Source organism: Isoptericola sp. Y541 (assembly GCF_059445465.1).
Genome location: NZ_JCAIUJ010000003.1, coordinates 223,877 through 337,506, shown reverse-complemented (window position 1 = coordinate 337,506; position 113,630 = coordinate 223,877). Strand labels below are relative to the sequence as shown.

The 113,630-nt window shown below is 73.7% G+C and carries 111 protein-coding genes (2 of these 111 running past the window's edge); 80 read left to right on the top strand and 31 right to left on the bottom strand.

From position 1 onward, the window contains the following. Positions 1–2,075 carry the 3' portion of a S8 family serine peptidase gene (locus tag AC1C2V_RS09990; RefSeq protein WP_495389441.1) on the top strand. Its footprint begins 1,639 nt before the window's first position, so 2,075 of the gene's 3,714 nt are visible here — the last part of the coding sequence; its start codon lies beyond the left edge, outside the window; it ends in the stop codon at positions 2,073–2,075. Here the strand turns inward: AC1C2V_RS09990 and AC1C2V_RS09985 are convergent. Beyond that, positions 2,060–3,220 carry a helix-turn-helix domain-containing protein gene (locus tag AC1C2V_RS09985; protein WP_495389440.1) on the bottom strand — a complete coding sequence of 387 codons (1,161 nt, stop codon included), beginning with the start codon at positions 3,218–3,220 and terminating at the stop codon, positions 2,060–2,062. The genes AC1C2V_RS09990 and AC1C2V_RS09985 overlap by 16 nt on opposite strands. Before the next feature lie 141 nt (positions 3,221–3,361). On the opposite strand from AC1C2V_RS09985, the gene kynA reads away from it, so the two are divergent. From kynA to AC1C2V_RS09945, 8 genes are all read left to right on the top strand, one after another. Continuing rightward, positions 3,362–4,255, top strand: a complete 894-nt coding sequence (gene kynA, locus AC1C2V_RS09980) for a tryptophan 2,3-dioxygenase (RefSeq protein WP_495389439.1) — start codon at positions 3,362–3,364, stop codon at positions 4,253–4,255. After that, positions 4,255–5,262 carry an amidohydrolase family protein gene (locus AC1C2V_RS09975; protein ID WP_495389438.1) on the top strand — a complete coding sequence of 336 codons (1,008 nt, stop codon included), beginning with the start codon at positions 4,255–4,257 and terminating at the stop codon, positions 5,260–5,262. The genes kynA and AC1C2V_RS09975 overlap by 1 nt, the downstream gene beginning before the upstream one ends. A 2-nt stretch (positions 5,263–5,264) precedes the next feature. After that, a complete protein-coding gene (locus AC1C2V_RS09970) occupies positions 5,265–6,506 on the top strand; it encodes a kynureninase (protein WP_495389505.1) in 1,242 nt (413 codons plus the stop codon). Between the two features lie 17 nt (positions 6,507–6,523). Then, entirely contained in the window at positions 6,524–7,423 is a 900-nt protein-coding gene (locus AC1C2V_RS09965; protein ID WP_495389437.1) for a PaaX family transcriptional regulator, read from the top strand. A gap of 175 nt (positions 7,424–7,598) precedes the next feature. Next, positions 7,599–8,054: a DUF6325 family protein gene (locus AC1C2V_RS09960; protein ID WP_495389436.1), complete on the top strand. Its 456-nt coding sequence runs from the start codon at positions 7,599–7,601 to the stop codon at positions 8,052–8,054. Between the two features lies 1 nt (position 8,055). Continuing rightward, positions 8,056–8,409: an SHOCT domain-containing protein gene (locus AC1C2V_RS09955; RefSeq protein ID WP_495389435.1), complete on the top strand. Its 354-nt coding sequence runs from the start codon at positions 8,056–8,058 to the stop codon at positions 8,407–8,409. Positions 8,410–8,479: 70 nt separating this feature from the next. After that, positions 8,480–9,715, top strand: a complete 1,236-nt coding sequence (locus AC1C2V_RS09950; RefSeq protein ID WP_495389434.1) for a cation:proton antiporter — start codon at positions 8,480–8,482, stop codon at positions 9,713–9,715. Next, the gene (locus tag AC1C2V_RS09945) at positions 9,712–11,118 is read left to right on the top strand and encodes a chloride channel protein (RefSeq protein ID WP_495389433.1); all 1,407 of its coding nucleotides are present in this window, start codon (positions 9,712–9,714) and stop codon (positions 11,116–11,118) included. The genes AC1C2V_RS09950 and AC1C2V_RS09945 overlap by 4 nt, the downstream gene beginning before the upstream one ends. Here the strand turns inward: AC1C2V_RS09945 and AC1C2V_RS09940 are convergent. The 3 genes from AC1C2V_RS09940 to AC1C2V_RS09930 all read right to left on the bottom strand — a co-directional run bounded on the left by AC1C2V_RS09940 (position 11,042) and on the right by AC1C2V_RS09930 (position 13,553). Beyond that, a complete protein-coding gene (locus AC1C2V_RS09940; RefSeq protein WP_495389432.1) occupies positions 11,042–12,127 on the bottom strand; it encodes a mycothiol transferase in 1,086 nt (361 codons plus the stop codon). The two genes, AC1C2V_RS09945 and AC1C2V_RS09940, sit on opposite strands and share 77 nt — an antisense overlap. Before the next feature lie 38 nt (positions 12,128–12,165). Further along, positions 12,166–12,978, bottom strand: coding sequence for a uracil-DNA glycosylase (locus AC1C2V_RS09935; RefSeq protein WP_495389431.1), 813 nt, complete (start codon positions 12,976–12,978; stop codon positions 12,166–12,168). 83 nt (positions 12,979–13,061) lie between these two features. Further along, the gene (locus AC1C2V_RS09930) at positions 13,062–13,553 is read right to left on the bottom strand and encodes an aromatic ring-opening dioxygenase LigA (protein WP_495389430.1); all 492 of its coding nucleotides are present in this window, start codon (positions 13,551–13,553) and stop codon (positions 13,062–13,064) included. Positions 13,554–13,950: 397 nt separating this feature from the next. Between AC1C2V_RS09930 and thrS the strand changes: the two genes are divergently transcribed. The 7 genes from thrS to pdxS all read left to right on the top strand — a co-directional run bounded on the left by thrS (position 13,951) and on the right by pdxS (position 21,172). After that, entirely contained in the window at positions 13,951–15,993 is a 2,043-nt protein-coding gene (thrS, locus tag AC1C2V_RS09925; RefSeq protein WP_495389429.1) for a threonine--tRNA ligase, read from the top strand. 13 nt (positions 15,994–16,006) lie between these two features. Further along, a complete protein-coding gene (locus AC1C2V_RS09920; RefSeq protein ID WP_495389428.1) occupies positions 16,007–16,669 on the top strand; it encodes an HIT family protein in 663 nt (220 codons plus the stop codon). Further along, positions 16,669–17,367 (top strand): phosphatidylinositol phosphate synthase, encoded by a 699-nt coding sequence (gene pgsA, locus AC1C2V_RS09915; protein WP_495389427.1) that lies wholly within the window; start codon positions 16,669–16,671, stop codon positions 17,365–17,367. Before AC1C2V_RS09920 ends, pgsA begins: the two co-directional genes overlap by 1 nt. Further along, positions 17,367–18,329, top strand: coding sequence for a phosphatidylinositol mannoside acyltransferase (locus AC1C2V_RS09910; protein WP_495389426.1), 963 nt, complete (start codon positions 17,367–17,369; stop codon positions 18,327–18,329). Before pgsA ends, AC1C2V_RS09910 begins: the two co-directional genes overlap by 1 nt. Positions 18,330–18,394: 65 nt before the next feature. Further along, entirely contained in the window at positions 18,395–19,600 is a 1,206-nt protein-coding gene (locus tag AC1C2V_RS09905; protein WP_495389504.1) for a glycosyltransferase family 4 protein, read from the top strand. Then, positions 19,597–20,184, top strand: coding sequence for a hypothetical protein (locus tag AC1C2V_RS09900; protein WP_495389425.1), 588 nt, complete (start codon positions 19,597–19,599; stop codon positions 20,182–20,184). The genes AC1C2V_RS09905 and AC1C2V_RS09900 overlap by 4 nt, the downstream gene beginning before the upstream one ends. A gap of 10 nt (positions 20,185–20,194) precedes the next feature. Next, a complete protein-coding gene (gene pdxS / locus AC1C2V_RS09895; RefSeq protein WP_495389424.1) occupies positions 20,195–21,172 on the top strand; it encodes a pyridoxal 5'-phosphate synthase lyase subunit PdxS in 978 nt (325 codons plus the stop codon). Between the two features lie 59 nt (positions 21,173–21,231). Here the strand turns inward: pdxS and AC1C2V_RS09890 are convergent, their stop codons facing one another. The 3 genes from AC1C2V_RS09890 to AC1C2V_RS09880 form a co-directional block, all read right to left on the bottom strand. Beyond that, on the bottom strand, positions 21,232–22,731 hold the full coding sequence (locus tag AC1C2V_RS09890; RefSeq protein WP_495389423.1) for an SDR family NAD(P)-dependent oxidoreductase: 1,500 nt from the start codon (positions 22,729–22,731) through the stop codon (positions 21,232–21,234). Between the two features lie 693 nt (positions 22,732–23,424). Then, on the bottom strand, positions 23,425–24,123 hold the full coding sequence (locus tag AC1C2V_RS09885; RefSeq protein ID WP_495389422.1) for a hypothetical protein: 699 nt from the start codon (positions 24,121–24,123) through the stop codon (positions 23,425–23,427). Then, complete coding sequence (locus tag AC1C2V_RS09880) at positions 24,120–24,986, bottom strand: hypothetical protein (RefSeq protein ID WP_495389421.1); 867 nt, start codon at positions 24,984–24,986, stop codon at positions 24,120–24,122. Before AC1C2V_RS09880 ends, AC1C2V_RS09885 begins: the two co-directional genes overlap by 4 nt. A 36-nt stretch (positions 24,987–25,022) precedes the next feature. Here AC1C2V_RS09880 and hrpB point away from each other — a divergent pair, with 36 nt between their 5' ends. From hrpB to AC1C2V_RS09820, 12 genes are all read left to right on the top strand, one after another. Next, complete coding sequence (gene hrpB / locus AC1C2V_RS09875; RefSeq protein ID WP_495389420.1) at positions 25,023–27,548, top strand: ATP-dependent helicase HrpB; 2,526 nt, start codon at positions 25,023–25,025, stop codon at positions 27,546–27,548. A gap of 184 nt (positions 27,549–27,732) precedes the next feature. Then, positions 27,733–28,338: an NUDIX hydrolase gene (locus AC1C2V_RS09870; RefSeq protein ID WP_495389419.1), complete on the top strand. Its 606-nt coding sequence runs from the start codon at positions 27,733–27,735 to the stop codon at positions 28,336–28,338. Beyond that, positions 28,335–28,982, top strand: coding sequence for a pyridoxal 5'-phosphate synthase glutaminase subunit PdxT (pdxT, locus tag AC1C2V_RS09865; protein ID WP_495389418.1), 648 nt, complete (start codon positions 28,335–28,337; stop codon positions 28,980–28,982). The genes AC1C2V_RS09870 and pdxT overlap by 4 nt, the downstream gene beginning before the upstream one ends. 7 nt (positions 28,983–28,989) lie before the next feature. Next, on the top strand, positions 28,990–29,751 hold the full coding sequence (locus AC1C2V_RS09860) for a YebC/PmpR family DNA-binding transcriptional regulator (protein ID WP_495389417.1): 762 nt from the start codon (positions 28,990–28,992) through the stop codon (positions 29,749–29,751). Between the two features lie 209 nt (positions 29,752–29,960). Next, entirely contained in the window at positions 29,961–30,551 is a 591-nt protein-coding gene (gene ruvC, locus AC1C2V_RS09855; protein ID WP_495389416.1) for a crossover junction endodeoxyribonuclease RuvC, read from the top strand. Positions 30,552–30,675: 124 nt separating this feature from the next. After that, complete coding sequence (gene ruvA, locus AC1C2V_RS09850) at positions 30,676–31,296, top strand: Holliday junction branch migration protein RuvA (RefSeq protein WP_495389415.1); 621 nt, start codon at positions 30,676–30,678, stop codon at positions 31,294–31,296. After that, entirely contained in the window at positions 31,289–32,422 is a 1,134-nt protein-coding gene (gene ruvB, locus AC1C2V_RS09845; protein ID WP_495389414.1) for a Holliday junction branch migration DNA helicase RuvB, read from the top strand. The genes ruvA and ruvB overlap by 8 nt, the downstream gene beginning before the upstream one ends. Before the next feature lie 194 nt (positions 32,423–32,616). Beyond that, complete coding sequence (gene yajC / locus AC1C2V_RS09840; protein ID WP_495389413.1) at positions 32,617–33,054, top strand: preprotein translocase subunit YajC; 438 nt, start codon at positions 32,617–32,619, stop codon at positions 33,052–33,054. 119 nt (positions 33,055–33,173) lie between these two features. Next, positions 33,174–35,333, top strand: coding sequence for a protein translocase subunit SecD (secD, locus tag AC1C2V_RS09835; protein ID WP_495389412.1), 2,160 nt, complete (start codon positions 33,174–33,176; stop codon positions 35,331–35,333). Continuing rightward, positions 35,333–36,430: a protein translocase subunit SecF gene (secF, locus tag AC1C2V_RS09830; protein ID WP_495389411.1), complete on the top strand. Its 1,098-nt coding sequence runs from the start codon at positions 35,333–35,335 to the stop codon at positions 36,428–36,430. Before secD ends, secF begins: the two co-directional genes overlap by 1 nt. Before the next feature lie 76 nt (positions 36,431–36,506). Further along, positions 36,507–37,055, top strand: a complete 549-nt coding sequence (locus AC1C2V_RS09825) for an adenine phosphoribosyltransferase (protein ID WP_495389503.1) — start codon at positions 36,507–36,509, stop codon at positions 37,053–37,055. 53 nt (positions 37,056–37,108) lie between these two features. Then, a complete protein-coding gene (locus tag AC1C2V_RS09820; protein WP_495389410.1) occupies positions 37,109–39,478 on the top strand; it encodes a RelA/SpoT family protein in 2,370 nt (789 codons plus the stop codon). An 81-nt stretch (positions 39,479–39,559) separates the two neighbouring features. Here the strand turns inward: AC1C2V_RS09820 and AC1C2V_RS09815 are convergent, their stop codons facing one another. Then, entirely contained in the window at positions 39,560–39,703 is a 144-nt protein-coding gene (locus AC1C2V_RS09815) for a hypothetical protein (protein ID WP_495389409.1), read from the bottom strand. Here AC1C2V_RS09815 and AC1C2V_RS09810 point away from each other — a divergent pair. Together AC1C2V_RS09810 and AC1C2V_RS09805 are read left to right on the top strand one after the other, a co-directional pair. Next, entirely contained in the window at positions 39,702–40,868 is a 1,167-nt protein-coding gene (locus tag AC1C2V_RS09810; protein WP_495389408.1) for an ATP-dependent DNA ligase, read from the top strand. The genes AC1C2V_RS09815 and AC1C2V_RS09810 overlap by 2 nt on opposite strands. Before the next feature lie 92 nt (positions 40,869–40,960). Then, positions 40,961–41,491: a dihydrofolate reductase family protein gene (locus AC1C2V_RS09805; protein ID WP_495389407.1), complete on the top strand. Its 531-nt coding sequence runs from the start codon at positions 40,961–40,963 to the stop codon at positions 41,489–41,491. Positions 41,492–41,643: 152 nt separating this feature from the next. On the opposite strand, the gene AC1C2V_RS09800 is transcribed toward AC1C2V_RS09805, so the two are convergent. From AC1C2V_RS09800 to AC1C2V_RS09785, 4 genes are all read right to left on the bottom strand, one after another. After that, entirely contained in the window at positions 41,644–42,732 is a 1,089-nt protein-coding gene (locus AC1C2V_RS09800) for a DNA polymerase domain-containing protein (protein WP_495389406.1), read from the bottom strand. 10 nt (positions 42,733–42,742) lie between these two features. Continuing rightward, positions 42,743–43,351: a hypothetical protein gene (locus AC1C2V_RS09795; RefSeq protein ID WP_495389405.1), complete on the bottom strand. Its 609-nt coding sequence runs from the start codon at positions 43,349–43,351 to the stop codon at positions 42,743–42,745. A gap of 141 nt (positions 43,352–43,492) precedes the next feature. Further along, complete coding sequence (locus AC1C2V_RS09790; protein WP_495389404.1) at positions 43,493–45,145, bottom strand: DUF349 domain-containing protein; 1,653 nt, start codon at positions 45,143–45,145, stop codon at positions 43,493–43,495. Next, positions 45,142–45,912 (bottom strand): peptidylprolyl isomerase, encoded by a 771-nt coding sequence (locus tag AC1C2V_RS09785; RefSeq protein WP_495389403.1) that lies wholly within the window; start codon positions 45,910–45,912, stop codon positions 45,142–45,144. The genes AC1C2V_RS09790 and AC1C2V_RS09785 overlap by 4 nt, the downstream gene beginning before the upstream one ends. A 141-nt stretch (positions 45,913–46,053) precedes the next feature. Here AC1C2V_RS09785 and AC1C2V_RS09780 point away from each other — a divergent pair, with 141 nt between their 5' ends. Both AC1C2V_RS09780 and hisS read left to right on the top strand, forming a co-directional pair. After that, a complete protein-coding gene (locus AC1C2V_RS09780; RefSeq protein WP_495389402.1) occupies positions 46,054–46,779 on the top strand; it encodes an MBL fold metallo-hydrolase in 726 nt (241 codons plus the stop codon). Between the two features lie 55 nt (positions 46,780–46,834). Then, entirely contained in the window at positions 46,835–48,244 is a 1,410-nt protein-coding gene (gene hisS / locus AC1C2V_RS09775; protein ID WP_495389401.1) for a histidine--tRNA ligase, read from the top strand. 13 nt (positions 48,245–48,257) lie between these two features. On the opposite strand, the gene AC1C2V_RS09770 is transcribed toward hisS, so the two are convergent. Further along, positions 48,258–48,638 carry a VOC family protein gene (locus AC1C2V_RS09770; RefSeq protein ID WP_495389400.1) on the bottom strand — a complete coding sequence of 127 codons (381 nt, stop codon included), beginning with the start codon at positions 48,636–48,638 and terminating at the stop codon, positions 48,258–48,260. A 193-nt stretch (positions 48,639–48,831) separates the two neighbouring features. On the opposite strand from AC1C2V_RS09770, the gene AC1C2V_RS09765 reads away from it, so the two are divergent. Next, positions 48,832–49,446 (top strand): hypothetical protein, encoded by a 615-nt coding sequence (locus AC1C2V_RS09765; protein ID WP_495389399.1) that lies wholly within the window; start codon positions 48,832–48,834, stop codon positions 49,444–49,446. Positions 49,447–49,500: 54 nt separating this feature from the next. Further along, positions 49,501–50,649: an Rv2578c family radical SAM protein gene (locus tag AC1C2V_RS09760; protein WP_495389398.1), complete on the top strand. Its 1,149-nt coding sequence runs from the start codon at positions 49,501–49,503 to the stop codon at positions 50,647–50,649. Between the two features lie 39 nt (positions 50,650–50,688). Here the strand turns inward: AC1C2V_RS09760 and AC1C2V_RS09755 are convergent, their stop codons facing one another. The 6 genes from AC1C2V_RS09755 to AC1C2V_RS09730 form a co-directional block, all read right to left on the bottom strand. Beyond that, positions 50,689–51,048 (bottom strand): DoxX family protein, encoded by a 360-nt coding sequence (locus AC1C2V_RS09755; RefSeq protein ID WP_495389397.1) that lies wholly within the window; start codon positions 51,046–51,048, stop codon positions 50,689–50,691. A gap of 17 nt (positions 51,049–51,065) precedes the next feature. Next, the gene (locus tag AC1C2V_RS09750; protein WP_495389396.1) at positions 51,066–51,377 is read right to left on the bottom strand and encodes a DUF1330 domain-containing protein; all 312 of its coding nucleotides are present in this window, start codon (positions 51,375–51,377) and stop codon (positions 51,066–51,068) included. A gap of 70 nt (positions 51,378–51,447) precedes the next feature. After that, entirely contained in the window at positions 51,448–51,918 is a 471-nt protein-coding gene (locus tag AC1C2V_RS09745; RefSeq protein ID WP_495389395.1) for a PPOX class F420-dependent oxidoreductase, read from the bottom strand. A gap of 47 nt (positions 51,919–51,965) precedes the next feature. Beyond that, a complete protein-coding gene (locus tag AC1C2V_RS09740; RefSeq protein ID WP_495389394.1) occupies positions 51,966–53,126 on the bottom strand; it encodes an SseB family protein in 1,161 nt (386 codons plus the stop codon). Between the two features lie 43 nt (positions 53,127–53,169). Continuing rightward, positions 53,170–53,697, bottom strand: coding sequence for an SMI1/KNR4 family protein (locus AC1C2V_RS09735; RefSeq protein ID WP_495389393.1), 528 nt, complete (start codon positions 53,695–53,697; stop codon positions 53,170–53,172). A gap of 10 nt (positions 53,698–53,707) precedes the next feature. Then, positions 53,708–55,609, bottom strand: coding sequence for a polymorphic toxin-type HINT domain-containing protein (locus AC1C2V_RS09730; RefSeq protein WP_495389392.1), 1,902 nt, complete (start codon positions 55,607–55,609; stop codon positions 53,708–53,710). A gap of 310 nt (positions 55,610–55,919) precedes the next feature. On the opposite strand from AC1C2V_RS09730, the gene aspS reads away from it, so the two are divergent. Further along, entirely contained in the window at positions 55,920–57,701 is a 1,782-nt protein-coding gene (aspS, locus tag AC1C2V_RS09725; protein WP_495389391.1) for an aspartate--tRNA ligase, read from the top strand. Here aspS and AC1C2V_RS09720 read toward each other — a convergent pair. Beyond that, the gene (locus AC1C2V_RS09720) at positions 57,640–59,157 is read right to left on the bottom strand and encodes an FAD-dependent monooxygenase (RefSeq protein ID WP_495389390.1); all 1,518 of its coding nucleotides are present in this window, start codon (positions 59,155–59,157) and stop codon (positions 57,640–57,642) included. The two genes, aspS and AC1C2V_RS09720, sit on opposite strands and share 62 nt — an antisense overlap. A gap of 96 nt (positions 59,158–59,253) precedes the next feature. Between AC1C2V_RS09720 and AC1C2V_RS09715 the strand changes: the two genes are divergently transcribed. Next, positions 59,254–59,823: a TetR/AcrR family transcriptional regulator gene (locus tag AC1C2V_RS09715; protein WP_495389389.1), complete on the top strand. Its 570-nt coding sequence runs from the start codon at positions 59,254–59,256 to the stop codon at positions 59,821–59,823. A 41-nt stretch (positions 59,824–59,864) separates the two neighbouring features. Next, the gene (locus tag AC1C2V_RS09710) at positions 59,865–61,253 is read left to right on the top strand and encodes a replication-associated recombination protein A (RefSeq protein WP_495389388.1); all 1,389 of its coding nucleotides are present in this window, start codon (positions 59,865–59,867) and stop codon (positions 61,251–61,253) included. 34 nt (positions 61,254–61,287) lie between these two features. On the opposite strand, the gene AC1C2V_RS09705 is transcribed toward AC1C2V_RS09710, so the two are convergent. Then, positions 61,288–61,731, bottom strand: coding sequence for a globin domain-containing protein (locus AC1C2V_RS09705; RefSeq protein ID WP_495389387.1), 444 nt, complete (start codon positions 61,729–61,731; stop codon positions 61,288–61,290). A 291-nt stretch (positions 61,732–62,022) separates the two neighbouring features. On the opposite strand from AC1C2V_RS09705, the gene rpsD reads away from it, so the two are divergent. The 10 genes from rpsD (at position 62,023) to aroB (ending at position 72,052) form a co-directional block, all read left to right on the top strand. Continuing rightward, on the top strand, positions 62,023–62,649 hold the full coding sequence (gene rpsD / locus AC1C2V_RS09700) for a 30S ribosomal protein S4 (RefSeq protein WP_495389386.1): 627 nt from the start codon (positions 62,023–62,025) through the stop codon (positions 62,647–62,649). 150 nt (positions 62,650–62,799) lie between these two features. Next, positions 62,800–63,192 (top strand): DUF948 domain-containing protein, encoded by a 393-nt coding sequence (locus AC1C2V_RS09695; protein WP_495389385.1) that lies wholly within the window; start codon positions 62,800–62,802, stop codon positions 63,190–63,192. Continuing rightward, the gene (locus tag AC1C2V_RS09690; RefSeq protein ID WP_495389384.1) at positions 63,192–63,572 is read left to right on the top strand and encodes a hypothetical protein; all 381 of its coding nucleotides are present in this window, start codon (positions 63,192–63,194) and stop codon (positions 63,570–63,572) included. The genes AC1C2V_RS09695 and AC1C2V_RS09690 overlap by 1 nt, the downstream gene beginning before the upstream one ends. Before the next feature lie 118 nt (positions 63,573–63,690). Continuing rightward, positions 63,691–66,402, top strand: a complete 2,712-nt coding sequence (alaS, locus tag AC1C2V_RS09685) for an alanine--tRNA ligase (protein ID WP_495389383.1) — start codon at positions 63,691–63,693, stop codon at positions 66,400–66,402. Beyond that, a complete protein-coding gene (gene ruvX / locus AC1C2V_RS09680) occupies positions 66,399–66,947 on the top strand; it encodes a Holliday junction resolvase RuvX (RefSeq protein WP_495389382.1) in 549 nt (182 codons plus the stop codon). Before alaS ends, ruvX begins: the two co-directional genes overlap by 4 nt. A gap of 66 nt (positions 66,948–67,013) precedes the next feature. Next, on the top strand, positions 67,014–68,165 hold the full coding sequence (gene mltG, locus AC1C2V_RS09675) for an endolytic transglycosylase MltG (protein WP_495389381.1): 1,152 nt from the start codon (positions 67,014–67,016) through the stop codon (positions 68,163–68,165). A 1-nt stretch (position 68,166) separates the two neighbouring features. Continuing rightward, positions 68,167–69,060, top strand: coding sequence for a shikimate dehydrogenase (locus AC1C2V_RS09670; RefSeq protein ID WP_495389380.1), 894 nt, complete (start codon positions 68,167–68,169; stop codon positions 69,058–69,060). Between the two features lie 66 nt (positions 69,061–69,126). Next, positions 69,127–70,344, top strand: a complete 1,218-nt coding sequence (aroC, locus tag AC1C2V_RS09665) for a chorismate synthase (protein ID WP_495389379.1) — start codon at positions 69,127–69,129, stop codon at positions 70,342–70,344. Next, entirely contained in the window at positions 70,341–70,910 is a 570-nt protein-coding gene (locus tag AC1C2V_RS09660; protein ID WP_495389378.1) for a shikimate kinase, read from the top strand. Before aroC ends, AC1C2V_RS09660 begins: the two co-directional genes overlap by 4 nt. Further along, positions 70,907–72,052: a 3-dehydroquinate synthase gene (gene aroB / locus AC1C2V_RS09655; protein ID WP_495389377.1), complete on the top strand. Its 1,146-nt coding sequence runs from the start codon at positions 70,907–70,909 to the stop codon at positions 72,050–72,052. Before AC1C2V_RS09660 ends, aroB begins: the two co-directional genes overlap by 4 nt. A 13-nt stretch (positions 72,053–72,065) precedes the next feature. On the opposite strand, the gene AC1C2V_RS09650 is transcribed toward aroB, so the two are convergent. Beyond that, complete coding sequence (locus AC1C2V_RS09650; RefSeq protein WP_495389376.1) at positions 72,066–72,893, bottom strand: glycerophosphodiester phosphodiesterase family protein; 828 nt, start codon at positions 72,891–72,893, stop codon at positions 72,066–72,068. Beyond that, positions 72,890–73,930 (bottom strand): alpha/beta hydrolase, encoded by a 1,041-nt coding sequence (locus tag AC1C2V_RS09645; RefSeq protein WP_495389375.1) that lies wholly within the window; start codon positions 73,928–73,930, stop codon positions 72,890–72,892. The genes AC1C2V_RS09650 and AC1C2V_RS09645 overlap by 4 nt, the downstream gene beginning before the upstream one ends. 78 nt (positions 73,931–74,008) lie before the next feature. On the opposite strand from AC1C2V_RS09645, the gene AC1C2V_RS09640 reads away from it, so the two are divergent. Continuing rightward, positions 74,009–75,427, top strand: a complete 1,419-nt coding sequence (locus AC1C2V_RS09640) for an MFS transporter (RefSeq protein WP_495389374.1) — start codon at positions 74,009–74,011, stop codon at positions 75,425–75,427. Here AC1C2V_RS09640 and sigJ read toward each other — a convergent pair. Then, positions 75,390–76,469: an RNA polymerase sigma factor SigJ gene (gene sigJ, locus AC1C2V_RS09635; protein ID WP_495389373.1), complete on the bottom strand. Its 1,080-nt coding sequence runs from the start codon at positions 76,467–76,469 to the stop codon at positions 75,390–75,392. The two genes, AC1C2V_RS09640 and sigJ, sit on opposite strands and share 38 nt — an antisense overlap. A 115-nt stretch (positions 76,470–76,584) precedes the next feature. Between sigJ and AC1C2V_RS09630 the strand changes: the two genes are divergently transcribed. Further along, positions 76,585–76,938, top strand: a complete 354-nt coding sequence (locus AC1C2V_RS09630) for an iron chaperone (protein WP_495389372.1) — start codon at positions 76,585–76,587, stop codon at positions 76,936–76,938. 25 nt (positions 76,939–76,963) lie between these two features. On the opposite strand, the gene AC1C2V_RS09625 is transcribed toward AC1C2V_RS09630, so the two are convergent. From AC1C2V_RS09625 to AC1C2V_RS09615, 3 genes are all read right to left on the bottom strand, one after another. After that, positions 76,964–78,391, bottom strand: a complete 1,428-nt coding sequence (locus AC1C2V_RS09625; protein WP_495389371.1) for an FAD-binding oxidoreductase — start codon at positions 78,389–78,391, stop codon at positions 76,964–76,966. Positions 78,392–78,479: 88 nt separating this feature from the next. Beyond that, entirely contained in the window at positions 78,480–78,710 is a 231-nt protein-coding gene (locus AC1C2V_RS09620; protein ID WP_495389370.1) for a hypothetical protein, read from the bottom strand. Beyond that, on the bottom strand, positions 78,707–79,744 hold the full coding sequence (locus tag AC1C2V_RS09615; protein WP_495389369.1) for a zinc-binding dehydrogenase: 1,038 nt from the start codon (positions 79,742–79,744) through the stop codon (positions 78,707–78,709). The genes AC1C2V_RS09620 and AC1C2V_RS09615 overlap by 4 nt, the downstream gene beginning before the upstream one ends. 36 nt (positions 79,745–79,780) lie before the next feature. On the opposite strand from AC1C2V_RS09615, the gene soxR reads away from it, so the two are divergent. The 21 genes from soxR (at position 79,781) to AC1C2V_RS09510 (ending at position 100,976) form a co-directional block, all read left to right on the top strand. Continuing rightward, positions 79,781–80,287: a redox-sensitive transcriptional activator SoxR gene (soxR, locus tag AC1C2V_RS09610; protein ID WP_495389368.1), complete on the top strand. Its 507-nt coding sequence runs from the start codon at positions 79,781–79,783 to the stop codon at positions 80,285–80,287. A gap of 16 nt (positions 80,288–80,303) precedes the next feature. Then, positions 80,304–80,750: a type II 3-dehydroquinate dehydratase gene (locus AC1C2V_RS09605; protein WP_495389367.1), complete on the top strand. Its 447-nt coding sequence runs from the start codon at positions 80,304–80,306 to the stop codon at positions 80,748–80,750. An 85-nt stretch (positions 80,751–80,835) separates the two neighbouring features. Then, on the top strand, positions 80,836–81,543 hold the full coding sequence (locus tag AC1C2V_RS09600) for a hypothetical protein (protein WP_495389366.1): 708 nt from the start codon (positions 80,836–80,838) through the stop codon (positions 81,541–81,543). Then, positions 81,540–81,917: a hypothetical protein gene (locus AC1C2V_RS09595; RefSeq protein WP_495389365.1), complete on the top strand. Its 378-nt coding sequence runs from the start codon at positions 81,540–81,542 to the stop codon at positions 81,915–81,917. Before AC1C2V_RS09600 ends, AC1C2V_RS09595 begins: the two co-directional genes overlap by 4 nt. Before the next feature lie 89 nt (positions 81,918–82,006). Then, complete coding sequence (gene efp / locus AC1C2V_RS09590; protein WP_495389364.1) at positions 82,007–82,570, top strand: elongation factor P; 564 nt, start codon at positions 82,007–82,009, stop codon at positions 82,568–82,570. A gap of 15 nt (positions 82,571–82,585) precedes the next feature. After that, entirely contained in the window at positions 82,586–83,002 is a 417-nt protein-coding gene (gene nusB, locus AC1C2V_RS09585; RefSeq protein WP_495389363.1) for a transcription antitermination factor NusB, read from the top strand. Between the two features lie 273 nt (positions 83,003–83,275). Beyond that, entirely contained in the window at positions 83,276–83,890 is a 615-nt protein-coding gene (gene pyrR, locus AC1C2V_RS09580) for a bifunctional pyr operon transcriptional regulator/uracil phosphoribosyltransferase PyrR (RefSeq protein WP_495389362.1), read from the top strand. Beyond that, a complete protein-coding gene (locus tag AC1C2V_RS09575) occupies positions 83,887–84,882 on the top strand; it encodes an aspartate carbamoyltransferase catalytic subunit (protein ID WP_495389361.1) in 996 nt (331 codons plus the stop codon). Before pyrR ends, AC1C2V_RS09575 begins: the two co-directional genes overlap by 4 nt. After that, the gene (locus AC1C2V_RS09570; protein ID WP_495389360.1) at positions 84,879–86,261 is read left to right on the top strand and encodes a dihydroorotase; all 1,383 of its coding nucleotides are present in this window, start codon (positions 84,879–84,881) and stop codon (positions 86,259–86,261) included. The genes AC1C2V_RS09575 and AC1C2V_RS09570 overlap by 4 nt, the downstream gene beginning before the upstream one ends. Beyond that, entirely contained in the window at positions 86,258–86,800 is a 543-nt protein-coding gene (locus tag AC1C2V_RS09565; protein WP_495389359.1) for a PH-like domain-containing protein, read from the top strand. The genes AC1C2V_RS09570 and AC1C2V_RS09565 overlap by 4 nt, the downstream gene beginning before the upstream one ends. Then, positions 86,797–88,101: a glutamine-hydrolyzing carbamoyl-phosphate synthase small subunit gene (gene carA / locus AC1C2V_RS09560; RefSeq protein WP_495389358.1), complete on the top strand. Its 1,305-nt coding sequence runs from the start codon at positions 86,797–86,799 to the stop codon at positions 88,099–88,101. Before AC1C2V_RS09565 ends, carA begins: the two co-directional genes overlap by 4 nt. After that, positions 88,101–91,499, top strand: a complete 3,399-nt coding sequence (gene carB, locus AC1C2V_RS09555) for a carbamoyl-phosphate synthase large subunit (protein ID WP_495389357.1) — start codon at positions 88,101–88,103, stop codon at positions 91,497–91,499. The genes carA and carB overlap by 1 nt, the downstream gene beginning before the upstream one ends. Next, positions 91,496–92,392, top strand: coding sequence for an orotidine-5'-phosphate decarboxylase (pyrF, locus tag AC1C2V_RS09550; protein WP_495389356.1), 897 nt, complete (start codon positions 91,496–91,498; stop codon positions 92,390–92,392). The genes carB and pyrF overlap by 4 nt, the downstream gene beginning before the upstream one ends. Positions 92,393–92,630: 238 nt before the next feature. After that, positions 92,631–92,942, top strand: a complete 312-nt coding sequence (mihF, locus tag AC1C2V_RS09545; RefSeq protein ID WP_495389355.1) for an integration host factor, actinobacterial type — start codon at positions 92,631–92,633, stop codon at positions 92,940–92,942. Between the two features lie 94 nt (positions 92,943–93,036). Continuing rightward, positions 93,037–93,609 carry a guanylate kinase gene (gene gmk, locus AC1C2V_RS09540; protein ID WP_495389354.1) on the top strand — a complete coding sequence of 191 codons (573 nt, stop codon included), beginning with the start codon at positions 93,037–93,039 and terminating at the stop codon, positions 93,607–93,609. A gap of 61 nt (positions 93,610–93,670) precedes the next feature. Continuing rightward, positions 93,671–93,988, top strand: coding sequence for a DNA-directed RNA polymerase subunit omega (gene rpoZ, locus AC1C2V_RS09535; protein WP_495389353.1), 318 nt, complete (start codon positions 93,671–93,673; stop codon positions 93,986–93,988). A gap of 87 nt (positions 93,989–94,075) precedes the next feature. Further along, positions 94,076–95,347, top strand: a complete 1,272-nt coding sequence (gene coaBC, locus AC1C2V_RS09530) for a bifunctional phosphopantothenoylcysteine decarboxylase/phosphopantothenate--cysteine ligase CoaBC (RefSeq protein WP_495389352.1) — start codon at positions 94,076–94,078, stop codon at positions 95,345–95,347. 75 nt (positions 95,348–95,422) lie between these two features. Further along, a complete protein-coding gene (metK, locus tag AC1C2V_RS09525; protein ID WP_495389351.1) occupies positions 95,423–96,640 on the top strand; it encodes a methionine adenosyltransferase in 1,218 nt (405 codons plus the stop codon). 71 nt (positions 96,641–96,711) lie between these two features. Further along, positions 96,712–98,961 (top strand): primosomal protein N', encoded by a 2,250-nt coding sequence (locus tag AC1C2V_RS09520; protein WP_495389350.1) that lies wholly within the window; start codon positions 96,712–96,714, stop codon positions 98,959–98,961. Beyond that, positions 98,962–99,594 carry an HAD family hydrolase gene (locus AC1C2V_RS09515; protein ID WP_495389349.1) on the top strand — a complete coding sequence of 211 codons (633 nt, stop codon included), beginning with the start codon at positions 98,962–98,964 and terminating at the stop codon, positions 99,592–99,594. 167 nt (positions 99,595–99,761) lie between these two features. Further along, positions 99,762–100,976, top strand: a complete 1,215-nt coding sequence (locus AC1C2V_RS09510) for a glycoside hydrolase family 64 protein (protein ID WP_495389348.1) — start codon at positions 99,762–99,764, stop codon at positions 100,974–100,976. A gap of 750 nt (positions 100,977–101,726) precedes the next feature. Here AC1C2V_RS09510 and AC1C2V_RS09505 read toward each other — a convergent pair. Both AC1C2V_RS09505 and AC1C2V_RS09500 read right to left on the bottom strand, forming a co-directional pair. Further along, on the bottom strand, positions 101,727–102,236 hold the full coding sequence (locus AC1C2V_RS09505; RefSeq protein ID WP_495389347.1) for a GNAT family N-acetyltransferase: 510 nt from the start codon (positions 102,234–102,236) through the stop codon (positions 101,727–101,729). Positions 102,237–102,294: 58 nt separating this feature from the next. Next, positions 102,295–102,909, bottom strand: coding sequence for a GNAT family N-acetyltransferase (locus AC1C2V_RS09500; protein ID WP_495389346.1), 615 nt, complete (start codon positions 102,907–102,909; stop codon positions 102,295–102,297). Positions 102,910–102,974: 65 nt separating this feature from the next. On the opposite strand from AC1C2V_RS09500, the gene fmt reads away from it, so the two are divergent. Both fmt and AC1C2V_RS09490 read left to right on the top strand, forming a co-directional pair. Continuing rightward, entirely contained in the window at positions 102,975–103,949 is a 975-nt protein-coding gene (gene fmt, locus AC1C2V_RS09495) for a methionyl-tRNA formyltransferase (RefSeq protein ID WP_495389345.1), read from the top strand. Next, the gene (locus AC1C2V_RS09490; protein ID WP_495389344.1) at positions 103,946–105,490 is read left to right on the top strand and encodes an RsmB/NOP family class I SAM-dependent RNA methyltransferase; all 1,545 of its coding nucleotides are present in this window, start codon (positions 103,946–103,948) and stop codon (positions 105,488–105,490) included. The genes fmt and AC1C2V_RS09490 overlap by 4 nt, the downstream gene beginning before the upstream one ends. A 7-nt stretch (positions 105,491–105,497) precedes the next feature. On the opposite strand, the gene AC1C2V_RS09485 is transcribed toward AC1C2V_RS09490, so the two are convergent. Continuing rightward, on the bottom strand, positions 105,498–106,049 hold the full coding sequence (locus tag AC1C2V_RS09485; protein ID WP_495389343.1) for a GNAT family N-acetyltransferase: 552 nt from the start codon (positions 106,047–106,049) through the stop codon (positions 105,498–105,500). 39 nt (positions 106,050–106,088) lie between these two features. Between AC1C2V_RS09485 and rpe the strand changes: the two genes are divergently transcribed. The 4 genes from rpe to AC1C2V_RS09465 all read left to right on the top strand — a co-directional run bounded on the left by rpe (position 106,089) and on the right by AC1C2V_RS09465 (position 108,679). Beyond that, complete coding sequence (gene rpe, locus AC1C2V_RS09480) at positions 106,089–106,751, top strand: ribulose-phosphate 3-epimerase (protein ID WP_495389342.1); 663 nt, start codon at positions 106,089–106,091, stop codon at positions 106,749–106,751. 168 nt (positions 106,752–106,919) lie between these two features. Then, positions 106,920–107,183: a phosphoribosyl-ATP diphosphatase gene (locus AC1C2V_RS09475; protein WP_495389341.1), complete on the top strand. Its 264-nt coding sequence runs from the start codon at positions 106,920–106,922 to the stop codon at positions 107,181–107,183. Between the two features lie 104 nt (positions 107,184–107,287). Then, positions 107,288–108,136: an ATP phosphoribosyltransferase gene (hisG, locus tag AC1C2V_RS09470; RefSeq protein ID WP_495389340.1), complete on the top strand. Its 849-nt coding sequence runs from the start codon at positions 107,288–107,290 to the stop codon at positions 108,134–108,136. 69 nt (positions 108,137–108,205) lie between these two features. After that, positions 108,206–108,679, top strand: coding sequence for a PH domain-containing protein (locus AC1C2V_RS09465; RefSeq protein ID WP_495389339.1), 474 nt, complete (start codon positions 108,206–108,208; stop codon positions 108,677–108,679). A gap of 70 nt (positions 108,680–108,749) precedes the next feature. Here the strand turns inward: AC1C2V_RS09465 and AC1C2V_RS09460 are convergent, their stop codons facing one another. Continuing rightward, entirely contained in the window at positions 108,750–110,690 is a 1,941-nt protein-coding gene (locus AC1C2V_RS09460) for a DEAD/DEAH box helicase (RefSeq protein ID WP_495389338.1), read from the bottom strand. A gap of 219 nt (positions 110,691–110,909) precedes the next feature. Between AC1C2V_RS09460 and clsA the strand changes: the two genes are divergently transcribed. The 4 genes in view from clsA to AC1C2V_RS09440 are tightly spaced (at most 7 nt apart) and all read left to right on the top strand, a layout consistent with a single transcriptional unit that may run on beyond the window. After that, a complete protein-coding gene (gene clsA / locus AC1C2V_RS09455; protein WP_495389337.1) occupies positions 110,910–111,524 on the top strand; it encodes a cardiolipin synthase ClsA in 615 nt (204 codons plus the stop codon). Continuing rightward, entirely contained in the window at positions 111,521–112,459 is a 939-nt protein-coding gene (locus AC1C2V_RS09450) for a DUF881 domain-containing protein (protein ID WP_495389336.1), read from the top strand. Before clsA ends, AC1C2V_RS09450 begins: the two co-directional genes overlap by 4 nt. Continuing rightward, positions 112,456–112,788 carry a small basic family protein gene (locus AC1C2V_RS09445; protein WP_495389335.1) on the top strand — a complete coding sequence of 111 codons (333 nt, stop codon included), beginning with the start codon at positions 112,456–112,458 and terminating at the stop codon, positions 112,786–112,788. Before AC1C2V_RS09450 ends, AC1C2V_RS09445 begins: the two co-directional genes overlap by 4 nt. A 7-nt stretch (positions 112,789–112,795) precedes the next feature. Then, on the top strand, positions 112,796–113,630 hold the 5' portion of the coding sequence (locus tag AC1C2V_RS09440) for a DUF881 domain-containing protein (protein ID WP_495389334.1). 404 nt of this gene lie beyond the right edge of the window; only the first 835 of its 1,239 coding nucleotides appear in the window; its start codon is at positions 112,796–112,798; its stop codon lies beyond the right edge, outside the window.

The window sequence follows — 113,630 nt, the reverse complement described above, 5'->3', positions numbered from 1 at the left end:
ACGGGGACCCGACGGGTGGCGCGGTCGACGTCGGCGCGGACTCGGTGACCGTCCCGGCCGGGGGCAGCGCCACCACGGAGGTCGCGGCCGACGTCGGGGCGTTGCCCGTGGGGCAGCACACCGGCTGGCTGACCGCCACCGCCGGCGACACCGTGGTGCACACCACCGTCGGCGTCGTCAAGGACCCGCCGATCCACACGGTGACCGTCCGGGGCGTCAACCGGGCGGGCGAGGAGGCCATGGCGAGCCCCGTGGTCCTGCTGGGCGACGATCCGCGGTTCGACGTCCTCACCTTCGACAAGCCCGGCGAGACGCGTCAGGTGCAGGTGGGCGAGGGCTCGTACTTCCTGCACGCGATGGTGAACGACGGGCAGGGGGAGTCGTCGGTGATCGTCGACCCGGACCTGGAGATCACCGGGGACAGGGAGCTCGTGCTGGACGCCCGCGACGCGAACCGCGTGCAGATCGACACGCCGCGGCCGGCCGAGCCGCGCGGCACGCTCGGGTTCACGACGTACCGCGACACCGGGACCCGGACCATGTCGAACTCGACGATGAAGTTCGACGGGACCTCGAAGATCAACGTCACGCCCACCGCGCGGGCGGACGGCGGCTACTTCGAGTTCACGTCCCGCTGGCAGCTCTCGGCCCCCATGCTCCGGGTGCGGGAGCCCGGCAGCCACGGGCGCGGCCTGGACCTGTGGCCGAAGTACGAGCGGTACTCGCCGCAGGCGGACCTGCGCGGCGCCCTCCCGGTCGTCGACGTCGGGCGCGGGCTCGCCGAGGACTACGCCGGGCGGGACGTCGCCGGGGCGGTCGTCGTCGTGCACCTGGACAGCAAGGGGCAGGAGCGGGCCGCCGCCGCGGCCGCGGCGGACGCGAGCGCCGCGATGGTGCTGATCGCGCCGGCGGAGGGGCTGTCGTGGTGGGTGAAGTTCACGGGCCGCGGCGAGCGGCTGCCGGTCCCGGTCGCGGTCCTGGCACCCGAGGAGGTGCGGCAGCTCGCGGACCGACTGGAGCGGGGGCGGACCCGGCTGAAGGTGAGCGGGGACCAGCAGTCCGCGTACCGGTACGACGTCGTCCAGGTGTCGGCGGGCCGGGTCCCCGAGCACGTCGTGCACGAGGTGTCGCGGGCGAACACCGCGATGATCACCGCGAGGTACCACGAGATGGGCGGCACCGAGTGGTCCAAGGAGCAGCGGTTCGCGTGGCGGCCGTGGCAGCGGTCCACGATCGTCGAGTCCCAGCACGAGCTGCGGACACCGCAGGCGCGCACCGAGTACGTGTCGGCCGGCGACACCCTCTGGCGCCAGCACGTGCTGCACCAGGACACATGGGACGAGCTGAACCCGATCAGCGGCGGCGCGTCGCACGAGCTGCGCACGTACGACCCCGGCGAGAAGGTCACCTACGACTGGTACGGCGGCGTGCAGCGGCCGGCCGTCCGCGAGGCGTCCCGCACGGGCGACGAGCTGACGATCGAGGTGCCCGAGTTCGTCCAGGGTGCCGGGGAGACGTCCGCCCGGGCTGCGGCGCCCGAGGTCACAGGGCGGGTGCTCGAGGACGGCGAGGTCATCGGCGAGGGCCCCGTCTGGGGCACCTTCCGGGCGAGCAAGCACACGGCGAAGTACCAGGTCGAGCTGACGACCCGGCGCGTGGGGTCGGACTGGGCCTTCGCCACCACGACCGAGTCGGTGTGGACCTTCGGCTCGCGGCGTCCCGCCGAGGGCCGGTCGGCCGGGCTGCCGATGATGCGCGTCGACTACGACGTGCCCGTCGGCCTCGACAACCTCGTGGACACGCGCCGGCCGTTCCACGACGTGGCGTTCCGGGTGGAGCACCCCGGGCTGTCGGGCCGAGCGCCGCGCGTGGCAGCGCTCGAGGCGCGGGTCTCGTTCGACGACGGGGCGACCTGGGAGCGGCTGGACGTGTCGCGGTCCCGCGACGGGCGCACGTTCGACGCCCGCGTGGTGCAGGGCAGGCGCACCGGGCCGGTGACCCTGGACGTGCGGGTGCGTGACGCCGACGGCAACACGGTGCGGCAGACGGTGGAGCGCGCTTACGGCATCGCGTGACCGCCGGGGTGGCCGGCCGGCTGGCCGGCTGGGCGCGCGGGGGAGCCGTCGTCGGTCAGCCACCCGCGCTGGGCGGCCTGCCAGGCGAACTGCATCCGGGTCTGCGCCCCGGTCAGGTCCATCAGGTCGCTGACCCGGCGCTGCACGGTGCGGGTGCTCATCCCCAGCCGGGTCGCGATCGCCTTGTCGCTCACGCCGGCGACGAGCAGCGACAGCAGCCGACGCTCGTCGGTGGCCAGGGGAGCGGCGGGGGACCGGGCGGCGAGCGTGCCCCCGCCCCCGTCGCCGTCTCGGCCTCGCTTGCTGGCACCGGCGACCAGGAGCGGGGAGGCGCTCACCCAGTAGCTCTCGAACAGGGCGATCAGGGCTGTGAGCAGGTCGCTGTCGCGGACCAGGGCGGCGGTCGGCTCGGTGACCCCGTCGCGCGCCGGGACCAGCGGGAGCAGGGCGACCGAGCCGTCCGCCACGGCCAGCCGGACCGGGAGCGACGGGGCCGCCCGCGCCTCTTCTCCCGCCTCGACGCCGAGCACGAGGCTGTCGATCATGCCCGGCTCCTCGAGCAACGCCTGCTCGTAGACCACCCGGTACCGCACGCCGCGGGCCAGCATGGCGAACTCCTCGTCGTTCTCCGTCGAGGGCATCGCCACGTGCCCCGCCCGGCAGAACCACAGGATCTCCGAGCGCGTGGAGAGCTGCAGGCTGCGCAGCGCCTGCCGCAGCGCCGCCTGGCCGGTGACCACCTCGACCAGCCGGTCCGCATGGCGCCGGCGGGTGCTGGCGCGGTGCTCCTCGGCGAGCTCGGCGATCGCCGTCGTGGCCTGGTGCAGCGCCGCCTGGGTGTCTAGGAGCAGCGGGCCGAGGGCGACCTCGGGGGCCGTCGCAGTGTACCGCGCCGGCTCGCCGTGGGCCGCGGCGAGGCCGTGCTCGACGAGGCGGCCGAGGACCTCCGCGACGGCGTCGCTCGGGGACCCGAGCACCTCGGCCAGGTGGGGCACGTCCGACGTGCCGACGGTCACGAGCAGCCGGTACAGCCGCTCCTCGTCCGGCGCGACACCGGCCACCGCGAGCGCCGACGCGATCCCGGCGGCGGGGTCGTCGCCGTCCGCGCGCCCCTCGCCGATGGCGGTCGTCCGTGCCTGGTGCATCGTTCCCCGGTCCGTGCGCGGTCAGGTCGGGACCCAATGTAGGCGGCGGCCGCGGTCGGCGCGCCCCCGCCGTCGGTCGTCCGGTCGCCCATGATGCGATTGTCGGACGGCCGTCACGATCCTGCAGTACGCTCGGGCCGCATGGCCCACCCCACGCCGTCCGAGCCGCCGACGCCCCCCTCGCCGCCGTCGTCCAACGAGCGTGAGCTCGAGGCCGAGATCGTCACCGACCTGCGCGACCGGATGACGTACGGGTCGTACCTGCAGCTGGACCGGTTGCTGTCCGCGCAGGTCCCCGTGAGCAGCCCCGAGCACCACGACGAGATGCTCTTCATCGTCCAGCACCAGACGACGGAGCTGTGGCTCAAGCTGGTGCTCCACGAGCTGCTCTCGGCGCGCGAGCTCCTGGCCGCGGACGACCTGCCGGCGGCGCTCAAGCGCATCGCGCGGGTCAAGCACATCCAGAAGACGCTGACCGAGCAGTGGTCCGTGCTTGCGACGCTCACCCCGAGTGAGTACGGCGAGTTCCGGGGCTCCCTCGCGAACGCGTCGGGGTTCCAGTCGTGGCAGTACCGCGCGGTGGAGTTCCTGCTCGGCAACAAGAACCACCGCATGCTGCGGGTCTTCGACGCCGAGCCCGAGGCGCAGGCGGTGCTCGCTCGGCTGCTCGCCGAGCCGAGCGTCTACGACGAGTTCCTGCGCTACCTCGCGCGCCAGGGGCACGCCGTCCCGCGGCACCTGCTGGAGCGGGACGTCACGCGCGCCCACACCCACGACGAGGGCCTCGTCGAGGTCTTCCGGGCGATCTACGCCGACCCGCAGGCACACTGGTCCGCCTACGAGGCGTGCGAGGAGCTCGTCGACCTGGAGGACAACTTCCAGCTCTGGCGGTTCCGCCACCTGCGCACCGTGCAGCGCATCATCGGCTTCAAGCGCGGCACCGGCGGGTCCTCGGGCGCCGCCTTCCTCAAGAAGGCCCTCGACCTCACCTTCTTCCCCGAGCTGTTCGCCGTGCGCACGGAGCTCGGCGCCTGATGGGGGTTTCGACAGGCTCAACCACCGGGGGGCTGCCGCGCCGCGTCCCGCGCGCACGCCCTGTCGACGGCGGCGTCCTGCTGCCCGGGTTCGTCGACGCGCACGTGCACCTGGCCCTCCTCGACGGATCCCTCGCCGAGCGCGGCGGCCCCGGCGTGCTGCGGGCCGCCGGGATCGCCGGTGTCGACGACCTCGGCGCGGAGCCGGGCCGGGCCGCGACCTGGCCGGGCACGCCCGGCTTCCCGCACGTCCGGTTCGCCGGCGCGTTCCTCGCCGCCCCCGGCGGGTACCCGTCCGACCGGTCGTGGGCGCCCGACGGCTGCGTCGAGCCCGTCGCCTCGCCCGAGGACGCCGAGGCCGCCGTCGCCCGCCAGGTCGGGGTCGGCGCCTCGTACGTCAAGGTGACGCTGCACTCCGGGGGGCCGATGCTGGACGACGCGGCGCTGGCCGCGGTCGTGCGCGCGGCCCGAGCGCACGGCGTGCCCGTCGTCGCGCACGCCGAGGGGCACGGCCAGGCCGAGCGGGCGCTCGCGGCCGGCGTCGACCGGCTCGCGCACACCCCGTGGACCGAGCGCCTGTCCGACGCGGTCGTCGAGGCCGCCGCGGCACGGCAGGTCTGGGTCAGCACGCTGGACATCCACGGCTGGGGCACGCCCGACGCCCAGCAGGAGCGGGACCGGGAGGCCGCGCTCGACAACCTGCGGCGCTTCCACACCGCGGGCGGCGTGGTCGCCTACGGCACCGACCTCGGCAACGGGTCGCTGCCCGTCGGGCTGAACGTCCGCGAGCTACGGGCGCTGGGCGACGCCGGCCTGGAGGCCCCCGCCCTGCTCCGGGCGCTGACCTCCCGGCCCGTGCCCGGCCTGGCGACATTCCTGCCGGGCAGCCCGCCCGACGCCGCCACCGGAGCCGCCGAGCTGGTCGAGCTCCTCGCCCACGCCACCGTCGTCGCCGACCCTGATACCGCCATCACCCCCGCCATCGCCCCCGAGGAGGACGCGCCGTGACCATCCCCGCAGCCGCACCGACCCCCGCGGCCCGCGCCGCCGCGCTCGACGTCGCCGACCCGCTCGCCGCCTACCGGGACCGCTTCGTGCCGTCCGACGACGTGGTCGCCTACCTCGACGGCAACTCCCTGGGCCGCCCCACGAGGGCCGCGGCTCGCCGTCTCGCGGGCTTCGCCACCGAGGAGTGGGGGGCGCGCCTCATCCGCGGCTGGGACGAGTCCTGGTACGAGCTGCCGCTGACGCTCGGCGACCGGATCGGCGACGTCGTCCTCGGCGCGGCACCCGGCCAGACGTTCGTCGGCGACTCGACCACGGTCGTCCTCTACAAGCTGGTGCGGGCGGCGCTCGACCTGCCGGCCGTCGCCGGGCGCGACGAGATCGTGGTCGACTCGGGGAACTTCCCCACGGACCGCTACCTGCTCGAGGGGATCGCGGCCGAGCGCGGCAAGCGGCTCGTATGGCTGCACCCGGACCCCGCGGCGGGCGTGACGCCGGCCGACGTCGGGGCGGTGCTGGGCGACCGCACCGCGCTGGTGCTGCTCAGCCACGTCGCGTACCGCTCGGGGTATCGCACCGACGCCGCGCAGGTGACGCGGCTGGCCCACGACGCCGGCGCCTTGGTCCTGTGGGACCTGTGCCACTCGGCGGGGGCGGTGCCGGTCGCGCTCGACGAGTGGGGCGCCGACCTCGCCGCCGGGTGCACGTACAAGTACCTGAACGGCGGCCCGGGCTCGCCCGCCTTCGGCTACGTGCGTTCCGACCTGGTCGACCAGCTGCGCCAGCCGATCCAGGGTTGGATGGGTGCCGACGCCCCCTTCGAGATGGGCCCGGCCTACGCCCCGCACGCCGGGATCCGCCGGTTCGTGTCCGGCACGCCGGCCATCACCTCGATGCTGGCGATGCAGGACATGCTCGACCTGATCTCGGCCGCCGGCATGGACGCGATCCGCGCCAAGTCGGTGCGGCTCACGCGGTTCGCGCTCGAGCTGACCGACGAGCTGCTGGTGCCGCTGGGCGTGGAGGTCGCCTCCCCGCGCGACGCCGAGAGCCGCGGCTCGCACGTGACGATCGACCACCCCGAGTTCGCGGACGTCGTGGCCGAGCTGTGGGAGCAGGGGGTCGTGCCCGACTTCCGCCGCCCGCACGGCATCCGCCTCGGCCTGTCGCCCCTGTCGACGTCGTTCGACGAGGTGCGCGTGGGCGTCGAGGCCGTCCGGTCCGCCCTCCTGCGCCGCGCGGGCTGACGGCAGCTGACAGCCCTGTGGCGACCGACCCGCCCGCCGTCCTCGACGACGTCGAGGCCCGGCCCGGCAGCGCGACGTCGCTGGTGCGCACCGTCGTCGGCGCCTACCTGCGCCAGGTCGGCGGGGCGATCGCCGCGGCCGACCTCGTCGCGCTCCTGGGCGAGATCGGGGTGGGCGGCCCGAGCGCCCGCAGCGCGGTCTCCCGGGTCAAGGCCCGCGGCCTGCTCGACGCCGCGTCCGTGCGCGGGCGGCCCGGCTACCGGCTCGCCCCCGGCGCCACCTGGATGCTCGAGCGCGGCGACCGGCGCATCTTCACCTACCGCCCCCAGGGCGAGGCGGACCCCTGGTGCCTGGTGTCGTACACGGTGCCGGAGACGCGGCGCGACGCCCGCCACCAGCTGCGCCGCCACCTGGCGGGGATCGGGTGCGGGCACGTCGCGACCGGGCTGTGGATCTGCCCGGCCCACCTGACCGGCGAGGTGGACGAGATCCTGGACTCCCTCGGGCTGCGGGACGCGGCGACGCTCTTCGTCACGTCGACGCCGCGCACCGCGGGCCCCTTCGCCGAGGCCGCCGCGCGGTGGTGGGACCTCGACCGGCTCGCGGCGCTGCACCACGGGTTCCTGGCGCGGCACGCGGACGACGCCGGCCATGCCGGCCATGCCGGCCATGCCGGCCAGGCCGAGGACGCCGCCGCAGGGAGCGAGGCGTTCGCGCGCTGGACGCGGGTCCTCGACGACTGGCGCCTGATCCCGGCCGTCGACCCTGGCCTCCCGCCCGGCGCGCTGCCCCACGACTGGCCGGGGCGGGCCGGCGTCGCGACCTTCGAACGGCTCCGCGCCGAGCTCGAGGCGCCGGCCACCGCGTACGTGCGCCGCGTGGCCGGCGGGCCGGGCGTGGCGGTCGGCAGGGCCTGAGCACGATCCGTCGTCGCCTTCCTCGTCGCCCGGCCGGCGGTGTGCGGGCGCCTGCTGTTGCGGACTGATTCCGGCGACCGGATCATCAAGGCGGACGGCACGCCGGGCCGCTAAGGCGACGCGGCGGCGACCGACCGTCAGGGGGATCTCAACGTCGAGGGAAAGTGGTGGTCGCATGACCGGTACGACGGGAACGGGACGCGACGGATCCGCGGCCGGCGCGCCGGTGGAGCTCGTGCTCATCGAGTTCCCCCGGGCCGAGTTCCGGGGCGAGATCATCGCGGAGCTCGGGAAGCTCGTCGACGCCGGCACGATCGACGTGCTCGACGCGCTCCTCATCCGCAAGGCCGACGACGGCACGGTGGAGTGGCTCGAGGCCACCGAGGGCGGCGACGACGAGCTGGCCCGCATCGTGGGTGAACCCGCCGGGCTGCTGGCCGCGGACGACGTGGACGCGGTCGCCGAGGACCTGGCCCCCGGGTCGGCCGTCGGCATGCTCGTCTTCGAGCACACCTGGGCACGTGGCCTCGCGGGCGCCGTCCACGGGGCCGGTGGGCAGGTCCTCGACTGGACCCGGGTGCCCGCCGCCGCGATCGAGGAGCTCACCGCCGAGCTCGCGAAGGAGAGCTGAGATGCCGCCTCTGGGACGGATGGGCCGGCCCGGGCTGATCGGGACGATGGCTCGCACGGCAGTGATCACCGGCACGGCGAACGCCACCAGCCGGGCGATGAACCGGCGCGCCGCGGCGCGCGACGAGCAGCGCTACGCCGCCGACCAGTACCAGGCCCAGCAGTACGAGGCGCAGCGGCCCCCGGCGCCGCAGTACCAGCAGCCGCCCGCGCCGACGCCGCCGGGGGCACCCGCGCCGGCGGGCCCCGGCGAGGACGACCTGATCACCCAGCTGAAGCGGCTGGGCGACCTGCGCACGGCGGGCGTGCTGTCGGACGCCGAGTTCACCGCGGCCAAGGCCAAGCTGCTGGGCTGATCCGGTCGGCCGAGGGCCGGCACACTCCGGGGAGGACGGCGAGGAGCAGGACGGGACCGAAGGACGGGACGTGGATCTCGAGACCGTGACCATGCTGGCCCTGGTGGCCGCGGCGGGGGTCGTCGCACCGTTGGTCGTGGACCGCCTGGAGCCGGTCGTCCGGCTCCCCTCGGTCGTGATCGAGATCCTCCTGGGCATCCTGCTCGGCCCGGCGGCGCTGGGGCTCGTGCACGAGACCGACGTCGTCGGGGCGCTCTCCGACCTGGGTCTCGCCTTCCTCATGTTCCTCGCCGGATACGAGATCGAGTTCTCCCGCATCCGCGGCGGTCCGCTGCGCAGCGCCGTCGGGAGCTGGGCGGCCTCGCTCGTGCTCGGACTGGTGCTGGGCATCCTGCTCGCGGGGCCGCAGACGGGGCTCGTCGTCGGGCTGGCGCTCACCACGACGGCGCTCGGCGTCATCCTGCCGATCGTGCGCGACGGCGGCGCCACGGGGACGCCGTTCGGCGACCGGGTGCTCGCCGTCGGGGCGGTGGGGGAGTTCGGACCGATCCTCGCGATCGCGTTCGTCCTTAGCGGGGACCGGCCCGCCCACACGGTCGTCGTCCTGGCCGCGTTCGCGGCCCTCGCCGTCGCCGGGGCGTGGCTCGCGCGCAAGCGGCGCCATCCGCGCCTCGGGAAGGTCGTCACCGCCACGCTCGGCACCAGCTCGCAGGTGGGGGTGCGGCTCTGCGTGCTGGTGGTGATCGCCATGTTCGCACTGGCCCTGGCGCTCGGCCTCGACCCCGTGCTCGGGGCGTTCACCGCGGGCATCCTCGTGCACCTGTTCCTGTCCTCGGGCGACCCGCAGGAGGCCGAGGTCGTCGAGTCGCGGCTCGAGGGCATCGGGTTCGGCTTCTTCATCCCCGTCTTCTTCGTGATGAGCGGCGTCACCCTCGACGTCCAGGCGATGGTCGCGGACCCGTGGGTGCTCGTCACGGTGCCCGTGTTCGTGATCCTCTTCCTCGTGGTGCGGTGCGTGCCCACGTTCCTGGCCCACCGGCGCGCGCTGGGCACCACGGACGCGCTCGCGCTGGGCCTGATGGCGGCCACCGCGCTGCCGCTCGTCGTCGTCATCGCCACGGTGGGCACGACGGCGGGCCTGCTGCCGACGGCCGACGCCGCGGCGCTCGTCAGCGCTGCCGTCGTGTCGGTGCTCGTCTTCCCGGTCGTGGCCGGGCGACTGCGATCCGGCGCGGCCGCGGGTGCCCCGGACGGTGCTGCCGACGGTGCGGGGGACCACGCCGGCGAGGATGCGGGGCGACGATGAACGACGCGACGACGAGCGACACGACGCCGGTCCGGTCCGTGCGCGACCACGCAAGGCTCCTCGGGATGTCCGCCGCGCTGGGCATCCCCGTGTCGGTCGCGGCCTTCTGCCTCCTCGCGGCGCTGCACCAGCTGACCCACCTGGTGTGGGACGTGCTGCCCGCCGCCGCGGGCCTCGACGACGTGCCCTGGTGGTGGCCCCTGCCCTGGCTGGCGCTCGCAGGCCTCGCCGTCGGGTTCGCCGTCCGGTCCCTGCCGGGGCACGGCGGCCACGTGCCGGTGGACGGCCTGGCGATGGGGCCGGTGCCCGCCTCCCATGTGCCCGGCATCCTGCTCGCCGCGCTGGCGGGTCTGCCGCTCGGCGTCGTCCTCGGGCCGGAGGCGCCGCTGCTGGCCGTCGGCGCGGCGCTCGCCCTCCTGCTGGTGCGGCCCTGGGACGCGGCCCTCGACGACCCGACGCGCCAGGTCCTCGCCGTCGCCGGGTCCGCCGCCGCACTGTCGGCCATCTTCGGCAGCCCGCTCGTGGGCGCCGTCTTCGTCGTCGAGGCGGCCGCGCTCGGCGGGCTCGCCGGGGCGCGGCTCGTGGGCGTGGTGCTCCCGTCCCTGCTGACCTCCGGGGTCGGCGCGCTCGTGTTCACCGGCCTGGGGAGCTGGACCGGGCTGGAGATCGCGTCGCTGGCCCTGCCGCACCTCGACGCCCCGGCGCGGCCGGACCTCGGCGACGTGCTGTGGACGATCCCTGTGGCAGTCCTCGTCGCCGTCGGGGTGCGGCTCGTGCACGACCTGGGTGCCGCCGTCGCGCGGCGGGCGGCGGCGCGCCCCTTCCGGGCCGCCGTCGCGGGCGCGCTGGTCGTCGGCGTCTGCGCCGCGGCCTACGCCCTGGTCTCGGGGCGCTCGCCCGAGGACGTGGCGCTGTCGGGACAGTCGCTGCTCGGACCGCTGGCCGCCGACCCGGAGGCATGGGGCGTGGGGGTGCTGGTCGCCCTGCTGGCGTTCAAGGGGATCGCCTACGCCGTGTCGCTCGGGACGCTGCGCGGCGGCCCCATCTTCCCCGGCATCCTCCTCGGCGCGGCGGCCGGGGTGCTGGTCGCGCCCCTGCCCGGGTACGGCGCGGTCCCGGCGCTCGCCGCGGGGATGGCGGCGGCGACCGCGGCGACCCTGCCGTTCCCGGTGTCCGGGGCCGTGCTGGTGGTCATGCTCCTGGGTCCGGCCGCGCCCGCGATGGCCCCGGTCGTGCTCCTCGCGGTGGTGGTGGGCTACGTCACCGAGCACACGGTGCTACGCCCGCGCCGGGAGGCACGGGGCGCAGGCTCGACCGGCGGTCGGTCTACTCCCCGGTCGCGCCGTCCAGCGCCTCGCGGATCAGGTCGGCGTGCCCGTTGTGCCGGGCGTACTCCTCGATGAGGTGCACCAGGATCCAGCGCAGGCTGAAGGCGCCCTCGCCCTCCCGACGCGACTCGCGGACGCTGACCCGGTCCAGCCCGTCGGTCGCGGCGACCGCGGCGGCCAGCCGACGGTCCGAGTCGGCGACGGCCGCGTCGAAGAGGGCGCGCAGCTCCTCGGCGGAGTCGTCGGCCGCGGAGTGGAAGTCCCAGTCGCGGTCGGCGTCCCAGTCCACGGTGTCGAACGGCGCGATGGGCTCGTCGGCGTCGAAGACCTCGGCGAGCCAGTTCGTCTCGACCAGCGCGAGGTGCTTGAGCAGGCCGCCGAGCGTCAGGGTGCTCGGCGGGTGCGGGGTGCGCAGCTGCTCGGCCGTCAGGCCGGTGGTCTTCCAGCGCATGGTGTCGCGGTGGTAGTCGAGGAACCCGCGCAGCGTGGCGAGCTCGTCGACTCGCAGCGGTGGGTCGACGCGGTGGTTCTCGGGGAGGCCCGGCGTCGGCACGGGCAGCCGGAACGCGCCGTCGTCGAGCGCGGCGCGGACCGCCGCCGCCGTGGCGGCGGGCTCCTCGCCGCCCGTGTCCCGGGCGTGCGGCTCCAGGTCGCCCAGGTCCGCGAACGCGGCGTGCATGCTCCGCACCGCGGCCGGGTCGCGCAGCTCGGAGTCGGCGCGGCCGGTGGCGCGCCCGAGGGTCGCGTCCAGGTCCGGCCGCAGGACGACGTACGCGAGGTCCCAGCCCTCGCGCGCCGCGGCGGCGCGGAACGGGGGCAGGAACCACGGCCCGACGACTCCGTCCGTCACGACGTCGTACCCGCCCCGGACGTAGGCGCTCACCGCGCCGACGATCGCGGCGGCGACGGTCTCGTTCTGCGCCTGGGAGCCGGCGAGGTACGGCGGCACGTGGCCCTGGACGATCGATCGGTAGAACGTGTCGGTCGTGAGGTTGACGGTGGGGCGGTCCGCGTCGAGCGCGAGCAGCGCGGCCACGGTGGTCTTCCCGGCGCCCGGGGGCCCGGTGAGGATGGTGACGGTCACGTCGCGACCGTAGCGTGCGGGGGAGGTGCCGGGCGCGCCTATTCCTCCACCTTTCTCCAAGGTCTTCCTCCGTCGTCGCCGGCGGCGTCCGCGAGCTCGCGCGCCCGGAGCAGCACGGCGTCGAGCATGGCCGGCGTGAGCCTCCCGGTGAAGGTGTTCTGCTGCGAGACGTGGAAGCAGCCGAGCACCGTGAGGGTGCCGGGGGAGCCGTCGCGCCGGGCGAGCGTCGTCTCGGCGCCGTGGGCGAACCGCGGCCGGGGCCGTGGCACCTCCCAGCCCTGCTCGGCGAGGGCGGTGAGCAGGGCCTGCCAGCCGATCGCCCCGAGCGCGACGGCCACCCGCACGGAACCCACCAGCTCGAGCTCGCGCGCCAGGTAGGGCGCGCACCGGCCGCGCTCCTCGGGGGTGGGCTTGTTGGCCGGCGGCGCGCACCGCACGGGCGCGGTCACCCGGATCCCCCGCAGCTCCAGCCCGTCGCCGGCCGCCACCGACGTGGCCTGGTTCGCGAAGCCCGTGCGGTGCATCGCCGCGAAGAGGAAGTCGCCGCTGCGATCGCCGGTGAACATGCGGCCCGTGCGGTTGGCGCCGTGCGCGGCCGGGGCCAGCCCCACGACGACGACGGGCGCACGCGGGTCGCCGAAGCCCGGCACCGGCCGCCCCCAGTACTCCTCGTCGCGGAACGCGGCCCGGCGCTCGCGGGCCACCTCCTCACGCCACGCGACCAGGCGGGGGCAGGCGCGACACTCCACGAGGTGGGCGTCCAGCGCCGCCAGCGTGGGTGCCGTGCGGGCGGCGACCGGGTAGGCGGGGGAGGCGGGGTCGGGCGACGGGGCGGGGGTCACGAGGTCCATCGTGTCCCGCCGGGAGCCCGGACGCCGCAAGGCCCGCCTCCGTGGACCGGGGACGGGCCGTGCGGTGACCTGGCGCGAGGGGGTCAGACCGCCGGGTGGAGCCGCCCACGGGCCGGGGCTGTTGCGGGGGCGGCGGCCGGGGCGACGGCGGGCTCGGCGCCGAGGCGGCCGAGCGTCCAGCCGAGCAGCCCGAAGAGGACGCCGAGGCCCATGACCAGGGCGCTCACGCCGTACGCCACGACGGAGGTGAACAGCGACGCGCGCAGGAACGAGGCGTTCATCGCGGTGGCGCGCAGCGGGTCGTCCTGACCCAGCTCGGAGTAGGTCTGGCCGCCCGTCGCCTCCAGCGCGTGCTTGTCGATGACCTGCGCCTGGGCGTATGCGGAGAGGGGACCGTCGACGGTGTCGCCGGCGAGGAACGCCGCATCCTCGGAGACGGTGATGTTCTGGGCGGACAGCTGGGAGCTGACCGTGGCCCAGGTGGCCGCGCCGGCCCCGATCATAAGAATGCCGGCGATGAGAGCGACGAGGCCGACGGTGCGAGCCGGTCGCTGGGCGTTGCGAGTGGTGTTCATGGTCCCCTCCGGGTGCTGACCGCGGGGCTGCGGCCGCTGTGTCGGCGTCGGTTCTGACGCCGTCTCTATGGTAAGACCACAGCCTCTGGCCTGCGCCTTCAGGGCTTGTGAAGTTCTTCACAAATGGCGGAGATGGTGCCGCGACGCTCTCGCCTGCTCGCGGCCGACGCCGGGTCGGGGGACCGGCTGACGGAAAGGGGGAACACCGGACCACGGCCCGGCCGCCCACGGGCGGAGAGCCTCGTCGTGGTGGCCGGTGCGGATGAGTACGATCGAGGGGCGCTGCCCGAGGGTGGCGCCCCTCGATCGTGCCCGGCGAGCGCTGCGCGCCGGCCGGTCGTCGTTCGACCCGCCGCCGCGCACCGCGCGCCGGTCCCGACCAACAAGGAGCACCTCCGTGTCCGACGTCGCCTCGCCGATGCCACCGACCCCCGATCACGCGCAGGACCCGGCGCAGGACACGGACACGGTGACGGTGCAGACGTCGACGACGGGCACCGAGCTCTTCGCGGACCGCCGCGACGTCGTCGTCATGCGGGTGGACGGCACCTTGCTCGACCTGGCCACCGACCTCGCGGCCGGGACCGTGGTGGAGCCGGTCACGATCGACTCGCCCGACGGGCTCGCCGTGCTGCGCCACAGCGCCGCGCACGTGCTCGCCCAGGCCGTCCAGCAGGTCAACCCGGACGCCAAGCTCGGCATCGGCCCGCCCGTCACGGACGGCTTCTACTACGACTTCGACGTCGAGACCCCGTTCACGCCCGAGGACCTCAAGGCCCTCGACAAGGCGATGACCCGGATCATCCGGGAGGGCCAGACCTTCCGCCGCCGCGTCGTGACGGAGGACGAGGCGCGCGCCGAGCTCGCCGACGAGCCGTACAAGCTCGAGCTCATCGGGCTCAAGGGCGGGACGACGCCGGCCGAGGGGGACGACGCCGGCGTCTCCGTCGAGGTCGGCGGCGGCGAGCTGACCATCTACGACAACGTGCGCGGCGCCGGCCGCGAGAGCGAGACCGTGGCCTGGAAGGACCTGTGCCGCGGCCCCCACCTGCCCTCCACCAAGCTCATCGGCCAGGGCGTGCAGCTCATGCGCTCGGCCGCCGCCTACTGGCGCGGGTCGGAGAAGAACCCGCAGCTGCAGCGCATCTACGGCACCGCCTGGCCGTCGAAGGACGAGCTCAAGGCGTACCTGGAGCGCCTGGCCGAGGCCGAGCGTCGCGACCACCGCCGCATCGGCGCCGAGATGGACCTGTTCTCGTTCAACGACCAGGTCGGCTCGGCCCTGCCCCTGTTCCACCCCAAGGGCGGCGTGATCAAGCGGGTCATGGAGGACTACGTCCGCCAGCGCCACATCGAGGAGGGTTTCTCCTACGTCGGCACCCCGCACATCACCAAGGAAGAGCTCTTCTACACCTCGGGTCACCTGCCGTACTACGCGGACACGATGTTCCCGGCGCTCGACCTCGAGGAGGTCGGCGACCATGGGCGCTACCGCCTCAAGGCGATGAACTGCCCGATGCACAACCTGATCTTCTCCAGCCGAGGGCGCTCGTACCGCGAGCTGCCGATCCGGCTGTTCGAGTTCGGCACGGTGTACCGGTACGAGAAGTCCGGCGTGGTCCAGGGCCTGACGCGCGTGCGCGGCCTGACCCAGGACGACTCGCACTCCTACGTCACGCCCGAGCAGGCACCCGACGAGGTCAAGCACCTGCTGAACTTCATGCTGTCGGTGCTCAGGGACTTCGGCCTCGACGACTTCTACCTGGAGCTGTCGACGCGGGACGACTCCACGCCCGACAAGTTCGTCGGCACCGACGAGGACTGGGCCAAGGCCACCGCGGTGCTGGAGAAGGTCGCGGTCGAGTCAGGCCTGGAGCTGGTGGCCGACCCGGGCGGCGCCGCCTTCTACGGTCCCAAGATCTCCGTCCAGGTCAAGGACGCGATCGGCCGCACCTGGCAGATGGGCACCGTGCAGTACGACTTCAACCAGCCGAAGGGCTTCGGCCTGGAGTACACGGCGGCGGACGGCACCAAGCAGCAGCCGGTGATGATCCACTCGGCCAAGTTCGGCTCGATCGAGCGGTTCATGGGCGTGCTCATCGAGCACTACGCGGGGCTCTTCCCGGCCTGGCTGGCGCCCGTCCAGGTGCTCGCAGTCCCGGTGGCCGAGGCGTTCGACGACTACCTCAAGGAGGTCGTCGCCCAGCTCAAGGCCCGCGGGATCCGCGCCGAGCTGGACCTGTCGGACGACCGGTTCGGCAAGAAGATCCGCAACGCGTCCAAGGAGAAGGTGCCCTTCGTGCTCATCGCGGGCGGGGAGGACGTCGAGGCCGGCGCGGTGTCGTTCCGGTTCCGCGACGGCAGCCAGGAGAACGGCGTGCCGGTGGCGGACGCGGTCGAGCGCATCGTGGCGGCCGTGCGCGACCGCGTCCAGGTCTGAGCAGGGCCGGCACATGACGGGGGAGAGCGCGACGGCGCCGGCGGGCGACTTCGGCCCGCCCGAGGACGGGCTGCAGCGGCTGTGGACGCCGCACCGCATGGTCTACATCGGCGGGCAGGACAAGCCGGCGGACGGCTCGGTGGCGCAGTGCCCGTTCTGCCGCATCCCGGCGGGTGACGACGAGTCCGGGCTCGTCGTCGCCCGCGGGCACGAGTGCTACGCGGTGCTCAACCTGTACCCGTACAACTCGGGGCACCTCATGGTGCTGCCGTACCGGCACGTGTCCGACTACACGGACCTGACGCTCACCGAGACGGCCGAGCTCGCGGCCATGACGCAGACGGCGGTGCAGACGCTGCGCGCGGTCTACGCCCCGGCGGGCTTCAACCTCGGCATGAACCAGGGCGAGGTCGCCGGCGCGGGGATCGCGGCCCACCTGCACCAGCACGTGGTGCCGCGGTGGCTCGGCGACGCGAACTTCCTGCCCGTCGTGGGCCAGACCAAGGCGCTGCCCGAGCTGCTGGCCGACACGCGCGCCCGCCTGGCGGCCGCGTGGCCCTCCGACGAGCACTCGGCCGGCCCGTCAACCGAGCCGTCAACCGAGCCGTCAACCGAGCCGTCAACCGAGCCGTCAACCGAGCCGTCAACCGAGCCGTCAACCGGGGGAGAGCGCTGATGCTGAGAGGCCTGCGCGCGGCGATGCAGCGCTTCTTCACCCCGCCGGCGCGGCTGCTGCTCCGATGGGGCGTGACGCCGGACGCCGTGACGATCGCGGGGACAGTCGTGGTCGTCGTCCTCGCCCTCACCCTGCTGCCGGCCGGCCACCTGCTCCTCGGCGGCGTTCTCATCGGGCTGTTCGCCCTGGCCGACTCGCTCGACGGCGTCATGGCGCGCCTGTCCGGGCGGTCGGGCCCGTGGGGCGCCTTCCTCGACTCGACGCTCGATCGCGTCTCCGACGGCGCGGTCTTCGCCGGCATCACCCTCTGGTTCGTGCTGCACCCCGACGTCCCCTATTCCATGTGGGGCATCGCGGCGTCGCTGGCCTGCCTGGTGCTCGGGTCCGTCGTCCCGTACGCGCGGGCGCGGGCCGAGAGCGTCGGTGCGTCGGCTGCCGTCGGGATCGCCGAGCGCAGCGACCGGCTCCTCGTGGCCCTGGCAGCGGTCGCGTTCACGCAGGTCGGCCTCCCTGTCGTCGTGACCGAGGCCGCGCTCACCCTGCTCGCCGTCGCGAGCCTCGTCACCGTGGTGCAGCGGATGGCGACGGTCCGCCGACAGCTCGCCACGGCAGGCGCGCCGGGCACCACCGACCTGACCGGCAGCAGTCCCGGCAGCGGTCCCGACAGCAGTCCCGACAGCACCGACCCGGAGGCCTGATGCGGTTCGACGTCGCCCGGCTGTACACGTTCGCGTGGCGGCACGCCCCGAAGATCCCGGAGCCGGTGCTGCGCGCCGCGTTCACGGCGATCGCTGACCTCACGTGGCTGCGGCGCACCGAGGGCGTGCGCCGCATGGAGGCGAACTACGCGCGGGTGCGTCCGGACCTCGACGCGCCCGAGCTGCGGCGCCTGACCCGCGCGGGCATGCGCTCGTACATGCGGTACTTCCGCGAGGCGTTCACCCTGCAGGGGTCCACGCCCGAGCAGATCGCGGCCCGCGTCCGGGTCGAGGGCTACGAGAACGTGGCGGGACCGGTCGGCGACGGCCAGGGCGTCTCCCTGGCGCTCGCACACCTGGGCAACTGGGACCTCGCGGGCGCGTACGCGACGCCGCGCATCGCGCCGGTCCTCAGCGTCGCCGAGCGCCTGAAGCCGGAGGAGCTGTTCGTCGAGTTCGTCGAGTTCCGGCGGTCCATCGGCATCGAGGTGCTGCCGCTCGGCGAGCCGAGCGTGTTCCGCAACCTGGTGCGCGGGGCCGCGCGCGGCGGGTACCTCGTGCCGCTGCTGGCCGACCGCGACCTCACCGCGACGGGCGTCGAGGTGGACCTGTGCGGCCACCGGGCCCGCGTCGCCGCCGGTCCCGCGGCCCTCGCGCTGGCGGCCAAGGTGCCGCTCGTCCCGGCCGACATCACGTACGAGCGTCTGTCGGGCGAGCGCCGGCGGGCCGCCGGGACCGTGTGGGGCATCGTGATCCGGTTCTACCCGGCGGTCCCGGTGCCTGACGACTCGGGCATCCGCCGCCAGGAGCGCGTGGCGCGGATGACCCAGAGCTGGGTGGACGTGGTCGCCCGCACCCTGCAGGAGTCCACGCAGGACTGGCACATGCTGCAGCGTGTCTTCGTCGACGACCTCGACCCGGACCGGTACGCCCGCACCAAGGCCGAGGCGGGCGAGGGATGAGCGCCGCGCAGGCCGACAGGGCGGAACACGCTCAGCGGGACGGCACGGGCGGGGCCGCTCGACGGTTGCGGGTGGGGATCGTGTGCCCGTACTCGTTCGACGCCCCCGGCGGCGTGCAGTTCCATGTGCGCGACCTGGCGCAGGCGCTGCAACGCGCCGGCCACGAGGTCTCGGTGCTCGCGCCGGCCGACGAGGAGACCCTGGTGCCGGAGGTCGTGACCGCCGCGGGCCGGGCGGTGCCGGTCCGCTACAACGGTTCCGTCGCGCGGCTTGCCTTCGGCCCGCGCGCCGCGTCGCGGGTCCGGCGGTGGGTCGAGGCCGGCCGCTTCGACGTGATGCACCTGCACGAACCGATGGTGCCCAGCCTGTCCATGCTCGCCCTCTGGGTGGCGGAGGGGCCGGTCGTGGCGACGTTCCATACCTCCCAGGTGCGCTCCCGGGCGCTCCAGGTCGCGTTCCCGGTGCTGCGCCAGTCGCTGGAGAAGATCGCGGCGCGCATCGCCGTGTCGGAGGACGCGCGACGCACGCTGGTCGACCACGTGGGCGGCGACGCCGTCGTCATCCCGAACGGGGTCTACGTCGACACGTTCGCCGCGGGCGCGAAGGCCGAACGGTGGCGCGGCACGCTCGAGGCGCCGACGATCGCGTTCCTCGGCCGGCTGGACGAGCCCCGCAAGGGCCTGGAGGTGCTCGCCGCGGCCGTGCCGCACGTCCTGGAGCAGATCCCGGGGGCGCGGTTCCTGGTCGCCGGGCGCGGCGACGCAGGTCGGGACGCGGCGATCGAGACGCTCGGCGCGCACGCGTCGTCCTTCGAGTTCCTCGGGGGCGTGAGCGACGGGGACAAGGCATCGCTGCTGGCGTCGGCAGACCTGTACATCGCCCCGCAGACCGGCGGCGAGAGCTTCGGCATCGTGCTGGTCGAGGCGATGAGCGCCGGGACCGCCGTGGTGGCCAGCGACCTCGGGGCCTTCCGCCGCGTGCTCGACGAGGGCGCGGCCGGCAGGCTGTTCCGTACCGGTGAGCCGCGGGACCTGGCCGACGCGATCCTCGCGGCCCTCGGTGACCCCGACGGCACCGGAGAGCGGCGGGACCGCGCGACGGCGTTCGTCCGGAGGTTCGACTGGTCGACGGTCACCGAGCAGGTGCTCGCGGTGTACGAGATGGCGGTCGCCGCGGGCGACGCGCTCGACGCCCCCGAGGCGGTGGCGCGGGCCGAGGGCGCGGTCGGCTGGCTGCGCGGCCGCCGCGCAGCGGGAGGTGAGGGCGTATGACCTGGTCGGAGCTCGCCCTCGTCGTCCTCGTCGTCGCGGCGATCGTGGTGTGGCTGGCCTGGATCTCGGCGTCGCGCCTCGACCGGCTGCACCGCAAGGTCATCGCCTCGCGCATCGCGCTGTACGCGCAGCTCGCGCGCCGCGCAGGCGCCGCGATCGACCTGGCGTCCTCCGGCCTGCTCGACCCGGCGGGCGCAGTGCTCGTCGCCGACGCCGCTTTCGCCGTCGTCGAGGACGCCGGTCCGCCCGCCCCTCCCGGGGGCGAGCTGGCGCTCGACGGCCTCAGCCCCGAGCGCGAGCGCGCCGAGAGCGAGCTGTCGTCGACGCTGCGCTCGGCGCTCGGCGACGAGGAGTTCCTCCGGTCCCTGCGCGAGTCCGCGCCGGGCGACGAGCTCGTGGGGCAGCTGGCCGCGGCGTGGTACAGGGCCCAGCTCGCGCGGCGGTTCCACAACCAGGCGGTGGCCCAGGCGCGCCGGGCCCGGCGCACCTGGTACGTGCGTCTCCTGCGCCTGAGCGGGCACGCCGCGCTGCCGCGGACGGTCGAGCTCGACGACCAGATGCCGGCGGGTCTCACCGGGCACTGACGACCGTAAGATGAGAGGTGGCGTGACAGCGGTCACGCCTCCGACTCCGACACGAGCGAGGCCCGAGTTGAGCGAGACCACCGGCACGGACGCCGTCATCACCGCGGGCGAGGTGGGTACCGCCCGCGTCAAGCGAGGCATGGCCGAGATGCTCAAGGGCGGCGTCATCATGGACGTCGTCACCCCCGAGCAGGCGAAGATCGCCGAGGACGCCGGGGCGGTCGCGGTCATGGCGCTCGAGCGTGTGCCCGCCGACATCCGTGTCCAGGGTGGCGTCGCGCGCATGAGCGACCCGGACATGGTCGACGGGATCATCGACGCGGTCTCGATCCCGGTCATGGCCAAGGCCCGCATCGGGCACTTCGTCGAGGCGCAGGTGCTGCAGTCCCTCGGAGTCGACTACGTGGACGAGTCCGAGGTGCTCACCCCGGCCGACTACGCGAACCACATCGACAAGTGGCAGTTCACCGTGCCCTTCGTGTGCGGTGCCACGAACCTCGGGGAGGCGCTGCGCCGTATCACCGAGGGCGCCGCCATGATCCGCTCCAAGGGCGAGGCCGGCACGGGCGACGTCTCGAACGCCACGACGCACATGCGCCAGATCCGCGGCGAGATCCGCCGCCTGTCGTCGCTGCCGACGGACGAGCTGTTCGTGGCGGCCAAGGAGCTGCAGGCCCCGTACGAGCTCGTGGCCGAGGTGGCCCGGGCCGGCAAGCTGCCCGTCGTGCTGTTCACCGCGGGCGGCATCGCCACCCCGGCCGACGCCGCGATGATGATGCAGCTCGGCGCCGAGGGCGTGTTCGTGGGCTCGGGCATCTTCAAGTCCGGGGACCCCGTGGCGCGCGCCAAGGCGATCGTCCAGGCCACCACGTTCCACGACGACCCCGACGTCCTCGCGAGGGTCTCCCGCGGCCTGGGCGAGGCGATGGTGGGGATCAACGTCGACGAGATCCCGGAGCCGCACCGGCTGGCCGAGCGCGGCTGGTAACACCTGCCTGACCAGGACGGACGCCGGGGAGCGAAGGCGCCCGGCGTCCGCCCTTTCAACTACCAGGGCGACGGCTCGTAGTCCTTGAGGAAGCAGCCGTACAGGTCGGTCCCTGCCTCGCCCTGGACGATCGGGTCATAGACGCGGGCGGCGCCGTCGACCAGGTCGAGGGGCGCATGCCAGCCCTCGGCGGCGATCCGCAGCTTCTCCTGGTGCGGGCGCTCGTCCGTGATCCACCCGGTGTCCACCGCGGTCATCAGGACCCGGTCCGTCTCGAACATCTCCGCTGCGGACGTCCGGGTCAGCATGTTCAGGGCGGCCTTGGCCATGTTGGTGTGCGGGTGTCCCGCGGACTTGTAACGGCGGGAGAACTGCCCCTCCATCGCCGAGACGTTGACGACGTACCCGCGTCGCGCCATGGACGTCGCGGCCCGCATCGCGGGCCGCAGCCGGGAGATGAGCAGGAACGGCGCGATCGCGTTGCAGAGCTGGACCTCCAGGAGCTCCAGCGGGTCGACCTCGTCCACGACCTGGGTCCACGAGTTGGTCGTCTGCAGGTCGGGGAGAAGCCCGCCGGCGTCGACGGCCGTGCCGGCCAGGTGGGCGTCCAGGGAGGCCGAGCCCGCCCGAAGCGCCAGCGCCGTCAGGGACGCCGCGGTGTGCATCGCGACGGCGTCGTCCTGCGACTGCCCCTCGCGGTGGGCGACCGACAAGGCGGTCAGCGCCCCTGCGATCGCAGCGGGGTGCGCCTCCGAGACGTGATCGAACGTGACCATCCCCGGCGGCTCCAGCCCATAGGGAAGCGGGGCGACCGGTGACGACTCGCCCGCGACGAGCTGCGAGTAGGCCCCGGGGGTCCGGCGGACCGTCTGGCAGGCGTTGTTGACCAGGATGTCGAGCGGGCCCGCCGCGGCGACGTCGTCGGCCAGGGCGATCACCTGGGTGGGGTCACGCAGGTCGATACCGACGATCTTGAGCCGGTGCAGCCAGTCGGCGGCGTCGGGCATCGCCGAGAAGCGGCGCACCGCGTCTTTCGGGAAGCGGGTGGTGATGGTGAGGTGAGCGCCGTCGCGCAGCAGTCGCAGCGCGATGTACATTCCGATCTTCGCCCGGCCCCCGGTGAGCAAGGCACGGCGCCCGGTCAGGTCCGTGCGCTGGTCGCGCCGCGTGTGGCTCTTCGCGGCACAGGCCGGGCACAGCCAGTGGTAGAACGAGTCGACCAGCGTGTAGTCCGTCTTGCAGATGTAGCAGCCGCGGGCGGTGCGCAGCTCGCCGGCGAACGCCCCCGGCGCGGTCGAGACCAGCGGGATGCCGGCGGTCTCGTCGTCGATCCGCGCCGCCGAACCTGTCGCCGTCTGCTCGATGACGCTCCGGTCGTGCGCCTGACGCTCCTCGCGGACCGCCGCCTTACGGGACTTCTTGAGCAGCTTCCACATGTAACCGGTCGCCCGTTTGACCGTCTGGACGTCGGGATGGTTGGGGTCGAGGTCCTTGAGCCGGCCCAGCACCCGAAGGGTGGTGGCAAGCTCGTCCGGGTCGATCGCCGCGTTCGTTGGCACGCCGTAGGGTAGCCCCGCTCGCCACGAGCCCGTACTCGGTATGGAACTCGCGACACCCACCGCCAGCGACACTGCGCGTCACCACAGGTCAGTGCCAGGAACATGGTGGCCTGGCTGTCGGCCGGCACGCCAGGGGTCGGCGGCGGCGCGGCGAACACCTGCTGCAGCACCTGGCCGTCCGCCTCGGCGAGCGTGCCGTCGGGCGCGGGGGCGCGGGGGCGCGGGGGCGCGGGGGCGCGGGGGCGCGGGGGCGCGGGGGCGCGGGGGCGCGGGGGTGCGGTCGAGGCGGTCGGCGAGCGCGAGGTAGTTCTGGGTCACCTCGTCGACGGTGCCGCCCAGCCCGAGCGTGGCGTGCTGTGCTGCGGCGACCTTTGCCGCGTCGGGGAAGCGTTCCGACATGGCCTTGCCCCAGTTGTCCTTCGCGTCGGCCCCGACCTTCGTGGGTCGACCTTGCCGCCGGCAGTTTCGAGACGGCCACCTCGATCTTCTCGCCACCGGGGTCCCCGTAGTCGAGCGGAACCTCCACGGTTCCGCAGGTGAGCCGGGGGCCGCGACTGGTGCCCTCGGCCCGCTCGGGGCACGCGCCCCAGGTGATACGCGGTGTGACGGCCGCGTGACCATCGCACTGCGGATCCGCGACGCAGGCCTGGTCTGAACCGCGCCGGTGCCCGCGAGACCGTCGAGCCGCCATGATCAGCTCTGCGGGACCATCCCGGTCCGTCCCTCCCAGGTGCCGTGCTCCGAGAGCGGGCGGAAGCGGAACGTCGCGAATTCGTGGTGGAAGTCGCGACGCCGACGTTCGACCATGGCGTCCGCGTGCCGCCGGTCAGTGGGAACGCCGGAGCGCCCGTGCACCATCTCCTCCATCTCGCGCACGGTGCGCCACACGGAGAACGTGGAGATGGTGTGCGGCGGTCGGAAGGCGGCCAGGGCGAGCGTGGTGCCCGGGTGGTCGCGCACCTGACGTTCGACGGGTCTGCCCCACCGCAGGAACCGGGGCACCTCGAGCAGACGCATCCGCGCGACGGTGACCGCGACCACTGGCTCGTCCTGGTCCCAACCGCCTGCCCGGGCGGGCAGACCGGGCAGGGCCGCCAGCCGGGACCAGCGGCGCAGGTACTCCAGTCGGACGTGCCAGCCGGTCGCCAGGTGGCGGCCGAGGCCGTCGTCGGACAGGAAGCGGTCAACGGCGTCCTCATCGCGCCACTGTGCGAAGACCGCGATCCGTCGTAGCTGCAGTCGGTCCGGGGAGACGGTGGGCGACCCCAGGCGCATGAGGGCCAGGCACTCGGCGTGGTCCAGCCCTGGCGTGGTGGTGCCCGACGGCGGTCGCAGCAGCGCGCGTGCCGTCACGGCGGCCGGGATCTCGGCGAGGTGAAAGGTGTGGATCATCGGGCGTGCTCCATCTTGTAGTGCAGACGCATCATCCAGGTGCGCCACATCCGTAGCTCGTGGTCAGTACGGAGCACCCCGTAAGGGTCGCGGTAGAGCCGGAAGGTCTCGTGGAGCGGGACGCGTGCCGCGAAGTCCCGTCCGCCGTCGTGGACGACGACGTACGCGCCGTCCTGACCGAACCGTCCTGGGGGTGACTCCAGGACGAGCCCGCCCCCGTCATTGATGACCGGGCGCAGGAACACCTGGACGTTGCCGGACTCGAGCGGGAACGTGACGTGGACGCTCGGCCGCGCCGCGCCGGGAAGCAGCCGTACCGAATAGCAGCCGCTGAACACGTAGCGGCTCGACGGCCGGAGCGTTCGCAGCCACGCGGCACCCACCTGCTCGCCGTCCCGGTCGCGGATCACGCGGACCCGGCTGTCCATCCCGTACGCGACGTCGAGCGGGCGCATCGGGAGAGATAGCTGCTCAACCCGGCGGCTGAACACCCGAGCGATCAGCTCACCCGCAGGCCAGAACAGCGGTGACCATCCGGTCCACACCTCCATCTGCCAGGAGGCGGTGTGCTCGTAGAAGTCGCGGATCCGCGGATCCAGTCGGGAGGCGTCGAACCCAGGACCGTCGAGGATCGTCATCGCCGGAAGCAGACCGGGTGCTGGGCCTGCTGAAGCATCCGTGGTCGCGGCATCGTCGTCGACCGTGCCGCCGTGGTGCGCGGCCTCGGCGGCGAGCCAGCCGTCCCCGACCGTGGAGGAACGACTCATCGGGGCGCGCAACCAGGAGTGATGCGTTGCAAGGTCGACAGGCTTGCCGGCCAGTCGCCAGAACTTCCGGGACCCGAGGTCCAGCAGATGGTTCACGACAATGCATTCTTGCAGGTCGGTTAGCGTCGGGGCGTGCTGCTACCTGAAGTTTCGGTGCCGGGGGCGGACCTGCCGGTCCGGGCGGTTCTGCCTGCCACGGTCGACGCGGTGCGGTCGCGCGGCACCGCGGTGCTGGTCGCGCCGCCCGGATCGGGGAAGACCTCGCTGTTGCCGCTCGCGCTGGCCGACGCGCTCGGGGGCACGATCATCGTCGCCGAGCCGCGACGGATGGCGACCCGCGCGGCCGCGACCCGGCTGGCGATGCTGGTCGGCGAACCGCTCGGCCGGCAGATCGGCTACGCGATGCGCGGTGAACGCAGCGGCGGCAAGGGACTCCGTGTCGAGGTCGTGACTACAGGGCTCCTCGTACGGCGTCTGCAGCAGGACCCGGAGCTGCCGGGTGTCGCCGCGATCGTGATCGACGAGTGCCACGAGCGGCACCTCGATGCCGATCTGCTGCTCGCGCTCTGCGTCGACATCCGGGCGAACCTTCGAGAAGACCTGGCGATCGTCGCGACCTCGGCCACCGCGGACACGGTCCGGCTGAGCCGCGCGCTGGGCACTGACGTACCGGCGCCCGTGATCACCGCGTCTGCTGCGCTGTTCGACGTGGCGATCGAGTGGGCCCCACCACCGGTCCCCGCGCCGCTGCTTCCCGGTGGGCGGGTCGACCCGCGCCTGCTGGATCACGTCGCGACCGTCGTCCAGCGCGCACTGACCGAGAACGACGGCGACATCCTCGTGTTCGTCCCGGGGGAGGCCGAGATCAACGCTGTGACTCGTCGGTTGGCCGGCCAGAATGTCCTACCGTTGTTCGGCCGCCAGTCCAGGGCTGAACAGGACCGCGCGTTGGCGCCGTCCGCCACTCGTCGGATCGTGGTCACGACGTCGGTCGCGGAGAGCTCGCTGACCGTGCCCGGGGTCAGGGTCGTGGTCGACGCGGGTCTTGCCCGGGAGCCGCGGACCGATCAGTCCCGTGGCCTCGGTACGTTGGTCACCTGCCGGGTCTCGAGGTCGTCGGCCGACCAACGAGCGGGTCGCGCCGGGCGGGAGGCGCCTGGCCGGGTCTATCGGTGCTGGTCCGCCACCGACCACGTGCGTCTCGACGATCATGCGGCGCCGGAGATCGCGATCGCCGATCTGGCAGCCTTCGCCCTCGACCTCGCGGCGTGGGGTGCGCCGGCCGGTGCCGGTCTGACCTTGCTCGAGGCGCCGCCGGTCGTGGCGATGACGGCGGCCACCGAATTGCTGCGCCGCATCGATGCCCTTGACGACGGTGGCCGGATCACCGAGCGGGGCCGGCGGATGAGGGCGATCGGGGCGCATCCTCGCCTTGCTCGTGCGTTGCTGGACGGGGCGCCGCGGGTCGGCGCCGACCGGGCACGCGAGATCGTCGCCATGCTCTCGGACGACTCGGGCCGCAACTTCGGCGATGATCTACCGGCCCGCTGGCGAGCCCTTCGCCGTGGTGAGGACCGCGGAGCGACGGCCCGCTGGCGAGAAGAGACGAAGCGCCTCGGCCGAGGCGCGCCGACCGGCGACCCGTCGGGTGGGCGGGCTGGTCGGGGGACGCACGGAGTACCGGACGATCTCGCGGTGGGGATCGTGGCGGGGTTGGCGTATCCGGATCGGATCGCGCGGGCCCGGGGGATCGACTCGGCGACGTATCAGATGTCTGGTGGTACGGGTGCAGCGCTGGATCTGCAGTCGCCGTTGCGGACCACGACCTGGCTGGCGATCGCGGTCGCTGACCGGGCACCCGGTCGCGCCGACGCCCGGATCCGTTCCGCGGCGCCGATCGATGAGCAGACCGCGCGAGACATCGCAGGCGACCTCGTCTCGACCACCGACCAGATCCGTTGGGACGACGGCCGGATCGTGACGCGGCGTGTCGAGGCGCTCGGCGCGATCGTGCTGGGCGACGTCCCGCTGGCAAAACCCGACCGGCTGCTCGTCCAAGCGGCCGTCCGCGACGGTATCCGGCGCAGCGGTCTGTCCGTACTGCGCTGGTCAGAGGCCGCACTCGCCCTGCGGGAGCGGCTCGCGTTCTGCCACGCCCGCCTCGGCGCCCCGTGGCCTGCGGTCGACGACGAAGCGCTGCTGGCCGATCTTGACGAATGGCTGGGTACCGAGCTCGCCTCGGTGCGAGGCTCGCGCGATCTTGCCCACATCGACGTGGCTTCGGCCCTCCGGCGACTACTGCCATGGCCCGCGGCAGCCCGGTTCGGTGAGCTAGCACCGGAACGGCTCCAGGTCCCGTCGGGCTCCGAGGTTCGACTCGCTTACGACGGCGCCGAGTCGCCGGTCCTCGCAGTGAAGCTGCAGGAGGTATTCGGCTGGACTGCGACTCCAGCCGTCGCGGACCGTCGTGTCCCGGTCGTTCTGCACCTGCTGTCGCCCGCACGACGTCCGGTCGCGATCACGAGCGATCTCGCCTCCTTCTGGAAGCGGGGCTATCCCCAGGTCCGAGCCGACCTGCGGGCCCGCTACCCGCGCCATCCGTGGCCGGAAGACCCACTCACCGCCCTCCCGACCAAACGAGTAAAACCTCGCCAGTGAGCGGGGCTGCCCTGATCTCATCCGTCGCGGTGACGGCTTGCCGAGCGTCTGGGCGACAGGTTCTGGGCGGGGCCGTGCCCTTGGCTAGCATGGGCACCATGGATGCACGTTCCCCGTCAGTCGTGAACCACGGCATCGACGTCGAGGCCGAGCCGGCGCCCGTGCGCCTGGCGGAGCGGGGCTGGTGACGCCGCCCCTCGGCGACGACTGGGTCACCGGGCCGGACGGCCTCAAGCACCGTCGTGCGGCCCGCGTGATCCTGCTCGACGAGGCGGACCGCGTGCTGCTGGTGCGCGGGCACGACGCTGACCAACCCGAGCGGTCGTGGTGGTTCACCGTCGGCGGCGGGATCGACCCGGGCGAGAGCGAGGTCGAGGCCGCGCTGCGCGAGGTGCGCGAGGAGGCCGGCCTGGAGCTCACCCCCGACGACCTGGTGGGCCCGGTGGCCACCCGCGCGGGGATCTTCCGGTTCTTCGCCGAGACCTGCCGTCAGGACGAGGTCTTCTTCGTCGCGCGGGTCGACGGCGGCCACGAGCCGACCGACGCCGGGTGGACACCGGTGGAGCGCGACGTCCTGGACGAGATGCGCTGGCTCACGACCGCGGAGCTGCGCGCCGAGACACGCGAGGTCTTCCCGACCGTGCTGCCGGACGTCGTCGACGCCCTCGCCCGCGGCTGGGACGGCACGGTGCGCCACCTGGGCACGCAGTACGACGACGAGCCCACCTCGCCGGTCGCCCTTCGACAGGCTCAGGAACCGCAGGTCGAGATCCCGGAGGATCGCTGGTGAGCGCACCCACGATCGGGGTGCTCGCCCTGCAGGGCGACGTGCGCGAGCACGCCTCCGCCCTCGAGTCCGCCGGGGCCCGGGCCGTCCGAGTGCGCCGCCCCGCCGAGCTCGAGGCCGTCGACGGGCTCGTGCTACCCGGCGGGGAGTCGACCACCATCGACAAGCTGCTGCGGCTGTTCGAGCTCGCCGACCCCCTGCGCCGCGCGATCGGGCAGGGGCTGCCCGTCTTCGGGTCGTGCGCGGGAATGATCCTGCTCGCGGACCGCATCGAGGGCGGCACCGCCGACCAGCGCACCCTCGGCGGCATGGACGTCGTGGTGCGACGCAACGCCTTCGGCCGGCAGGTCGACTCGTTCGAGGCGGACCTGCAGGTCTCGGGCATCTCCGACGTGCCGGACGGCGTCCCTGTGCGCACCGCGTTCATCCGGGCGCCCTGGGTCGAGTCGGCCGGCCCCGACGTCGAGGTGCTGGCCCGGATGCCCGACCGTTGGGCGGACGGCTCCACGGTGGGCGCGGCCGCCGGTAAGATCGTCGCAGCACGTCAGGAACGGCTGCTCGCCACCGCCTTCCACCCGGAGATCACGGGGGATGCGCGGGTGCACGGGCTGTTCGTCCGGCTCGTCCAAGCATCGCGAAGGAGTTAGGGAGCGCATGTCAGGTCACTCCAAGTGGGCCACGACCAAGCACAAGAAGGCTGCGATCGACGCCAAGCGCGGCAAGCTCTTCGCGAAGCTGATCAAGAACATCGAGGTCGCCGCGCGCACCGGGGGCGGTGACCTGGCGGGCAACCCCACGCTGTTCGACGCCGTCCAGAAGGCCAAGAAGTCGTCGGTCCCGAACGACAACATCGAGCGCGCGCTCAAGCGCGGCTCCGGCGAGGGCGCCGACGCCGTCGACTACCAGACGATCATGTACGAGGGCTACGGGGCGAACGGCATCGCCGTCCTCGTCGAGTGCCTCACCGACAACAAGAACCGTGCCGCCTCCGAGGTGCGCCTCGCGTTCAGCCGCAACGGCGGCAACCTCGCCGAGCCGGGCTCGGTGTCGTACCTGTTCTCCCGCAAGGGTCTTGTCGTCGTGCCCAAGGCCGAGGGCGTCACCGAGGACGACGTCATGCTCGCGGCGCTCGATGCCGGCGCCGAGGACGTCAGCGACGAGGGCGAGTTCATCGAGGTCCTCTGCGAGGCCACCGACCTCGTTGCCGTGCGCACCGCGATCCAGGAGGCGGGCATCGAGTACGACTCCGCCGACTCCGTGTGGCACCCGTCCATGGAGGTCGAGGTCGACGTCGAGGGCGCGCGCAAGATCCTGCGCCTCATCGACGCGCTCGAGGACAGCGACGACGTGCAGAACGTCTACGCCAACTTCGACGCCTCCGACGAGGTCATGGCGGCGCTCGACGAAGAGGACTGACCACTCCCGACACGTCCCCCACCCCCCACCCCGCCGCCCCCGCGGCGAGGTAGTCCCTGATTCGCCGAGGTAGTTCGAAATTCCGCGAGGTAGTTCGCAGACCGCAAGATGGCGCACTACCTCGCCGAGGATCGAACTATCTCGCGGAATTTCGAACTACCTCGGCGAATCTGGGACTACCTCGGCGACCTGCGTGAGAAGGTGACGACGTGCGCGTGCTGGGGGTGGATCCGGGGCTGACCCGGTGCGGTGTCGGTGTCGTCGACTCGCTGCCGGGGCGGCGGGCGCGGCTCGTCGACGTGGGCGTCGTGGGCAGCGACCCGGCCTCGAGCGTCGACCTGCGGCTGCTGCACGTCGCGTCCGGGCTCGAGGAGTGGCTGGACCGGCATGTGCCCGATGTCGTCGCGGTCGAGCGGGTCTTCGCCCAGCACAACCTCGGCACGGTCATGGGCACGGCCCAGGTGGCGGGGCTGGCGATGGTCGCGGCCGCACGGCGCGGCATCCCGGTGGCGATGCACACCCCGAGCGAGGTCAAGGCCGCGGTGACCGGCTCCGGCCGGGCGGGCAAGGAGCAGGTGCAGCGCATGATCGCGCGCATCCTGGGCCTGGACGAGCTGCCGCGACCGGCCGACGCCGCCGACGCGCTCGCCCTCGCCGTCACGCACCTGTGGCGGCCGGCAGGAGCCCTGCAGGGCGGGGAGCGGCACGAGCTCACCCCCGCGCAGCGCGCGTGGGCGGCGGCCGAGCAGACGGCCCGCAAGGGCTCCCACCGCGGGGCGCCGTCCCGCACCCCGCGCTGACCGCGGCGCTCCCGTCGATGGCGGGCCGGCACTCGTGTCGTGGGTGGGGGCGTCGGCGCCGGTTGTTACAGTGGCGCCTCGTACGGGTGTTCGACGGACGGCCCTGCTCGACGAAAGGACAACGGTGATCGCCTCCCTGACCGGCACGGTCACGCACGTGACGCTGGAGCGGGCCGTGCTCGACGTGGGCGGGGTGGGCTACCTCGTGCACGCCACCCCGGGCACGCTCGCCGGGTTGCGCCCGGGTGAGCGTGCGCAGCTGCACACGACGCTCGTGGTCCGCGAGGACTCGATGACGGTGTTCGGGTTCGCGGACGCCGACGAGCGCGAGGTCTTCGAGACCGCGCAGTCGGTCTCGGGCGTCGGGCCGCGGATCGCCCTGGCGATGCTCGCCGTGCTGACCCCCGACGCCCTGCGCCGGGCCGTCGCGTCGGAGGACCTGGCGGCGCTGCGCCGGATCCCCGGCGTCGGCCCCAAGAGCGCCCAGCGCCTCGTGCTCGAGCTGACCGGCAAGTTGGGCGCGCCCAGTGGTGCCGCCGGCGCGGTGGCCGACGTCGCGCCCGTGGGCGGGGGAGACACTGCGCGGGACCAGGTGGTCGAGGCGTTGGTGGGCCTGGGATGGGCCGCCAAGGTGGCCCAGGACACGGTCGACCGGGTGCTCGCGGAGCAGGACGACGAGGGCCCGGTCGACGTGGCGGCGACGCTGCGGGCGGCCCTGCAGTCGCTCGGTGGCCGCCGTGGCTGAGCCGCTCGAACCCGAATACGGCGGCGAGCGGCTCGTCACCTCGTCGGCCGACGACGTCGAGCGGGCCGCCGAGGCGGCGCTGCGGCCCAAGAAGCTCGACGAGTTCGTCGGCCAACGGGTGGTGCGCGATCAGCTCTCCCTGGTGCTGCAGGCGGCACTGGCCCGGGACGCCGCACCCGACCACGTGCTCCTCTCCGGGCCACCGGGGCTCGGCAAGACGACGCTCGCCATGATCATCGCCGCCGAGCTCGGCACGCCGATGCGGGTCACCAGCGGCCCGGCGATCCAGCACGCGGGCGACCTGGCCGCGGTGCTGTCCTCGCTCGAGGAGGGCGAGGTGCTGTTCATCGACGAGATCCACCGCCTTGCCCGGCCCGCCGAGGAGCTGCTGTACGTGGCGATGGAGGACTTCCGGGTCGACGTGGTGGTCGGCAAGGGCGCCGGGGCCAGCGCGATCCCGCTGGCGCTGCCGCCGTTCACCGTGGTGGGCGCCACGACCCGGTCGGGCCTGCTGCCCGCGCCGCTGCGCGACCGCTTCGGCTTCACCGGCCACCTGGACTTTTACGACGCGGCCGAGCTCGAGCGCGTCATCATCCGCTCGGCAGGGTTGATGGGCGTCGACATCCAGCACGCCGCGGCGCACGAGATCGCCGGTCGCTCGCGCGGTACGCCCCGCGTCGCGAACCGGCTGCTGCGCCGGGTGCGCGACTGGGCCCAGGTGCGCGGGGACGGCGGCCTGGACCTCCGGGCGGCACGCGCCGCGCTCGAGGTCTACGAGGTCGACCTGATCGGCCTGGACCGGCTCGACCGCTCCGTCCTGGACGCCGTGTGCCGCCGGTTCGGCGGCGGCCCGGTGGGCCTGGGCACGCTGGCGATGACGGTCGGGGAGGAGCCGGACACGGTGGAGACCGTCGCCGAGCCGTACCTGGTGCGTGAGGGCCTCCTGGGCCGGACTCCGCGCGGCCGGGTCGCGACACCCGCCGCGTGGGAGCACCTCGGCCTCACGCCCCCGCCCGGCGCCTGGGGCGCGGCCGTGTCGGGCACGCACTTCGACGACACCGAGGGCGGCCGGGCGGGCGGCCGGGCGGGCGGCCGGGCGGGCGGCCGGGCCGACCCGGCGGACTAAACCGGGGCCGCGCGTCGGCGGGTGGCCGTCGACCGCCTAGACTGGGTGAGGCACCGACCATCGACGGTCGGTGTGTGGAACTCGACGGGCGCCATGCTCGTTGGTCCCGTGTGCGCAGACCCCTGCGCATGGCGCGTCGACCGGCGCGCCCCAGACGCCCGCCATGGGCGGGCAGTGACAGACAAGGACGCTCCGTGGAACTCATCATCCTCTTCGTGGTCCTCGCGGGCCTCATGTTCTTCATGAGCTCGCGGACGCGCAAGCAGCAGAAGCAGCAGGCCGAGTTCCGGTCGCAGCTCGCGCCGGGCCAGGAGGTCATGACCGGCTCGGGCCAGTTCGGCACGGTCGTGGAGATCGACGAGGCGAACGACACCGTCACCATCGAGTCCACGCCTGGCAACCGGTCCCGCTGGCTGCGTGCCGCGATCGCCAAGCGTGTCGACACGCCGGTGGACGACGCCGTTGACGCCGCTGACGAGACGGACGTCACAAGCGACGACGCCGAGACCGGTACGATCACCTCCGGCGCCGATCACGTCGACGTCCCCGACGACCTGTCGAGCCTGGACACCGCGCAGCGGGAGTACCGGGACCAGCAGCGTCGCGACGAGGGCGAGACCGGCAACAAGTAGCAGTGACACGCGACGGCGGGCGCTCGCGCCCGCTCGACTGACACCGCGCCGGTCGGGGTGATCCCGGCCGGCGCCATCACGCGTCGACCCACCGGCGCGCAGACGGGAAGAGACAGAAGTTGGCGAACTCACGCACGAAGCGGTCGCGTCCGGCACGCACCCTCGTGGTCTTCACGATCCTGACGATCGTCCTGCCCTTCATCGCGCTCGGTTCCGGCGTCTTCTTCAGCCCCAAGACGGCTGACGACCCCGACGGCGCGAGCTTTGCCCCGGGCTTGGCGCTCGACCTGCAGGGCGGCACGCAGATCGTCCTGACGCCGGTGTCCACGGACGGCTCCGACGTGACGTCGGAGACCGTGCAGGAGTCGATCAACGTCATCCGGCAGCGCATCGACTCCTCGGGCGTCAGCGAAGCCGAGATCACGAGCCAGGGCTCGGGCAACATCGTCGTCGGCATCCCCGGCGAGGTGTCGCAGGAGACCATCGACCTCGTCTCGCAGCCGGCCCAGATGCGCTTCCGCCCCGTGCTGACCTATGCGGCCGGCACCCCGATCCAGGAGCCCAGCGAGGACCCGTCGGCCAGCCCGTCGCCGAGCGAGGACGCTGCAGGCGACGACGCCGCGGGCGACGACGCTGCGGGCGACGACGCTGCGGGCGACGACGCCGCGGGCGACGACGCCGCGGGCGACGACGCCGCGGACACGAGCCCGAACGGCAAGGGTGCCGGCGCGCCGCTCTCGTTGCCGGCCGACACCGACCCGACGGAAGCGCCGACCGCGACGGCGACGTCGGGCGGGGACGCGGCCGAGGAGCCGGAGCCGTCGCCGACGACCACCGAGGGCGACGACGCCGCGGCCGCCGACCCGAGCGATCTCGCACAGATCACGCCCGAGGTGCAGGAGCAGTTCGAGGCGCTCGACTGCACCGACCCCGCGAACCTCAAGGGCGGCGGCGGGGACGACCCGGACTCGGTGCTGGTCACCTGCGGCGAGGACGGGGCGGTGAAGTACATCCTCGGCCCGATGGAGGTCGACGGCACACACATCTCCTCCGCGAGCTCCGGCCTCGTGCCCGGGCCGAACGGCACCACCACCAACGAGTGGGGCGTCTTCCTCGACTTCGACGGCGAGGGCGCCAAGGAGTTCCGTGAGACCACCACGCGGATCTCGACCCTCGAGGAGCCCCGCAACCAGTTCGCCATCGTGCTCGACGGGCTCGTCGTCTCCGCCCCGTCGGTGAGCACGCCGATCGCCGACGGGCAGGCGCAGATCTCGGGCAGCTTCACGCGCGAGACGGCCGCGACGCTGGCCAACCAGCTGAGCTTCGGCGCGCTGCCGATCCAGTTCGACGTGCAGAGCCAGGAGGAGATCTCCGCGACCCTCGGCTCCGAGCAGCTGCGCAACGGCCTGATCGCCGGCCTCATCGGCCTCGCGCTGGTGGTCGTGTACTCGCTGATGCAGTACCGCACGCTCGGTCTGCTCACGGTGGCGTCGCTGGTGGTCGCCGGCGCGATCACGTACCTCTCGATCGCCCTGCTGTCCTGGGGGATGGGCTATCGGCTCTCGCTCGCGGGCGTGGCCGGCCTGATCGTCGCGATCGGGTTCACGGCGGACTCGTTCATCGTGTACTTCGAACGCATCCGTGACGAGATACGCGACGGGAGAACTCTGTCCTACGCCGTGGAGCGGGGCTGGGCCCGCGCGCGGCGCACGGTGCTCGCCGCCAAGGCCGTCAACCTGATCTCCGCGGTCATCCTGTACTTCCTCGCCGTCGGCGGCGTGCAGGGCTTCGCCTTCACGCTGGGTCTGACGACGATCATCGACGTGGCGGTCGTCTTCTGGTTCACGCACCCGATGATGGAGGTCCTCACCAAGATCCCGTTCTTCCGCGACGGCCACCGATGGTCGGGCCTGTCTGCCGAGCGGCTGCGCGTCGGCTCCGGGCCGCGGTACGTGGGTGCGGGACGCGTCCGCGCGGCGGAGCCCGCCGCGAGGGACACGGCGGCGACGCCGGACGAGGCCTCTGGGTCCGCGGTGGCCGAGGCCCCGGCGGTCGAGGGCACGGAGCCTGAGCGGGAGCCCGCGCGCAGCGGCGCCCGGGTGGCCGCGGCGCCCGCCACGGATGCCTCGGGCCGGCGGCTGACGATCGCGGAGCGGCGCGCGGCGGAACGCCGGGCGGCCGAGTCGGGGACGGATCCCGGCGGCAATCCCGGCAGCCAAGCGGGTCCTGAGGACGGCACGTCGCCCTCGGCGACCGGCGAGAACGAGGAGAGCCGCTGATGGCCGGCATGAACTTCGCCCAGTGGGGCAACGACCTGTACACGGGCCGTCGGTCCTACCCGATCGTGCAGCGCCGTCGGCGCTGGTTCACGATCTCGGGGATCCTCGCCCTGGTGTCGATCGCGGTGATCGCGATCCAGGGGCTTGCGCTGGGCATCGACTTCCGTGGGGGCACCGAGCTCACGGTCAACGACGTGGCGTCGACCGAGCAGCAGCCGGCGATCGACGTCGTGCACGAGGTGCTGTCCGACGACGAGCCGCGGGTCGCCGTCGTCGGCGGGTCGGCCGTGCGGGTGCAGACCGAGCAGGTGACCGACGAGCAGGAGGCCGCGCTCGTCACGGGTCTCGCCGAGGCGTACGGCGTCGACGAGTCCGCGGTGGGCACGTCGTTCGTCGGCCCGACCTGGGGCGCCGGCGTCTCCATGCGGGCGCTCTGGGGCACCGTGGTGTTCGTGGTGGCGGCGGCGCTCTTCATGGCCGTGTACTTCCGCGCCTGGCGAATGTCGGTCGCCGCGATCGTCGCGATGCTCGCCGACCTGCTCATCTCGGCCGGCGTGTACGCGGCCATCGGCTGGGAGGTCACGCCGTCCACGATCATCGGCTTCCTGACCATCCTGGGCTTCTCGCTGTACGACAAGATGGTCGTCTTCGACAAGGTGCGCGAGAACACGGCCGACGTGCTCACGCAGACCCGCAGCACCTATGCGGAGCGGGCGAACCTGGCGGTCAACCAGACGCTGGTGCGATCGATCAACACGTCCGTGGTGGCGCTGCTGCCGGTGGCGAGCATCCTCTTCGTGGGGGCGTTCCTCCTGGGGGCCGGCACGCTCCGCGACCTGTCGCTGTCGCTCTCCGTCGGCATCGCCGTCGGCGCGGTCTCCTCGCTCTTCCTGGCGACGCCGCTCGACGTCGCGCTGCGTGAGCGCGAGCCAAAGATCGCCGCGCACACGAAGTCGGTGCTCGAGGGCCGGGCCGGGATGGTCGCCGAGGGCGGGCACGAGGCCGAGGTCGAGGCGTACGCGACCGGCTCCGCCCAGCTCATCCCGGGTCAGCACCAGGGCAACCGGGCCCAGCCGCGCCGCAAGCGCGGCGACTGAGCCCGGGGTGGGCGACACGACAGGGCCCGGCCCCGCACCGCAGGGCGGCGCAGCCGACGACATCGTCCTCGACGGACTGCGCGGCCTGGGCGCGGGGCGGGCCGCCGAGATCCGGCAGCTGATCCGCGACGTGCCCGACTACCCGCACCCGCCCGTCGTCTTCCGGGACATCACGCCCCTGCTCGCCGACGGCCGCGCCCTGGCCGACGTCGTGGAGGCGTTCGCCCGGCTGGTCGACGCCGACGGCGGGGTGGACGTCGTCGCCGGCATGGAGGCGCGCGGGTTCCTGTTCGGCGCCCCGCTCGCGACGCGCCTTGGCGTGGGATTCCTGCCGCTGCGCAAGGCGGGCAAGCTGCCGCCGCCCGTCGAGACGGTCTCCTACGAGCTGGAGTACGGCTCGGCCGCGATCGAGCTGCGCACGGGAACACTCAAGGCGGGTGCGCGTGTTCTTCTTGTCGACGACGTGCTCGCGACGGGCGGCACGGCGCGCGCGGCAGCGGAGCTGGTGGAGCGTTCCGGGGGCCAGGTGGTCGCCCTCGCGTTCCTGCTCGAGCTCGCCGGCCTGGGCGGACGCGACCGGCTGCCAGGCCGTACGGTCGAGGCCCTGCTGCGCGTGGAGTCGTAGACTTGCCGTCCCGGCCGACGGGAACACCGCGGTGGTTGCGGAAGGAGGCGCAGATGAGCGACGAGACCAAAGTCGTGCGCGCCGCCACGCCGCAGGGCCCTGCGACCCCCACGCCCCCCGGCCGAGGTCAGGGCTCGGGGCAGCGCGTGCGCAATCGGCTGGTGCGGCTCGGCGTCCGCGGCGCCCCGCCGACGACCCCGGCGCTGGAGCCGGTGCTTCAGGCCGTGCGCACCAATCACCCGAAGTCCGACCTGTCGGTCCTCGAGCGCGCGTACGCGACGGCCGAGCGGTGTCACCGGGGCCAGGAGCGCAAGTCCGGCGACCCGTACATCACACACCCCGTCGCGGTGGCGACCATCCTGGCGGAGCTGGGCTTCGACGGCCCGACCCTCGCGGCCGCACTGCTGCACGACACGGTCGAGGACACTGACTACGGGCTCGACGAGCTGACCCGTGAGTACGGCGAGGAGATCGCCATGCTCGTGGACGGCGTCACCAAGCTCGACAAGGTGACGTATGGCGACGCGGCCCAGGCCGAGACGGTCCGCAAGATGGTCGTCGCGATGGCCAAGGACATCCGCGTGCTGGTGATCAAGCTCGCGGACCGCCTGCACAACGCCCGGACCTGGAAGTACGTCTCGGGCTCGTCGGCGCAGCGCAAGGCGCGCGAGACGCTCGAGATCTACGCGCCGCTCGCGCACCGCCTGGGCATGAACACGATCAAGTGGGAGCTGGAGGACCTGTCCTTCCAGACCCTCTACCCCAAGGTGTACGACGAGATCGTGCACCTGGTGGCGGAGCGCGCCCCGGCGCGCGAGGAGTACCTGTCGGTGGTGCGCGAGCAGATCTCCGCCGACCTGCGCAGCGCGAAGATCAAGGCCACCGTCACCGGCCGGCCCAAGCACTACTACTCGATCTACCAGAAGATGATCGTGCGCGGCCACGACTTCGCGGAGATCTACGACCTGGTGGGCACGCGCGTCCTGGTGGACACGGTGCGGGACTGCTACGCGGTGCTCGGTGCGCTGCACGCGCGCTGGAACCCGGTCCCGGGCCGGTTCAAGGACTACATCGCGATGCCGAAGTTCAACATGTACCAGTCGCTGCACACGACGGTCGTGGGCCCGGGCGGCAAGCCCGTCGAGATCCAGATCCGCACGCACGACATGCACCGCCGCGCGGAGTACGGCGTCGCGGCGCACTGGAAGTACAAGGAGGTGGCGCGCGCGGACAAGGCCGCCGCGACGGACGACCCGCGGGCCAACGACATGGCCTGGCTGCGCCAGCTGGTGGACTGGCAGCGCGAGACGGCGGACCCGAGCGAGTTCCTCGACTCCCTGCGCTACGAGATCGGCGGCGCGGAGGTGTACGTCTTCACGCCGAAGGGCGAGGTGATGGCGCTGCCCGCCGGCGCGACGCCGGTCGACTTCGCGTACTCGGTGCACACCGAGGTGGGTCACCGCACCATGGGCGCGCGGGTGAACGGCCGCCTGGTGCCGCTGGACTCGACCCTCCAGAACGGCGACACCGTCGACATCCTCACGTCGAAGGCGGAGTCCGCCGGCCCGTCGCGGGACTGGCTCGCGTTCGTGAAGTCCGCGCGCGCCCGCAACAAGATCCGGCAGTGGTTCACCAAGGAGCGGCGCGAGGAGGCGATCGAGCAGGGCAAGGACGCCATCACGAAGGCGATGCGCAAGCAGAACCTGCCGATCCAGCGGCTGCTCAGCCACGAGACGCTCGTCGGGCTGGCGAACGACATGCGGTACGCCGACGTCTCGGCCCTCTATGCGGCGGTGGGCGAGGGCCACGTCTCGGCGCCGCACGTCGTCGACATGCTGGTGAAGTCGCTCGGGGGCGAGGAGGGCACCGAGGAGGACACCGCCGAGATGGCGAGTCCCGGGCGCGCGTCGCGTCGCGGCCGCACCGGCGACCCGGGCGTGGTCGTCAAGGGCGTCGACGACATCTGGGTGAAGCTCGCCAAGTGCTGCACCCCGGTGCCGGGCGACGAGATCGTCGGCTTCGTGACCCGCGGCGCGGGCGTGAGCGTGCACCGCTCCGACTGCGCCAACGCCGATCAGCTGAAGCAGGCCCAGCCGGAGCGCATGGTGGACGTGAGCTGGACCAACGGCGCCAACACGATGTTCCTCGTGCAGATCCAGGTCGAGGCGCTCGACCGCTCCCGGCTGCTGTCCGACGTCACGCGCGTGCTCTCGGACTACCACGTGAACATCCTGTCGGCGACGGTCTCGACCTCGACGGACCGGATCGCGATCTCGAAGTTCGTCTTCGAGATGGCGGAGCCAGGGCACCTGCAGCAGGTGCTCGCCGCGGTGCGGAAGGTGGACGGCGTGTTCGACGTCTACCGCATCACGGGGACGAAGGCCGCAGAGGTGCACCAGGCGCAGGAGGCTCCCGGCGCCTGAGCGCGTCAACGCGCGCCTGCTCGCGTGGCGCGACTCGGTGCGCTGGGGCGGCCCGGTGCGCCGCCGCCTCACGATCGTCAGCTACTCCGGCTGGCGCTCGGGGCGGGCGTTCGCCATCCCCGTGGGGTCCGTCGCCGCGGGCGCGTCCTGCTGACCCGCGACCCCCGGAGCGGGTCGCCCGCCGAGGAGGTGCCGGCGCGGCACGCGGAGTAGGTTCGCCAGCATGACGCTGCCGCTCGAGCCGCCGGTGCTGCCCATGCTTGCCAAGTCCGTGCCCGGCGTCCCCGACCAGCCGGACGACGGGGCCGGCTGGGTGTACGAGCCCAAGTGGGACGGCTTCCGCGCGCTGGTGTTCCGGGACGGCGACGACGTGCGCATCGACTCCCGCAACGCGCGGCCCATGCAGCGGTACTTCCCGGACGTCGTCGAGGCCGTGCGCGCGGCTCTCCCGGACCGGTGCGTCATCGACGGCGAGATCGTCGTCGCCCGCCCCGGCGAGGGCGCCGGGGCCGCCCACCTGGACTTCGATGCGCTGGGCCAGCGCATCCACCCGGCCGAGTCGCGGGTGCGGCTGCTGGCCTCCGAGACCCCCGCGAGCCTCGTCGTGTTCGACGTCCTCGCGCTGGGCGACGACGACCTGTCTGCCCGGCCGCTGCGCGAGCGCCTCGCCGCGCTCGACGGGCTCGGCCTCGACGGGCCGCAGGTGCACGCGACCCCGCGTACCGAGGACGCCGACGTGGCGCGGGAATGGTTCGCCGCCTTCGAGGGGGCCGGGCTGGACGGCGTGGTCGCCAAGCGGCTCGACGACCCCTACCAGCCGAACAAGCGCGCGCTGCTGAAGATCAAGCACGCCCGAACCGCGGACGTCGTTCTCGCCGGCTATCGGCTGCACAAGACGTCGACGCCCGACTACCCCCTGATCGGCTCGCTCCTGCTCGGCCTGTACGACGCTGAAGGAACCTCGGGCGACGCCGGCCGCCTGCAGTTCGTCGGGGTGTCGGCCTCGTTCCCGGCGGCCAGGCGGGCCGCGCTGCACGCCGAGCTCGCCCCGCTCGTCGTCGAGCCCGGTACGCCGGCCGCCGCCGATCATCCGTGGGCGGACTGGCAGGACCCGGCGGTCGCCGACGGGAGCGCGGGGGAGCGGCGCCCGGGGGCGCAGTCGCGGTGGAGCGCCGGGAAGGACCTGTCGTTCACTCCGCTGCGCGTCGAGCGCGTGCTCGAGGTCGGGTACGACCACATGGAGGGCTCCCGCTTCCGGCACACCGCGCAATTCAAGCGCTGGCGGCCGGACCGCGACCCGGCGTCGTGCACCTACGCCCAGCTCGAGGAGCCCGTCGGCTACGACCTGGCGGGCCTGCTGCCGGGAGCGCCGGGTACGGCCGCTGGTTGAGCCTGACGACGCAAGCTCAACCGGCGGAGGGAGCGATGAGTCGGAGCGCCCGGCGGGGTCAAGGGGTCATGGGAACACTGAGATATGGATTGATGAGTTGTTCGCTCGACGGCTACGTCGCCGACGGCGACGGCGGGTTCGACTGGGGGGCTCCGAGCGACGACGTGCACGCCTTCATCAACGACCGCGTCCGCGACGTGCGGACGTTCGTCGTGGGGCGGCGCATGTTCGAGACCATGCGCGTGTGGGACACCTGGCCGCCCGGGCAGAGCGAGGTCGCGGACGAGTTCGCCGAGATCTGGCGCGGCATCGACAAGGTCGTGTGCTCCGACAGCCTCGAGGACGTCGACGCGCCGCGCACCACGCTCGAGCCCCGGCTCACGACGGGGCGGCTCGTCGAGATCGTGGCGGCGACCGAAGGCGTCGTGGAGGTCTCCGGGCCGACGACGGCGGCCGGGGCGCTGCGGGCCGGGTTGTTCGACGAGATGACCGTGCGCGTCGTGCCCCACGTGGTGGGGGATGGGTTGCGGCTGCTGCCGGACGGGATGCGGGCCGACCTCACGCGCGCGGAGTGCGTGCCGCTCGACGACGGATCGGTCTTTCTGCGCTACGTGCAGGCCTGAGCGTTGTGGGCGCGAGACACGCCGATGTCGGGCGAACGATCACGGCGTGTCTCGCGCCCACAACGNCCAGTCGAAGCCTCACTTTTTGGGACCGCGAAACCCGCGGGGGGAGGGAAAACGCCACTGTTTTCTCCCATGCCCACAACGGCCGGTCAGGTGCGCTTGCGGTCCTTGTCCCGGCTGGGCTGCACGCGCTTGGGCTCGCCCGGCTGCTTGGGATACTCCGGGGGGTAGGGCAGGTCGCCCAGGCCATGCTCCTCCTCGTCGCGCCGGGCGAGGTCGAGCGCGGCGTCCAGGGAGCAGTCGAGCTCCGGGTCGCGGTCCGCGCGCAGCGCCGCGAAGAGGTCGCCGCGCTCGGCGAAGCGGACCGGCACGGTGGTGACGTCGAAGTCGTCCGGGTGGACGTCGCTCACCTCGTCCCACTCGAGCGGGGTCGAGACTGTGGCGCGCTTGTTCGGGCGCACCGAGTACGCCGACGCGATGGTCCGGTCGCGGGCCATCTGGTTGTAGTCGACGAAGATCTTCTCGCCGCGCTCCTCCTTCCACCACCTCGTGGTGACCTGCTCCGGGAGGCGGCGCTCCAGCTCGCGGCCGACCGCGATGGTGGCGCGACGCGCCTGCTGGAAGGACCATCGCGGGGCCAGGGGCACGAAGACGTGCAGGCCGCGCCCGCCGGACGTCTTCGGGTACCCGGTAAGGCCCAGCTCGACGAGCAGGTCCCGCAGGTGCGGCGCCACCGCCGCGGCGTCGTCGAACGACGTGCCCGGCTGCGGGTCGAGGTCGATGCGCAGCTGGTCGACGGCCTCGACGTCGTCGCGGCGCACCGGCCAGGGGTGGAAGGTGATCGTGCCGAGATTGACCGCCCACGCGACGACGGCGAGCTCGGTGGGCGCCACCTCGTCGGCGGTACGCCCACTGGGGAAGGCGATGGTGGCGGTCTCGACGTAGTCGGGCGCGCCCTTGGGGATGCGCTTCTGATAGAAGGCGTCCCCCCGGTTGTCGGCGCGGGTGGCCATCACGGCCCCCTCGAAGACCCCCTTGGGCCACCGTTCGAGGGTGGTCGGCCGGTGCAGCAACGCGCCGAGGACGCCGTCACCGACGGAAAGGAAGTACTCGACGAGCTCGCGCTTGGTGACCCCGGCTCGCCCGGGCTGCTCGGGGAAGACCACGCGGTCGGGGCTGGTGACGCGCACGGAGCGGCCGGCGGCGTCGAGCTCGACGGCGGGAGCGGCGGAGGCCATGCGCCTCAACCTAGGGCAGCACGGCCCGGGCCGCACGCACTGACGGAGCCGGCACGGCGCGCGCCTCGGCGAGCACGCGCCGGGCGCGGGGGCGCCCGACGACCCGTGCCCGGCGCTCGAGCAGGCGCCCGGCGTCGTCCAGGTCGACCGCGCAGGCGTCGGAGAGGATGCGCACGAGGCGAACCGCTTCCTGGGGCGCGACGTGCAGGGCGACGTCGACCACGGTCCGCAGCGGGGTGGTCACCCGTACCGGGCCGACCTGCTCCGTGTCGCCGTGCAGCAACGGCGCCTGCCACACGAGCCCGGCGCCCCACACCTCCGGACGGTGGCCGCCGGCCGGGTAGGTGACGTCCAGGCGGTCGGCCGACTCCGCGGAGACGTGCCTGCCGGTGTGGACCCAGGCGGCCGTGCGCCCGGCGACGACGCCGCCCGTGGGCAGCTCCGGCTCGAGCAGGGCGGCCCGCAGGGCGGGCGTGACGACCGTGGCGGCGGGAACGGCGGCGCCGCCCCGCAGCACCTGCAGCGCGCCGTCGCGCACCAGCACGTCCCAGGCGGCACGGCCGCCGACGTCCGCCGGGCGCACGAGCCTCCCCGCGCCCGGCGTCGGGGCGGCGAGCATGTGGCCGAGTCGACGCGGTCGTGCGGCGACGGTCGGCGGGTCGGCCGGCTGGGACGGGACAAAGGTAGGGCCCACGCCCGGAAACGTATCCGGTCGTGGGCCCCTGGCGCGGCCGCCTGTGGACGGCGACCCGCGCGGACGTCAGCCGCGAGTCTCCTCCGCGGCGCGGACGACCTGCTCGAGCCAGGCACGCCGCGCGGCGAGCGCCGTCTCCGCCTCCTCCACGCGCCGGGCGTCGCCGGACTCCTGGGCCGCGACGAGGTCCTGCTCGAGGCCCTCGATCGCCGCCTCGAGCTGGGCCGCCGCGCCCTCGGCCCGGGCCCTGGTCTCCGGGTTGGTGCGGTCCCAGCGGGCCTGGTCGGCGTCGCGGATCGCCGACTCGACGGCCCGCATCCGGCCCTCGATGCGCTGCACGTCGCCGCGGGGCACCTTGCCGGCCTCCTCCCAGCGCTCCTGGAGGGTCCGCAGCGCGGCCTTGGCGGCCGCGAGGTCGGAGACCGGCAGCAGCGCCTCGACCTCGACGAGCAGCGCCTCCTTGACCTCGAGGTTCTGCCCGTACTCGGCGTCGATCGCGGCGTTCTCGGCGTCCCGCGCACCGAAGAACGTGTCCTGTGCGGCGCGGAACCGGGCCCACAGCGCGTCGTCGTCCTTGCGGCTCGCCCGCCCGGCCGCCTTCCAGCGCGTCATGAGGTCGCGGTAAGCGGCCGCGGTGGCGCCCCAGTCGGTGTGGTGCTGCAGGGCCTCCGCCTCCGCGACCAGGTTCTCCTTCTCGGACTTGGCGGTGGTGTTGCGCTGCTCGAGGTCGGCGAAGAAGTGCCGGCGCTCCCGGTCGAAGGCGGTGCGGGCGTGGCTGAAGCGCTTCCAGAGCGACTCCTCCGTCGGCCGGTCGATGCGCGGGCCGTTGCGCTGCGCCTCCTTCCAGCTGTCCAGGAGGCCGCGCAGCTCCTCGCCGGCGGGCCGCCACTGCATCTTCGAGGGCTCCGTCTCGGAGATCTTCTCGGCCGCCTCGACGATGGCGGTGCGGGCGGCCACCGCCTCGGACTTGGCGGCGGCGCGCTCCTGCTCCAGGGCCGCGCGGCGTGCGGCGGCGCGGGCCTGCAGCCCGTCCACCCGGACACGCAGCGCATCCAGGTCGCCGACGGCGGCCGGCTCGCCGGTCTCCTCCGCGAGCTTCGTGAGCGTCTGGTCGATCTCGCGGACCGACAGGTCGGCGCTGTCCAGACGCGTCTCGAAGAGTGCCACCTTGGCATCCAGGTCGAGATAGCGGCGCACGTACAGGCTCATCGCCTCGGACGCGGACACGCCGGGGAACTGGCCGACCGACCGCTCGCCGGCCGCCTCGCGCACGTAGACGGTGCCGTCCTCGTCCACCCGGCCGAACGCCTCCGCCGCGGCGGCCAGCGCCGCGTCGTGCGCGGGCGGGGCGACCGGGGCGGGGGCGGTGTCCGCTGGCGAGGCCGCAGCGGCCGCCGGCGTCGGGCGCCGCAGCGCGGACGGCTTGGGCGCAGGTGCGGGCTTCGGGATGGCGGACGGCTTCGGCGCAGCGGGAGCCGGGGCGGGGCTCGGCGCCGTCGGCTCGTCGGGCGTGGGCTCCGGCGCTGCGTCGGCCGGGGTCGCCTCGGTGGGCGTGGGCTCCGGCGTCGCCTCGGCGGCGGTTGCGTCGTCCTGCGGCGCTGCGGGTTCGGGCGTTGCCGCCTCGTCCTGCGTCGGCTGGGGGGGAGTCTCGGCCGTCTCCTGCTCGGTGCCGGCCGGAGTCTCCTCGGGGCCGGTCGAGCCGGGGGTGTTTTCGCTCACTTGGTCTCAACTCCTTCGATGATGACGGGGTTCACGGGCGGACCGTCTCCGGTTCCGCTCGTCTCACCCGCGTCAGCGACTGCCTGGACGGCGTCCAGGCCGGACGTGACGGTGCCGAGCACCGTGTACCCGCCCGCGGCGTCGGACGGGATGGTCGAATCCTGGTACACGATGAAGAACTGCGAGCCCATCGACTCGCCTTCGCCGCCGACGCGCGCCATGGCGATCGTGCCCTTCGGGTACACGTCGTCGGCGGGCGCGTTCTCGATCGGACCGTAGGAGTAGCCCGGGCTGCCTGAGCCGGTGCCCGTGGGGTCGCCGCACTGCAGCACGGAGATGCCGGAGGTCGTGAGGCGGTGGCACGACGTGCCGTCGTAGTACCCCTGGTCCGTGAGCGAGACGAAGCTGGCGACGGCCTGCGGGGCAGCGGCGCCGTCGAGCTCCAGCACGACCTGCGACTCCTCGCCCCCCGCGCACACGTCGAGCGTCGCGGTCCAGGCGCGGTCCTCGGCGACCGACGGGTCGGGGAGGTCGCCGCCGGAGCGGGTCGCCGTGGCCGCCTCCGGGCAGCCACCCGCCGCCGCGGACTGGCCGGCCGCGTTCCCGAGGTTCGCGACCACGAGACCGCCGCCGACCAGGGCGAGCACGGCGAAGATCGCCACGATCGCCCAGGTCCGCTGTCTCCGGGCGCGCGCCTGCACCCGCCGCTTCTCCCACTCCGCCTGCCGCTTGCGGGCGTTCTCACGCTCGCGCTTGGTGGCCGCCACCCTGGGGGCACCTCCTCGGTCGTCCCGGTCACCGCACGGGAACAACCGCGCGCGGAGCACAGTCTAGGCGGCGGGGCGCAGGTCACACCCTCGGTGCCGTCCGGGGGTGCGGACCGTGCCCTGCCCGCTAGCGTGGCCGCCGTGCAGATCCACCTCGTCGTCGCCCCCGTCTTCGCCACCAACTGCTGCGTCGTCGTGGCCGGCGACTCGCCGGACTGCGTGATCGTCGACGCCGGCGCGGGTACGGCCGAGGGCGTCACCGCCCTGGTCGCGGAGCACGGCCTGACGCCCCGCGCCGTCGTCGCCACCCACGGCCATGTGGACCACACGTGGGACGCGGCGATGCTCTGCGAGCGCTTCGGCGTGCCGATGCGCATCCACCCGGCCGACGCCTACCGGCTCGCCGACCCGTTCGGGACCCTCGGGCTCCACCAGTCGGCCGACCCTGCGGCCCCCGGCGTCAGCGGCGCCCTCGCGCAGGCGCTCGCGGCCACGGGCCGCCGCGTCGCGGACTATCGGGCGCCCGCCGCCGTCGAGCCCCTCGCGGCCCTGGACGACGACGAGGACGACGACGCGGACGGCGACGCCGAGCTCGTCGCGGGTGCGGTCCACCTGCGGGCCCTGCACGCCCCGGGGCACACCGAGGGCTCGACGCTCCTCGTCGCGGGCGACGTCCTCCTGGCCGGCGACGTGCTGTTCGCGGGCGGGGTCGGGCGCACCGACCTGCCGGGCGGCGACCCGGCGGCCATGGCGCGCACGCTGCGCGACGTCGTCGGCCGCCTCGACCCGGCGCTCGCCGTCGTGCCCGGGCACGGGCCCACGACCACCGTGGGCCGGGAGCTCGCGACCAACCCGTACCTGCGCTGAAAGGGTTCCCGGGCGTGTTCACCGGCGAGGACCGACGTCTGGGAAGATGTGCACCATGGCACGCCCCACCCCCCTCTCCGGCTTCCCCGAATGGCTCCCCGACGGTCGCGTCGTGGAGCAGCACGTCCTGGAGGTGCTGCGCCGCACCTTCGAGCTGCACGGGTTCGCCGGCATCGAGACCCGGGCGGTCGAGCCGCTCGACCAGCTGCTGCGCAAGGGTGAGACCTCCAAGGAGGTCTACGTGCTGCGGAGGCTGCAGGAGGACGCCGCGGCGGGCGACTCGCCGGGCGACCGGTCCGAGAAGCAGCTGGGCCTGCACTTCGACCTCACCGTCCCGTTCGCGCGCTACGTGCTGGAGAACGCCGGCCGGCTCGCGTTCCCGTTCAAGCGCTACCAGATCCAGAAGGTGTGGCGCGGCGAGCGCCCCCAGGACGGCCGCTTCCGCGAGTTCGTGCAGGCCGACATCGACGTCGTCGGCGCGGGCGAGCTGCCCTACCACTACGAGGTCGAGCTGCCGCTGGTGATGGCGGAGGCCCTGGGGGCCCTGCGCGACGTCGGCGTGCCCGAGGTCCGCATCCTGGTGAACAACCGCAAGGTCGCCGAGGGCTTCTACCGCGGGCTCGGGCTGGAGGACGTCGAGGGCGTGCTGCGCCAGGTCGACAAGCTCGACAAGGTCGGCCCGGACGCGGTCGCGGAGCTGCTGCGGGCCGAGCAGGGAGCCACGCCCGAGCAGGCGAAGGCCTGCCTCGAGCTGGCGGCGATCTCCGGCGCGGACGTGACCGTGATCGACCGCGTCCGGGCGCTCGCGGCCTCCTACGACGCCGGCACGGACCTGCTGGAGACCGGCCTGGGCGAGCTCGCCGCGCTGGTCGAGGCGGCGGCACGTCGCGCGCCAGGCGTCGTCGTGGCCGACCTGAAGATCGCGCGCGGGCTCGACTACTACACGGGTTCGGTCTACGAGACGGTGCTGGTGGGGCACGAGCAGCTCGGGTCGATCTGCTCGGGCGGCCGGTACGACACGCTCGCGTCCGACAGCAAGAACACCTACCCGGGCGTGGGCCTCTCGATCGGCGTCTCGCGGCTCGTGTCCCGGCTGCTGTCCGCTGGGCTCGTCACCGCGACGCGCGGTGTGCCCACGGCCGTTCTGGTGGCGGTGAGCGACGAGGAGCACCGCGCGCAGTCCGACGCGGTGGCCGGCGCGCTTCGCGGCCGCGGCATCGCGGCGGACGTCGCCCCCACGGCGGCCAAGTTCGGTAAGCAGATCAAGTTCGCCGACCGCCGCGGCATCCCGTTCGTGTGGTTCCCGGTCCAGCCGGGGGACGACGGCGCCGTCGTCCCCCCCGACGTGCTGGCCGGTGAGGTGAAGGACATCCGGTCCGGCGAGCAGGTGGACGCCGACGCCGCCACCTGGGAGCCCCCGGCCGCCGACCTGGTCCCGCGCGTCGTCCCGGCATCGGGGGAGTGACGCGCGGGGCGGGTCACGCCTGGATCAGCGCGACGACGTTGTGTGCTGGGTCGCGGAACCAGCCGATCGTCGGACCCTGGCGCGGGTCGTCGCTGCGCACCACCCCGTCGGCGTCCTGCGCGAACCCGGGGTAGCGCACCAGGTCGACGCCCACCCCGTGCAGGTCGGCCGCCGCCGCGGCGACGTCCGGCACGACGAGGTTGAGCACGGTGTGGCTCGCCGGCTCGTGCGCGTCGCCCTTGGGGTAGACGAAGACGGCCGACCCGTCGACGCCGAGCTCGAGCCCCATCGGGGTGCGCTCGACCGGGAGGCCTACGGTGTCGCGGTAGAACGCCTCGGCGGCGTCGAGGTCGTCGACGGAGAAGCTGCTGAACGCACGCTGCACGGTGATCACGGGGGTCTCCTTCGTTCGGCCGACGGCCCGCGGAGTACCGGGCCCAGGGGGTGGACGGCCGAGGGGCGCGGAACTGATCGGAGGGCTCCAGGAGGGGGTTATCCCCCGAACACCCTGACGCATCCCTGAATCTGCCCCTGATTTGCCCCATGAGCAGGCCGTATTGGGCCTTCAGGGGCGCTACGGTGACGCCGTGAGTATCTACGTCGTCCTGTCCCGCAGCAGCACCGTCCTGTCCCGGACGATCCGTCTGGCGACGCGGGACGAGTTCACCCACTCGGCGCTGGCCCTCGACGCGGACCTGGAGCTGATGTTCAGCTTCGGTCGTCGCCGCGCGTCGAACCCGTTCGTCGGGTGCTTCAAGCGGGAACGGCTGGACGACGACCTGTATCGCGGGATGGACCGGCTGCCGGGAGTGGTGCTGGAGGTGCCGGTGACGCCCGAGCAGCGCGACGCGGTGGGCGCCCGCGTGACGGAGTTCGTCCTCGACAGCCACACCTACGCGTACAACTCGTCGGGGATGTTGACCGGCCTGCTCGGGCGCGGCTCGGAGGACGACCGACGGTTCTTCTGCTCCGAGTTCGTCTACCACGTGCTGCGCGACGCGGGCGTGTGCGACCTCGGGATCCCGCGCTGGAAGGTGCGCCCGCAGACGCTCCTGCAGGTGCCGGGGAGCGTCGCGTACCGGGGCGACCTCAAGCGCTACCGGGCGTCGGCCCGCGCCGCGGCCCCGGTTCCCGCCCTCATGCTCCAGGGCTCGGGCGGGCTGTTCGCGGTGCCCGAGCCGAGGATGCCGGTCTCCTCCTGAGCCGCGAGCCGCCCGGACGTTGACGCGCGATCGAACGCATGTTCGAATGTCCGGGTGAGATGGGACGGGCAGGCGATCGCGGCCGACGACGGTGCGCTGCCGGGACTGGAGCGATCCGGCCTGGCGCGGCTCGGGCTCGTGCGCAGCGTGAAGACGCCCGAGTTCGCGGACGTCACCTTTCACGAGGTCATGTCCAAGAGCGCGCTGACCAAGGTGCCCGCAGCGTCGCGCATGCCCTTCGGGTGGACGGTCAACCCGTACCGGGGATGCAGCCATGCATGCCGGTACTGCTTCGCCCGGCCCACGCACGAGTACCTGGACCTCGACGCGGGCAAGGACTTCGACTCCCAGGTCGTGGTGAAGGTGAACGTCGACACCGTGCTGCGCGCGGAGCTCGCGAAGCCGTCGTGGCGGCGCGAGCCGGTGGCGCTGGGGACCAACACCGACCCGTACCAGCGGGCCGAGGGGCGCTACCGCCTCATGCCCGGCATCATCGGGGCGCTCGCGGACTCGGGCACGCCGTTCTCGATCCTCACCAAGGGCACGCTGCTGCGCCGGGACCTGCCGCTGATCGCGGAGGCCGCGCAACGGGTGGAGGTGGGGATCGGTGTCTCGCTCGCGTTCGCGGACGAGGAGCTGCAGCAATCGGTGGAGCCCGGCACGCCGACGCCGCGCGCCCGGCTCGACCTGGTCCGTGCGGTGCGGGCCGCGGGGCTGCCGTGCGGCGTCATGGTGGCCCCCGTACTGCCGTGGCTGACGGACTCCCGGGACCACCTGCGGCGGCTGCTCGACGCGATCGCCGACGCGGGGGCGACCGGGGTCACCGTGGTGCCGCTGCACCTCAAGCCCGGCACCCGCGAGTGGTACCTGCAGTGGCTGGAGCAGGAGCACCCGCACGCGGTCGCGGGGTACGGGCGGGTGTTTGCCCGCGGCACGTACGCGCTCGAGGCCTACCGGCAGTGGCTGTGGGACCGGGTGGAGCCGCTGCTCGACGAGCATGGCTTCGGCTCGTCGGGCCATCGCGCCCGGTCCGGCGCGACCGGACGCTTCCACGGCGAGCTGCGGCCGCACGACGAGGGCGACTACCCGGCCGGGTCGATCGTCGAGCCCCGAGACGGGGCCGGCGGGGCGCTCGCGGGCATGCCCGTCGACGGCGGAGGGCTCGAGGTCGCCGGGTCCGACGCCGAGTCCGTGCTGTTCTGAGGCTGTTCCGAGACTGTCCTGAGGCGCCGCCGGCCGGTGTCAGCGGACGAATGAGAACCAGAGCACGAAGACGCAGATGAGGAACATGCCCGTCGCGTTGAGGAAGAAGTTCCGGCCGAAGTCCCGGGCGCGCACGTGGAAGGTGAGCGCGACGACGAAGTAGGCGACCAGCGCGGCGGATGTCACCGCCCCGAGCACGGGCACCCAGATCCCGGCGACGAGGCCGACTGCCGCGGCGGCCTTGACCCACGGCGTCACCCACCACCAGCGCTCGGGGAAGTTCACGTCGCGGAAGCACTGCGCGATGAACGCCACGGGCCGCACGCACAGCGCCGCGTCGACGGCGGTGATCAGCGCGAGGACGACGACGGGCCACATGGGATCCGGGAGCCAGAGCATGCCGTCCACCGTACGGGTCAGCCCACCGGGCGGACCCGCAGGATCTCCGTCCGGGCGATCGCGCGGTCGCGGACGTCGACCCGTGCCGCGCGATCAGGATCCGCCAGGTAGGCCGCGAGCGCCTCCTCGTCGGGCATCTCGATGATCTGCACCTCCGTGGGCTGGACGGCGCCGTGCTCGGCGTCGTCCGTGTGCGCGACGTTCGTCACGCGCTGCAGCACCCGGCCGCCGTGTCGGGGGACCAGCGCCAGCACCTCGGTCTCGTAGTCCTCGAGCGTCAGTGCCTCGCCGTCCACTGCCCAGAGCAGCACGCACAGGGTGATTGCCATCGTTCGCCTCTCGCCGTCGGGAGACCGGACCGGTGGCCCGGAGGAGCCGATCCTGTCACGCTCGGCCGAATCACCCCTGCGCGAGTCGCGGGGGAAACCCGCCGGTGGCGACCGGTCCCCACCGCTCGATCGTGATCCGTACGACCGACTTGCCCTGGCGCACCATCGCCTCGCGGTACTCGTCCCAGTCGGGGTGCTCCTTGTCGGCGGCCGCGCGGTAGTACTCGACCAGCGGCTCCACGGAGTCCGGCGCATCGATCACCTCGGCGGTGCCGTCCACCTGCACCCACGCGTCGTCGAAGTCGTCGCCGAGCGCGAGGAACGACGCCTGCGGACGCCGCCGGAGGTTCACCGCCTTCGCCCGGTCCGGGTAGGTCGACACCACGATGCGTCCGGCGGCGTCGACGCCGAACGTCACGGGGCTGAGCTGCGGGCTACCGTCACCGCGCGTCGTGACGAGCACGCCGTGTCGCCGTGCCCGGAGGACGTCGAGCAGCTCCTCGCGTTCGACGCGGCTGGTGGTAGCGATCCTGGGGGCCATGGGTGTCTCCTGTCGTGCCGGTCAGTCCGATGGTCGGTCGCCGATGGTCAGTCGTCGGTCGACGTGGCGACGCCGGGTTCGCTCATGAGCCACTCGGTGGCGAAGAGGACCTTGTCGGTGAGCCCGAGCATCGCATCGCGGATCTCGACGTGCGGGGTGGAGAAGGCGAGGCGGGCGGCCGCCTGCGCCCCGGGCGCGGGCGCCCAGTAGTCGATCAGCAGCAGGGGGACGTCCTGGCCGCCGTGCTCCGGCGAGCCGTGGGCGACGCGGACGTGGCGCAGGAACGGTCCGGAGAGCGTCTCGGTGGTGGTGAGCTCGTCCTCGGCGGCGAGGCCCGGGTGCAGGCGGTCGTGGATGCGCTGCAGGTGGGGGATGCCGCCGGCCTCGGGGCCGAGGTCGTGCCAGTACAGCGTGAGGTTCAGCGCGAGCGCCGCCTCCTTGCCCGGCAGCACCAGGTAGGCCATGACCTGCCCGCCGGCGGCGGCGGCCCTGGCGGCGACGTCGGTGAGCTGGTCGCGCAGGTCGCGTCGCAACGTGGCGCCGCGGTCGCCGAGAGCCGCCCCCTGCTGCTTGACGACGGCACGGATCTGCTGGTCGCGCTGGGCTTCGTCCACGAGGTCGATCAACGCCCAGTGGTCCGGCAGGTTGAGCTCGATGCCGATGCCGCGCGACCCGCCGGGCTCGTCCAGGGTGGCCATCGCGTGCAGGCCCTCGATGCTGATGCCGGCACCCGTGTCGTCGGCCATGCCGGTCGGGTCGGCGTCCGACCCCGGACCCAGCGCCGCCACGACGTCGTCGACGCCGAAGGCCATCGTGTGCGGGCCGGCCGGGTCGAGGACGACCTGGTCGAGCACGGCGCCGTGGCGGTGGAGGAAGGGGAGCAACGAGTCGCGACGGCGGAGGCTGAAGGCGCGCGAGGGGTCACCCGCGAGGAACGGCTCCAGGGTGTGGGGCGACGAGAACACGCACAGCGCGTAGGGGCGCTTCGCGTCCTCCGGCGCGGGGAAGACCCGCACCTGCGGCGTGCCGTCCTCGCGCTGGAGGATCGGCACGACGACGGCGTCGTCCCGCAGGGCGCGGCCGACGGCGGCGCGGTCCGCTGCGGCGAGCGCGGTCGCGAGGAGGGCCGAGCCCGTGCCGGACCGCGTGACCGGGGTTCCGCCCGCGGCGGGTGGTGAGGACGGTGCGACGTGGGTGGCGTCCGTCATGGTCGATCAGGTCTCCTGGGTGAATGGATGGGTGCGGTGCGTGTCAGACGCTCGGATACGGCCGGTAGACCTGGTCGACACGCACGAAGGTGTCGGAGAAGGACTCGGGGACGATGTCGCCGGTCATGATTCCTTCGAGGAAGGCGGTCGCGCTCAGGTCGAACCTCTCCCAGCTCTCGCCGTCCGCGTCCTCGACGTACACGACGTAGGCGGCCGGGTCCGCCCCGGGATCGACACGCCAGAACACCGTCTCCCCGTTCCCGGTGTTCGCCCAGGCGATGAGCCGGCTCTCCTGCGGCAGGTCGTCCGGCCGCGTCTCCGGGTCGTCCTCCCACAGGACGAGGAGGTCGCGGAACACCCCGGCCGACTCCCGGAGGTCCTGGCTCGGTAGCTCGTGCCCGGGGGCGAAGAGGCGGACGTAGCCGAACCACTGCCCCGCGCCACCGGCGTCGAGGAGCTGCCGGAAGTCCTCGGGGACGGTGATCTCGAGCTGCTGCTCCACGCCTGCCCAGTCGTACGGCTCGCTCGGCGGGACCAGGTTGCCCGCGTCGATCAGGTCCTGAACGCTCATGTGCTCGCTCCTAGCTTCTCGTGCCGAACCGGAAATCGTCCGCGTTCTTCGGAAGGTTGCCGGCGGCGACCTCCTCCGAGTACAGGGGCAGGTCCGCACGGTTGTCCAGCGTGTAGTCCAGCTTGTACCCGTCGGCGCCGTCGGCCTGGAAGTGGATCTGGCTCGGAACCTCGGCGGAGCCCTCGTACTTGGGTGTCACCCGGTAGTCGACGTCCTCGCCGCCGTTGACGACGCGCTTCACCTCGCGCTCGACCGCACGCTGCCACGGGCTGTTCGAGCGCGGGTGCTGGGCGACGAAGTTGGCCGCATGGTCGTTCGGTCCGCCGAGGTTGGCGCCGCGGAGGTGCCCACGCTGGTGCACGCCCTCGACGTACCCCAGCGGGTCGACCTTCGGGTCGGTGGTTCCGCCGATGTCCTTTTTGGTCAGCTTGGCCCTGATGCCTGCCGGGCGCCCGAGGTCGTCGACCTTGTACGTGCCGCCCTTGATCCGGTAGGTCTTCCCCGGCTTGAGGGCCTTCGCGTGGACGGCGTTGTGGACCAGGACGGGCAGGCTGCCGGCGAGGACGTAGTAGTTGTGGTGGGTCTCGACGTGGAAGTTGTAGACCGTGACCGCGTCGGTCTCGTCGCGCTCCTCGATCTCGATGCGGTCGAGGGTGACCGTGCCGTCGCCGGTGGTGTCGCTGGTGACGAGGATGTCGCCGGGCTGCAGGTCGCGGGCGAAGATCCAGCCCATGTTCGCGACCATGAACGGGTGCTCGTCGGTGGTCGTGACGACCGACCCGTCGATGGTCAGGTGATACAGGGTCGTGGTGGTGCGCACGAAGGTCTCGACCACGAGCTGCAGCTCGTCGAAACCGGTCTGCAGGTTGTGGGCGTAGACCTTGTCCCCGGCGCGGACGTCCTCGATCGCCTTGACCCCATCAGGGCCGTCAGGGGTGCGGATGAGGGTGCCCGCGGTGAAGCAGGTGCCGAACCCGACCTTGCACCAGGCCTTCTTCGCGCCGGTCTTGGCGCCCTGCTTCAGGGCGGCCTTGGACAGTCCGGTGGCGGCCTTCGCGGCGCCGCCGAGGCCGATCACACTCAGTGCGGCGCCGGCGATCGCGATCCCGGCCTCGGCCCAGGAGCGTTCCCCGGTCGCGGCGAGGGTGATGTTCGCGAGCGCGCTGACGATGGCTGCGATGGCGGCCACGACGATCAGGACTCCGGCGAGCGCGGTCCCGACGATGGGGATGAACGCGACCACGACCGCGAGGAGGCCCGCGATCATGGAGATCATGTCGGCGATGTCGGCGATCGCGGCGACGAGCTTGGATCCCCAGTTGTCCCACCAGCCGTCGTTGAGGTCGTCGCCGCCGGTGATGTCTTCGATGCGGGAGACCGCGTCTCCGGCGGCACGATCCCGGTCGGAGGTGGCGGTCTCGATCGTGGACCGCGCGGCGGCGAGCTGCCCGTTCGCGTCGTCCGCGTTCCCGCCGGCAGAGTCGGCCTGCTGCTGGTACTCCCGCTTTTCTTCCGGATCGGTCGCGGCGTCGGCGAGGTCCTGGTTGCGGTCGCGTGCCCCCGCGGCGGAGTCGGCCGCGTCCTTGGCCTGGCGGGCCTGCTCGAGGGCGGTCAGGGTCTCGGCTTGGACGCGTTCGAGCGCGGAGGCGTAGTCGACCAGGGCGTTGCCGGTGGCCTGGTAGCGCGAGTGCGCGCGGCGGATCTCGGAGACGGTGTCTTCCTTGGTCTCCATGAGGGCGTCCACGGCCTGGGAGATCGTGCCCGCGACGTCCAACCGGGACATCGCGCCGGCGGCGTCGTTGATCGAGTCGGCGACCTCGAGGTAGTCCTGCCCGCCGTGGAGCACGAGGACGGGGTCGCCCGGTGTCGGGTCGGAGTCCAGCCCGACCGGCGACCAGTCCGCCGGCCTCACAGCGTGTCTCCGGGCACCGCGAACGTCACGGCCACCATCCTCGATTTCGGTCCCGGTTCGGTCGCCGCATGCAGGTCCATGCGCAGGTCAGCCATCGATCTCTACCCCCTTGTGCCAGGTGAGAGAGTAGCCAGGGTCGTCGCTTGTACCCGCGCAACACACTCGGACGCCCGGCCCGGAATCACCAGGACGTGCCCCCGGGTACAGCGACTAAACTCGCCACGTCGCGCCGAGAGCGCGACCGCCTCCCGGCCGGGCACCGGGGACGGCGGCACCACCCGCCCACCCACTTTCACGAAAGGAACCCTCCGTGCTCCGCACCCACACGGCCGGCTCACTGCGGGCCGAGCACATCGGCCAGACCGTCACCCTCACCGGGTGGGTCGATCGCCGGCGGGATCACGGGGGAGTGGCCTTCATCGACCTGCGCGACGCGTCGGGCATCGCCCAGGTCGTGATCCGCGACGAGGCCGTGGCGCACCCGCTGCGCGCGGAGTTCGTCCTGCAGGTCACGGGCGAGGTCGGACGCCGGCCTGAGGGCAACGCGAACGCGAACCTCGCCACCGGCGAGATCGAGATCGTGGCCAAGGACGTCGTCGTGCTCAACGAGTCGGCCCCGCTGCCGTTCCAGGTCTCCACGGCCCTCGCCGACACCGAGACGATCGGCGAGGAGGCGCGGCTCAAGTACCGCTACCTCGACATTCGTCGCCCGTCGCAGGCCCACGCGCTGCGCCTGCGCTCGAAGGCCAACGCTGCCGCCCGCGGCGTCCTGGACGAGCACGACTTCGTCGAGGTCGAGACGCCCACGCTCACCCGTTCCACGCCGGAGGGCGCGCGCGACTTCCTGGTCCCGGCCCGACTGGCGCCCGGCTCCTGGTACGCGCTGCCGCAGAGCCCGCAGCTGTTCAAGCAGCTGCTCATGGTGGGCGGCCTCGAGCGCTACTACCAGATCGCCCGCTGCTACCGCGACGAGGACTTCCGCGCCGACCGGCAGCCCGAGTTCACGCAGCTGGACGTCGAGCTGAGCTTCGTCGAGCAGGACGACGTCATCGCCCTGGCGGAGCAGGTCCTCGTAGCGCTGTGGAAGCTCATCGACGTCGAGATCCAGACGCCGATCGCGCGCATGACCTTCGCCGAGGCGATGCGCCTGTACGGCACGGACAAGCCCGACCTGCGCTTCGGCAACCCGCTCGTCGAGCTCGCGGACTACTTCGCCGAGACCCCCTTCCGCGTGTTCCAGGCCGAGTACGTGGGCGCCGTCGTCATGACCGGGGGCGCCTCGCAGCCGCGCCGCCAGTTCGACGCCTGGCAGGAGTGGGCCAAGCAGCGCGGCGCCAAGGGTCTGGCCTACGTCACGTACGGCGAGGACGGCACGCTCGGCGGCCCGGTCGCCAAGAACCTGTCCGACGTCGAACGCGAGGGCCTCGCCGCGGCCACGGGGGCGCGGCCCGGCGACGCCGTGTTCTTCGCCGCGGGCAAGACCGCCGACGCGCGTGCACTGCTCGGCGCCGCCCGCCTCGAGATCGCGCACCGCACCGGCCAGATCGACGAGGACGCCTGGGCGTTCGTGTGGGTCGTGGACGCGCCGCTGTTCAAGCCCACCGGGGAGGCCGCCGACGAGGGTGACGTCGCGCTGGGGCACTCCGCCTGGACGGCGGTGCACCACGCGTTCACGTCGCCCAAGCCCGAGTGGATCGACAGCTTCGAGCAGGACCCGGGCAACGCGCTGGCGTACGCCTACGACATCGTGTGCAACGGCAACGAGATCGGCGGCGGCTCGATCCGTATCCACCGCCGCGACGTGCAGGAGCGGGTCTTCGACGTCATGGGGATCGGGCCAGCGGAGGCGCAGGAGAAGTTCGGCTTCCTGCTCGACGCCTTCAAGTTCGGCGCCCCGCCGCACGGCGGCATCGCCTTCGGCTGGGACCGCATCGTCGCGCTGCTGACGAAGTCCCCGTCGATCCGCGACGTCATCGCGTTCCCGAAGTCCGGCGGCGGCTACGACCCGCTGACCGACGCGCCCGCGCCGATCACGCCGGAGCAGCGCAAGGAGGCCGGGGTGGACGTCGACCCCCGGGCCCCTCAGGAGTGACGCTCGCCCTCGGCGGTCTGGCGCTCGCCCCGGTCACCGCTGCCGCGAGATATCCGTCGGGGCGTACCAGGAGGGTGCTGCCGTTGTGGTCGGCGCGGCGCACGACCACCCGTGCGCCGAGGCCCGCTTCCGCGGGCTCCGGCGCCACCGGGGCCGCCGCGCCGGAGTTGGGCTGCACCAGCACGAAGCGGCCGGCCCGCAGCGCCTCCGCGAGCCGCGTCCCGTGCGGCCCGGGCGCCAGCGGCAGGTCGGGCACGCGGTGGCCGACGAGGCGGTGCGCCCCGCGCGGGCGGGTATAGCGGACGCCGAGGGCGGAGATCAGCAGCGCGGCGCGGCGGCGCACGGCCGGCAGGCGGGCGACGACGCTCGCCACGACCTCGCGGGCCGTCGCCACCGCGCGGCCGGGCCGCACGGCGAGGCGCAGGATCGTGCCGCTCGCGCGCAGCACCTGCGCCCCGACGGGGTGCCGGTCGGCCTCGTACCCGTCGAGGACCGCCGGGTCAGCGCCGCCGACTACCGCCGCCAGCCGCCAGGAGAGGTTGGCGGCGTCCTGCAGCCCGGTGTTCATGCCGAGCCCGCCGGCAGGGCTGTGCGAGTGGGCGGCGTCCCCGGCGAGCAGGACGCGCCCCGATCGGTAGGTGGGGGCCTGCCGCTCGTCCGCGGAGAATCGGGTGGCGAACCGCAGGTCGTGCATCCCGTGGTCGTCGCCGAGGGTCGTCCGGGCGACCGCCCGCACCTCGTCGAGGGTGACCGGCTCGTCGAGGTCGCGCTCGCCGTCCCAGCCGATGAAGCGGTACCAGTCACCGCCGAAGGGGGCGAGGAAGCCCAGCACGTCGTTCGCGGCGGCCACTGACAGCACGTTCGCGGGCGGCCTGGCCAGCCGGACGTCGGCCAGGATCATCGCGCGGATGACGGTCTCGCCGGGGAACGGGATGCCGACGGCGTCGCGCACCGTCGACCGCACGCCGTCCGTGCCGACCAGCCAGGGGGCGCGCAGCCGCACTGCGGCCCGCGGGTCGCCGTCGTCCGGCTCGGCGGTGACGGTCACGCCGTCGGCGTCCTGGGCCACCGCGGTCACGCGGATGCCGTGCCGGAACGTCACCCCGGCTGCCTCGGCGCGCCGTCGCAGGAGCCGCTCGACCTCGTACTGCGGGGTGACCAGCACGAACGGGAAGCGACCGGGCAGCGAGTCCAGGGGGACGGCGACCCGCTGGAACAGCTGCACCCGGGGCACCGGCTGTCCCGTGGTCAGGAGCTCGTCGGCGAGGCCGCGCGCGTCCAGGGTCTCGAGGGTGCGGGCGTGCACCGCGAACGCGCGGGTCAGGTTGCTCAGGCCGGGCGGCCGCTTCTCGAGCACCGTGACCCGCGCCCCGGCCGTGGCCAGGTCGCCGGCGAGCAGCAGCCCGGTCGGGCCGGCCCCGACGACCATCACGTCCGCGTGCGTCTCCGCGTTCATCGTGTCCCTCCGTCCTTGATGCCAACAACTGTTGGCAATTCGACGATAGGCGGGTCGTGGCGGCGGGTCAACAGATGTTGGCCTACAGTCGTTGGCATGGCTGAGAACCACCGGCCGCGACGGTCGGACACCACCCGCGCCGCGATCCTCGCCGCCGCCCGCGAGCGATTCGCCGAGGACGGCTACGAGCGCGCCACGGTGCGCGCCGTCGCCGCGCAGGCGGGGATCGACCCGTCGATGGTGATGCGGTACTTCGGGTCCAAGGAGGAGCTCTTCACCCGCGTCGTCGACGTGGAGCTCGGCATCCCGGACGCGGCCGCGATCGCCCCGGACGCCCTCGGTGCCACGATCGTGGAGCACTTCCTGGACCTGTGGGAGCGGGACACGGTCCTCGTGACCCTCCTGCGCGTGGGCATCACCCATCCCGCCGGTGCTGAACGGATGCGCGACGTCTTCCGGGCCCAGCTCGTGCCCGCCGTCGAGCGATTCGGTCCGGACCCCGCGGACGCACCCCGCCGCGCCACGCTGGTGGCCTCCCAGATCCTCGGCATGGCACTCCTGCGGTATGTGCTGCGGTTCGGCCCGGCCGCCGAGATGTCCCGCGAGGAGCTCGTGGCCTGGCTCGGGCCGACGGTCGAGCGCTACGTCACAGCCCCCCGGCCCTGAGCCGGGCCGCCGCGTGGGCGGCGCTCCGTAGGCTGGGGCGCATGGACCTGTTCGACTCCGCGCTCACCGGCGCCCGCGGCACGCCGGCGAGCGCCCGCTCCGGCCCGAGCGCCCCCCTGGCGGTGCGGATGCGGCCGGCGACGCTCGACGAGGTCGCCGGCCAGGGCCACCTCCTCGTGCCAGGGTCGCCCCTGCGCCGGCTCGTGGAGCCCGACGACGAGTCGGCGCGCCGCGCGGCTCCCGGCTCGGTGATCCTGTGGGGGCCGCCCGGCGTCGGCAAGACCACCCTCGCGTATCTGGTCGCCACGGTCTCGGGGCGCCGTTTCGTCGAGCTCTCCGCGGTGACGGCGGGGGTCAAGGACGTCCGGCAGGTGATCGAGGATGCCCGCCGGCGGCTCGTCGCCGGCGGCGAGGAGACGGTCCTGTTCATCGACGAGGTGCACCGGTTCTCCAAGACGCAGCAGGACGCGCTGTTGCCCAGCGTCGAGAACCGATGGGTCACGCTGGTCGCGGCCACCACGGAGAACCCGTCGTTCTCCGTCAACTCCCCGCTGCTGAGCCGGTCGTTGCTGCTCACCCTCAAGCCACTCACGGCCGACGACGTGCGCACCCTCGTGCGCCGCGCCGTCGAGGACGAGCGCGGCCTCGGCGGCGCGGTCGTGCTCGCCGACGACGCCGAGGACCAGCTCGTACGGATGGCCGGCGGCGACGCCCGCAAGGCGCTGACCATCCTCGAGGCCGCCGCGGGCGCGGCGCTCGCGGACGCCGGCAACGGGAAGGCGGCGGAAGCGGCCGTCCCCGTGGACCTGGAGACCGTCGAGCGCGCCGTGGACGTCGCCGCCGTGCGGTACGACCGCGACGGCGACCAGCACTACGACGTCATCTCCGCGTTCATCAAGTCGATCCGCGGGTCGGACGTCGACGCCTCGCTGCACTACCTGGCCCGCATGGTGGCCGCGGGGGAGGACCCGCGGTTCATCGCGCGGCGCCTGGTCATCTCCGCCGCCGAGGACGTCGGCATGGCCGACCCGTCCGCGCTGCAGACGGCCGTCGCCGCGGCCCAGGCCGTCCAGCTCATCGGCATGCCCGAGGGGCGGATCGTCCTCGCGGAGGCGGTGGTGCACCTCGCGACCGCCCCGAAGTCGAACCGTGCTTACGCGGGCATCGACGCGGCGCTCGCGGACGTGCGCGCCGGGAAGGTCGGCGTGGTCCCGGCCCACCTGCGCGACTCGCACTACGCGGGGGCCGAGCCGCTCGGGCACGGCGCGGGCTATCGCTACGCCCACGACGCCCCGCACGCCGTCGCCGCGCAGCAGTACCTGCCCGACGAGCTCGAGGGCCGGCGCTACTACGAGCCGAGCGACCGGGGCTTCGAGAAGCAGGTGACCGACCGCCTCGCCCGCATCCGGGAGATCCTGGGCGGCACCTGAGGCCCTCGAGGCCGGTCCGGTGGCGCCCGAGGGGTCAGCGGGCCTCGAGCTCGACGAGGGTGCTCGCCATCGTCCGGTAGACCTCGTCCCACGCCGCGGCGACCTCGGGCGTCACGGCGTCGCCGAGCACCTCGACGATCGCCGCGAAGAGGTGCTCGTGCACCACGTCGTACTGCGCCGGCGTCACGCCGAGGACACGGTGTCGGCGTGCCGCGGGGGCGAGGACCTCGCGCGGGTCCTCCTGCGTGTCCGCGACGAGCAGCGCGGCACAGGCGACGATCGCCGCGGCCAGCGCCCGCTGTTGTGTGCCGTCCTCCAGCCGTGCGGGGGCGAACATCGGCCCCCGCAGCTCCGGGTGCGCGTCGAGCAGCGTCCGGTAGAAGATCGTCGTGATGTCGTCGATGGTTGCCTCGACCGCCGGGAGGGTGGCGCGGACGACCTCGGCCGAGCGGGGCGAGAGTGTGGTAGACGCAGACATCGTGCGGGACTCCTTCGTCGCAACGCGTGAGCGCCGGCAGCGCCGGCCCGCCCAGTCAACCGCCGGGAGGTGCAGCGGGGCAAGGGGTGCGCGGTGGCGGGCGGCCGTCTGACGCCCCGGGGATGCGATAGGATGCTGCGGTTGCCGTCTCGGCGACCGCCTGGGACCTCGGCCCCGTGAGCACCCCGTCACTCCGGTGCGGGAAGCTCCATCGGCTGGTCCCGCACCCGACCTCCCTCCGGGGTGGGAACCGGGTGTGACCTCATCCATCACCACAGGACAGGAAGTACATTGAGCTCCGTCACCAAGTCGCGCCGCCAGGTCCGCCTGAGCCGCAAGCTCGGCCTCGCGCTGACCCCCAAGGCCGTCCGCCACTTCGAGAAGCGTCCGTACCCCCCGGGTGAGCACGGCCGCGCCCGCCGTCGCACCGAGTCGGACTACGCGGTCCGCCTCCGCGAGAAGCAGCGGCTGCGCGCCCAGTACATGCTGCGCGAGAAGCAGCTCCTCAAGATCTACGAGGACGCCCGTAAGCACCCGGGCCTGACCGGTGAGGTCATGGTCGAGGACCTCGAGACCCGCCTGGACGCGCTCGTGCTGCGCGCCGGGTTCGGTCGCACCATCCTGCAGGCCCGCCAGGCCGTGACCCACCGTCACATCCTCGTGGACGGCAAGATCGTCGACCGCCCCTCCTTCCGCGTGAAGCCGGGACAGACGGTCCAGGTCAAGGCGAAGTCGCAGGCCACCACGCCGTTCCAGGTCGCCGCAGCCGGTGCGCACCGCGACGTCCTGCCGGCCGTGCCGGGCTACCTCGAGGTCAACCACGAGAAGCTGTCGGCCACGCTGACCCGCAAGCCGAAGCGCGCCGAGGTCCCCGTGACCTGTGAGGTGCAGCTCGTGGTCGAGTTCTACGCGCGCTGACCCGCGTACGCAGTACCGGACGCCCCGTCACCCGCTCTGCGGGGGGCGGGGCGTCCGGCCGTTCCATGGCAGCCCCCGGCAGCGTCCCGAAGAGGCGTCCCGGGATAGGGTGACGACCGACCGTCTGACGCCTGTGCGAGGAGAGATCTGATGTCGATGGGTGACGTGGCCGGGCTCATCGCGGCCGTCGCGTTCGTGCTGCTCGTGGGCCTGCTCGCGATTCCGCTCGTGAAGCTCGGCCGGGTGCTCGACGAGGCGACGCGGTCCATCCGCGAGGTCACGGAGCACTCTGTGCCGATCCTCGACGAAGCGGCCACCACGGTGGCGTCCACCAACGACCAGCTGGTCAAGGTCGACACCATCACCACGTCCGTCGCCCAGGTGAGCGAGAACGTGTCCGCCCTCGCGGGCCTCTACGCCTCGACGCTCGGGCGCCCGCTGGTGAAGGTCGCCGCGTTCTCCTACGGGGTGCGCCAGGCGTTCACGCGAGCCTCGCGCTCCGCCGGCCGGGACGGTGCTCAGTCGTCGAAGGCGGCCCGCTGATGCGCCGGCTGTTCTGGGTCGGAGTGGGCGTCGCGGTGACGGTGGTCGTGATCCGGCAGGGGCGCAAGCTCGTGGCGCAGTACGCGCCCGCGGCCGTGGTGGACCGGGCCGAGCGCGCGGCGCAGGACGCCGGCCGGCGTGCCGAGAGCTTCATGGGCACGTTCCGGCGCGAGTTCACTGAGGCACGGACGGCCCGGGAAGCCGAGCTCACGGCGGCGTTGCTCGCGGAGGGCCAGCCCGATCCCGAGGACGTGCGGGCGAGCGGGCTGGGCCCGCGCGACCTGCGCCGCGGCCCGGGCCACGCCCGGCACGCGGCCGAGGCGGCCGACCCGGAGGCCGAGATCGCCGCCGACGAGGCCGAGCTCGGCTACTCGTTCTGAGAAATCCCGTTCCGACCATCGCCCGACCGGCGGGAGAATAGGGGCCGGCCCACCGCCCCGGTGGCCGGCCGCCGCTCTTGTCATCCGCCACGACGGCTCGACACCATCGAAGGACATCATGCGTACCGCCGAGATCCGTAAGCGTTGGCTCGACTACTTCGAGTCCAAGGGACACGCGATCGTGCCGAGCGCCCCCCTGGTCTCGCCGGACCCGTCGATCCTCTTCACGATCGCCGGCATGGTGCCCTTCATCCCGTACATCCTCGGCACCGAGCCGGCCCCGTGGCCGCGGGCGACGAGCGTGCAGAAGTGCCTCCGCACCAACGACATCGAGAACGTGGGTCGCACCACGCGCCACGGCACGTTCTTCCAGATGAACGGCAACTTCTCGTTCGGCGACTACTTCAAGCGCGAGGCGATCGACTTCGCGTGGGAGCTGCTGACGTCGGCGCAGGACAAGGGCGGCTACGGGCTTGACGGCGACCGCCTGTGGGTCACCATCTGGGAGCAGGACACCGAGGCGTACGAGGCGCTGACCCGAGGCGTCGGCCTGGACCCGAAGCACATCGTGCGCCTGCCGCGCGAGGAGAACTTCTGGGACACCGGCCAGCCGGGCCCCGCCGGGCCGTGCGCGGAGTGGCACTACGACCGTGGCCCCGCCTACGGCCCCGACGCCGTCGGCGGCGACGTCGACCCGGGCGGCGACCGCTACCTGGAGATCTGGAACCTCGTCTTCGACGAGTTCGTTCGGGGCGAGGGGCCGGGCAAGAGCTACCCGCTTCTGGGCGAGCTCGAGCACAAGAGCATCGACACCGGCGCGGGCCTCGAGCGCATCGCCTACCTGCTGCAGGGCAAGGAGAACCTCTTCGAGATCGACGAGGTCTACCCCGTCATCGCCCGCGTGGAGGAGATGACCGGCAAGCGCTACGGCGCCGGCGGTGTCGACTCGGCCGAGGACGACGTGCGCATGCGCGTCGTCGCCGACCACGTCCGGTCGGCGCTCATGGTCATCGGCGACGGGGTCAAGCCGTCGAACGAGGGGCGTGGCTACGTGCTGCGCCGCCTGATCCGTCGCGGGGTGCGCTCCATGCGCCTGCTCGGCGTCGACGACGTCGCGCTGCCGTCCCTGCTGCCCGCGTCGAAGGACGCGATGAAGGCCTCCTACCCGGAGCTCGAGGCCGAGTTCGGGCGCATCAGCGAGGTCGCGTACGCGGAGGAGGACGCCTTCCGGCGCACCCTCGCGCAGGGCACGACGATCCTGGACACCGCGGTGAACCGCGCCAAGAAGGCGACGGACGGCAGCACCCCGGTGCTCGGCGGGGCCGAGGCCTTCCAGCTGCACGACACCTACGGCTTCCCGATCGACCTCACGCTCGAGATGGCGGCCGAGCAGGGCGTGCAGGTGGACGAGAAGGCGTTCCGCGACCTCATGGCGGAGCAGAAGCAGCGGGCGCGTGCCGACGCGCTGGCCAAGAAGACCGGACACGCCGACCTGCGCTCCTACGAGACCCTGTCCAAGGAGCTCGCCGCGCCGGTGAAGTTCCTCGGGTACACGGACACGGAGTCCGCGGTGACCGTGGCCGGGCTGCTCGTCGACGGCGTGCCCGCGCCCGCCGCCACCGCGCCCGCGGACGTGGAGATCGTGCTGGACCGCACCCCGTTCTACGCCGAGGCGGGCGGCCAGCTCGCCGACCAGGGCACGATCGTGCTCGACGGCGGCGCGACCATCGAGGTGGACGACGTGCAGCGGCCCGTCAAGGGCCTGTCGGTGCACCGGGGCCGCCTGGTGGAGGGCACGGTGGCGCTCGGCGACCCGGGCAGCGCCACGATCGACGTCGTGCGCCGCGTCGCGATCAGCCGCGCGCACTCGGCCACGCACATGATCCACAAGGCGCTGCACGAGATGGTCGGGCCCGACCGCACGCAGGCCGGGTCGGAGAACGCGCCGAGCCGGGTGCGCTTCGACTTCCGGTCCCCGACCCCCGTGCCGTCGGACGCGCTCAGCGAGATCGAGGAGCGCGTGAACTCGCGGCTCACCGAGAACCTCGAGGTCACCGACGCCACGATGTCGCTCGATCGGGCCCGCGAGCTGGGTGCGATGGCGCTGTTCGGCGAGAAGTACGGCAACACGGTCCGCGTGGTGTCGATCGGCGGCGACTGGTCGCGCGAGCTGTGCGGCGGCACGCACGTGCGGGCCACCGGCGAGGTAGGGCGTGTCGCCCTGCTCGGCGAGGCGTCGATCGGCTCGGGCGTGCGGCGCGTGGACGCCCTCGTGGGCGACGGCGCATACGGCTTCCAGGCCAAGGAGCACGCGCTGGTGGGCCAGCTCACCGGGCTCCTGGGCGCGCGGCCGGACGAGCTGACCGACCGGGTGGGCTCGCTGCTGGCCCGCCTCAAGGAGTCGGAGAAGGAGCTGGCCGGGCTGCGTCAGGACAGGATCCTCGCCTCCGCCGGGAAGCTCGCGGCCGAGGCGCCGCGCGTGGGCGACGCGCGTGTCGTGGCGCACGACGCGGGCGAGGTGGCGTCGGCGGACGACCTGCGCGCCCTCGCGCTGGATGTGCGCGGCCGCCTCGGCGACGCGGAGCCGGTGGTCGTCGCGGTCGGGGGCGTCGCGGGCGGTCGCCCGTTGGTCGTCGTCGCGACCAACGCGGGCGCTCGCGACCGTGGCCTGCGGGCCGGCGACTTCGTGAAGGCCGCGGCCAAGACCCTCGGTGGCGGTGGCGGCGGCAAGCCCGACCTTGCCCAGGGCGGCGGCACGGACGCGGGCGCGCTTGCCGGTGCGCTGGCGGGCGTGGCAGAGGGTGTCCGCGCGGTCGTGGCGGGCGCGTGACGCACGAGCAGGGCGCGCCCCGCGGGGTGCCGCGGGGCGCGCGGCTCGGCGTCGACGTGGGCAAGGCCCGCGTCGGACTCGCCGGTTCGGACCCGGACGGCCTGGTCGCGACGCCCGTCGAGACCGTGCCGCGCGTCCTGGAGGTGCCGAAGGGCACGGGGTCGGGTGGAGGCGGCGCCCCGGCCGTGACGGCTGACGTCGCGCGGATCGCGGCCGAGGTCGAGGACCGGCTCGCGGCGGTCGTCTACGTGGGGCTGCCGCGGCATCTGTCCGGGGCGGAGGGCGCCGCGACGGCCGATGCGCGCGAGTTCGCCGTGCGTCTGGCGGCGGCGATCGCGCCCGTCGAGGTGCGTATGGTCGACGAACGGATGACGACGGTGACGGCGCACGCGCAGCTCCGGTCGGCCGGACGACCCACCAAGACACACCGGTCTGTCATCGACCAGGCTGCAGCCGTTATCATTCTGCAATCTGCACTCGACGTGGAGCGATCGGCGGGGGAGCGCGCCGGCGAGCTCGTCGAGACGCGGCCGCCGGGCGCCTGACCCGCCCGGACAGCAGTACCCGACCAACGTGCCCACCACAGGCCCTGTCAGAAAGAAGTACCCGGCGTGACGGACCTCTTCGAGCATCCCGCCCTGCAGGAGGCGCCCGCGGCACCCTCGCGGCGCCGCTCGGCCGCCAGCAGGCGGGCCGCGGCCAAACGCAAGCGTCGTCGCAGGCAGCGCACCGCGGTGGTCCTGGTCGTGGTGCTCGGCATCGTCGGGGCCGGCGGCTACCTGTTGTACGGGCAGATGAGCGAGACCATCGGCGGGTTCTCGATCTTCGGCTCGAGCTCGGAGGACTACCCCGGCCCGGGCGGCGACCCCGTCGACGTCGTGATCCCCGAGGGCGCGACCGGCGCCCAGATGGGCTCGGCGCTGCACGATGCCGGCGTGGTGGCCAGCGTCGGTGCCTTCAACGACGCCTTCGGCGCGAACCCCGCCGCGGCGGGCATCCAGCCGGGCACCTACCAGCTCCTGTCGGAGATGAAGGCGTCTGATGCCGTGGCCGCGCTCGTGAAGAACGAGAAGCTCCAGACCGACGTGACCATCCCCGAGGGGTACACCGTCGACCAGATCGTGGATCGGGTGGCGTCCGTGACGACCATCACCGCGAAGGAGCTGCAGGCGGCTCTGAAGAAGCCGGACTCGATCGGGCTGCCCAAGCAGGCCGACGGCAACGCCGAGGGGTGGCTGTTCCCCAAGACGTACAGCGTGCAGCCGGACGACGACGCCACGTCGTTGCTGTCGGGCATGGTCGCGCAGACCTCGAAGGAGCTCGAGTCGACGGGGGTCGCCAAGGAGGACTGGGAGTCCACGCTGATCAAGGCGTCGCTCGTCGAGCGCGAGGCGAAGCATGACGAGGATCGCCCGAAGATGGCGCGGGCCATCGAGAACCGCCTCGATCAGGAGGTCCCGCTCGGCATCGACGCGTCGACCGCCTACGGGTTGGGGAAGCCCGGCACCGAGCTGACCCGGGACGACAACTACGACCTCGACAACCCTTACTCCCTCTACGCCCGCACCGGGCTGCCGCCGGCACCGATCTCGAGCCCGGGCGCGGCGTCGATCGAGGCCGTGGCGCACCCGGCCGCCGGGGACTGGCTCTTCTGGGTGACGGTCAACCTCGACACCGGCGAGACGAAGTTCTCGGAGACCAACCAGGAGCACGAGAAGTACGTGGCGCAGCTGCGCAAGTGGGAGAAGGAGAACGGCTACTGAGATGACCGTCTCCCGACGCGCGGCGGTGCTCGGACACCCCGTCGCGCACTCGCTCTCGCCCGTGCTGCACACCGCGGCCTATGAGGCCCTCGGGCTGGATGGCTGGGAGTACTCGTCGATCGACACGACGATCGACGACCTGCCCGCCCTGGTGCGCGGCCTCGACCTCGGCTGGGCGGGGCTCAGCGTGACGATGCCGCTGAAGCAGGCGATCGTCCCGCTGGTCGACCACGTCGACCCGCTCGCGGTCGCCGTCGGCGCCGTCAACACGGTGCTGGTCGCGCCCGCGCAGCGCGGGGTGACCCTGATGGGCACGAACACCGACGTCCCCGGCCTGGTCGCCGCGCTGCGCGAGGGCCTCGCCGCGCAGGGCCGGGGTGGCGACGCCCGCGCGCAGGCCGCCGTCGTCCTCGGCGGGGGCGCCACCGCGGCGTCCACGCTCGCGGCGCTCGGTGAGCTCGGCTGCACGACGCCGTGCGTGCTCGTGCGCTCGCTGGGCCGCGCCGCCGGGCCGCAGGAGGCGGCCGCCCGCATGGGGATCGCCCCGCGCTTCGAGGTGCTCGACGCCCGGGCGTCCCTCGGCGCCCTGCTCGACGCGGACGTCGTCGTGTCCACGATGCCGGCCTTCGCTGCCGACCCGGTGGCGGCCGCCATCTCCGCGCACGGTGCCGCTCCCGCGGGCGTGCTGCTCGACGTCGTCTACGACCCGCGGCCCACGGCACTCACGTCCGCCTGGGCCGCCGCGGGCGGCACCGTCGTCGGGGGCGAGCGGTTGCTGCTGCACCAGGCGGCGGAGCAGGTGCGCCTCATGACGGGGCGCACGGCCCCGGTGGGCGCGATGGATGCCGCCCTGGGCGCGGCCCTGTCGGCGCCCGCGTCACCGGCCGCGACCTGACGGAGGCGCCGTCCGTACCGTGACCACCGGACCGGCGCGCCGCGCGGCCGTGGAAGAATCGGGGTCATGCTGCGCTGGATGACGTCGGGGGAGTCGCACGGTCCGTCGCTGGTCGGGGTGATGGAGGGGCTGCCCGCGGGGGTCGAGCTCGTCACCGCGGACATCCGGGCGGCGCTGGCGCGCCGGCGGCTGGGATACGGCCGCGGCGCCCGCATGACGTTCGAGCGGGACGACGTGCGCGTGCTCGCCGGGCTGCGGCACGGCGTGACGCAGGGCGGACCGCTGGCGTTCGAGATCGGCAACACCGAGTGGCCCAAGTGGATCGACGTGATGTCGCCGGACCCGGTCGAGCGCGACGCGCTCCTGGTGGACGCCGGCACGGGCGACGAGCGCGAGATCGCGCGCAACCGCCCGCTGACGCGGCCCCGCCCGGGTCACGCTGACCTGGTCGGGATGCGCAAGTACGGCTTCGACGACGCCCGCCCGGTGCTCGAGCGGGCGTCGGCCCGTGAGACGGCCACGCGCGTCGCGCTCGGCGTGGCGGCCGCCAGGTTCCTCGAGCAGGCGGTCGGGGTGCGGCTCGTGTCGCACGTCGTGGCGATCGGGCCGGTCGAGGTGCCCGAGGGCGCCGACCTCCCCACCCCGGACGACGCCGCGGCGCTGGACGCCGATCCGGTGCGCTGCTTCGACGCCGCCGCGAGCGCGGCGATGGTCGCGGAGATCGACGAGTGCCGCAAGGACGGCGACACCCTCGGCGGCGTCGTCGAGGTGCTCGCCTACGACGTGCCCACCGGCCTCGGGTCGTACGTGCAGGGCGACCGGCGCCTCGACGGCCGGCTCGCCGCCGCGCTCATGGGCATCCAGGCGATCAAGGGCGTCGAGGTCGGGGACGGCTTCCGCACCGCGCGTCGCCGCGGCTCGGCCGCGCACGACGAGATCGACCGCGGCGACGACGGCCACATCCACCGGCGCTCCAACCGGGCCGGCGGCATCGAGGGCGGCATGTCGAACGGCGAGGTCCTCCGGGTGCGCGCCGCCATGAAGCCCATCTCCACGGTCCCGCGCGCGCTGGCCACCGTCGACGTCGCCACGGGCGAGTCGGTCACCGCGCACCACCAGCGCTCCGACGTCTGCGCCGTGCCGCCCGCCGCCGTCGTGGCCGAGGCGATGGTCGCGCTCGAGCTGGCACAGGCCGTCGTGGAGAAGTTCGGCGGGGACTCGGTGGCCGAGGTGCGGCGCAATGCCGAGGCCTACCTCGCGGCCATCCCGGAGCTGCTGCGATGACGGCCGACGTGCACGGAGCGGGTCCGGCCGCGGTCCTCATCGGCCCGCCCGGGAGCGGCAAGACCACGGTCGGCCGGATCCTCGCGCAGCGGCTCTCGGTGGAGTTCCGCGACACGGACGCGGACGTCGAGATCGTGGCAGGCAAGGCCGTGGCGGAGATCTTCGTCGACGACGGGGAGCCGCGCTTCCGGGAGCTGGAGTACGAGGCCGTCACGACGGCGCTGGCCTCCCACCCGGGCGTGCTCGCCCTCGGCGGCGGGGCCGTGATGGACGCGCACATCCAGCGGGCCCTCGAGGGGTATGTCGCGGGCGGCGGGGTCGTCGTCTTCCTCGACGTGGCCCTCGCGCACGCCGCGCCCCGGGTCGGCTTCAACCAGGCGCGGCCGCTCCTGGTCGGCAACCCCCGCGCGCGGTGGGTGGAGCTGATGGAGCAGCGCCGCCCCACGTACGAGCGGCTGGCTACGGTGCACGTCCTCTCGGACGACCGTCCTCCGCACGAGGTCGCCGCCCAGGTGCACGCGCGCGTCACCGAGGGATTCCCACCAGCACAGGAGGTCCAGGTATGACGGTCCGGGTGACCGTACGGGGCGAGCAGCCCTACGACGTCGTCGTCGGGCGACACCTGCTCGGCGAGCTGTCGAGCATGCTCGGGGGCGGCGTGCGCCGCGTGCTCGTCATGCACCCGGCGTCGCTGCAGGCCACGGGCGACGCGGTGCGCGAGGACCTCGTAGCCCAGGGCTACGAGGCGTTCGCCGTCGAGCTGCCCGACGCCGAGGAGCAGAAGACGGCCCAGGTCGCCGCCTTCTGCTGGCAGGTGCTCGGCCAGGCCGACTTCACGCGGTCGGACGCGATCGTCTCCGTGGGGGGCGGCGCGACGACGGACCTCGCGGGCTTCGTCGCCGCCACGTGGCTGCGCGGCATCAAGGTGGTGCACCTGCCCACCACGCTGCTGGCCATGGTCGACGCGGCCGTGGGCGGCAAGACCGGCATCAACACCGCCGAGGGCAAGAACCTCGTGGGCGCGTTCCATCCGCCGGCCGGGGTGCTGTGCGACCTGGCCGCGCTGGAGTCGCTCGACCGCTGGGACCTCGTCGCCGGCATGGCCGAGGTGGTCAAGACCGGCTTCATCGCCGACCCGCGGATCCTCGAGCTGGTGGAGGCGCACGCCGACGAGCTGCGGGAGTGGAAGGGCGCGGACGCTTCCGAGGAGACCTGGGCCGTGCTGGCTGAGCTCATCGAGCGGTCGGTGCGCGTCAAGGCCCGCGTGGTGGGGGAGGACCTCACGGAGCAGGGCCTGCGCGAGATCCTCAACTACGGGCACACCCTCGGCCACGCCGTCGAGCTCACCGAGCGCTACCAGTGGCGCCACGGTGCGGCCGTGGCCGTCGGCATGGTCTTCGCGGCTGAGCTGGCCCGCCTGGGCGGCAAGCTCGACGACGCCGTCGTGGACCGCCACCGCGCGATCCTCGAGTCCCTCGGCCTGCCCACCACCTACCGCGGCGACCGCTGGGACAAGCTGCTCGCCGCCATGCAGCGGGACAAGAAGACGCGGGGCAACCTGCTGCGCTTCGTCGTGCTGGACGACGTGGCGAAGCCGACCCGGCTCGAGGGTCCCGACCCGACGCTGCTCGCGGCCGCCTACGCCGAGGTGTCGAAGGAGCCGCCCACGGGGAACCCCGGGGTCACGGTCTCCCTCACGCCGAGATAGAGAACCAGGTTCTCTACCTCGGCTCGCCGGGCCAGTCCCCGCGCTCGGTCAGGACGTCGCGCAGCAGGTCGGCGCGGTCGGTGACGAGGCCGTCGACGCCGAGGTCGAGCAGGCGGCGCATCTCGTCGGGGTCGTTGATCGTCCACACGTGCACCTGACGGCCGGCGCGGTGGGCGGCGGCGACGGTGACGGCGTCGACCACGTGGAGCCGGCCCTCCGTGACGGGGACCTGCAGCGCGTCGACGTCGCGCAGGGCGCGACGGGCCAGCGCGTCCGCGCGCAGGCGCGCCCCCGCGAGGAACCCCACCACCTCGCGCTGGGCGGCCGACGACGCGACGGGGCGGGACAGGCGGGCCAGGGTGTCGCGCCGCCGCCGGACGTCGAACGACGTCACGCACACGCGGTCGTGCGCCGCGGTCCGTTCGATCGCCGCGGCCGTCGCCGCCACGCCAGAGGCCTCCTTGACGTCGATGTTGACCCGCAGGTCCGGCCACGTGCCGAGCACGTCGTCCAGCCGCGGCACGGGCTCCGTGCCGCCGATGCGGGCGCGGCGCACCACCGACCAGGGCAGGTCGGCGACGAGTCCCGAGGCGTCGGTGGTGCGGTCGAGGGACACGTCGTGCAGGGCGACCGCGACCCCGTCCGCCGTGCCGTGCGCGTCCGTCTCCACGTAGCGGAACCCCAGGTCGACGGCCGCCGCGAACGCCGCCAGCGAGTTCTCCAGGTTCTCGTGGCCGTGGGAGAAGCCGCGGTGCGCGAGGGCGACCACCCGGCGCGCTCCGAGGGGGGCGCCGTCGGGCCCGCGCGGGTCGAGGTAGGGATGCGGGGGAGCCGGCCTCATGCGGGCACCTTCCCGCCCACGCCCGGGAGGCGCTCGTCGAGCCAGCGCCGTACGCCGTCGAGGTAGGCGGTGCGCGGCCCGTCGGCGGACAGCACCAGGTCGTGCACCCCGCCGGGCACGACGAGTGCGCTCACGTCCCGCCCGACCCGGGGCGTCAGCGCGGCGATCCGCACGACGTCGAGCACGGTGTCCTGGGCGTCGAGCCGGGGGTTGGCCGGGCTGTCGGGCCCGGAGGCGTCGCTGCGCGCTACCAGCACCGGGCACGGGACCGCCAGCCCGCGCGCCAGCCGCAGCTGGGCCTGGCGGACCGCGTGGAGCCAGCCCGCCCGGACGGGCAGACCCTCCGGTCGCTTCAGAGAGGTGTCGAAGGACCACCGGCCTCCGTGCGAGCGATGCTGGTACGTGGCGTACACCGACGGGTTCGCGCTCACGACGGCGAGCGGGCGCAGCCGGCCCAGCACCTGCAGCGCCGCCGTCCTGGCGGCCTGCTGCAGCCAGGACCCGTCGAGGGAGAAGAACGGGGAGTCGAGCACGAGCAGGTCGGGCCCGTCCGTCGGGTCGTCGCGCACGGCGTGTGCCCAGAGGGTCGCGGCGAGGCCGCCCGTCGAGTGGGCGTGCACCACCAGCGGCAGCCCCGGCTCCAGCGCCCGCACCGCGCGCGCCGCCGCCGTGAGGTCGGCGCCCTGCTCGCGCAGGCTCGCCACGTAGTGCGGGGGTAGCGGGTCCGCTCCGACGTCCGGGACAGCGCCCAGGAGCGAGCGACCGGCACGGCGCAGGTCGACGGCGTAGAACGCGTCGCCGGCCGCGACGACCGCGGCGGCGAGATGGTCCTGGAAGAAGTAGTCGTTGTAGCCGTGCACGTGCATCACCGCGCACCGGGCCGACGACGGCCGGGTACCCGAACGGACCAGCGTCGCCGGGCCGAGCGGGGCCTCCTCGAAGGGCGGGCCGAGCAGGCGGTCCGGTCGCCACTGGGCGGGCCCCGTCGTGCCCGGGAGGGAGAGGTTCCGGGAGGGGTTCGGCGTAGCGTCGTGCACAGGCGCGATCGTAGCCGCGCGGCGACGGCCGGGCGCGCCGTCGCGACCGGACACCCGCGTCCGGCAGACTGCACGCTCATGAGCGACCAACCCGCCGCGCCGGAGCCGGCGGCCACCACCGATGGCATCGCCGACACGCACGCCACCGCAGGAACCGCGCGACCGGTGCCGCGCCGACAGGTCCGTGCCTGGGCCCTGTGGGACTGGGCGACGCAGCCTTTCAACACGGTGATCGTCACATTCGTCTTCACCGCGCTGTACCTGACGAGCGACGCGTTCCTCGACCCCGCCGTCGCCGCGCTCCCCGCGAACGACCCGGTCCACGAGCGGGCGCTCGCGGGCCTGACGAGCGGCCTCGGCGCGTGGATCGCGGTGGGCGGCATCCTGGTCGCGCTGCTCGCCCCGGTGCTCGGTCAGCGTGCGGACGTGGACGGGCGCCGCAAGGCGTGGCTGGGCGGCGCGACCCTCGTGCTCGTCGCCAGCATGCTCGGCCTCTTCGCCGTCCGCGCCGACCCGGCCTGGTTCGTGCTCGGGGCCGCCCTCGTCTCGCTCGGCAGCGTCGCGAGCGAGATCGCGGGCGTGAACTACAACGCGATGCTCGTGCAGGTCTCGACGCCGCGCACGATCGGCAAGGTCTCCGGCCTCGGCTGGGGGCTCGGCTACCTCGGTGGGATCGTCGCCCTCGTCCTGGTCGTCGTGGCCACCACGTACGACTGGTGGGGCATGCCCACCGACGACGGCCTCGCCTACCGGGTGATCGCCGTCGGCTGCGCGCTGTGGGCGCTCGCGTTCGCCTGGCCGCTGTTCCGCTACGTGCCCGAGGCGCCGCCCGCGGCCGACCGCCCGCGCGTGGGGTTCTTCGCCGGGTACGTCGTGCTGGTGCGCGACATCATCGCCCTCTACCGCACGGAACGACCGACCTTCTGGTTCCTGCTCGCGAGCGCCGTCTACCGCGACGGCCTGGCCGCCGTGTTCACCTTCGGCGCTGTGATCGCCGCCGTGTCCTTCGGGTTCGATGCCCAGGCGGTCATGATCTTCGGGATCTCCGCGAACCTGCTGGCCGGCGTGAGCACCATCCTGGCGGGGCGGCTGGACGACCGGTTCGGCCCGCGGGCCGTGATCGTGTGGTCGCTCGGCGGGCTCGTCGTGTGCGGGCTCCTGGTGGTGGCGCTGCACCAGCTGGGCCCCTTGGTGTTCTGGGGGGCAGGCCTGGCACTCACCTGCTTCGTCGGCCCCGCCCAGGCCGCCTCCCGGTCGCTGCTCGCCCGCGTCGCCCCCGTCGGGCGAGAGTCGGAGATCTTCGGCCTCTACGCCACCACGGGTCGCGCCGTGTCGTTCCTCGCGCCGTCGCTCTGGACGCTGGTCATCGCGCTCACCGGCGCGACGATCTGGGGCACGCTCGGCATCGTCGCGGTGGTCCTGGCGGGCCTGATCCTCATGCTCAGGGTGACCGTCGGCGTCAGGCCTGCTCTCGCCGACGACGCGCCGACGCCCTGATCGCCTCCGCCACGGCCTCCAGGTCGGCCAGCGGTGCCAGGTGCTGCAGCTTGTCGGGGTTGATCACCCCGTCGATCCGTGCGATCTGGCCGTCCGACACCTGCAGCGCGTACGTGCCGAGCACCCCGCCGCCGAGGACATCGTCGGCGTAGGCGATCATCCCCGGCCCGCCGTTGACGATGGCGACCTCGAGCCGCGCCGGCGCGCCGCGCTTGGCGAACCCCGACAGCAGGCGTGCCACCGCCTCGCGGCCGGAGACCCTGCGCGACACCGACATCCCGGCCGGCACCTTGCCGCCGCCGTCCCCTGTGAGGGCCACGTCGTCGGCGAGCAGCGCCATCAGCGCCTCCACGTCGCCATCCTCCGTGGCGGCGATGAACCGCTCCACCAGCTCCGCCGCGTGCGGATCGGCACGGGCGTCCTTCTGGGCACGGTCAGCCGGTGCCCCCTGCCGCGCAGCGACCCGGCGCCGCGCGCGGGACGCGAGCTGGCGCGCCGCCAGCTCGGTGGTGCCGATCACCTGAGCCGACTCACGGTGCGGGTAGCCGAAGACGTCGTGCAGCAGGAACGCCGCACGCTCGGACGGCGTCAGGGTCTCGAGCAGCACGAGGAACGCCGTCGACAGGTCGTCGGCGAGCTCCGCGTGCGCGGCGGCCTCCCGTCCGGGCGAGCCCGCGGCGACCAGCTCGCCCACGAGGGGCTCCGGCACCCACTCGCCCACGTACGACTCCCGCCGTACCCGCGCCGAGCGCAGCACGTCGAGCGCGATCCGGGTCGCCACCGTGGTCGTGTACGCCTGCGCGTTCAGCACCTCCGCGCTCACCGTGCCCGTGGGAGCCACCCGGAGCATGGCCTCCTGTGCCACGTCCTCGGACTCCGTCACGCTGCCCAGCATCCGGTACGCGGCGCCGAAGGCGACCCGCCGCAGGTCGGCGAGGACTGCAGGGTCGGGGACGTCGACCGTGCCGGCGACATTTCCGGCGACCCGTCCGGCGACCTGTCCGGCAAGGGTGCGGCGTTGGTGGCGATCCGTGCGTGGCATGCTGCCCATCCTTCCGCGAACCGGACGATCCGGCCCTGTCCCTCCGACGAATCGGCGCGCCGCGACGTGACACCCCCCGCTTGCCAAGCGCCCGTGGCGCAGGAGCATGGGGCCCATGGGAGACGTCGAGGACTACCTGGCCACCCTGTCCGCGCCGGAGCGGGACGCGGTGGCACGCGTGTATGAGCGTGCCCACGCCCTCGTCCCGAACCTCGAGGAGGGACGCGGCTACGGCATGCCCGCCCTGCGCTACGGGGGCAGCCCGCTGCTGAGCGTGATGGTCACGCGTACGCACCTCGGCCTCTACCCGTTCAGCCCCGAGGTGATCGCGGCGCTCGCGGACGACCTGCAGGGGTTTCGGACCACCAAGGGCTCGGTCTCCTTCCAGCCCGACGCGCCCTTGCCCGACGACGTCGTGGACCGGCTCGTGCTCGCACGGCGCGACGAGATCGACGCCCGGGCGCGCTGAGCACGGCGCCACGGCGAGCGCCGGGTCATGCCGGCGGCACGTTGACGTTCGCGCGGAACAGGTTCTGGGGGTCGTAGCGCCGCTTCACGTCCCGCAGGCGGTCCCAGTGGCCGTTCGGGTACGCCGCGCGGGCGGTGTCGCCCCTGCCGTCGAGGGCGAAGTTCACGTATGCGCCCTCGGCCCCGCGGAGACGGTCGGCGAGCGCGTCGACCCACGGCGCGTACCCGCGGGCCGTCGCCGCGTCCGGGCCCACGGCAGCCACGTTGCCGAGCACGCGCGCGGCGCGGTGCGCGTACGCGGTCGCGTCGGCGGGGACCTCGGCGACCGCGCCGCCGACCACGCGCAGCTGCACGGCGCGCATCATCGCGTCGGAGCTCTCGAGCTGCTCCAGCAGGTGCGCGGCGGCGGGCTCGTCCACGCCGTCGGTGAAGAAGGTGCGTCCGGTCGCCACGGCGGTCCCGCTGGGAGGCCCGCCCTCGAACAGGCTCGCGTACGCAGTCGGGTGCAGCCCGTCGAGGAGGGCGCCGCCGGCGCGGGCCGCGACCTCGCGCAGCGGCGCGAGGGCCGAGTCCGCGGCGTCCGGCGGCCCGGACCAGCACGCGTTGGCCATCACGATCATGCGCCCGTGCCACTCGGCGGGGATCATCGGCATCGGCGGCGCCGTCATGACCATCGTGATCACGGTGAGCCCGGCCGGGGCCGCGTCGGCGGCGGCGACCACGCCGGCCACGCTCTCGGGGGTGGCCGGCATCATGAGGACACCGCCCACCACCTGCGACACCTCGTGGAGCGCGAACCGGAACCGGGTCACGACGCCGAAGTTGCCGCCGCCCCCGCGCAGGGCCCAGAACAGGTCGGGGTCGTGCTCGGCGTCCGTCAGCACGACCTCGCCGTCGGCGGTGACCACCTCGGCGCCGAGCAGGCTGTCGATCGTCATGCCGTGGGAGCGGGCGAGGAGCCCGACGCCGCCACCGAGCGTGATCCCGCCGATGCCCACGCCGCCCGTGTCGCCGAACGGGGTGGCAAGCCCGTGGGCGCCCGCGGCTCTCGAGTATGCCCCGGCGGTGAGCCCGCCGCCGGCCCACGCGGTGCGGCCGTCGACGTCGAGGTCGAGGGAGTCGAGCCCGCGCAGGTCGAGGGTGAGGGCGCCGTCGGCGGAGCCGAGGCCGAAGACGGAGTGCCCGCCGGCGCGGACGGAGACCTCGGTCCCCGCGTCGCGGGCGTAACGCACGGTGCGGGCCACGGCGTCGGCGTCGGTGGGCCGGACGATCGCTGCGGGGCGATGCTCGACCCCGCCCGGCTCGATCGTGCGCGCGGCCTCGTAGCCGTCGTCGTCGGGCGCGACCACGGACGCGGCGGCCCCGAGGGTGGTGCGCAGCGACGCGGCCGCGTCCTCGGACGTCGGGGTCGTCGGGGACGAGGGGAGAGCGGGGGGTATGGAGGGTGTGGTCATCGATGCTCCTGGGACGAGTGGTGCTGGGACGGACGGTGCAAGGACAGTGCTGCCGGGCGGACGCCCGGCGGTGCGGCGGTGCGTGCTGTCATGCAGACGGCGTGGAGACGGCGTTCTCATCGACAGCCTCCCGCACCGACGACGGGACGGCGAGGGAATTCGTGACCGAGCGGGAGGTGTGACCCGTGGGCCGGATGCGGCCCGCGAGGAAGAGCCCGATGCCTGCCCACAGGGGCGGCGTCGGGCCGCGCCGGTCCGTCCAGCGCTGCGCCCGCGCGTCGAGCACGCCGGTCCCGCCGGCCGTCGGGCCGGACGTCATCCGAGCACGACCTTGCCCACGGTGCGCCGCTCCTCGAGCTCGCGGTGCGCCCGCGCCGCCTCGGCGAACGGCACGCGGTGCGTCAGCACGCGCCAGGCGCCGGCGGCGGCGAGGTCCAGCGCACGCCGCTGGTACGTGCGGACGTCGCCGAAGGCGGGGGCGCCGGGGCCGACGACGTTCAGCACCTGGATGTCGGGCACCTGGATGTCGGGCACCTGGATGTCGGGCACCTGGATGTCGGGCGACGTCGAGCGGGGGTTCGGGTGCCCGGAGGACCAGCCGTGCACCACGAGGCGGCCGCGGGAGCCGAGCAGGTCCGTCGCGGCCCCGCCGAGGTCGCCCCCGACGCCGTCGAGGACGACGGTCGCGTGTTCCGACCCGAGCCGCCGGAGGGCGGCGCGCGCGTCCGACGCCCAGTCCGGGCCGCGGTAGTCGAGGACGGCGAGCCGCTGGCCCGCGTCGGGAACGATGCCGCGGACGACGCGGACCTTGGGCGGGCCGCCCGCCAGCGCCAGCACGCGTGCGCCGGCGTCGAGCGCCGACTGCACGAACAGGGAGCCGAGCCCGCCCGCGGCCGCGGTGACCACGACCACGTCGTCGGCCCCGATCCGCGCGACCTCGAGCGTCATGAGCGCCATCCGGCCGGTGCCGATCATGGCGATGGCGTCCGCCAGGTCGAGGCCGTCGGGCAGCCGGTGCAGCGCCTGCTCGCCGACGACGGCCATCCGGGCGTAGCCGCCGCCGGCCGGGGTGGCGCCGAGGTGGGCGGCAACGCGCACGCCGACCCAGGAGCGGTCCACGCCCGGTCCCACGTCGGCGACCGTCCCCGCGACCTCACGGCCCGGGATCGCCGGGAGCGTGGGCGCCGGCAGGGGGCCGGAGGCCTCACCGCGCCGGAGCCCGGTGTCCATGAGGTGCACGCCGTGCGCCCTGGCGGCGACGAGGACCTGGCCGGCGCCGGGAGCGGGGTCGGGGACCTGCTCGAGGGCGAGGGTCTCGGGCGGGCCGAAGGAGTGGTGGCGGATCGCATCCATGGCTCCATGCTTGGACCTGAACTACGGTTCAGGTCAATGCCCGGGACGAAAGAGGTGGTCGAGGTGCCCGAGCAGGGACCCGAGACGGTGCCGTGGGACCACGTCGAGCTCACGGTCGGGGAGGTGGCGGCCCGGAGCGGGGTGGCCGTCTCGGCCCTGCACTTCTACGAGCGGCGCGGGCTGATCGCCAGCCGGCGCACCGCGGGCAACCAGCGTCGCTACCGGCGCGACGTGCTGCGCCGGGTGGCGTTCGTGCGGGTGTCGCAGCGGGTGGGGATCCCCCTCGCGCGCATCGCGGAGGCGCTGGCGACCCTCCCCGAGGACCGTGCCCCGAACGTCCGGGACTGGGAGCGGCTCTCGCGCGCGTGGCGCACCGACCTCGATGCCCGCATCGAGCAGCTGGAGCGGCTGCGGGACGACCTCACGGACTGCATCGGGTGCGGTTGCCTCTCCCTGAGCCGATGCGTGCTCGCGAACCCGCACGACGCGCTCGGCGACGCCGGCCCCGGCCCGCGCCGGCTGCTCGTGGACGCGCCGGAGTGACCGTACCCTCGGGGCCATGACACACGTCCTCGTCCTCAACGGTCCCAACCTCGGTCGGCTCGGCGTGCGCGAGCCGGAGATCTACGGCCATGCGTCCATGGCCGATCTCGATCGGGAGGCCGCCGTCTGGGGGAGCGACCTCGGCGTGACGGTCGACGTACGCCAGACCGACGACGAGTCCGAGATCGTGGGCTGGCTGCACGAGGCGGTCGACGCCCGGTCGCACGTGGTGCTCAACCCCGCGGCGTTCACGCACTACAGCTACGCGCTGCGCGACGCCGCCGCCCAGGTCACGTCGTCGGGGCTGCTCCTGGTGGAGGTGCACCTGTCCAACCCGGCGTCGCGCGAGTCGTTCCGGCACTACTCGGTGGTCGCCGGGATCGCGACCGGCACCGTCGCAGGCTTCGGGTTCGATTCCTATCGCCTCGCGTTGTCCGCGCTCGTGCACAAGCTCGAGGGCTAGAGAAACTCCTGTCAGGGCGTCAGGGTTGAGTGTTGCTCAAGTGGTTAGCCTTGTGAGTGACGCGACAAGGACATAGCCTTTATCCATGATCGTGCTGACGGCGGACCAACGAGGCAGCACCCGCGGCCCGGACCGCGTGCCCGAGGTGCTCGCGATGATCGGGGCTCGGGCAGAGGGCGCGCCCGGCACGGTGCTCCCGTTCGACCGCACCGTCGGTGACGAGGTCCAGGGGGTGCTCGCGGCAGACGACGACGGCTCCGCCCTGGCCGTGGACCTCGTCCTCGACCTCGTGCGCGACGGCGGATGGTCCGTCGGCATCGGCCTCGGTGCGGTCGACCTCCCGCTGCCGGAGGTGTCCCGGGCCGCATCCGGGCCCGCGTTCGTGCGGGCGCGTGCGGCGGTGGAGCGTGCGAAACGGCGAGGGCGGGGGAGCGTGCCCCTCGCGGTCGCGGGCCCGGAGCACGAGCCGCACGCCACGATCGCCGCGGACGCGCAGGCCCTGCTGCACCTGCTGGGCGCCGTCGTCGCACGTCGTTCCGCCGCCGGGTGGGAGGCCGTCGATACGCTCGTCCCGCACTCGGGGACCGCGGCTCCGCAGCGTGCGGCCGCGAAGGCGCTCGGCGTGAGCGAGCAGGCGGTCAGCCAGCGGTTGCGGACCGCCCTGTGGGCCGAGGACGCCGCGGCCCGTCCGCTCGCGGCACGGCTGCTGCGGGCCGCGGGCGCGGACGACGGGCCCGGTGCCGACGGGGCCGACGGGGCCGACGACGACGAGGGGGAGGAGCACGACCGATGAGCTTCGCAGTGGTGGCGACGGATGTCCTGGTGTGGGTCGCCGGCCTGGCGCTGAGCGTGGGCGCAGGGGCCTGGCTCGTGCCGTGGGTGCTGCGGCACGCGGAGCGCGAGTCGCAGCTCGCGGCGGAGGCGGTGGCCGTGCTCCGCGGCGGCACCTGGATCGGGCTGCTGGAGCGGCTGTGCGTGACCGGCACGCTGCTCGCGGGCTACCCGGAGGGCGTGGCGATCGTGGTAGCGGTGAAGGGCCTCGGCCGGTTCCCCGAGCTGCGGGAGCACCCGGTGGCGAGCGAACGCTTCGTCGTGGGCACGCTGGCTTCGCTCGCGTGGTCCGCCGCCCTCGGTCTGGTGGGGCACGAGCTCCTCGTCGCGCTGTAGGATGTCTCGGGCTCTCTGCGGTCCCAGAACCTCGCGGCCCAGAACGTCGACTCCCCGCCCCGACCCCGACCCCGAGGACGAACAAGAACGTGGCTACCACCAACGACATCAAGAACGGCACCGTGCTCCGTATCGACGGTCAGCTGTGGTCGATCATCGAGTTCCAGCACGTCAAGCCGGGCAAGGGTGGCGCGTTCGTCCGCACGAAGATGAAGAACGTGCTCTCGGGCAAGGTGGTCGACAAGACCTTCAACGCCGGCCTCAAGATCGAGACGGCGAACGTGGACCGCCGCGACTACCAGTACCTGTACATGGACGGCGCGGACTACGTGTTCATGGACAACGACACGTACGACCAGATCATGATCCCGGCGGCCACGGTCGGCGACGCCAAGGACTACATGCTCGAGGGCATGACCATCATGGTGGCCTCCAACGACGGCACCCCGCTGTACGTCGAGCTGCCGTCGTCGGTGGTCCTCGAGATCACGTACACGGAGCCCGGCCTGCAGGGCGACCGGTCCACCGGCGGCACCAAGCCCGCCACCCTCGAGACCGGCGCGGAGATCCAGGTCCCGCTGTTCCTCGAGCAGGGCACCAAGGTCAAGGTCGACACGCGTGACGGGTCGTACCTGGGCCGAGTGAACGACTGACGGGCGTCTGCTGACATGGGCGCACGCACCAAGGCGCGCAAGCGCGCCGTCGACATCCTCTTCGAGGCGGAGCAGCGCGGGATCGACCCGCAGGTGCTCGTCGCCGACCGGGTGATCGAGCCGCACACCGAGGCGGCGGTACCGCAGTACACGGTCGACCTCGTCGAGGGCGTTGTCGCGCACAGCGAGCGCATCGACGAGCTCCTCGCCACGTACTCGCAGGGTTGGACCGTGGAGCGCATGCCCGCGGTCGACCGGGCGCTGCTGCGCATCGGCACCTGGGAGCTGCTCTACAACGACGACGTCCCCGACGCCGTCGCCGTGGACGAGGCGGTCGACCTCGCCGGCCAGCTCTCGACCGACGACTCGCCGTCGTTCGTCAACGGGCTGCTGGGCCGGCTCGTGGAGATCAAGCCGACGCTCCTGATCTGACCGACCCCGGTCTGACCGACCCCGGTCTGACCGACCCTGACGCCGAACAGGCGGTTGGTCCCGCGATGGCGCCGCGAGGCGCCCGAATCCGGGACCAACCGCCTGTTCGGCATTCTCGGGGGTGTGACGCACGCCGCGGCCGCATCGTGGGCGGTGCCCCGGCTCGACGCGGCCGACGGGTTAGGCTGGGCGCCGACATCGACAGAAGTCGACACCCTTTAAGCCCGTCCCGTGAGGCGGAGAAGGAGGTCGCCAGTGGATGCTGGCACCGGTATGCCCGGAACCCCCGAACAGCCGACCGTCCCCGAAGGGACCGTCGTGCTCGGCGCGAGCGACGTCGCCCGCGCCCTGACCCGGATCGCGCACGAGATCGTGGAGCGCGCCAAGGGAGCCCAGGACGTGGTCCTGCTGGGCATCCCCACCCGCGGGGTCACCCTCGCTACGCGGCTCGGCCAGCGACTCGCGAGCATCGACCCGGCGTTCGACCCCGAGCGGGACCTCGGCGAGCTCGACGTCACCATGTACCGCGACGACCTGCGTCGTCAGCCCACCCGCGCCGTCGGCGTCACGCGCCTGCCCGCCGCGGGGATCGAGGGCAAGACGGTCGTGCTCGTCGACGACGTCCTGTTCTCCGGCCGCACCATCCGCGCGGCCCTCGACGCGATCGGCGACCTCGGCCGGCCGAAGGCGGTGCGCCTGGCCTGCCTGGTGGACCGCGGGCACCGGGAGCTGCCGATCCGTCCCGACTTCGTGGGCAAGAACCTCCCCACCGCGCAGTCCGAGCGCGTGGGCGTGCTGCTGGCCGAGGTCGACGGCACTGATGCCGTGGTGATCAGCGGGCGCGAGCCCGGCGCCGGCGTCCCGACCACCCCGGGAGGCGACCGATGAGGCACCTGCTCTCCACCGCCGACCTCGGCAAGGACGAGGCGATCGAGCTGCTGGACACCGCCGCCCAGATGGCGGTGACGCAGTCCCGCGAGATCAAGAAGCTCCCGACGCTGCGGGGGCGCACGGTGGTGAACCTCTTCTTCGAGGACTCCACCCGCACCCGCATCTCCTTCGAGACGGCCGCCAAGCGCCTGTCCGCCGACGTCATCAACTTCTCGGCGAAGGGCTCCAGCGTCTCCAAGGGCGAGTCGCTCAAGGACACGGCGCTGACCCTGCACGCGATGGGGGCGGACGCCGTGGTGGTGCGCCACTGGGCGTCGGGCGCCCCGTACCAGCTCGCGCACGCGGGCTGGCTCGACGCCGCCGTGCTGAACGCCGGCGACGGTACCCACATGCACCCCACGCAAGCGCTGCTGGACGCGTACACGATCCGCCGGCATCTGGCGGGCAGAGGTGGCGGGCTGCGCCGCGGTGGCGGCGACAGCGTCGGCGCCGACCTCGCCGACCTCAAGGTCGCGATCGTCGGGGACGTGCTGCACTCGCGGGTCGCGCGGGCGAACGTGCGCCTGCTGCACACGCTCGGGGCGCAGGTCACGCTCGTCGCGCCGCCCACGCTGCTGCCCGTCGGGGTCGAGGCCTGGCCCTGCCGAACGTCGTACGACCTGGACGCGACGCTCGCCGACTGGCAGCCGGACGCCGTGATGACGCTGCGGGTGCAGCGGGAGCGGATGTCCGGCGGCGCGGGCTCGTTCTTCCCCAGCACGCTGGAGTACACGCGCTACTTCGGGCTCGACGCCCGGCGCCTCGCCATGCTGCCTGCGCACTCGATCGTCATGCACCCCGGCCCGATGAACCGCGGCCTCGAGATCTCCGCCGAGGCGGCGGACTCCGACCGGGCGGTGATCGTCGAGCAGGTCGCCAACGGCGTCGCCGTGCGCATGGCCGCGCTCTACCTGCTGCTGTCCGGCACCACCGAAGGGACCACTCTGTGACCACCACCTACGTGCTGCGCGGGGCGCGTCCCCTCGGCGGCGACCCGGCGGACGTCGTCCTCGCGGACGGCGTCGTGCGCGAGATCCGGGGAGTCGGCGAGACGACCCTTCGCGACGACGGGGCAGACGTGGTCGTGCTCGACGCCGCGGGCCAGGTGTTGCTGCCCGGGCTGGTCGACCTGCACACCCACCTGCGCGAGCCGGGCCGCGAGGATGCCGAGACCGTGGCGTCCGGTACCCGCGCCGCGGCCGTCGGGGGCTTCACCGCGGTGCACGCCATGGCCAACACGTCGCCGGTCGCGGACACCGCGGGCGTCGTCGAGCAGGTGTGGCGCCTGGGCCACGAGGCGGGCTGGGTGGATGTGCACCCCGTCGGCGCCGTGACCGTCGGCCTGGGCGGCGAGCGCCTCGCGGAGCTCGGCGCGATGGCCCACTCCGCCGCCCGCGTCCGGGTCTTCTCCGACGACGGCAAGTGCGTGCACGACCCGATCCTCATGCGCCGCGCGCTGGAGTACGTCAAGGCGTTCGACGGCGTCGTCGCGCAGCACGCCCAGGAGCCGCGGCTGACCGAGGGCGCGCAGATGAACGAGGGCGTCGTCTCCGCCGAGATCGGCCTGGCAGGCTGGCCCGCCGTCGCGGAGGAGGCGATCATCGCCCGCGACGTGCTGCTCGCCGGGCACGTCGGCTCGCGCCTGCACGTGTGCCACCTGTCCACGGCGGGCTCGGTCGAGATCGTGCGCTGGGCCAAGGGGCGCGGCATCGACGTCACCGCGGAGGTGACCCCGCACCACCTGATCCTCACCGACGAGCTGGCGCGCACCTACGACGCGGCGTACAAGGTGAACCCGCCGCTGCGCACGGCCGCCGACGTCGAGGCGGTGCGCGCGGGCCTGGCCGACGGCACGATCGACATCGTCGCCACCGATCACGCCCCGCACACCCGGGAGGACAAGGACTGCGAGTGGGGCGCGGCCGCGTTCGGCATGACGGGCCTGGAGACCGCGCTCAGCGTGGTGCAGGCCACGATGGTCGACACGGGCCGCCTCACCTGGGCCGACGTCGCAAGGGTGCTGTCGACGAACCCGGCCCGCATCGGCCGCGTCGACTCCGGGCCGACGGCGCAGGGCCGGCCGATCGCCGTCGGCGAGCCGGCCAACCTCACGCTGGTGGACCCGGCCGCGACCCGCACCGTCGACGGCGCCGCCCAGGCCACCTCGAGCGGCAACACGCCGTTCGCGGGCCGCGAGCTGCCGGGCCGCGTCGTGGCGACGTTCCTGCGCGGGCGCGCCACCGTGCTCGACGGCGCGCCGGTGGTCTCGACCCTTCGACAGGCTCAGGACGGCGCACGCTCGACCGGCGTCCGGGGAGGCGCGCGATGAACCTGCCGATGCCTGTCGCGGTCGGGATCTGGGTCGTCCTCGGCGTGGCGCTGCTGCTGGTCGTCCTCGGCGGACGACGCCGGCTCGCCGCCCGCACCCGGCACACGGTCCCCGTGCCGCCCACCGTCCCCGAGGACCTCGGCGCGCTGCGCCTCGGCCCCCTGGAGGCGACGTACGTCTCCTCGACCCTCGCGGGGGACTGGCTCGCCCGCGTCGGCGCGCACGGCCTCGGCGACCGCTCCACCGCGCGCGTCTCCGTGCACGACGCGGGCGTGCTGGTCGAGCGCGACGGCGCCCCGGACGTCTTCGCGCCCGTCGCCGCCCTGCGCGGCGTCGGCCTGGCCCCGGGCATGGCCGGCAAGTACGTCGGCGCCGACGGCCTGGTCGTCGTGACCTGGGAGGACCCGGCAACGGGCGACGTGCCCGCCGCCGACCTCGCCACCGGGCTGCGCACCCGGTTCGCGCTCGACCGCTCCCGGCTCGTGGACGCCGTGCGCCACCTCATGACCTCCGCTCCCGCACCGAAGGACGAGCAGTGACCAACCGCCCCCTCACCAGCCCCGCTCCCTCGCCGAGCCCGCACGCCGCGCCCGCGGCCCACGTCACCGTTGCGGCACTTCTCGTCCTCGAGGACGGCACGGTCGCCCGCGGCCGCGCGTACGGCGCCCGCGGCGTCACCTTCGGCGAGATCGTCTTCTCCACCGGTATGACCGGCTACCAGGAGACGCTGACCGACCCGTCGTACCACCGGCAGATCGTCGTGATGACCGCCCCGCACGTCGGGAACACGGGCGTCAACGACGAGGACCGGGAGTCCGGCAAGATCTGGGTGTCCGGCTACGTGCTGCGCGACCCGGCCCGCCGGGTGTCCTCCTGGCGCGCGGACCGCTCGCTCGAGGACGAGCTCGCCGCCCAGGGCGTGGTCGGCATCAGCGAGGTCGACACCCGCGCCCTGACGCGCCACCTGCGCGAGCTCGGTGTCATGCGCGCCGGGATCTTCTCCGGGGACGCGCTGGTGGCGGGCGGGCTCGAGCGCCCGCTGCCCGAGCTCGTCGCCGAGGTGCAGGCCTCCCCGGCCATGGCCGGGGCGAACCTCTCGCCCGAGGTCACGACCACCGAGCCGTACGTCGTCGAGCCGGCCGGCGAGTTCGCCGGGCGGGAGCCCGTCGCGACCGTCGTCGCCGTCGACCTCGGCATCAAGGCCATGACCCCGGCGCGCCTCGCCGAGCGCGGCGTGCGGGTGCACGTGGTGCCCCAGTCCGCGTCGGTCGAGGACGTCGAGGCCCTGCTGCCCGCCGACGGCTCGCCCGCCGGGGTGTTCTTCTCCAACGGCCCCGGGGACCCGTCTTCGGCCACGCACGAGATCGAGCTGCTGCGGGGCGTGCTGGACCGCGGGATCCCGTTCTTCGGCATCTGCTTCGGCAACCAGCTGTTCGGCCGGGCACTCGGCTACGGCACCTACAAGCTCGGCTACGGCCACCGCGGCATCAACCAGCCGGTGATGGACCGCACCACGAGCAAGGTCGAGGTCACGGCGCACAACCACGGGTTCGCCGTCGACGCCCCCACCGACGCGGTGAGCACCGCGCCGTACGACGACGAGCGCTCCGACGGGCGACGCTACGGCCGCGTGATCGTCTCGCACGTCGGCCTCAACGACCAGGTGGTCGAGGGCCTGACGGCGCTCGACGTGCCCGCCTTCTCCGTGCAGTACCACCCCGAGGCTGCCGCCGGCCCGCACGACAGCGCCTACCTGTTCGACCGCTTCGTCGAGCTCATGACCACCCGCGAGCCCGTCACCGTGCCGGAGTCCGCGCTGGCCGCCCTGAAGGAGAACTGATGCCCCGCCGTTCCGACCTCTCCTCCGTCCTGGTCATCGGCTCCGGCCCGATCGTCATCGGCCAGGCCTGCGAGTTCGACTACTCCGGCACGCAGGCCTGCCGCGTGCTCAAGGAGGAGGGCCTGCGCGTCGTCCTGGTGAACTCCAACCCGGCGACGATCATGACCGACCCGGAGTTCGCCGACGCCACCTACGTCGAGCCGATCACCACCGAGGTGCTCACCACGATCATCGCCAAGGAGCGCCCCGACGCGCTGCTGCCCACCCTGGGCGGGCAGACGGCGCTCAACGCCGCCATCGCCCTGGACGAGGCCGGCGTGCTCGCGAAGTACGACGTCGAGCTCATCGGCGCCAACATCCCCGCCATCCAGAAGGGCGAGGACCGCCAGCAGTTCAAGGACGTCGTGGCCAAGTGCGGCGGGGAGTCCGCCCGCTCCGTCGTCGTGCACGCCGTCGAGGAGGCCGTCGCGGCGGCCGCCGACCTCGGCTACCCGATGGTCGTGCGCCCGTCGTTCACCATGGGCGGCCTCGGCTCCGGCATCGCCTACGACGAGGCGGGCCTGCGCCGCATCGTCGGGCAGGGCCTGCACTACTCGCCCACCACCGAGGTGCTCCTGGAGGAGTCCATCCTCGGCTGGAAGGAGTACGAGCTCGAGCTGATGCGCGACAAGGACGACAACGTCGTGGTCGTGTGCTCGATCGAGAACGTCGACCCCGTGGGCGTGCACACCGGCGACTCGGTGACCGTCGCCCCGGCGATGACCCTCACCGACCGCGAGTACCAGCGGCTGCGCGACATCGGCATCGCCGTCATCCGCGAGGTGGGCGTCGACACCGGCGGCTGCAACATCCAGTTCGCCGTCGACCCGGAGACCGGGCGCATCATCGTCATCGAGATGAACCCGCGCGTCTCGCGCTCCTCCGCGCTGGCGTCGAAGGCAACCGGCTTCCCGATCGCGAAGATCGCGGCCAAGCTCGCCGTCGGCTACACGCTCGACGAGATCCCGAACGACATCACGCGCGTCACGCCGGCCAGCTTCGAGCCGACGCTCGACTACGTCGTGGTCAAGGTGCCCCGGTTCGCGTTCGAGAAGTTCCCGGCCGCCGACCCGACGCTCACCACCACCATGAAGTCCGTGGGCGAGGCGATGGCACTGGGCCGCAACTTCACCGAGGCGCTCGGCAAGGCGCTGCGGTCGGTCGACAAGGGCGGCGTCGCCTTCCACTGGGACGGGGAGGCGCCCTCGGGCGCGGCCCTGGACCAGCTGCTCGCCGAGATCGAGCGGCCCACCGAGCACCGCATGGTCGGGGTGCAGCAGGCGCTGCGCGCCGTCGCCGCGGGCCGCACCACGCTCGAGGCCGTCTTCGACGCCACCAAGATCGACCCGTGGTTCCTCGACCAGATCCTGCTGATGAACGAGGTCGCCGCCGAGGTCGCCGCCTCGCCGACGCTCACCGAGGACGTGCTGCGCCGCGCCAAGCGCCACGGCCTGTCGGACGTGCAGGTCGCGCGCCTGCGGGGCATGGGCCGGGGCGGGGAGTCCACGGTCCGCGAGGTGCGCCACGCCCTCGGCGTGCGCCCGGTCTACAAGACGGTCGACACCTGCGCGGCCGAGTTCGCGGCCCGCACGCCCTACCACTACTCGTCGTACGACGACGAGACCGAGGTCGCGCCGCGCGAGCGCGAGGCCGTCATCATCCTCGGCTCCGGGCCCAACCGCATCGGCCAGGGGATCGAGTTCGACTACTCCTGCGTGCACGCGGCGCTGACCCTCTCCGAGCGCTACGAGACCATCATGGTCAACTGCAACCCGGAGACGGTCTCGACCGACTACGACACCTCCGACCGCCTGTACTTCGAGCCGCTGACCTTCGAGGACGTCCTCGAGGTCTACGCCGCGGAGCTCGCGGCCGGGCCGATCAAGGGCGTCATCGTGCAGCTCGGCGGCCAGACTCCGCTCGCGCTCGCGCAGCGCCTCGCCGACGCGGGCGTGCCGATCCTCGGCACCTCCCCGGAGGCCATCGATGCCGCGGAGGACCGCGGCATCTTCGGTCAGGTCCTGCTCGACGCCGGCCTGCCCGCGCCCGCCTTCGGCACGGCCCGCTCCCTCGGCCAGGCCCGCGATGTCGCCGAGACGATCGGCTACCCCGTCCTGGTACGGCCGTCCTACGTGCTCGGCGGCCGCGGCATGGAGATCGTGTACTCCGTCGAGCAGCTCACCGAGTACGTCGAGCGGGCGCTCGACGAGAGCGCAGCCGCCGCCGCAGGCGCGGGACAGCTGCTGCCCGCGCCGCTGCTCATCGACCGGTTCCTCGACGACGCGATGGAGATCGACGTCGACGCCCTGTACGACGGCACCGAGCTGTTCCTCGGTGGCGTCATGGAGCACATCGAGGAGGCCGGCATCCACTCCGGTGACTCGGCGTGCGTCCTGCCGCCCGTATCGCTGTCCGAGGCCGAGATCGAGCTCATCCGCCGGTCCACCGAGGCGATCGCCGAGGGTGTGGGGGTGCGCGGCCTGCTCAACGTGCAGTACGCGCTCGTCTCCGACGTCCTCTACGTCCTCGAGGCCAACCCGCGCGCGTCCCGCACGGTGCCGTTCGTCTCCAAGGCGACGGGTACCTCGCTCGCGAAGGCCGCCGCCCGCGTCATGGTGGGGGAGTCGATCGCGGACCTGCGCGCCGCGGGCGTCCTGCCCGCCGAGGGTGACGGCGGCACGCTCGACCTGGGCGCGCCGCTGGCCGTGAAGGAGGCCGTGCTGCCGTTCAAGCGGTTCCGCACCGCCGAGGGGCAGGTCGTCGACACGGTGCTCGGCCCGGAGATGCGCTCCACGGGCGAGGTCATGGGCTTCGACAAGGACTTCCCGCACGCGTTCGCGAAGTCGCAGGCCGCCGCGTTCGGTGGGCTGCCCACCGCGGGCCGGGTGTTCGTGTCGGTGGCCGACCGCGACAAGCGCTCCATCGTGTTCCCGGTCAAGCGCCTCGCGGAGCTCGGCTTCGAGGTGCTCGCGACGTCCGGCACCGCGCAGGTGCTGCGCCGCAACGGCATCGGCAGCACCGTGGTGCGCAAGTTCTCGCAGGGGCGGGGCGCCGACGGCGAGCCCACGATCGTCGACCTCATCACCGACGGCGCGGTGGACCTGGTGGTCAACTCCCCGTCGGGCCAGGGCGCGCGCGCCGACGGCTACGAGATCCGGGCGGCCACGACCGCGGCGGACAAGCCGATGATCACCACGGTCGACCAGCTCGCCGCGGCGGTGCAGGGCATCGAGGCGGTGCGCGGGGGACCGTTCGACGTCGCGAGCCTGCAGGAGCACATGGCTGCGACGCGGGCCCGGCTCGCGGGCGAGGACGTGCCAGGTGCAGGTGCCGGTGTCACGGCGGGGGCGGGCGCGTGAGCGCTGGGCCGGGCTCCGCCGGACCGGCGACGCGTCCCGTGCCGTTCGGCGCACGCCTGGCGGCGGCGATGGACGCCCACGGCCCGCTGTGCGTGGGCATCGACCCGCACGCGTCGCTGCTGGACGCGTGGGGGCTGTCCGACGACGCCGCCGGCGTGCGCGAGTTCGGCCTCCGCGTGGTGGACGCGCTCGGCGGCCGCGTGGCGGCGTTCAAGCCGCAGGCCGCGTTCTTCGAGCGGCACGGCTCGGCGGGTGTCGCGGCGCTGGAGGACGTGATCGCCGCCTCGCGCGCGGTGGGCACGCTGACGGTGGTGGACGCCAAGCGCGGCGACATCGGCTCGACCATGGGCGCGTACGCCGACGCCTTCCTCTCCGACGGCTCTCCGCTCGCGGGCGACTCCGTGACGGTCTCGCCGTACCTCGGCTTCGGCTCGCTCGCCCCCGCGGCCGAGCTCGCCGCACGCACCGGGCGGGGCATCTTCGTGCTGTGCCTCACGTCCAACAAGGAGGGCCACGAGGTGCAGCACGCCGTCGGGCCCGACGGCGTGAGCGTGGCGGCCTCGGTGGCCGCGCAGGCGGCGGTGCTCAACGCGGGCGCCGTGTCCGAGGGGCTGCCGATGGGCTCGGTCGGCCTGGTGGTGGGCGCCACGGTGGGCGACGCCGCGCGGGAGACCGGCACGAACCTCACGGCGGTCCACGGCCCGCTGCTCGCCCCGGGCGTGGGCGCGCAGGGGGCGGGCAAGCGAGAGCTCGCGACCGCCTTCGGCGCCGCACGGCGTCAGGTGCTCGCGTCGTCCTCCCGGGGCGTCCTCGCCGCGGGGCCGGACGCCGGGGCGCTGCGCGCCGCCGCGGCGGCCGCCGTCGCGGACGCCCGCGCGGCGCTGCGTAGCTGAGGATCCGCGCGCGAGCCCGCCCGTCGGAGGGGTCGTCCGGCGCCGTCGGGCGGGAGGAGACGGAAGTCACCGGGCGCCACCTGCGAGGATGTCATGACCTGAATGCCGCATTCCTCCCGGTCGGAATCCGGATAAGATTGCGGCCGGGGGGCCTAGCGATTGCCGCCCTCGCAGGTCGTGGCTACTTTCGAGTGAGCAGTTCCCCATTTCAAGCGGCTCGACAGAGTAGGTGACTTGCGTGGCACTCCCCCCTCTCACCCCGGAACAGCGTGCAGCGGCCCTTGAAAAGGCTGCCGAGGCAAGACGTGTGCGTGCGGAGATCAAGAACCGTCTCAAGTACTCCCAGGGCTCTCTCAAGGATGTGATCGAGCGAGGGAAGAAGGACGACGTCGTGGGCAAGCTCAAGGTCGTCTCGCTGCTGGAGTCGCTCCCCGGTGTCGGTAAGGTGAAGGCCAGGGCGATCATGGAGGAGATCGGGATCGCCGAGACACGCCGGATCCGTGGCCTCGGGCCGCACCAGGCTTCGGCGCTCATCGAGAGGTTTGGCTGACATTTCCGCACCGCCCGCCGGCAGTCCGGCACAGCACGACGTTCCCGGTCCTGCCACCGCGGACGGGGGTACGGCGCCGCAGGCCTGTCTGACTGTGCTCGCCGGGCCCACGGCCGTGGGCAAGGGCACGGTCTCCGCCGACATCCGTGGGCGCTACCCCCAGGTGTGGCTGTCCGTGTCCGCGACGACGCGGCCGCCGCGCCCCGGGGAGGTGAACGGCGTGCACTACCTGTTCGTCTCGCCCGAGGAGTTCGACCGGATGGTCGCCACGGGCGAGATGCTCGAGTGGGCGGTGGTGCACGGCCGCCACCGGTACGGGACCCCGCGGGGGCCTGTCGAGGAGCACCTCGCGGCCCGCACCCCGACGCTGCTGGAGATCGACCTCCAGGGCGCACGGCAGGTGCGCGACGCGGTGCGCGAGTCGGGCCTGGCCGCCCGGTTCGTCTTCCTGTCCCCGCCCAGCTTCGACGAGCTCGTGCGGCGCCTCGTCGGGCGGGGCACCGAGGACGCCGAGGAGCGGGAGCGGCGGCTCGCCACGGCGCGCACCGAGCTCGCGGCCGAGGCGGAGTTCGACCTGACGATCGTCAACGACGACGTCACGCGCGCCACCGACGAGCTAGCCCGCGTGATGGGTGTGACGTCGGCGGCGCCACAGGTCATGGGGTGACCACGGGTAGGATGGACTGCTGAACCCCGACTTCCCCCCGCGAATCTTTGGAGTGTGACCCATGGCCGGAACCGTGGCCCAGCCCATCGGCATCACCGACCCGCCCATCGACGAGCTGCTGCAGCGCACCGACTCGAAGTACGGCCTCGTGCTGTACGCGTCCCAGCGCGCGCGCCAGATCAACGCCTACTACTCCCAGCTCAACGAGGGCCTGCTGGAGAACGTGGGCCCGCTGGTCGAGACCCGCAACCAGGAGAAGCCCCTCTCCATCGCGATGCGCGAGATCAACGAGGGCCTCCTCGTCTCCACGCCCGTCGAGGAGAAGCCGGACGCCTCGGCGGAGCCGGTCGTCGAGCCCGGCGACGAGCTCTCCCTCTGATCGTCCCCGCCTGACGCACCGTTCGATCGGCGTCCCCGCCGATCGGCGCACCGCAGCCCGACGATCCCACGACGAGGTGGCCTGACCATGAGGATCCTGCTGGGCGTCAGCGGGGGCATCGCCGCGTACAAGGCCGTTCTCCTGCTTCGCCTCCTGCGCGAGGCGGGGCACGCGGTCCGCGTGGTCCCCACGGCGTCCGCGCTGCGCTTCGTCGGCGCGCCGACGTTCGAGGCGCTCTCCGGCGAGCCCGTGACGAGCGAGGTCTTCGAGGACGTCGAGCACGTGCCGCACGTCGCACTGGGGCAGGGAGCGGACCTCGTCGTGGTGGCGCCGGCGACGGCGGACCTGCTCGCGCGGGCCGCCGCCGGCCGCGCCGACGACCTGCTCACCTCCACGCTGCTCACCGCGCGCTGCCCCGTCGTCATGGCTCCCGCGATGCACACAGAGATGTGGGAGCACCCCGCCACGCGCGCCAACGTGGCGACGCTGCGCGACCGCGGCGTGACCGTGATCGAGCCCGCCAGCGGCCGGCTCACGGGCGCCGACACCGGCGCGGGGCGCCTGCCGGAGCCGGAGGAGATCGCCCGCGTGGCGCTCGACGTCGCGCACGGCGCTGCAGCCGACCCGGCGGTCGGCCCTGCGTCCGGCCCCGCACTCTCCGTCGCGACCGGCGACCTGGCCGGCCGCGACGTCGTCGTCTCGGCGGGCGGCACCCGCGAGCCGATCGACCCGGTGCGCTTCATCGGGAACCGCTCTACCGGGCGGCAGGGGACCGCGCTCGCCGAGGCGGCCCGGGCCCGTGGCGCGCGCGTGATCCTCGTCGCGGCGAACCTCGACGACGCCGTGTCGGCCGAGGCCCGCGGGTCGGGCGTCGACGTCGTGCCGGTCGAGACCACGGCCCAGCTGCGCGACGCGGTGCGCCGCGCGGCCGGCACGGCGGACGTCGTGGTGATGGCGGCCGCGGTGGCGGACTTCCGGCCGACCGACGTGCCGGACGCCAAGATCAAGAAGGTGCCGGGCACCGGGCCCGCACCCATCGTCCTGGTGGAGAACCCCGACGTGCTTGCCGAGCTCGCCCACGACCGGCTGCGCGCCGGGCAGATCGTCGTCGGCTTCGCCGCCGAGACCGGCGACGCGACCGGGTCCGTGCTGGACCACGGCCGGCAGAAGGCCCGCCGCAAGGGCGCGGACCTCCTGGCGGTGAACGCCGTGGGCGGCGGCCGGGGGTTCGGTGCGTCGACCAACGCCGTCACGATCCTCGACGGGCAGGGTGACGTCGTGTCCGAGGCATCCGGCTCGAAGCGCGAGGTCGCGGACGCGATCTGGGACGCCGTGGCGAAGACTCTGCCCAGCATCTGAGATTCACCCGGGATGTGAGACGATCTCGGGCCTTCAAGCCTGGCGCTGAGCGCTCCTGGCCGTAGGCTGTGCGCCATGAGCGAAGCCCTGCGCCTCTTCACGTCCGAGTCCGTGACCGAGGGTCACCCGGACAAGGTGTGCGATCAGATCTCCGACGCGATCCTCGATGCGTTGCTCGCCCAGGACCCGCGCTCGCGCGTCGCCGTGGAGACGATGGTCACCACCGGGCTGGTGCACGTGGCGGGCGAGGTCACGACGGACGCGTATGTCGAGATCCCTCAGATCGTGCGCGAGGTGGTGCGGCGCATCGGCTACACGTCCTCGGCGATCGGGTTCGACGGCGACTCCTGCGGCGTGTCCGTGTCGATCGGGCAGCAGTCGCCCGACATCGCGCAGGGCGTGGACAAGAGCGTGGAGGAGCGCGACGACGCGTCCGGGCCCGGCATCGAGCGCGACCCCCTCGACGCCCAGGGCGCGGGCGACCAGGGCCTGATGTTCGGCTACGCCACGGACGAGACCCCGTCCCTCATGCCGGTGCCCGTCTGGACGGCGCACCGCCTCGCCGAGCGGCTCGCCTCCGTGCGGCGCAGCGGCGAGCTGCCGGGCCTGCGGCCGGACGGCAAGACGCAGGTCACGATCGGCTACGACGGCGACCGCCCGGTGCGGGTCGACACCGTGGTGCTCTCGACGCAGCACGATGCCGACCTCGTGCAGGAGAAGCTGCAGCGGGAGGTCGCGGACCAGGTGATCGCGCCGGTGCTGGCGCAGGTCGCCGACGAGACCGGGATCGAGACGTCGGGCGCCCGCCTCATCGTCAACCCCACCGGGAAGTTCGTGGTGGGCGGCCCGCAGGGGGACGCAGGCCTTACGGGCCGCAAGATCATCGTCGACACGTACGGCGGCATGGCGCGCCACGGCGGCGGGGCGTTCTCCGGCAAGGACCCGTCGAAGGTCGACCGGTCCGCCGCGTACGCCATGCGGTGGGTCGCGAAGAACGTGGTCGCGGCGGGCCTGGCGCGCCGCTGCGAGGTCCAGGTGGCTTACGCGATCGGCAAGGCGCACCCCGTGGGCCTGTACGTCGAGACGTTCGGCACCGAGACCGTCCCCACCGAGCGGATCTCGGCCGCGATCGGGGCGGTCTTCGACCTTCGACCGGCGGCCATCATCCGGGACCTGGACCTGCTGCGCCCCGTGTACGCCGCGACGGCCGCGTACGGCCACTTCGGCCGCGACCTGCCCGGGTTCACCTGGGAGGGCACGGACCGCGTGGATGCGCTGCGGGCGGCGGTCTGACCTCCTGCGTCGCCGGCCCGGGTGCCTGGGGAAGGACTCGGGCCGTGGGCGGGGCGTGATGAGATAGGTCCGTGAACGACACCCTCGAGCCCGAGCAGCCGGCGCTGCTCGGGCTCGACGACGTCCCGGCGCCCCGTTCCGGGGGCGGCAAGGCGAAGGGCCGCGCGTCGCGGCGCGCCCCCGCGCTCGGCGCCGCGCCGATCGCCGAGGAGCTCCCGGTCGCCCGGGTGGTGCTCGACCTCCAGCCCGCGCACCTGGACCGCGTGTACGACTACCTCGTGCCGGAGGCCATGTCCGACGACGCGCAGCCGGGCGTGCGGGTGCGGGCCCGCTTCGGGCCGCAGGAGGTTGCCGGGTACGTCGTGGAGCGCGTCGAGGCGTCGGACCACGAGGGGCGGCTCGTGCCGCTACGCCGCGTGGTCTCGCCGGACCCGGTCCTTTCGGCCCCCGCGCTGCGCCTGGCGCGGGCCGTGGCCGACCGTTACGCCGGCACCCTCGCGGACGTGCTGCGCCTGGCCGTGCCGCCGCGGCACGCGCGCGTGGAGAAGGAGGTCCTCGCGGCCCTGGCGACGCCTGAGGAGAAGGACGCCGGTACGGGCGCCGAGACGGCGGCCCCTGAGGCTCCCGAGGCCACGGCGGCCGCCGACGCCCCGGCCGCTGCGGGGGAGGACGGCGAGGCCCCGGCGAGAGAGCCCGCCCCGTCGGCATGGGCGCCGTACGCGGGCGGAGAGGCGTTCTGCCGCCACCTGCTCGCCGGGCAGGCCCCGCGCGCGGTGTGGACGCCCCTGCCCGGCCTGGCGCCGCCCGACGGGGACGAGCCGGCGTCCGTCCCGCACTGGGCGGCCGCCGTCGCGCAGGCGGTGCGCGCCACGGCGGCCGGGGGCCGGCGCGCGCTGGTGGTCGTGCCGGACGCCCGGGACGCGGAGCGCGCGAGCGCCGCCCTCCAGACCGCGGGCGTGGACGACGTGGTGCGTCTCCTCGCCGACGACGGGCCCGCCCCGCGGTACCGGGCGTTCTTACGCGCGCGCCACGGGCTGGGCACCGTCGTCGTCGGCACGCGCGCCGCGATGTTCGCCCCGGTGCCCGACCTCGGGCTGATCGTGCTGTGGGGGGACGGCGAGGACACCCTCGCGGAGCCGCACGCGCCCTACCCGCACGCCCGCGAGGTGCTCGCGCTGCGGAGCGACCTCGAGGGCGCGGCCTACCTGCTGGCCTCCCCGGGACGCACCGTGCAGGCCCAGGCGCTCCTCACCTCGGGGTGGGCGCGGGAGATCGCCGCCCCGCGGGACGTCCTGCGCGCCCGCGCGCCCCGCGTGCGCGCGCTCACCTCGGTCGAGCTCGCCGCCGAGGGGCCGGGCGCGGCCGCGCGCCTGCCCACCGCCGCGTGGCGGGCGGCCCGCGACGGCCTGGCGCGGGGGCCGGTGCTCGTGCAGGTGCCGCGCACCGGCTACCTGCCCGTCGTCGCGTGCGCTCGCTGCCGCACCGCCGCCCGCTGTGCCGAGTGCCACGGCCCGCTGGGCATGACCGGCAGGGGGTCCGCACCCCAGTGCGCCTGGTGCGGGCGCCTGGCCGCCGGGTGGCGGTGCGAGGAGTGCGGCGACACGCACCTGCGGGCCGTGCGCGTGGGGTCGGACCGGACGGCGGAGGAGCTCGGCCGGGCGTTCCCCGGCACGCCGGTGCGCGTGTCCGCCTCGTCGGCCCCCGGGGGCGTGCTCGACCGGGTCGGGCACGAGGCCGCGCTCGTCGTGGCGACCCCCGGGGCTGAGCCCGTCGCGGACGGCGGGTACGCCGCCGCCCTGCTCCTGGACGCCGCGGTCTCGACGGCGGGCACCGGCCTCGCCACCGCCACCGAGGCGCTGCACCGCTGGTTGGCCGCCGCCGCCCTCGTCCTGCCCGCCCGGGCGGGCGGCCAGGTGCTGCTCGTGGGGGACGCCGCCCCCGCGCCGACGGGCGCGCTCGTGCGCTACGACCCCGGCGGGTTCGCCGACCGTGAGCTCGCGGAGCGGCGCGAGCTCGGCCTCCCGCCGGCGGTGCGGGTCGCGGCCGTCACCGGCGACCGGGGCGCCGTGGACGCCCTCGTGGGCCGGGTCGCCCTCGCCACCGGGGACGCCGTCCTGGGGCCGGTCGAGCTGCCCGACGGGGCCGACGGCCGCCGCGGCGCGGCGACGGCCCTCGAGCCGCAGGTGCGGACCGTGCTGCGCGTGCCCCTCGCGCGGGGCGCCGAGCTCGCCGCACAGCTGCGTGCCTCGCTGGCGGTGCGCTCCGCCCGGCGCGAGGGCGGCAGCGTGCGCGTCCAGGTCGACCCCAGGGAGATGCTCTAGATGCCTGTCGCCGTGCCTGTCGACCTGCCGATCGACACCGTCGTCTACGACTTCGGGAACGTCCTGGTCGAGTGGGACCCGTACGGCGCGTTCCCCGGGCGCACCCGCGGGGAGGTGGACGCCTGGATGGCGGAGATCGACTTCCCGGCCTTCAACCACACCCAGGACGCCGGCCGCAGCTGGGCCGACGCCCGCGCGGCGCTCGCGGACCGGCCGCACCTGCGGCCCCTGCTGGACGCGTACGTGGCGAACTTCCGCGGCACCCTCACCGGGCCCGTCCCCGGGTCGGCCGCCCTCGTCGACGAGCTGCGGGCGGCGGGCCTGCGCCTCGTCGGGCTCACCAACTGGTCGGCGGAGCTGTTCGAGCACGCGGCGCCCGCGGCGCCGGCCACGGCGCTCATGGACCAGGTCGTCGTGTCCGGGCGGGTGGGGCTCGCCAAGCCCGACCCGGCGATCTTCCGCCACCTGGCCGTCACGCACGGCGTCGACCCCGCCCGGGCCGTCTTCGTCGACGACAACCCGGACAACGTCGCGGCCGCCCGCGCCCTGGGTTTCCGAGCGGTGCGCTTCGTCTCGACGCTCCGGCTGCGGGCGGGCCTGCGCGTGCTCGGGCTCAAGGTCGCTCCGGAGTAGCCGCAGCACCCCGTCGGCCCTCCTCCTCGGAACTCGATCTAATAAGTTGCCTCGCACATTAGTTGCACGTGTCACCTGACGTGGCTAGCGTCCCCGGGACGCCCCCACCCAGCGCGGTGGTGGGGCGTGCCGCACGGTTTCGATGACGCGACCGAGAGGACAGACAGATGCGCAAGCACGTCCGAGCATGGGCGGCGCTGTGCGCCGCAGCCCTGGGCGCCACCGGCATGGTGGCGGCCACAGGCCCCGCGGCGACCGCCGTCCCGAGCACCATCCCCCTGACCGTCACCAACGACGCCGACCGGGGTCCGGTGTACCTGTACGTGATCGGCGAGAACCTGGAGACCGGTGAGATGGGGTACGCCGACGCCGCCGGCGGGTTCCACCCGTGGCCCGACGCCGGGGAGGTCCCGGAGCCCGCACCCGACGCCTCGATCCCCGGACCCGCCGCGGGCGAGGTCGCCACCATCGAGCTGCCGAAGCTCTCCGGGCGGGTGTACTTCTCCTACGGCGAGAAGCTCACGTTCCAGATCGTGAACGACGGGCGGCTCGTGCAGCCGGCCGTGCAGAACCCCACCGACCCCAACCGGGACATCCTGTTCAGCTGGACGGAGTACACCCTCAACGACGCCGGCCTGTGGATCAACAGCACCCAGGTCGACTTCTTCTCCGCCCCCTACCAGGTCGGGGTCCGCGGCGGCGACGGCGGCGCGGCCAGCACCGGCATGCTCCGCCCCGACGGCTTCACCGAGTTCTTCGACCGGCTCGAGCAGGCCCCGGGCGACTGGGGCAACCTCGTCCAGCGCGCCCCCGACGGCAGCGTCCTGCGCGCGCTCAACCCGAGTCACGGCCTGGGGATCGGCGCCGTGCCGGAGGACCTCATGGCCGACTACGTCGACCGGGTCTGGGAGCAGTACCGCGACCAGGACCTCACCGTCGCGCCGTTCACCGAGGACCCGAGCATCCGGTACACCGGCCGGGTCGTGGGGGAGGAGATGCAGTTCACCGACGGGACCGGCCAGGTGGTCGCCACCTTCCCCCGCCCCTCCACGGACAGCATCTTCGGCTGCCACAAGGACCTGCTCGCACCCAACGACCAGGTCGTCGGCCCGATCGCCCGGACCTTGTGCGCCGGGTTCAACCGCACCACGCTCCTGACGAACCCGGAGCAGCCCGAAGCGGACGACTCCGGCTTCTACGCCGACGCGGTCACCAACGAGTACGCCAAGCTCGTGCACGCGCAGATGGCCGACGGCCGCGCGTACGCCTTCGCGTTCGACGACGTCGGCGCCCACGAGTCCCTCGTGCACGACGGCGACCCGGTGGAGGCGTACATCTCCCTCGACCCGTTCAGCGGGGCCGCCACCCCCATCGCGGGCTGACCCTCGCCTGAGCCGGACCTGGCGTGTCCCCGCCCGCGCACCGCGGGCGGGGGCCGCCCGGCTCAGGAGGGCCGGACCGGCGAGTGGCGGTCGAGCCTTCGAGGGCGTGCTTCAGAGTTCGGACCTGCCCGATCCCCTCGGACGATCACCCAGGCCGACGACCAGGAGTGGGAGGCCTAGCCACAACGCCAGGATGACGAGCGCTGGGTGGGCTCCCACAGAAAAGAGCACGATGGCGAGGGTGAGGAGCGCAGCTCCAGTGGCGGCCACGTCGTGAGCCTATGAGCCTCCACAGCAGACCGTCCAGGATTTCAGTCCCTACGGCCTGATTCAGGTGTCGTCCCCCGCCGTCGCGCTCATCAGTGACCGGGAGGAGTTGATGATGCGCCAGGCGCGCCCAGGTCACTGCGGCGGCGCGTTCGTGGGCGCCAGCGGTCGAACGCAGCGCACGCACGGACGTGTCCAGGCCTAGGCCCCGGGCACCCGGGAGCTCGTCGAGGACACCAGCCAGGTAGGTGCCCGTGTCGCATCCGACATCGCCCTCGGGGCCGTTCCGTCACAGGAAGCAGCAGAGCGGGTGCTCATGAATGCCACGCGACGAGTGCACGAGTTGATCGAGCCTCGATGAGGAGACACGGCCTGGTCGGATGTCATGGGTGACATCGAGCAGGCGGACTGACGTGAACGCCCTCCCTCATGCGGCCGCGTACCGCTTGCTCGTCGGTGGCTCCCCGTCGGTGGCTCCATGCGTCATCCTCGCGCGACGTCGCGCAACGGCGCGCGGAAGATGGCGAGCCGACTGCCGTCAGTGCAGGTGAGGTCGCCCTCGTACCGCGCAGCCAGCCGGTTCACGACCGCGAGCGACGGCCCGTTGCCCGGCTCGACGCGGACAAGGAGGGTGGCCCCCAGGCCGCACCTATCGGCGATCTCGGCTGCCCGGCGCACGGCCTGCGTCGCGACGCCGCGGCCCCGTGCCCAGGGATGGACGGCGTAGGAGACGTTGACGTCCCCAGGCCCTGAGCCCTCCACCGGCTCCGGGTTCATCGCCACCATCCCGGCCAGGCGCCCGTCGAGCTCCACCGCGTACGCCCGCTCCCCGGGTTCCGCGCCGGTATGCACGCGTCGACATCGCATGATCCAGCGGGCGGTGCTTTCCGGGGTCGATGCCACTCCCTCGGTGAGCCAGCGAACCGTCTCGTCGTCCTCGCCCGCGTTGTGGGCCTCGACGTCGTCCAGCGTGAACTCGCGGAGGCGAACCATGGCCACAGTGTTCACCCCCGGGTCGCACCGGCCGACCGGCGCATCGCTGCCACAGGCCCTAGGCGTCCGGGTCGCGCAGACCCACGCAGTCCAGCTGCCAGAACGGGTCCGCGTACACCAGGGCGCCCGTCATCCACGGCTCGTGGCGCTCGCGGACCAGCACCTGGAACGCGGCGGCCGGGATCCGCTCGGAGGGCGGACGGAACTCCAGCCCGCCCGCGGGCACGAACCCGAACCGTGGGTAGAAGCCCGGGTGCCCCTCCAGGAAGACCAGCGGCTCGGGCCGCCCCGCCGTCGCGTCCAGCGCGTACCGGAGCAGTGCCGACCCGACGCCCGCACCCTGCTCCTGGGGCGCGACCGCGAGGGGGCTGAGCACCAGCACGTCCACCAGGCGCCGGGGAGCGTCCAGCCACGACCCGGTCAGCAGCACGTGTCCGACCACGCGGCCGTCCCGCACCGCGACGAAGGACAGGTCGCGCCAGGCGTGCGAGCCGCGCAGCGCCGTCACGAGCCGCGCCACGGTGTCGCCCTCGTCCCCGAAGGCCGCGCGGACCACCTCCAGCACCGCCGGCACGTCCTCGGGTCGCTCACGGCGGACGACGATGCCCGGCACCTCCGCGGGCGGGAGGCTCGTCGGTTCGTCGGGCAGGGGGTCCGGCTGGTCGGTGGGCATGCCCCGCAGGCTAGGGCCGCGGCGCTCGCGGCCACAGCACTTATTCGCCCGACTACGATCGGGTGGTGCGTCTGCTCTTCGCCGGAACCCCCGAACCCGCCGTCCCCTCCCTGCGCGCCCTGCTCGGCTCCCGGCACGAGGTCGTCGCCGTCCTCACCCGGGCCGACGCGCCCGCGGGCCGAGGGCGCCGTCTCGTGCCGAGCCCCGTGCGGGTCGCCGCCGAGGAGGCCGGCATCCCCGTCCTCACCGACCGCCCCCGGGGGGAGGAGTTCCTCGCCCGGCTGCTCGACCTCGACGTCGACGCCGCCCCCGTCGTCGCCTACGGCCACCTCCTGCGCCCCGACGTGCTCGCGGTGCCCCGACTCGGTTGGATCAACCTGCACTTCTCCGTGCTGCCTGCCTGGCGGGGGGCCGCGCCCGTGCAGCGCGCCGTCCTGGCCGGCGACACGGTCACCGGCGCGACGACGTTCCTCCTGGACGAGGGCATGGACACGGGTCCCGTGCTCGGCACCGCCACCGAGACGATCCGTCCCCGCGACACGTCCGGCGACCTGCTGGGCCGGCTGGCCACCAGCGGCGCCGAGCTCCTCGTCGCGACCCTCGACGCGCTCGAGGACGGCACGCTCGCCCCTCAGCCGCAGCCCTCGGACGGCGTGTCGGTCGCCCCCAAGATCACCACGGACGACGCCCGGGTCCGCTGGGACGACCCCGCGCTGGCCGTCGACCGCCGCATCCGTGCCGTGACCCCCGCCCCCGGGGCGTGGACCGCCCTGCCGCCGACGCCGGGCTTCGACGCGGCTCCCGGCGCCCGGCTCGGCCTCGGCCCCGTCGCCCCGCGCCCCGAGGTCACCGACCTCCCGCCAGGCCAGGTGCGGGCGGGCAAGAAGGAGGTGCTCGTCGGCACCGCCACCCACGCCGTGGCGCTCGGCCAGGTGCAGCCCGTGGGCAAGAAGCCCATGGCCGCGGCCGACTGGGCCCGTGGCGCCCGCGGGCTCTTCACCGCCGCAGGCGACATCGTGCTCGGAGGGGAGGCGCGATGAACGACGAGCGACGTGACGACCGCGGCCGTCAGCGCGGCGCCGCCCGGCCCCGCGGCGAGGCGCAGCGCAGCGCCCAGGCGCCCGGCGAGCGCCGGCGCCGCACCGACCCCGCCCGCAACGCGGCCTACGACGTCCTGCGTCAGGTGGACGGCTCCGACGCGTACGCCAACCTCGTGCTGCCGCCCCTGCTGAGCCAGCGCCGCATCGCCGGCCGGGACGCGGCCTTCGCCACCGAGCTCGCCTATGGGACCCTGCGCCTGCGTGGCCGGTACGACGCGGTCCTCGCCCTGTGCGTCAGCCGTCCGCTCGACCAGCTCGACGCCGAGGTCCTCGACGTGCTGCGGCTGGGCGCCCACCAGCTCCTCGGCATGCGCGTGCCGCCGCACGCGGCGGTCTCGGAGACGGTCGCCCTCGCCCGGGACCGGGTCGGGGCCGGGCCCGCGCAGATGGTCAACGCCGTCCTGCGCGCCGTCGGCCGCACCCCGCTCGACGAGTGGCTCGAGCGGCTGACGCACGAGGCTCCCGACGCTGTCACCGCGCTCGCCACGGTGGGCTCGCACCCGGTGTGGATCACCCGGGCGCTGCGCGAGGCCCTCGCCGGCCACGGCCGCAGCCCCGACGAGATCGGCGACCTGCTCGACGCCGACAACGCCGCCCCCCGCGTCACCCTGGTCGCCCGCCCGGGGCTCGCGGGCCCCGACGTGCTGCGGCAGGAGGCGCAGGAGGCCGACGTCCGCCTCGAGCCGGGCCGCTGGGCGCCCACCGCGCTCGTCCTCGCCGGCGGCAGCGACCCTGCCGCCCTCCCGGCCGTCGCGGACGCCCGCGCAGGGGTGCAGGACGAGGGGTCCCAGCTCGTCACCCTCGCGCTCGCCGGGGCCCCGGTCGAGGGGGACGCCGCGGCGGGGAGCAAAGCAACGGGGGAGCGCTGGCTCGACCTGTGCGCCGGCCCGGGCGGCAAGGCCGCGCTCCTCGCGGCGCTGGCGGCCGAGCGCGGCGCGACCCTGGTCGCGAACGAGGTGCAGCCGCACCGCACGCGGCTGGTGGAGCGGGCGCTGCGGGCGGTTCCCGAGGGCGTCGTCGAGCAGGTGCGCACGGGCGACGGGCGGGAGATCGGCGCCGAGGAGGCGGCCGGTTTCGACCGCGTGCTCGTCGACGCGCCGTGCACCGGACTGGGCGCCCTGCGGCGCCGGCCGGAGTCGCGCTGGCGGCGCACGCCCGCCGACCTCGGCACGCTGACCGTGCTGCAGCGCGAGCTGCTCGCCTCGGCGCTCGACGCCGTCCGCCCCGGGGGAGTGGTCGCCTACGTGACCTGCTCGCCGCACCTCGCGGAGACGCGGCTCGTCGTCGACGACGTCCTGCGCCGCCGGGACGACGCCGAGCGGATCGACGCCCGCAGCGCGCTGCGCGACGTCCTCGTGCCGGGGGCCGACGTCGACCTCGGGGCGGTGGACGGGGGAGCGGCGGGCCTGGACGTGCAGCTGTGGCCGCACGTGCACGGCACGGACGCGATGCACCTCACGCTGCTGCGCCGCACCGGCTGAGCGGCCCTCAGCCGAGCGTGAGCTGCAGCAGCGTCGTGCTCACGCTGCGGCCGTGCTTGACGCCCACGTCGCGCAGCACCCCGACCACCTCGAAGCCGAAGCGCCGGTGCAGGGGGAGCGAAGCCACCGCAGCCGGGTCGTCGGCGACGACCGCGACCACCTGGCGCACGCCGGCGAGCGCGCACGCGTCGACGAGGGCCGCCATCAGCCGGGTGCCCAGGCCGCGGCCCTGCGCCGCGGGCGCGAGGTAGATCGAGTTCTCCACCGTGTAGCGGTAGGCGGCTTTGGGCCGCCACGGCGAGGCATAGGCGTACCCGACGACCTCGCCCTCGACCTCCGCGACGAGAAAGGGCAGCCCGCGGGCGTCGAGGTCGGCGAGGTGCTGCCGCCAGACGACGGTGTCCGGTGGCAGCTCGTCGAAGGTGACGGCGGTGCCGGTCACGTAGGGCTCGAGGATCGCCGCGACGGCGGGCAGGTCCGCGGCGGTGGCGGCGCGCACGACGGGGGCCGCCGCGGACGGCGTGTCGGCGGACCCGGCGGGGGAGGGGAGCGGTGGCACGGGGCGAGCGTAGTGGCTCCCGCGCCTAGGCTGGGCCGTATGCCTGCGCTGATCAACCCAAGCATCCTGTCGGCCGACTTCGCGAACCTCGAACGCGACCTGGGCGCGATCGCCACCGCGGACTACGCCCACGTGGACGTCATGGACAACCACTTCGTGCCGAACCTCACCCTCGGGCTGCCCGTGTTCGAGCGGCTCGCGCAGATCTCTCCCGTGCCGCTCGACGCGCACCTCATGATCGACGACCCGGACCGGTGGGCGCCCGCGTACGCGGAGGCGGGCGCGGCGTCGGTGACGTTCCACGCGGAGGCGGCCGCGGCGCCGGTACGGCTCGCCCGGGAGCTGCGCCGGCTCGGCGCCCGTGCCGGTGTGGCACTGCGCCCGGCCACGCCCGTGGAGCCGTTCCTCGACCTGCTGGCCGAGATCGACATGATCCTCGTGATGACGGTGGAGCCGGGCTTCGGCGGGCAGCCCTTCATCGAGGGCACGCTCCCGAAGATCCGCCGCGCGCGCCAGGCGGTCGGGGAGTCCGGCCTGGACGTGTGGATCCAGGTCGACGGGGGAGTATCGCGCTCGACGATCGAGCGGGCCGCGGACGCCGGGGCGAACGTCTTCGTCGCGGGCTCCGCCGTGTACGGGGCGGAGGACGTGGCTGAGGAGATCGCGACCCTGCGCTCTCTCGCCGGGCGGCACGCGCACTGACGCGCTGCCGGAAGGCGGCGTCGGACACCCCACGGAATCGATCGACTCGACGACCCATCGGACTCTCCAGGAGAAAATAGTGTGCCAAGCGTAGGGATAGCACCAGCTCACCATCCCGGAACCCGGAACCCAGCCCAGGGGCCGGGGTCCGGCCTCTAGGCTGAGCGGGTGAAGACCTTCGAGTCCCTGTTCGCCGAGCTGTCCGAGAAGGCCGCGACCCGTCCCGCAGGGTCGGGGACGGTCGCCGAGCTGGACGCCGGCGTGCATGCGATCGGCAAGAAGATCGTGGAGGAGGCGGCCGAGGTGTGGATGGCTGCCGAGCACGAGACGCACGAGGCCGCGGCGGAGGAGATCTCGCAGCTGCTCTACCACCTGCAGGTGCTCATGCTGGCCAAGGGGCTGACGCTCGAGGACGTGTACACGCATCTGTGAGCGCCCGGCCCCGGGGAACCGCACCACCTGGTGCGGTCCCGCGGCCTTCCGCGCGCGCCCTGCCGTCCGTCGCGTCCCGACCTGATCAGAACGAGGTACCTGCTGTGCTCCGCATCGCCGTCCCCAACAAGGGCTCCTTGTCCGTCCCGGCCTCCGACATGCTGCGGGAGGCCGGCTACCGCCAGCGCCGCGACTCCCGCGAGCTCGTGCTCGCCGACCCCGACAACGACGTGGAGTTCTTCTTCCTCCGCCCTCGTGACGTCGCGGTGTACGTGGGCTCCGGCACCGTCGACGTCGGCATCACGGGGCGTGATCTCCTGCTCGACTCCGGCGCGGACGCCGTCGAGCAGCTGCCGCTCGGGTTCGCCGGCTCGACGTTCCGCTTCGCCGCCCCCGCCGGGGCGATGACCGAGGTGGAGCAGATCGCGGGACAGCGGGTGGCGTCGTCGTACACCACGCTGGTGCGCTCGTACCTCGAGGAGCGGGGGATCGAGCCCGCGGCGGTCGTGCACCTCGACGGCGCGGTGGAGAGCTCGGTGCGCCTCGGGGTGGCGGACCTCATCGCCGACGTCGTGGAGACCGGCACCACGCTGCGCGCCGCCGGCCTCGAGGTCTTCGGCGAGCCGATCCTGCGCTCCGAGGCGGTGCTGATCCGCCGTACCGAGGTCGCCGAGCCGGCGGGTCTCGAGGTGCTGACCCGCCGCCTGCAGGGCGTGATCACCGCCCACGAGTACGTGCTCATGGACTACGACGTCCCGATCGAGCTGGTCGACGCCGCCGTGGCGGTCACGCCCGGCTTCGAGTCGCCCACGGTGTCGCCGCTGCACAACGGCGAGTCGGCGGCGGTGCGGTCGATGGTGAAGCGGGCCGAGACCAACCGGGTGATGGACGCGCTCTACGAGGTCGGGGCGCGCGGGATCATCGTGACGTCGATCCACGCCAGCCGGCTGTGACACCTGGGGGCACCGCGGCGGGTGCTGCTGCGGTGTCGTACGGGTGCTGACGGTGGCAGCGTGGTGCGCATGACCCCCACCGACGCGCCGCACGACGCGGCGCGGTTCCGGACGTTCCGGCCGCTGTGGGGCAGGGTGTCGGCCTGGGTCGTGTGGGTCTTCACCGCCGTCGGCAGCGTCGTCGTGGGCCTGGCCGCGAGCGGACCTCTCGGTGCGCCCGCGGTCAACAAGGCGTCGTTCGTCGTCTTCGCACTGGCCGTGACGTGGCTGCTGTGGCGCCTCGGCGGCGTGCACGCCGTCCCGACCCGCGAGGGTCTGCGGGTGCGCAACCTCATCTACTCGCGGCGCCTGGCGTGGCCCGAGATCGTCGAGGTGCGGCTCGGGCCGAACGACCCATGGGTCCGCCTGGACCTGGCCGACGGCGGCACGCTGGCCGTGATGGGGATCCAGCGGGCCGACGGCGAGCGAGGGATGGCCGAGGCGCGACGCCTGCGCGCCCTGGTGACCAGCTTCGGGGAGACGCCCGACCCTGCGGGCTCCTGACCCGACCCGCACACGACGACGCCCCACGGCCGGATGGCCGCGGGGCGTCGTCGTGTGTCAGGCGTGTCGATCAGATCGAGTGGGCCGGCCGACGGTCGCGGTCCGTGCGGGGCCGCTCGGTGCGCGGGGCATGACGCTCGGGAGCGCCCTGGTCCAGCGAGATCCGCAGCGGCTTGCCCGCGACGTGCGCGCGACCGATCCGGTTCATGGTCGCGTCGTCGAGCGGACGGGTGATGTCGACCAGCGAGAAGTTGCCGAAGATGTCGATCTTGCCGATGTCACCGCCGGACAGGCCGCCCTCGTTCGTGAGCGCCCCGACGATGCCGCGCGGCTGGGCGCCGTGCGTGTGCCCGACGGAGATCCGGTAGCGCGTGCCGGCGGCCGGACGGCGGATGCCGCGGCCACGGTCGTCGCGGTCGGACCGGGGGTGACGCCCGGTCCGGTCGCCGTCCCGCTCCGTGCGCTCGGCCCGGTGGGTCTCGCGGGTGCGGCCACCCTTCGCCTCGGCGCGCTCACGCTCGTGCTCCTCCTGCGCGGCGCGCTGCTGGGGGCCGTCGTCCCCGACCGCGAGCGCCAGGAGGGCGGCCGCGACCTGGAGGACGTCGTTCTGGCCGATCGCAGGGTCGGTCGCCGGGGCGGGGGTCGTCTCGGCGTCCCCGTCCCCGTCCGTGTCCGTGTCCGTGTCGGTGGTCGCGACCTGGGACTTGGCGTGCTCGCGCAGGAGCCCGCTGTACAGGTCGAGGCGGCCGCCCTCGATGCGGGCGGCGACGGCGTCGAGGAGGCGGCGCGCCCGGTGCTCGGAGACGTCGCGCGGCGAGGGGATCTCCACCTCGGTGAGGGTGGCCCGGATGGTGCGCTCGATGTGCTTGAGCTTGCCGCGCTCGTGCGGGGTGACGAAAGAGAGCGCGCGGCCGGTGCGGCCGGCGCGGCCGGTGCGGCCGACGCGGTGCACGTAGGCCTCGGCCTCGCGGGGGATGTCGTAGTTGACGACGAGGCCGACGCGCTCGACGTCGAGCCCGCGGGCGGCGACGTCGGTGGCGACGAGGACGTCGAGGGCGCCGGAGCGGAGGCGCTCCACGATCTTCTCGCGCTCCTTCTGGGCGACGTCGCCGGAGATGGTGGCTGCCGAGGTGCCGCGCTCCACCAGGGCGGCGCCCACCTCCTCGGCGTCCTTGCGGGTGCGGGTGAAGACGATGGTCGCGTCGGCCTCGGAGGTCGCGAGGACCCGGACGAGGGAGCCGATCTTGTGCCGGAACGGCACGACGGCGAAGGTCTGCTCGACGGTCGACACGGTGGAGGACTGGCGAGAGACGGCGATCGCGACGGGGTTCGTCAGGTGCTTCTCGGCGACGGAGCGGATCGCGGGCGGCATGGTCGCGGAGAACAGCGCGACCTGGCGCTTGGCGGGTGCCTGGCCGAAGATCGTCTCGACGTCCTCGGCGAAGCCCATGCGCAGCATCTCGTCGGCCTCGTCGAGCACGAGGAAGCGGACGCCGTCGAGGGACATCGAGCCACGCTCGAGGTGGTCCATGATGCGGCCGGGGGTGCCGACGACCACGTGCACGCCCTCGCGGAGGGCGCGCTGCTGCGGCTGGTAGGGGGAGCCGCCGTACACGGAGGTGACCCGCACCCCGGGGAGGTGGGTGGCGAAGGACTCGACGGCCTCGGCCACCTGCATCGCGAGCTCGCGGGTGGGGGCGAGCACGAGGGCCTGGATGTGCCCGCCGGCGACGGAGGAGTTCGGGTCGAGCGCGGCGAGCAGGGGGATCCCGAAGGCCGCGGTCTTGCCGGTACCCGTCTGGGCGACGCCGGTGATGTCGCGGCCGGCGAGCAGCTCGGGGATGGCGCGGGACTGGATCGGCGACGGCGTGGTGAAGCCGAGGTCGTCGACGGCAGCCTGCAGCGCGGGCGGCAGGGCGAGGTCGCTGAACGTGGGCCCGGTCGGGGCAGGCGCCTCGGTGGGCTGCTCGGTGGGCTGCTCGATGGGCAGGGTGGAGTCAGGGTTGCTCAAGGCAATAACCGTTTCGTCGGTGGGGGAGGAGTCCTGCGTCGCCGACGAGGGCGAGGCGGTCGCTCGGTCCCGGACACACACCTGCCCCGGCTCTCTGACCGGGGTCGCACGAAAACGCGGGAGGCACGACGAACTCCGAAGGTTTTCCCATCCTACGGGGTGGGGCGCGGGCCGCGTGGCCCGGAGCCGGTGAGTTCGGCCACTGCGTAAGATGTGCGCGTGCACGAGGGCCAGGAGATCAGCAGCCGGGTCTTCACGATCCCGAACCTGGTGAGTCTGCTGCGCCTGGCCCTGGTGCCGGTCTTCGCGGTGCTGATCGTGGTGGGCGAGGACGTGTGGGCCCTGGCCGTGCTGGCGTTCTCCGGTTTCACGGACTGGCTCGACGGCGTGCTGGCGCGCCGCCTGCGCCAGGTGACCCGCCTCGGGCAGATGCTCGACCCGGCGGCGGACCGGCTCTTCATCTTCGTCACCCTGATCTGCCTGGCCTGGCGCGAGATCGTCCCGCTCTGGCTCCTCGTGGTGATCGTGGCGCGGGACCTCATGCTGGTGAGCCTGATGCCGGTGCTCGCTCGGCACCGGTACGGCACCCTGCCCGTGACGTTCGTGGGCAAGGCCGGCACGTTCGCCCTGCTGTACGCGTTCCCGCTGCTCCTCCTCGCGATGGTGCCGGGCGGGATCGGGGCGGTCGCGCACGTCGTGGGGTGGGCGTTCACCTGGTGGGGCGTGGGGCTCTACTGGGTCGCGGGCGTCCAGTACGTCCGCCAGACGCGCGCCCTCGTGGGGGCCGCGAGCGCCGACAGGGCGGCGGACGACTCTCAGGAGGGTCAGGCATGACGGCGCCGGAGCGACCGCCGGGCGGGCGGCGGCCGGACGCGTCCATGACGCTGCTGGTCGAGGTGATGGAGAAGCCGCTCGACCCCGGGTACGCCGAGGCCGCGGAGCGGCGTGCGGCGGCCGAGCAGGCCGGGGTGCCGTCCCGTCGCGGCACGACGGGCGTGGTGCTCCTGGTGCTGCTCGCCGTCGCGCTCGGCCTGCTGACGGTGTCCGCGGCACGTCAGCTCCGCGCCCCGCAGTCGGAGGTCGCGGCGGCGCGGGAGGTGCTGGAGAACCAGATCGTGGACCGCCGCGGGACGGTCGAGTCGTTGCAGCGCGAGTCGGTGGACCTCAGCGCGCAGGTCGAGTCCCTGCAGCACTCCGCGCTGGCGAGCGAGGACCCGGAGCTGCTGCAGACCCTGCAGCTGGACGGTCTGCTCAGCGGATCGTCCGCGGTGACGGGCCCGGGGATCGTCGTGACCCTGTCGGACGGGGACGGCGCGCAGTCGGAGTCCGACCCCGACCCGAGCGCGCGCGTGCGCGACGCCGACGTGCAGACGGTGGTCAACGCCCTGTGGGCGTCGGGTGCGGAGGCGATCTCGGTCGACGACCAGCGCCTCACGTCGCTCTCCGCGATCCGCAACGCCGGCGACGCGATCCTGGTCGACCTGGTGCCCCTGCCCGGGCCCTCGTACGTGATCCGTGCGATCGGTGACAGCGACGACATGCAGACCGCGTACGCTCGGTCCGGCGCTCCTGCCTACCTGCAGCTGCTGGGGTCGCGCTACGGGATCCAGTCGAGCCTGGTCCCGCAGAGCGACCTCTCGCTCCCGGGCGTGGGGAACCAGACCTTGAGGTACGCAGCACCGTCCGGTACGGGGTCCCAGGACTCCCCGCAGCAGGGCTCCCCATCGCCGGACACTTCGTCGTCGGACAACGAGGAGGAACGCTCATGATCGCTGCGATCGGGCTCGTGATCGGCGTGATAGTAGGCCTGGTGCTGCAGCCGACGGTGCCGGTGGCGCTGCAGCCCTACCTGCCGATCGCGGTGGTCGCCGCACTGGACGCGTTGTTCGGCGGCCTGCGCGCCAGGCTCGACGGGTTGTTCGACGACAAGGTGTTCCTGGTGTCGTTCCTGTCGAACGTGGTGGTCGCGGCATTCATCGTCTTCCTCGGCGACCAGCTGGGCGTGGGCGCGCAGCTGTCGACGGCCGTGGTCGTGGTGCTGGGCATCCGCATCTTCTCCAACGCGGCCGCGATCCGCCGGCACCTCTTCAAGGCGTGAGCACCCGATGAGCACACAGCCGGGAGCCGGTCCGGGTGCGTCGGACGACGACGGTCGGGACGTCCCTGACGACACCGGCCACGCGGAGCCCGACGTCGACGTCGGGCTGGATGCCGAGGCGGACGACGAAGATCCCGCCCCCGGCGCCAAGCCTGACGACGTCACGCCCGACGACGAGGACCCGGGGGAGGAGCCCGAGTCGGACGCCCCCGACGACGAGGACGCCCCGGCAGCGGACACCGACACCGAAGAGCCTGAAGCCCCCGCCCAGGAGGCGCCCGCCGACCTGCCGGACGGCGTCTGCGGTGACGAGCGCGCCGACGAGGCCACGGAGACCACGGCTGATCTCGACGAGGTCCCCGGCACGGAGACCACCAGTACCGAGACCACCACCGACGCGGAGGAGCTCGCCGAGCCGGGGGAGGTGCCCGCCCCCGAAAAGGTTGCCGCCCCTGAGGAGGTCCCAGACGACCGGGCGGCCGCCCCTGCCGGTCCCGCAGACCCGGAGCCGCTGCCCGCCGACGCGCCGAGCGGATGGCGACGCCTGGGGGCGGCGCTGCGGCCCCGGATGACCCGCTCGCAGGTGCTGGCAGGGGTGCTGTGCGCCGCGCTGGGCTTCGCGCTCGTGGTGCAGGTGCAGCAGTCCGCGTCGGACCAGCTCTCCTCGGCGCGCCAGGAGGACCTGGTACGGCTGCTGGACGAGGTGACGGACCGCGCGGAGCAGCTCGGCGACGAGGTGGCGGGCCTGGAGTCCACCCGCGACGAGCTGCTGTCCGGCTCGGGCCAGGCGCAGTCGGCGCTCGAGCTGGCGCAGCAGCGGGCGGAGTCCGAGGGCATCCTCT

Coding starts and splice junctions, on each gene's coding strand:
- AC1C2V_RS09985 (WP_495389440.1), bottom strand. CDS start 3,220: ATGCACCAGGCACGGACGACCGCCATCGGCGAGGGGCGCGCGGACGGC.
- kynA (WP_495389439.1), top strand. CDS start 3,362: ATGGCCCACCCCACGCCGTCCGAGCCGCCGACGCCCCCCTCGCCGCCG.
- AC1C2V_RS09975 (WP_495389438.1), top strand. CDS start 4,255: ATGGGGGTTTCGACAGGCTCAACCACCGGGGGGCTGCCGCGCCGCGTC.
- AC1C2V_RS09960 (WP_495389436.1), top strand. CDS start 7,599: ATGACCGGTACGACGGGAACGGGACGCGACGGATCCGCGGCCGGCGCG.
- AC1C2V_RS09955 (WP_495389435.1), top strand. CDS start 8,056: ATGCCGCCTCTGGGACGGATGGGCCGGCCCGGGCTGATCGGGACGATG.
- AC1C2V_RS09945 (WP_495389433.1), top strand. CDS start 9,712: ATGAACGACGCGACGACGAGCGACACGACGCCGGTCCGGTCCGTGCGC.
- AC1C2V_RS09935 (WP_495389431.1), bottom strand. CDS start 12,978: ATGGACCTCGTGACCCCCGCCCCGTCGCCCGACCCCGCCTCCCCCGCC.
- AC1C2V_RS09930 (WP_495389430.1), bottom strand. CDS start 13,553: ATGAACACCACTCGCAACGCCCAGCGACCGGCTCGCACCGTCGGCCTC.
- AC1C2V_RS09920 (WP_495389428.1), top strand. CDS start 16,007: ATGACGGGGGAGAGCGCGACGGCGCCGGCGGGCGACTTCGGCCCGCCC.
- pgsA (WP_495389427.1), top strand. CDS start 16,669: ATGCTGAGAGGCCTGCGCGCGGCGATGCAGCGCTTCTTCACCCCGCCG.
- AC1C2V_RS09910 (WP_495389426.1), top strand. CDS start 17,367: ATGCGGTTCGACGTCGCCCGGCTGTACACGTTCGCGTGGCGGCACGCC.
- AC1C2V_RS09900 (WP_495389425.1), top strand. CDS start 19,597: ATGACCTGGTCGGAGCTCGCCCTCGTCGTCCTCGTCGTCGCGGCGATC.
- pdxS (WP_495389424.1), top strand. CDS start 20,195: ATGAGAGGTGGCGTGACAGCGGTCACGCCTCCGACTCCGACACGAGCG.
- AC1C2V_RS09885 (WP_495389422.1), bottom strand. CDS start 24,123: ATGATCCACACCTTTCACCTCGCCGAGATCCCGGCCGCCGTGACGGCA.
- AC1C2V_RS09860 (WP_495389417.1), top strand. CDS start 28,990: ATGTCAGGTCACTCCAAGTGGGCCACGACCAAGCACAAGAAGGCTGCG.
- secF (WP_495389411.1), top strand. CDS start 35,333: ATGGCCGGCATGAACTTCGCCCAGTGGGGCAACGACCTGTACACGGGC.
- AC1C2V_RS09820 (WP_495389410.1), top strand. CDS start 37,109: ATGAGCGACGAGACCAAAGTCGTGCGCGCCGCCACGCCGCAGGGCCCT.
- AC1C2V_RS09810 (WP_495389408.1), top strand. CDS start 39,702: ATGACGCTGCCGCTCGAGCCGCCGGTGCTGCCCATGCTTGCCAAGTCC.
- AC1C2V_RS09815 (WP_495389409.1), bottom strand. CDS start 39,703: ATGCTGGCGAACCTACTCCGCGTGCCGCGCCGGCACCTCCTCGGCGGG.
- AC1C2V_RS09805 (WP_495389407.1), top strand. CDS start 40,961: ATGAGTTGTTCGCTCGACGGCTACGTCGCCGACGGCGACGGCGGGTTC.
- AC1C2V_RS09800 (WP_495389406.1), bottom strand. CDS start 42,732: ATGGCCTCCGCCGCTCCCGCCGTCGAGCTCGACGCCGCCGGCCGCTCC.
- AC1C2V_RS09795 (WP_495389405.1), bottom strand. CDS start 43,351: ATGCTCGCCGCCCCGACGCCGGGCGCGGGGAGGCTCGTGCGCCCGGCG.
- hisS (WP_495389401.1), top strand. CDS start 46,835: ATGGCACGCCCCACCCCCCTCTCCGGCTTCCCCGAATGGCTCCCCGAC.
- AC1C2V_RS09755 (WP_495389397.1), bottom strand. CDS start 51,048: ATGCTCTGGCTCCCGGATCCCATGTGGCCCGTCGTCGTCCTCGCGCTG.
- AC1C2V_RS09750 (WP_495389396.1), bottom strand. CDS start 51,377: ATGGCAATCACCCTGTGCGTGCTGCTCTGGGCAGTGGACGGCGAGGCA.
- AC1C2V_RS09745 (WP_495389395.1), bottom strand. CDS start 51,918: ATGGCCCCCAGGATCGCTACCACCAGCCGCGTCGAACGCGAGGAGCTG.
- AC1C2V_RS09740 (WP_495389394.1), bottom strand. CDS start 53,126: ATGACGGACGCCACCCACGTCGCACCGTCCTCACCACCCGCCGCGGGC.
- AC1C2V_RS09735 (WP_495389393.1), bottom strand. CDS start 53,697: ATGAGCGTTCAGGACCTGATCGACGCGGGCAACCTGGTCCCGCCGAGC.
- AC1C2V_RS09720 (WP_495389390.1), bottom strand. CDS start 59,157: ATGAACGCGGAGACGCACGCGGACGTGATGGTCGTCGGGGCCGGCCCG.
- AC1C2V_RS09715 (WP_495389389.1), top strand. CDS start 59,254: ATGGCTGAGAACCACCGGCCGCGACGGTCGGACACCACCCGCGCCGCG.
- AC1C2V_RS09710 (WP_495389388.1), top strand. CDS start 59,865: ATGGACCTGTTCGACTCCGCGCTCACCGGCGCCCGCGGCACGCCGGCG.
- AC1C2V_RS09705 (WP_495389387.1), bottom strand. CDS start 61,731: ATGTCTGCGTCTACCACACTCTCGCCCCGCTCGGCCGAGGTCGTCCGC.
- AC1C2V_RS09695 (WP_495389385.1), top strand. CDS start 62,800: ATGTCGATGGGTGACGTGGCCGGGCTCATCGCGGCCGTCGCGTTCGTG.
- AC1C2V_RS09690 (WP_495389384.1), top strand. CDS start 63,192: ATGCGCCGGCTGTTCTGGGTCGGAGTGGGCGTCGCGGTGACGGTGGTC.
- alaS (WP_495389383.1), top strand. CDS start 63,691: ATGCGTACCGCCGAGATCCGTAAGCGTTGGCTCGACTACTTCGAGTCC.
- AC1C2V_RS09670 (WP_495389380.1), top strand. CDS start 68,167: ATGACCGTCTCCCGACGCGCGGCGGTGCTCGGACACCCCGTCGCGCAC.
- aroC (WP_495389379.1), top strand. CDS start 69,127: ATGCTGCGCTGGATGACGTCGGGGGAGTCGCACGGTCCGTCGCTGGTC.
- AC1C2V_RS09660 (WP_495389378.1), top strand. CDS start 70,341: ATGACGGCCGACGTGCACGGAGCGGGTCCGGCCGCGGTCCTCATCGGC.
- aroB (WP_495389377.1), top strand. CDS start 70,907: ATGACGGTCCGGGTGACCGTACGGGGCGAGCAGCCCTACGACGTCGTC.
- AC1C2V_RS09650 (WP_495389376.1), bottom strand. CDS start 72,893: ATGAGGCCGGCTCCCCCGCATCCCTACCTCGACCCGCGCGGGCCCGAC.
- AC1C2V_RS09640 (WP_495389374.1), top strand. CDS start 74,009: ATGAGCGACCAACCCGCCGCGCCGGAGCCGGCGGCCACCACCGATGGC.
- sigJ (WP_495389373.1), bottom strand. CDS start 76,469: ATGCCACGCACGGATCGCCACCAACGCCGCACCCTTGCCGGACAGGTC.
- AC1C2V_RS09630 (WP_495389372.1), top strand. CDS start 76,585: ATGGGAGACGTCGAGGACTACCTGGCCACCCTGTCCGCGCCGGAGCGG.
- AC1C2V_RS09625 (WP_495389371.1), bottom strand. CDS start 78,391: ATGACCACACCCTCCATACCCCCCGCTCTCCCCTCGTCCCCGACGACC.
- AC1C2V_RS09620 (WP_495389370.1), bottom strand. CDS start 78,710: ATGACGTCCGGCCCGACGGCCGGCGGGACCGGCGTGCTCGACGCGCGG.
- AC1C2V_RS09615 (WP_495389369.1), bottom strand. CDS start 79,744: ATGGATGCGATCCGCCACCACTCCTTCGGCCCGCCCGAGACCCTCGCC.
- soxR (WP_495389368.1), top strand. CDS start 79,781: ATGCCCGGGACGAAAGAGGTGGTCGAGGTGCCCGAGCAGGGACCCGAG.
- AC1C2V_RS09605 (WP_495389367.1), top strand. CDS start 80,304: ATGACACACGTCCTCGTCCTCAACGGTCCCAACCTCGGTCGGCTCGGC.
- AC1C2V_RS09600 (WP_495389366.1), top strand. CDS start 80,836: ATGATCGTGCTGACGGCGGACCAACGAGGCAGCACCCGCGGCCCGGAC.
- AC1C2V_RS09595 (WP_495389365.1), top strand. CDS start 81,540: ATGAGCTTCGCAGTGGTGGCGACGGATGTCCTGGTGTGGGTCGCCGGC.
- nusB (WP_495389363.1), top strand. CDS start 82,586: ATGGGCGCACGCACCAAGGCGCGCAAGCGCGCCGTCGACATCCTCTTC.
- pyrR (WP_495389362.1), top strand. CDS start 83,276: ATGCCCGGAACCCCCGAACAGCCGACCGTCCCCGAAGGGACCGTCGTG.
- AC1C2V_RS09575 (WP_495389361.1), top strand. CDS start 83,887: ATGAGGCACCTGCTCTCCACCGCCGACCTCGGCAAGGACGAGGCGATC.
- AC1C2V_RS09565 (WP_495389359.1), top strand. CDS start 86,258: ATGAACCTGCCGATGCCTGTCGCGGTCGGGATCTGGGTCGTCCTCGGC.
- carB (WP_495389357.1), top strand. CDS start 88,101: ATGCCCCGCCGTTCCGACCTCTCCTCCGTCCTGGTCATCGGCTCCGGC.
- rpoZ (WP_495389353.1), top strand. CDS start 93,671: ATGGCCGGAACCGTGGCCCAGCCCATCGGCATCACCGACCCGCCCATC.
- coaBC (WP_495389352.1), top strand. CDS start 94,076: ATGAGGATCCTGCTGGGCGTCAGCGGGGGCATCGCCGCGTACAAGGCC.
- metK (WP_495389351.1), top strand. CDS start 95,423: ATGAGCGAAGCCCTGCGCCTCTTCACGTCCGAGTCCGTGACCGAGGGT.
- AC1C2V_RS09515 (WP_495389349.1), top strand. CDS start 98,962: ATGCCTGTCGCCGTGCCTGTCGACCTGCCGATCGACACCGTCGTCTAC.
- AC1C2V_RS09510 (WP_495389348.1), top strand. CDS start 99,762: ATGCGCAAGCACGTCCGAGCATGGGCGGCGCTGTGCGCCGCAGCCCTG.
- AC1C2V_RS09505 (WP_495389347.1), bottom strand. CDS start 102,236: ATGGTTCGCCTCCGCGAGTTCACGCTGGACGACGTCGAGGCCCACAAC.
- AC1C2V_RS09500 (WP_495389346.1), bottom strand. CDS start 102,909: ATGCCCACCGACCAGCCGGACCCCCTGCCCGACGAACCGACGAGCCTC.
- AC1C2V_RS09490 (WP_495389344.1), top strand. CDS start 103,946: ATGAACGACGAGCGACGTGACGACCGCGGCCGTCAGCGCGGCGCCGCC.
- rpe (WP_495389342.1), top strand. CDS start 106,089: ATGCCTGCGCTGATCAACCCAAGCATCCTGTCGGCCGACTTCGCGAAC.
- AC1C2V_RS09465 (WP_495389339.1), top strand. CDS start 108,206: ATGACCCCCACCGACGCGCCGCACGACGCGGCGCGGTTCCGGACGTTC.
- AC1C2V_RS09450 (WP_495389336.1), top strand. CDS start 111,521: ATGACGGCGCCGGAGCGACCGCCGGGCGGGCGGCGGCCGGACGCGTCC.
- AC1C2V_RS09445 (WP_495389335.1), top strand. CDS start 112,456: ATGATCGCTGCGATCGGGCTCGTGATCGGCGTGATAGTAGGCCTGGTG.